This is a genomic window from Pseudarthrobacter raffinosi (assembly GCF_023913735.1).
Classification (GTDB): Bacteria; Actinomycetota; Actinomycetes; order Actinomycetales; family Micrococcaceae; genus Arthrobacter; species Arthrobacter raffinosi.
The window spans coordinates 1-115343 of sequence record NZ_JAMXBH010000007.1 but is presented as its reverse complement, the minus strand read 5'-3'; the positions used below and the strand labels follow the sequence as shown (position 1 = coordinate 115343).

Below are 115343 nucleotides of genomic sequence, written 5' to 3'. Positions count from 1 at the left end.
GCGGATCACGGAAATAAAGGTCATGGCGTCCCCGGCGCCCACCAGAACCCGCCCCGCCACACCGCCGGGGATGGTGTCGGCGAAGGCCAACTGGAGCTGGCCAAGACCCATCAGGACGGCTCCACCGGCGATCATGGCGCGCGAGCCGAATCTGTCCACCAGCAGGCCCACGGGGATCTGCAGGCCGGCGTAGACCAGCAATTGCAGCACCGTAAAGAAGGAGATGGCAGACGCGCCGGCATGGAACCGCTCGGTGGCCTCAAGTCCCACCACACCGAATGACGTGCGCTGGGAGACGGCCACAAGGTAGGCGAAGATGCCGATGGTCCAGATCAGCCAGGCTCGGGGTGCAGTCACCCCCTCATTATGCCCGGGCTGCTGCCCGGACCAGGGCAAGCGTCTGCCAGGCGGACGCCGTGGGGCGGGGCTACGGGTGCGGGTTCTCGCGGGCCAAGTAGGCCTCCACTGCCGCGCCCAGCTCGTCCCCGTTGGGCAGTTCGTCATTTTCATCGGCCAGGAGGGAGCGCCGGACTGTGCCTTCGGCCTTCTCGTCGTACCGCTCCTCCAGCCGGGTGACCACCTGCTGCACATCTTCGGAGGCGGCCACCTGCTCGGCGATCTGGCGCCCCACTTCCCGGCCCGCTTCGCGCAGCCGGTCCGCCGGCAGCATCAGGGACGTCGCGGCACCGAGGAATTCGAGTCCGGCGACGGCGGCCGGCGGGTACTCCGCCTCAGCGAGGTAGTGCGGAACGTGGATCACGTAGCCGGCAACATTGCGCCCGGCTTCCATCAGCCGCAGCTCCAGAATGTGGCCCACGGCCGCCGGAACGTCAACGGTGGGCTTCCAGACCGAGATGCCCTCGATCAGTTCCGGACGGTTGCCGTGGACGGTCACACCCACCGGGCGCGTGTGCGGCACCGGCATGGGAATGGAGTGGATCCAGGTCACGAGGTTCACGTCCAGCTTTTCCACAATGCCGACGACGGCGCGCGCGAACCGCTCCCATTGAAGGTCGGGTTCAAAACCGGCCAGCAGCAGGAAGGGGCTGCCGAGCCCGTCCGTCAGCTTGTACAGCGCCAGCTTCGGCTGCTGATAGTCCTGCAAGTGATCCTCCACAAAGGAGATGTGGGGCCGCCGCGACCGGTAGTCGATGAGCTGGTCGGCGTCGAACACCGCCACCGTCTCGGCGTCGAGGGTATCCAGGAGCTCCGCATTGATCTGCTTCACCACGTGGCCGGCATCGGCGAAGCCAGTGAAACCCATCACCAGGTTCAGCCCGCGGAGCGCCGGGCTGTGGAACAGCTCGATGTTGCTCGCATAGAGCGCATCGGGGTCCAGCAGGGAACCGGAAATCCGTTCAAGCACGGCGTCGTCCTTTCAAGGAGTCGGGTGAATATCTTGTACAACGCGGCCAGGCACCCCTGAATTCCGCCAGCGGGTGTGGCGCAGGTCTCAGGAGATTCCGCTGCCGCGGCCCGCAGCGGCTACGATCGTGAATGGCCCGCCGGACGGGTTTACCGGCACCCCGGCGACGTCCCGATCGGACGGCCGCCGGATTTCCATGGCCGAGCGCCTGACATCCATACCAGCGCGAACAGCCTTTTCGAGAATTGAGGACTTACCCCGTGGTCAAGAATACTGAAATCAACCTTAGTACCCTCGCTAAGGACCTGAAGAGGACCCCCAGTGACGCCGTTGTCATCGGCGTGGGACAGGGATCGGACGGCCCCGTCCTGCTTGAGAATCCGCTGACCGCAAAATCGGCTGAAGCGCTAACTGACTCCCTGAAGGTCCTGGGCGTCACCGGCGCCGCTGACCAGGTCGTCCGGCTGCCCGGCCTGCCGGAAACGGGTTCCGGGGTCCTGGTCCTCGCCGGCGTCGGCAAGGTGGCCGCTGGCCGCCCGCTGACCGAAGAGGCCCTGCGGCGTGCCGCAGGTTCCGCCGTCCGCCAGCTCAGCGGCCTGCCCACCGTTGTCCTCGCGCTCCCAACGGCGGGAGTCGCCGACGTCGCGGCGGTGGCCGAAGGTGCCGCCCTGGGAGCCTATTCGTTCACCGAGTACCGGTCGTCCAACGACGGGCTGAAGGATCCGGTCCGCAACGCGGTGATCTACACGGACGTTACCGCCAATGATGCGCTGCGCTCTGCGCTGACGCGGGCAGGCCTGATCGGCAAAGCCGTCAACGCCACGCGGTCCCTGGTCAACCAGCCGCCCAGCCACCTCTACCCCGAATCCTTTGCGGAAGCCGCCAAGGAACTGTCCAAGGGCCTGCCTGTTAAGGTCACGGTCTGGGACGAAAAGCGCCTGGAAAAGGAAGGCTTCGGCGGCATCATGGGCGTGGGCAAGGGGTCCACGCGCCAGCCCCGCCTGGTGAAGGTCGAATACGCCCCTGCAAAGGCCACCGCAAAAATCGCCTTGGTGGGCAAGGGCATCACGTTCGACACCGGCGGAATTTCGATCAAGCCGGCCCTTGGCATGGGTGACATGAAGAGCGATATGGCAGGCGCCGCCGTCGTCCTTAATACTGTGCTGGCCATCGCGGGACTTGGCCTGCCGGTGAAGGCGACCGCCTGGCTCTGCATCGCAGAAAACATGCCCTCCGGTGCGGCCTCACGGCCGGCGGATGTCCTTACCATGTTCGGCGGCAAGACCGTTGAGGTGCTGAACACCGATGCCGAGGGCCGCCTGGTCATGGCAGACGGCATCGTCGCGGCGAGCCTCGAATACCCTGACGCCATCATCGACGTCGCCACCCTCACCGGTGCGCAGCTCATCGCCCTCGGCAACAGGACCGCCGGCGTGATGGGCTCTGACAGTGTCACCGGGCCACTCAAGGCCGCCGCCGACCGTGCGGGCGAACTGGTGTGGCCCATGCCGCTGCCGGAGGAACTGCGCCCGAGCATCGACTCCCAGGTGGCCGACCTCGCCAATATCGGTGAGCGCCACGGCGGCATGATGACCGCGGCTGTTTTCCTGCGCGAGTTTGTGGGCAAGGGCAAAGACGGGGAGCAGATCCCCTGGGCGCACATCGACATCGCCGGCCCCTCCTTCAACAACGGAAGCCCTTACGGCTACACCCACAAACAGGGCACGGGCTGCACGGTCCGCACACTGGTTGCCTACGTGGAGGACATGCTGGCGGCTGCCGTCTGACCCCCGGGGAACCCTGACCCGTGCTGTTGGGTTGTCACGCGGCCGTTTGACCTGCGACCACAGAACCGGCCGTGATCCCTTGGCCACATGGCCGCGTGACACTCGACACAAGCGCCCCACAAAGGCGGCGCCAAGGTGGAGCATGGATGAGGGGTTCGCTAAGGTGAACCCCGGTAGTCACAAATGCACGAGAACCTGCCTGCTGGCATAATCACGGCAGTACAAGTTCCAAGACCAGATGATGCGCACGATCGCGTCATCGTTCACGCGAGGGAGCGTCTAAGTGGCCGATCAGGCAACTGCGCAAGAATTCGACATCCTGGTACTAGGTGGCGGCAGCGGCGGATACGCCACGGCCCTGCGTGCCGTACAGCTTGGCTTGACCGTTGGTCTGGTTGAGAAGGCCAAACTGGGCGGCACCTGCCTGCACAACGGCTGTATCCCCACCAAGGCCCTGCTGCACTCCGCAGAAGTTGCCGACCACGCCCGCGACGGCGCCAAGTACGGCGTGAACGTGGAGCTCCAGTCCATCGACATGACCGCCGTGAACGCCTACAAAGACGGCATCATTGCCGGTAAGTTCAAGGGCCTGCAGGGTCTGATCAAGGGCAAGGGCATCACCGTCATTGAGGGCGAAGGCAAGCTCACCGCCCCGGACACCATCACCGTGAACGGCACGGCCTACAAGGGCAAGAACATCGTCCTCGCCACCGGCTCCTACTCCCGCTCCCTTCCGGGCCTGGAAATCGGCGGCCGCGTGATCACCTCCGACGAAGCCCTGAAGATGGACTACGTGCCCAAGAGCGTCATCGTCCTGGGCGGCGGCGTCATCGGCGTCGAATTCGCTTCGGTATGGAAGTCCTTCGCCGTGGACGTCACCATCATTGAGGGCCTGCCGTCCCTGGTGCCCAACGAGGACGCATCCATCATCAAGGTCCTGGAGCGCAGCTTCAAGAAGCGCGGCATCAAGTTCAACACCGGCACCTTCTTCCAGGGCGTCGAGCAGGACAACGACGGCGTCAAGGTCACCCTGGTGGACGGCAAGACCTTCGAAGCAGACCTTCTGCTCGTTGCTGTCGGACGCGGACCGTCCACGGCGGGCCTGGGGTTCGAAGAAGCGGGAGTCACGGTTGATCGCGGCTTCGTGATCACCAACGAACGCCTCCACACCGGCGTCGGCAACGTCTACGCCGTCGGCGACATCGTTCCCGGCGTGCAGCTGGCACACCGCGGTTTCCAGCAGGGCATCTTCGTCGCCGAAGAAATCGCCGGCTTGAAGCCCGTGGTTGTCGACGACATCAACGTCCCCAAGGTCACCTACTGCGATCCCGAGATTGCCTCGGTGGGTTACTCCGAGAAGGCCGCCAAGGAGAAGTTCGGCGAAGACAGGGTTGAAAGCACGGAATACAACCTGGCCGGAAACGGCAAGAGCGCCATTCTGGGCACCGGCGGCATCATCAAGTTCGTCCGCGAAAAAGACGGCCCTGTTGTTGGCGTCCACATGATCGGCACCCGCGTCGGCGAGCAGATCGGCGAAGCCCAGCTGATCGTCAACTGGGAAGCCTACCCGGAAGATGTTGCCGGACTCATCCACGCGCACCCGACGCAGAACGAGGCACTCGGCGAGGCCGCAATGGCCCTGGCCGGTCGCCCGCTTCACGGCTAATTACAGCCAGCAGCACAGCAAGACAACAGGGCTTTGTGCACCCGGCGTGACCCGCCGGGTGCACTAAGCTCGAACAAGCCAGCCATCATCCGCACAAAAGATCAATAAGGAGAACGGGGACGACATGTCTGAATCCGTTAACTTGCCCGCCCTCGGTGAGAGCGTCACCGAAGGAACCGTCACCCGCTGGCTCAAGCAGGTAGGTGACCGGGTAGAGGTGGACGAACCGCTGCTCGAGGTTTCCACCGACAAAGTAGACACCGAAATCCCCTCTCCGATTGCCGGCATCATCGAGGAAATCCTCGTAGCCGAAGACGAGACCGCTGAAGTAGGCGCTCCCCTGGTCCGCATCGGCGACGGCTCCGGCGGCGGCGCAGCCCCCGAAGCAGCAGCACCGGCTGCAGAGGCCCCGGCCGAGGAAGCCCCGGCCGCAGAAGCACCGGCTGCAGAAGCTCCCGCAGCGGCAGCACCCGCCGCTTCGGACGGCGAAAGCCACGATGTCACCCTCCCGGCACTGGGCGAAAGCGTCACCGAAGGAACCGTCACACGCTGGCTGAAGGCCGTGGGCGACACCGTTGCAGTGGACGAACCGCTGCTCGAGGTATCCACGGACAAGGTTGACACCGAAATCCCGTCCCCCGTCGCTGGAACGCTGCAGGAAATCCGGGTCAACGAAGACGAAACCGCCGAAGTTGGCGCCGTCCTCGCCGTCATCGGCTCCGGCGCGGCAGCCTCCGCACCGGCCCCAGCTGCAGCGCCGGCACCCGCCGCCGCGCCTGCCGCACCGGCGCCCGCAGCGGCACCGGCACCCGAAGCACCCAAGGCAGAGCCTGCTCCGGCGGCACCTGCCGCGGCAGCAGCACCTGCTCCCGCTACGGCCCCGGCACCCGCGGCCGAGCCTGCTGCCGGCGGCGAATCCGGCTACGTGACTCCCCTGGTCCGGAAGCTGGCCAACCAGCACGGCGTGGACGTCGCATCACTGTCCGGTACCGGCGTCGGCGGGCGCATCCGCAAGCAGGACGTCCTCGCCGCGGCAGAAGCCAAGGCCGCTCCCGCTGCAGCAGCACCGGCCAAGCCGTCCGCCGCTCCAGCCGGCCCGGCTGCCTCCTCCCTGCGTGGCACCACGCAGAAGGCACCCCGCATCCGCCAGGTCATCGCCCGCCGTATGCGCGAATCCCTCGAAATCTCCACGCAGCTCACTCAGGTGCACGAGGTGGACATGACCAAGGTGGCCAAGCTCCGCCTGAAGGCCAAGAACTCCTTCCTGGCCCAGAACGGCGTCAAGCTCACCTTCCTGCCGTTCATCGCCAAGGCCGTGGCCGAGGCCCTCAAGCAGCACCCCAAGCTCAACGCTGCGTACGACGAGGACAAGCAGGAAATCACATACCACAACGCCGAGCACCTGGCGATCGCAGTGGACACGGACAAGGGCCTCCTGGTTCCGGTCATCTCCGATGCCGGCAACCTGAACCTGGCCGGACTGGCCGCCAAGATCGCCGACGTTGCCGGGCGCACCCGCGACGGCAAGATCGGCCCGGACGAACTGTCCGGCGGAACGTTCAGCATCACCAACATCGGTTCGGTCGGCGCCCTGTTCGACACCCCGATCATCAACCAGCCTCAGGTCGGCATCCTGGGCACCGGCGCGATCGTCAAGCGCCCCGTGGTGGTGGCCGATGAGAACGGTGACGACTCGATCGCCATCCGCTCCATGATGTACCTGTCCCTCACGTACGACCACCGCCTGGTGGACGGCGCGGATGCAGGCCGCTTCCTCCAGACCCTGAAGGCCCGCCTTGAAGAAGGCGCCTTCGAGGCCGACCTGGGACTCTAGCCCCAGGCCAGAACCGCACGACGGCGGTGCACGCGCCGGTGGGAAACCACCGGAAGGCGTGCACCGCCGTCGCGTTTTAAGGCGCAGCGCTGTCTCCGCCGACACACAAACTCTGCGGCCGGCCTTACTACATGATGTAGAACCCCTGCGTAGACTGATCGCATGATTATCGTGTACAACCTCGTGGTCTTCCTGCACATCGTCGGCGCCGCCATGATCGTCGGAATCTGGATCGGGAACATGAAAACCCCCACCGTCCACCCCCGGCAGTTCGACGGCGCAGCTCTTCAGCTCATCACCGGCATTGTGCTGATGGGCTTGATCCCGTCCCTGGACCTGGACGCGAATTACTTCAAGCTGGGCATCAAGTTCGCCATCGCCCTGGCCGTCGGCGTGCTGGCTTTCATCGGCCGCCGCAAATACAAAAAGGGCGAAGACATCAGCAAGGGCCTGGCCCACGGAGTTGGCGGACTTGCACTGCTCAACGTGGCCATCGCCACGATGTGGAACTGAACGCCGGCTGAACCACTCACGACGGCGCCGCTCCCCCTCTGTGGGGTGCGGCGCCGTCGAAGTTTAACGGCCAAGCGGTGACCGCCACGCAGCCGCCGGGCGGCTGGGTTGCACAGTCACAATCCACTGAGAGCGGACACCCTGTGCACGGCCGCCGCTCAATCCCTAGGATTGGAACCGGCGGGGCCAGGCAACGGCCGGTCCCGGTTCGAACCGACTTTGAGGAGTGGACATGGCAGCAACACGCACCGCGCACACAGTATGGAACGGCGACCTGATGACAGGGTCGGGTCAGACCACGCTGGACAGCTCCGGCCTGGGCACATTTGAGGTTACCTGGAAGGCCCGCACCGAAGCGGCCGAGGGCAAGACCAGCCCGGAAGAGCTGATCGCCGCAGCGCACGCGAGCTGTTTCTCGATGGCGTTCAGCAATATGCTCGCCCAGGCCGGACATGCTCCGGAAGAAGTCAACACCAAAGCCGACGTGACCTTCGTTCCCGGCACCGGCATCACCGGCAGCCACCTGACGGTGTCCGCAAAGATTCCCGGCATTTCCGAAGAGGAATTCCAGAAGATCGCCGGCGAAGCCAAGGTTGGGTGCCCGGTTTCCGGCGCGCTGGCCAGCATCGACATCACCCTGGCCGCTACCCTTCAGTCCTGATCCAGCCAGGCCGCTGCCGCGTTCGCTATGAACGCTGAAGGCTCCTGAGACAGAGCAGGCCCTGCCCCGCCCGGACTATCCGGGAGGAGCGGGGCCTGCTTTGTTCTGTTGCTACCGGGCCGGCCCTATTCGCCGTGCCGGCGGGACGGCAGCGGTGCAGGCTTCAGGCGCCGGTAGCCTTCGCGGACCGGGGGCCTGTCCGTGGGCAGTTCCTGGATCATTTCCTTGAGCGCACCGATCCCGTATTCCAGCTGGGGGTCCCTGCCGGCGGCATAGGCGTGCGGCGGGTAGAGCACTTCGATGTCGGGATCCACGCCGTAGTTTTCCACGGACCAGCCCACGCCGCCACCGAACCAGGTGGCGTACCGCGGCTGGGTCACGCCGGTACCGTCGGCCAGGGAGAACCTGTTGTCGATCCCCACCACACCGCCCCACGTGCGCGTGCCGATCACCGGGCCGATCCCCCGCAGTTTGGAGACCTGGGTGATGATGTCGCCGTCGGACCCGGCAAATTCATCGGCGAGGATGATCACCGGACCCCGCGGCGCGTGGTGCGGGTAGGTCCGCGGACGTTCGCCGCGGGGCATACTCCAGCCGGTGACCTTCCGGCCAATCAGCTCCGCCACCAGCTGGGACGTGTGTCCGCCACGGTTCCGGCGGACATCCACGATGAGTCCGTCCAGGGCAGTTTCGGTGTCCAGGTCGCGGTGCAGCTGCGCCCAGCCGTTGGCCATCATGTCCGGGATATGCAGGTACCCGTAGCGGCCGCCGGAGGCCTCCCGGACGATCCCGCGGTTCGCGGCCACCCATTCCTGGTAGCGCAGTCGCTCCTCGTCCTTGACCGGGATCACAGCGATCCTCCGCTGCTCCCCTGCCTCGACTCCATGCCCGGCTCCGTTGCGTAATGTCAGCTCCACAGCCCGTCCGGCGGCGCCCACCAGCTGCATCGCGGGGCTCACCGTGGCGGACAGCGGCACACCGTCGATAGCCAGTACTACGTCCCCGGCCATGGCGGCAGCGCCGGGCCGGGTCAGCGGCGAGGTGGCCAGCGGGTCCGAGGACTCGCCGGCCAGGATGCGGGTGATCTCCCAGCCCGCGGGTGTGAACGTGAAGTCTGCGCCAAGCCGTCCCTGGCCGTTGCTGCCGTTTTCCGTGACGGCTGCGGGCCGGACGTAGGCGTGCGAGGTGCCCAGCTCGCCGTGGAGCTCCCAGAGCAGGTCCACCAGGTCGTCGTGGGACCCCAACCGGTCAACGATCGGACGGTACCGCTTGTGGATCGACTCCCAATCCTGTCCTGCCATATCTTCTGCCCAGAAGAAGTCGCGCTGCAGGCGCCAGGCTTCGTCGAACGCCTGGCCCCAGACGCTGAGGGGGTCCATCATCACGCGGATGCGGCCCAGGTCCACCTTGACCAGCTGGCCGGATTCCTCATCGGCTTTGGCAGCAGAAGGAACCACACTGACCTGCTTGTCGTTGACCAGCACTACTTTCTTGCCATCGCCGGAGAGCCGGTAGCTGTCCAGGGCTTCCACCAGCGTGGCGGACTTACGGCGGGCAAGGTCGAACCGGACCAGGCTGGGGCGGGCGTCCTTGTCTTCCTGGCTGGCTTTGCCGTCGCCGGTGACGCCTGCCAGGGCCCAGTCCAGCCATAGCAGTGCACCCTCCGTTGACGTGAGTGACGTGTAGTTGCCCTGGGGCACCGGAACGCCGATGACACGGTGGGCCAGCCCGGCCGGATCCACGCGGACCGCGGGACCTGCCGCGGTGTCTGCGTCCGTGGTATCCGCGCTGTCCGTGTGTGCGGCAGGGGACAGGTCAACGGCGGGGCCAAACGGCGACGGCGTCGTGGCGGCCAGTGCCACCAGGTACGGCTTGATGGGGCTGGGGAAGGACAGGTCGAACGAGTGCCCGTCGTACACCGGATCAAAGCTGCGGTTGGACAGGAAGGCCAGGAACTTACCGTCCGGCGTGAAGCTTGGGGACCCGTCGCAGAAACGGCCGTCAGTGACCTCGACGATGCCGCCCGCCGGGTCCGCGGCATTGGCCAGCCGGAGCCGGCTCCGGGAACCGAACGAGGTGACAGGTTCGGACCAGGCAAGCCACTGGGAGTCAGGCGACCACGCGAGTTCCGCGATGCTGCCCTCGCCGATGCTGGTGACGAGGGAAAGCTCGCCGGTGGCTGTGTCCGCCACATAGACATCCCCGAAGGAGGTACCCACCGCAAGCCACCGGCCATCGGGGCTAACTTCCAGGGCGCTGGCGCGTGACGGCTTCGGGAAGGCGATGCGGGTCGGCAGGCCGGCCCGTCCTGCGTCGACGTCGGCTTCCGACGGGCCGTGGGCGGCGTCGGCCGGGGAGTCATCGGCCCGGGAGTCATCAGGCACCGGAACAACGACGTCGGCAGTCACCGGTGCGGACGATGCTGCCGCGGGAACCGGGCGCGGCAGTGGCGCTTCCTGGTCCCGAGCGGCTGCAGCGGTTACGGCAGCCGGGGCTGCCGTAACGGCAGGGACCACGGTGTCGGGAACCTGCGCGGCAATCTCCTTGATGTAGATCGCCTCCACGCCGTCGTGATCGGCGACGTAAGCGAGGCGGCCGCCGTCGAGCGGCCTGGGGAGCCGTGCCCGGACACCCGGCGTGGCCTCGACGATACGGGAGGGGCCGTCCTGGTGACGGAGCCAGTGAAGGGTGCCATGGGCCTCCACTGCGCTGGCGGAGCCGCTGTCATCCGGCATCACCGTGCCCAAATGTTTGGAGGTTTTCAACAGGCCCGGGCGACGCGATTGCGACGCGGAACCCAGCGAGATGTCCAGCCGTACCGCGGCAGAGGACAGATCGTGCAGGATCCAGAGCTCACCGGCAGATTCGAAGATGACCCGCCCACCGTCGGTGGACGCGTGCCGGACGTAGAAGTCCTCGTGGTCGGTGTGCCGTCGAAGATCGCCGCCGCCGGGCAGCACCGAGTACAGGTTTCCGTAACCCTCGTGGTCTGACAGGAACGCGATGCGCCCGTCCACCCACATCGGATCTGCGAGGTTTCCGTCGAGGTGGGCAACCAGGCGCTCGAACTCCCCGTTTCCGTCGGCGTCAATCCAGAGCTTGCCCGCTGTGCCGCCGCGGTACCGCTTCCACCAGGCCGGTTCACGGGAGAGCACACTGGCCAGGACAACCGGCCGCTCGTCCCCCACTTCCGGACCAAAGGCCACGGATTCGACGGGTCCGAAGGGGAGCTCCTCAGCCGACCCGCCGTCGACCGGGACGCTGTAAGCGTAGGTGTGCCGGCTTTCAGCCTGGCGGAACGCGCTGGTCACTACTGCGTCGCCGGCTGCCGTGAAGCCTTTGACCCTGGTTGTGGCGTGGCCGAAATACGTCAGTTGCCGGTAGCCACCGCCGTCCACCTCCGCCGAGACCACTTCCGGGGCGGTTCCCTGGACGACAGTCCAGACCAGCCGTTTGCCGTCAGGCGTAAAACGCGGATTGCGGGCAGGCAGCTGCAGTGACGAAACCCGCCAGGCGCGGCCGCCGCTGAGCGGCGCGATCCACACGTCGTCCTCTGCCACAAACGTGACCAGATCGCCGTGAACATGCGGAAACCGGAAGTAGCTCGAAGAAGTCATCGTTCGATCATAGTCAACTCCCGGTACGGTCCCGGGGAGGTACCGACGGCGTGCGGGCCGTGGTGAGATGGATCATGCACATCGTCATTGCCGGGGCCTCAGGGCTGATCGGGACCCATTTGTCCGCAACGCTGCGAGAGGCCGGCCATGACGTGACCACCCTCGTCCGACGCGAGCCCACGTCCGCGGCCGAAATCCGCTGGGACCCCGCAGCGCGCCGCCTGGATCCGGCGGCGCTGGCCGGCGCCGACGCAGTGGTCAACCTCTCCGGTGCCGGAATCGGGGACAGACCCTGGACCAGACGCCGGATCGACGAGCTGTTGACCTCGCGGTTGGACCCGACGCGCACACTGGTAGCGGCGATGGCGAAGCTGGAGCAGCCGCCGCAGGTCTTCGTCAGCCAGTCGGGCTCCAACTATTACGGTGACCGGGGTACTGCCGTTCTTCGCGAGAACTCGCCGAACGGCAAGGGCATTATGGCGCGGATCTGCCGTGAGTGGGAAGCAGCCGCGCACGAGGCCCCGTCAGGCGTCCGTGTTATCACTCCCCGGACGGGTGTTGTCCTCAGCCCTGCAGGCGGCGCACTGGGCCGGCTTCTGCCGCTGCTTCGCCTCGGGCTCGGTGGTCCACTCGGCAACGGCAGGCAGTACTGGCCGTGGATCACGCTTCCGGACGTCGCCGCAGCATTTCTGTTCCTCGCCGACTCCGGGCTCCACGGCCCGGTCAATGTCTGCGCCCCCGAAAACGCCGACGTTAACGCCTTGACCGGCGCACTGGCATCCGCGCTGCATCGGCCGGCATTTTTCCGCGTACCTTCGCCTGCCCTGCGCCTGGTCATGTGGAAGTTGGCCGATGAACTCATCCTTTCCAGCCAGCGGATGGAACCGGCGGCCCTGGAAGCAGCCGGCTTCCAGTGGCAGCACCCGTCACTGGCCCAGGCCGCTGCCTGGGTGGCCGGCAAACACTGAGCCTGAGTCAATGGGCTGAGCCAACAGGCTGAGCCAACGTGCTGAGCCAACGTGCTGAGGCAACCAGTCAGGTGCCGGGAAGGACGTCCGTGATCCGCCAGCGGCCGTCAACGGAGACCAGCACCAGCCGGAGGTTCTGGACGGCTGCAGGGGCGCCGGCCGCCACGATCGCTCCGGAAGCGTCCCTTTCCTCATAGGGCGACGTGGCTGACGTGACACTGACAACAACCTGGCCGGAGGGACCGCCGGGCTGGACCTGCAGATCCGCTACGGAACTCGTGAATCCGGCCAGGACGTGGCCTGACTCCTGGAGCTCGGCCTTAAGGCCTGCATCCGCGGCAGAGGCCGCCGATCCCGGGGCATTAACCAGATCCAGCAGCTCCAGCCGGCCGGAACTGAAGGCCAGGGACCTCACGGCGGCCAATCCCCGGACTGCTTCGAGCGGGTCCGCCGAGTCCAGCTGGGCCGCGGCGTCGGCCGGGACTCCTGCGGCGGCGAACACTGGGTCCACCCCTCCGGCATCCGCACTCTCCGCCACCGTCTCTGGCCAAGCTGGCGCCCCCCACGGCCCATCCGGCCCAAAGACGCAGGCGGCCCAGATAGCGCCTGCCAGGATCGCACCCGCTCCCACCGCCAACAGCATGGTGCCTCGATTGTGCCCGGCTATCCCTGAGCGCCCACGGCGCCGGGACGGGCCGGGGTCCACCGATTTCGACGACGCCACCGTCCGACGCCTCGCACCGGCGTTGGGTTCGTGACCCTTCGGGACAGGTTTCACGGCATGCCTGCCGCGCGGCGCCGGCTTTTCCCCGTCGACAGCCTGGACCATTGCGTCGACGCGGCCGGCCGCTGGTGCGCTGGCCTCAGGTGCGCTGGCCTCTGGTGCGCGGGGCTCCGGTGCGCGCACCACGGGCATCTCCGCTTTCTCCCCAGCCGGGAACGGAAGGACCTGCCGCACCCCCACCAGCCCGGACCAACGCGACGTCGAGATCCTGCGCCGCCAGGTCCGGAGACCATTCCAGAGCGCACCGCCGGGATGTTCCGGGACGGGGCGCCGCGTCAGGAGCTGCGGGATAACCGTGGCGTGGACGGAGGAGGCGAGGTCCACCGGCAACGGTGGGGCACTGCGGTAGACCGCCGTCGCCAGCTCAACAGCCGTGGGCCGGAGCCGCCGGTCCTCATTAAGACCAGCCTCCAGGGCCGCGGCCAGCTCGACTGGAACGTCAGGGAGCAGGAGGGAAAGAGGCAGACGGTCGGCGGTACGGCGTGGCGGCTGGCCCGTGAGGCAATACCACCCCAGCGCCGCCACCGAGTAAACGTCGCGTTCCGGCTGCAGCCCCGCCCTCACGGCGTCCACCGGTGCCGGATCCATGAACCCCGGGGTGCCATGGTCCGGCACTGCCGAAACATCACCCACCATCCTGGCGATCCCGACGTCGGACAGCATTGGCTTGCCATGGCCTGTAAAGAGGACGTTCCCGGGCGATACGTCACCGTGGGTGAACCCCTGGCCGTGCAGGTAGCCAAGTACCTGGGCAATAGGGGTGAGCACGGTGACCGTCTCCCCGATGGTGAGCTTGGCCCTGCTTCCGACCAGCTCTCCGAGGGAACCGCCGGGCGCGTAATCCAGCAGCAGCCCTATTGTCCCTACGGCCGTAACTGCTGATCCGGCCGGCTCGCGAAGACGGAGGGCGTCGTGGGCTTTGATGAGGTGCTGGTGGTCAAGGACAGAAAGAATGCGGATTTCACGGCGGATGGCCTCCTCGGCGTCGGCCCCGCTTTCCCTGCCTTCGCCGGGACCGGTCGCACCGCCGTGCCCTGCACCGAGGCATTTCAGCGCACACTCGCGGCCGGACCTTGCTTCGGTAACCAGCCACACCGTTGAACTTCCGCCGCGGCCCAACACGCGGCCCACCAGGAAGCCGGGAACCACCGGGGCAGTGAAATCATCCATGACTTATGTCTAGCGGAATCCGGGAATGCCTGCAGAAGTTATCCACAGGCCATGGGCATCGCTGGATCCGTCAGAGATATGAGAGGTCCGACACTATAACCGGACCCCTCACGGATCGGGGTCTAAGCTTGACGGCATGACTCTTGAGTTTTCACAGGTGGGTCTCGCCCCGGACTTCGTTGACTACACGCGCGGCTGGGATCTGCAGCGCGGGATCCACAGCAAGGTCGTCACAGCCGAAGCGCCCAACACTGTCCTCATCCTTGAACATGCCGCCGTCTATACAGCGGGCAAGCTCACGGAAGAGCACGAACGCCCGTTGGACGGTACGCCCGTCGTTGCGGTGGACCGCGGCGGAAAGCTGACCTGGCATGGCCCCGGCCAGCTGATCGCGTATCCGATCCTCAAGCTGAAGAACCGGTCCGGCATCCGAGACTACGTTGAACGGCTCGAAGCCGTCATGATCGCGGTTATGGCTGACTATGGCATCAACGCAGAGCGCATCAAGGGACGCGCCGGCGTGTGGATCACGGCTGACAGCAAGGGCCCGGACCGGAAGATTGCAGCAATCGGCATCCGCGTCCTGGACGGGGCCACAATGCACGGCGTCGCCATTAACTGCAACAATGATCTGGCGCCTTATGCCCAGATCATCGCCTGTGGCATCACCGACGCCAGCGTCACCACAATGTCCATCGAAACCGGCAGGAACATAGCCCCGAGCGATATCGCGGACCGGTTCGTGGAAGAATTTCGCAAGCACGAAGAAGCACTCGTTTCAAGCCCTGAGGGAGCACTCCTGTGACACTGGCACCAGAAGGCCGGAAGCTGCTGCGCGTTGAGCAGCGCAACTCTGCAGTACCTGTGGAGCGGAAGCCGGAGTGGATCAAGGCGAAGGTCCAGATGGGTCCGGAGTATGTCCAGCTCAAGAACCTGGTCAAGAAGGAAGGCCTGCACACGGTGTGTGAGGAGGCCGGCTGCCCGAACATTTTTGAGTGCTGGGAAGACAAGGAAGCCACGTTCCTGATCGGCGGGTCCGAATGCACCCGGCGCTGTGATTTCTGCCAGATCGACACGGGCAAGCCGTCCCCGGTGGACATGTTCGAGCCCACGAAGGTGGCCCGCTCGGTCCTGGCCATGCAGCTGCGCTACGCCACGGTCACCGGGGTGGCCCGGGATGACCTGGCCGATGAGGGGGTGTGGCTGTACGCCGAGACGGTCCGGAAGATCCACGAGCTGAACCCGGGCACCGGCGTCGAACTGCTGATCCCGGACTTCTCCGGCAAGCCCGAGCACATCGCGGCGATCTGCGATTCGAAGCCGGAGGTCTTCGCGCACAACGTCGAGACCGTGCCCCGGATCTTCAAGCGGATCCGGCCCGCGTTCCGGTACGACCGGTCCCTGGATGTCATCACCCAGGGCCGCAAGCTCGGGATGGTGACCAAGTCCAACCTGATCCTGGGCATGGGCGAGACCCGCGAGGAGATCTCAGAAGCCCTGCGGGACCTGCACGAGGCCGGCTGTGACCTGATCACCATCACCCAATACCTGCGCCCCTCCGAACGGCACCTGCCGGTGGACCGCTGGGTCAAGCCGCAGGAGTTCGTGGACCTCCAGGACGAGGCCAATGAGATCGGCTTCCTCGGGGTCATGTCCGGGCCGCTGGTCCGTTCCTCCTACCGGGCCGGCCGGCTCTGGGCCACCGCGATGCGCAAGAAGGGCTGGGAAATCCCCGCCGAACTCGCGCACATCGAGTCCTCCGGCAGCACCCGTCAGGAAGCAAGCTCACTGCTGGCCGCCCATTCCTAAGCCGTAGTTTGGTATCCCTGAGGGCCGGCGCCGGACATTCTCCGGCGTCCGGCCCTCAGGCATAAATCACGTAGAATTGAGGAACTATGGCGAACTCCCCTGATTCCAGTAACAGCACTCCGGCGGCCTCTGACGCCCCGAAGCGTGGCCTCTTCTCGCGCAAGCCAAAAGAAGCAAAGGTCAAGAAGCCCAGCCGGCTCAAGCAGATCGGCGAAGTCTTTAACATGACCCGCCGCCATGACCCCATGGTCCCGTGGCTGATGCTGCTGGTGTTCCTGGGTGTTGTGGCTGTCAGCTTCCTGGTGGGTTTTTGGCTGGAAAACTGGATCACCGGCCTGCTCATCGGTATTCCGTTGGGCCTCCTCGGCGCCACCCTGATCCTTTCGCGTCGCGCCGAACGTGCCGCATTCGCCCAGATCGAGAACCAGCCCGGAGCCTCAGGCGCGGCACTGGGCACGCTTAAGCGCGGCTGGATCACCGAGGACCAGCCGGTCGCCGTAAACCCGCGCACGCAGGACGCCGTGTTCCGCGCCGTCGGCCGTCCCGGCGTCGTCCTCGTCAGCGAAGGCCCCACCATCCGCGTCAAGCCAATGCTCGACGCCGAGCGTAAGCGCCTTGCGCGCATCCTCCCGAACGTCACGGTCCACATGATCGAAAGCGGCCGCGGCGAGGGCCAGGTTCCCATCAGCCAGGTAGCCAAGAAAATGGGCAAGCTGAAGAATGAACTGACCAAGCTTGAGGTGAATGCGGTATCCAAGCGCATTTCCTCGCTGGGCAACCGCCTCCCGATTCCCAAGGGAATCGACCCCTACAAAGCGCGCCCCAACCGCGGACGCTAAGACCCTTGAACCGCCCTGGTTCCGGCTTGCCGGAACCAGGGCGGTTTTTGTCTGCCGGACGCCGCCGAACAGGCGGGCACATTGATTGGAAGTAGCAACATGACCATTCCCGTTAGAACCCTTGTTATCCGGGCCTTCCGCGTCCTGGCTGTTGCCGAAGCCTTCAGCTGGGCTGCCCTGCTGGCTGGCATGTACTTCAAGTGGGTCGCCAAGACCACCGAACTGGGTGTGGAGATCGCCGGCCCCATCCATGGTGCGCTGTTTGTGGGCTACGGCATCGCCGCCCTCGCCCTGTGGCGTCTCCAGCGGTGGCCCTTCGTTGTGGCCCTGTTCGCGGGACTGTCGGCGGTGTTCCCGTTCGCCACTGTCGCGTTCGAACGCTGGGCCGGAAAGCGCGGCTACCTGACGCCAGGCACGGCCGTTCCTGCCGGGACAAAAGAAACAGCGGGGGTCTGACGGCGCACTGCCCTCTATTCGGGGCTGTCAGGTGTTCGGGGCCGTCAGGTGCCGGCGAACCGGCACGGCCGGGTTCCTGATTACTGCTAGCGCCGCACGAGGATGGTATTCATCGCCTTGTCGTGCAGTCCCCGCTGGTCCGGATCGAAAATTACGGCGGGAATCACCAGGCACAGCAGCACTGACCTCACCACGGCAGCCATTGGACCCGCGGGCCCGCCGCCCAGTCGCAGCACCTGGATCCCGGCCACTCGGTGGCCGATGCTGTAACCGAGCGTGCCCACAAGCAGCATCTGTTCCGCGGCGAAAATCGCCAATGTGGCCCAGGAGTCACCGCCGAAGGCAAAATTGCTGATCAGCAGGGCAATCCCCCAGTCAAGGACGATGGCGAGGATGCGCCTGCCCGCCCTGGCGATGGAGCCGGAACCGGATTCGGGCAATCCCAGGCGCTCCCCCGGGTACCTTGAGATGCCGGACGTGTCCGGTCCGCTGAGCCAGGAGCCAATGTCATTGCGATCTACCACCGTCCAAGCTTACCGACTCACCGCCGACCACAGAGTGGAAACCGTTGGACCACACTACGGACACCGGATAGCGTTACCTGATCAGGACAATTCTGTAACCTGAACCGGGCATTCTGTAACCTGCCCGAAACAATGTGGACACTGACGGGAAATGACGTGTCCATAGGCTGATAGCAGTTTCAAGCAATACCTCCCAAGCAGGGAAACTTGGTTTCCCTGCCCTTCGGATTGCGCTGGATCAGTTGGCTTGCCAGCCAGATATTACATATGCGTAAGGAGCATAGATGTTCAAGACTGCGGACGAAGTCCTCAAGTTCATCAAGGACGAAGATATTAAATTCGTCGATATCCGCTTCACCGATCTCCCGGGTGTGCAGCAGCACTTCAACGTACCGGCAAAGAGCGTCGACGCGGATTTCTTCGTCAACGGCCAGCTCTTCGATGGTTCCTCCATCCGCGGATTCCAGGGCATCGCCGAATCCGACATGCAGCTGATCCCGGACGTCACCACCGCATTCCTGGACACCTTCCGCATGGAGAAGACCCTTGCGCTGAACTTCTCCATCGTGAACCCCCGCACCGGAGACCCCTACCACCGCGACCCCCGCGGCGTGGCCGAAAAGGCTGAGGCCTACCTCGCCTCCACGGGCATCGCCGACACCGCGTTCTTCGCTCCGGAAGCCGAATTCTTCGTCTTCGACAACGTCCAGTACCAGTCCTCCCCCGAGGGCAGCTTCTACAAGATCGACTCCGAAGAAGCACACTGGAACACCGGCCGCGAAGAAGACGGCGGAAACCTCGGCTACAAGACCCCCATCAAGGGCGGCTACTTCCCGGTTTCCCCCACCGACAAGCAGGCTGACCTCCGCGACGCCATGTGCATCGCCCTGGATGAGGCCGGCCTCGAGGTCGAGCGCAGCCACCACGAGGTAGGCTCCGCCGGCCAGGCTGAAATCAATTACAAGTTCACCACCCTGACCCACGCCGCAGACGACCTGCAGAAGTTCAAGTACGTCGTCAAGAACACGGCCGACGCCTGGGGCAAGTCCGTGACCTTCATGCCGAAGCCGGTCTTTGGCGACAACGGTTCGGGCATGCACTGCCACCAGTCGCTGTGGACCAACGGCGAGCCGCTGTTCTACGACGAAAAGGGCTACGCCGGCCTGTCCGACATGGCCCGCTGGTACATCGGCGGCCTGCTGAAGCACTCCTCGTCCGTCCTCGCCTTCACCAACCCGACGGTGAACTCCTACCGCCGCCTGGTCAAGGGCTTCGAAGCTCCGGTCAACATGGTGTACTCGCAGGGCAACCGCTCCGCCGGTATCCGTATCCCCATCACGGGTTCCAACCCCAAGGCCAAGCGCATCGAGTTCCGCGCTCCGGACCCCTCGTCCAACCCGTACCTGGCCTTCGCTGCCCAGCTGATGGCCGGCATTGACGGCATCCGCAACCGCATCGAACCGCCGGCTCCGATCGACAAGGACCTCTACGAGCTGCCCGCCGAGGAAGCCAAGGACATCCCGAAGGCTCCGGGCTCGCTGGAAGAGGCACTGGAGGCCCTGCGCGAGGACAACGAGTTCCTCCAGGCCGGTGGCGTGTTCACCCAGGACCTGATCGACACCTGGATCGAGTACAAGTACGAGTACGAGATCCGCCCGCTGTCCCTGCGCCCGAACCCGTACGAGTTCGAGCTCTACTACGGCGTCTAGCCAGATCCGCGGCTGAACCCGTTCAGTCCGCCAAAAAGTCCGCCCGGGCTGCCAGCGTCAACGCTGGAGGCCGGGCGGACTTTTTTGTCCTTAAGGTGGGGGCTGACTCCAGACGTGCTGAGACCAGAAGCCAGCCCCCTGACATGTGCTCCCCGAGACGAAGACTTTTCAAGCCTTCCCCCCAACAAGGTTTGAAGAACACCGCCAATCCACATGATCGATCAATGTGGAGCCGGAGGCAATGCCCGGCCGCCGTGTCTGGACGAATTATCCCGTGAAGCTCCGGTACATGATCCGTTGCGGTCCGGAACTGCCGGCCAGGTACTGCCCCTGATCCACAAAGCCGGCGGTCCTGTACGCGGACAACCCGGCCGGATTGGCTTCGTTGACGGAAAGCACGACGCCGGCCTCGTGGGTTCCGCGCCTGGCGGTCAGTTTCGCGGCCGCCTCCACCGCGGACGTTGCCGCCAGCGGCCCGAGGCCTTGCCCCTGGTGGCGCCTGTCGATCAGGAAACCGCGCAACAGCCAGGCCGAATCCTCGTCCGGCCAGCCGGCCAGGCACGCGGCGCCGGACTGGAGGGTCAGCACGCCCACAGCGTAGCCCGCGGCCTCCACGACATAAGGGAACCGCGAATCCTCCTCCAGTCCCGCCAGGACCATGCGGAGCGGGTCACCAACGAAGCTGCTTTGTCCTGGACCCAGCTCAATGTTTGCCACCTCTCCCAGCTGGATGGCAAGCGCATCCGCACTGAGGTCATCCAGGGCAATGAGCCAGACGGAATCAACCCGGGTTTTCAGGTCGGCTGTCCGTCGGATCCGGCGGGAGCCCCGCCCTCGGCCGATGGGCCGGCAGGGTCCATCCACATAACTTCCCACAGGTGGCCGTCCGGGTCCTGGAAACTGTGGTTGTACATAAAGCCGTAGTCCTGGACTTCCTGGGACGGGGTGCCGCCGGCGGCCAGCGCCTTGCGTACCGTTTCGTCCACGGCTTCCTTGCTGTCCACCGAAAACGCCGTGATGGCCTCGGTGGAACTGGTGGCATCGGCCACGGCCCGGGAGGTGAACGTTTTGAAGAAACCCTCCACGAGGAGCATCACAAACGCGTTGTCGTTGATGATCATGCACGTCGCGTTTTCATCGGTGTAGTCCGGGTTAAAGGAGAAGCCAAGGGCGGTGAAGAAATCGACGGACCGCTTCAGATCCTTCACGGGCAGGTTCAGGTAGATTTGCGTAGCCATGGCCCCCAACCTAGCACCGCACCGCGGCAGCTGTCTGCTGCCTTCCGGGAGAACCCCAGGCAGCCGCTAATGGCCGTAGAAGGCCTTCTCGAACACCGCCCGGGCCCGCCGGCTCAGGCGGAGGTAGTCCTCTTCCAGGGCGGCCGCGTTGCCAGGTTCGTAGCCGCACCAGCGGGCCACCGCCTCAAGGTCCCCGCGGGCGGACGGCAGCGTGTCCGACGCCCTGCCGCTCCAGATGACGTTGGCGGACCGGATCCGGCTGGCGAGCCGCCACGCGTCGGCCAGCAGCTTCGCGTCAGGCCCGCTGAGCAGGTCCAGTGAAGCCGCCGCTTCCAGGGCCTCCACCGTGGACGTGGTCCGCAGTTCCGGGTGCTTGGCCGCGTGCTGGAGCTGAAGGAGCTGCACCAGCCACTCGACGTCGCTCAGTCCTCCGCGGCCAAGCTTCACGTGGCGTGCCGGATCCGCCCCGCGCGGCAACCGCTCCGCTTCCACCCGCGCTTTGACCCTGCGAACCTCCCGGACGTCCTGCTCCGAAATCGACTCCGGGTACCTGATGGGGTCGATGAGGGCCAGGAAGTCCTCGGCCAGGGCATCGTCGCCCGCCATGGGCCGGGCCCGCAGCAGCGCCTGCGCTTCCCAGATCAACGACCACCGGCGGTAATATTCGGCGAACGAATCGAGGGAGCGGACCATGGCCCCGTTTTTGCCCTCGGGCCGCAGATCCGCGTCCATCTGCAGCACCCGCTCGGCCATGATGGCCGGCTTGAGCGGCTGCGTGAGCAGGCTGGAGACTTTGGCGACAATCCGGGCCGCCTGATCCTGCGCTTCCTCGTCCGTATAGCCCGGCAACGCGCGGTGCATGTACATGACGTCGGCGTCGGAGCCGTAGCCGATCTCGCGGCCGCCCTGGCGGCCCATGGCCACCACCAATATCGCGGTCTTGAGCGGTCCCGCAGCAGAGACGATGCCTTCGGCCACGCGCAGCGCGCCCAGCACCGCTGCCCGGTCGGTGTCAGCCAGCGCCGCGCCCACCTGGTCCTGGTTGAGAAGCCCGGCAGAATCGGCGATCGCGATCCGGAGGATCTCCCGGCGCCTAATGAGCCGGATCAGCCTGATGGCGTTTTCCGGGTCCGAGTGGCGCGACATTTTGGACGTGATCTCCTGCCACTGGGCTTCGAAGCCCAGCGGGACGAGGTCTTTGTTGGTGCCCAGCCAGGCTACCGACTCCGGCGAAACCTCCAAAAGATCCGCAATCAGGCGTGAGTTCGAGAGCACGTTGCATAGCCGTTCAGCCGCCGCTGTGGAATCCCGGAGCATGCCCAGATACCAGTGGGTGGTGCCAAGGGCCTCACTGACGCGCCGGAACGCGAGCAGTCCGGCGTCGGGATCAACACCTTCGGCGAGCCAGTCCAGCAGGACGGGCAGCAGCTGGCGTTGCAGGGCTGCCCGCCGACTGACACCGGCGGTGAGTGCCTCGATATGCCGCATGGCGCCCCGCGGGTCACGATAGCCCAGCGCGGCGAGGCGGCCCTGGGCGGCCTCCGGCGTCAGTCTGGCGTCCTCGCTGCTGAGTTTGGCAGCGGTGTTAAGCAGCGGACGGTAGAAAATACGTTCGTGCAGTTCGCGGACAGAGCGTTTGGTCTTCTGCCAGGTGGCCAGCAGCGAAGCCGGCGGCGGCCTGTCATTGGAGAACGGGCTAAGCACTGCCTTTGCGAGGGCGCGCTGTGCCGCTTCGCTGACGGGCATCAGGTGTGTCCGCCGGAGCTGGAACAGCTGGATGCGGTGTTCCAGGAGGCGAAGGTACCGGTACGCGTGATCGAAGGCGGCGGCGTCGGACCTGCCGATGTAGCCTCCGGCTGAGAGTGCCGCTATTGCCGCGGTGGTATCCCTGCGCCGAATGGTTTCGTCGGATTTTCCGTGCACCAGCTGGAGCAGCTGCACGGTGAACTCCACGTCCCGGAGGCCGCCGCGGCCGAGTTTGATCTGCCGCTGTTCCTCCGCCGCCGGGATATGCTCGGTAACCCTTCGGCGCATCGCCTGCACGGACTCCACGAACCCTTCGCGGCCCGCGGAGCTCCAGATCAACGGGGCCACGGCTTTTTCGTAGCGTTCCCCCAGGTCCTTGTCACCGGCGATGGTCCGCGCCTTCAGGAGCGCCTGGAATTCCCAACTCTCTGCCCAGCGGGCGTAGTAGCTTTCGTGTGAGGCCAAGGTTCGGACCAGTGGGCCGGACTTGCCCTCCGGCCGCAGGTTGGCGTCCACTTCCCAGAGGCCGGGTTCACGCGCCACGGAGGAGATCGCCCGGGAAATACCGGTGGCCAAGGCTGTGCCGATAGTACTGGCGCGGGCGTCGTCCAGGTCGCCGGCGTCGATCACGTAGATGACGTCGACGTCGGAAATATAGTTCAGTTCCCGCGCTCCGCATTTGCCCATCCCGATGACGGCCAGTCCAACGGCGGCCACCTCCCCGGCGCTGAACTGCTCGGCAGCCTCGGCACGGGAAACTGCCAGCGCAGCTTCGATCGCGGCCCCTGCCAGGTCAGCGAGTTCAGCTCCGACGGCGGGCATAAAGTCCAGCGGGTCAGCAGCGCACATGTCCTTGACCGCCAGGTCCACCACCCCGCGGCGGTAGGCCGACCGCAGCGCGGCATAGGCGTCGGCTCCGGTCATTCCCGCCACGGGCCGTGCTGACCCGGGTTCCGCGAGGACGGATTTCAGGAGGACAGAGCGGAGGTGTTCCGGGTCTGCCTGAAGTGGCTCGGGACTGGCCGTGACGTCGAAGGCGTCCAGGTGCTCAGGGTGCCGGATGAGGAATTCCCCCAGCGCTTCGGAAGCCCCGAGCACCCGGTAGAGCGGCTCGCTGACCTCCGGATCGGCCGCGGCCAGCTCCCGGAGACCGGGGTGCTTTTCGATCAGCCGCACCAGTGACTGCAGTGCGGTGTCAGGATTGGCGGCCATTTGCAGGCCGGCGAAAATCCTGTCCGGGTCCAGGCCGTCCAGTTCCGGGGCAGCAAGGAAGCGCTCACCCTTCTCCAGGTCACTGAAGCCGGCTGAGATGAGGCGGCGTGCGAGGCTCACCGCCGCCTAGAGAATGCCGAGGTTGCGCTGCAGCTCGTAGGGCGTCACCTGGAGCCGGTAGTCCTGCCATTCGGCACGCTTGTTGCGCAGGAAGTGCTCGAAGACCTGCTCGCCGAGGATCTGGGGCATCAGTTCGGAGTCCTCCATGGACCGGATGGCATCGTGAAGGCTGGCGGGCAGGGGGTCGTGGCCCATGGCACGGCGCTCGGCGGAGCTCAGCGACCAGACGTCGTCCTCTGCTGCGGCGGGCAGGTCGTAGCCTTCTTCGATCCCCTTAAGCCCGGCCCCCAGCAGGACGGCATAGGCAAGGTAGGGGTTCGCTGCCGAATCGATGCCGCGGTATTCGATGCGGGCCGACTGGCCCTTGCCGGGCTTGTACAGCGGGACGCGGACCAGGGCCGAACGGTTGTTATGGCCCCAACTGAGGTAGCTTGGCGCTTCGCCGCCACCCCAGAGCCTCTTGTAGGAGTTTACGAACTGGTTGGTCACAGCCGTGAACTCGGGAGCGTGCTTCAGGATGCCTGCGATGAACTGGCGGGCCGTCTTGGAAAGCTGGAATTCGGCGCCCGCCTCGTAAAAAGCGTTGGTGTCGCCCTCGAACAGCGAGAAGTGCGTGTGCATCCCGGAGCCGGGGTGGTCGGTGAAAGGCTTGGGCATAAACGTGGCGTAGGTTCCCTGCTGGAGGGCCACTTCCTTGATCACCGTGCGGAACGTCATGATGTTGTCCGCGGTCTGCAGGGCGTCCGCGTAGCGCAGGTCGATCTCGTTCTGGCCGGGACCGGCTTCATGGTGGCTGAACTCAACCGAAATGCCCACGGATTCCAGCATGGTTACGGCCGTGCGGCGGAAATCCTGCGCCACGCCGCCGGGAACGTGATCGAAGTAGCCGCCCTCGTCAACGGGTACCGGAGCACCGTCGGGCCCGGGCTGCTGGGACTTGAGGAGGTAGAACTCGATCTCCGGGTGCGTGTAGCACGTAAACCCCATGTCCGCAGCCTTGGCCAGCGTGCGCTTGAGGACATTGCGCGGATCCGCGGCCGACGGTTCGCCGTCCGGAGTCAGGATGTCGCAGAACATACGCGAGGTCTGTTCGGTCTCGCCACGCCACGGCAGGATCTGGAACGTGGACGGATCCGGCTGCGCCAGCATGTCCGATTCGAACACGCGTGCCAGGCCTTCGATGGCTGAGCCGTCGAAACCGAGCCCTTCCTCAAACGCCCCTTCAACCTCTGCCGGGGCAAGTGCCACCGATTTGAGTGAACCTACGACGTCGGTGAACCACAAACGTACGAACCGTACGTCGCGCTCCTCGATTGTGCGCAGGACAAACTCTTGCTGGCGGTCCATGATGGCCTCTTCTCCGGTCAATCGTTCATGCCCCGGGTCCGCGGAAGCGGCAGCCGGCAGCAGTTCACCTTCACTTTACTAAGCAATCGGCTCCAATGCGGGCGACGGCGCCGCACGTAACACAGCGTTTACACAGCAACCATTGACGGCCGCGCCCACAGGTGGCAAAAATGCCCTTGGCGGGCACGTGAATATGACGCGGATCACGGTCCGCCGGCCCGTCTGCGGTGGCTAGGACTGCTGCTGCCGCATTACGCTCTTGCCATGGCCTCAACCAATAGCTCTGAGTCAAGCGCGTCCGCTGAAGTACACGCACCATACGGAAACGGACCTGCACGGGTGCAGCCGCCGTCGTCGGAAGTGAACGCGAAGCCCGCACCCAGGGTGCGTATCCACCACCTGCAGCAGGCCAAACGGGACGGCAAACGCTTCGCCATGCTGACCGCCTACGAGCAGTACAGCGCAGAGATCTTCGACCAGGCTGGCATCGAGGTCCTCCTGGTAGGCGATTCGGCGTCCAACAACGTATTCGGCAACGAGACCAGCCTGCCGGTCACGGTGGATGAACTCCTGCCCCTCTGCCGCGCCGTGGCGCGGTCCGCCAAGCGAGCCCTGGTGGTGGCAGACCTGCCGTTCGGCAGTTATGAAGTCTCGGCGCAGCAGGGTGTGGAAACAGGTGTCCGGTTCCTCAAGGAGGGGCTGGCCCATGCCGTCAAGATCGAGGGCGGAAAATACTATGCGGAAACCGTCCGGGCCATGGTCCAGGCCGGCGTCCCGGTGATGGCCCATATCGGCTTCACCCCCCAGAGTGAACACGCGCTGGGCGGATACCGGGTCCAGGGCCGCGGGGATGACGCACAGCGATTGATTGACGACGCCGTGGCGCTGGTGGAGGCGGGGGCGTTCGCCGTCCTGATGGAAATGGTTCCGGCGGACACTGCGGCCGCCGTTGACGCGGCGGTCAGCGTGCCGACGGTGGGGATCGGCGCCGGCAACGCGACCACGGGGCAGGTGCTGGTGTGGCAGGACATGGCCGGGTTCCGCAGCGGCAAGATGGCGAAGTTCGTCAAACAGTATGCCGACATGCGCACTACCCTCAGTGACGCGGCGAAGGCGTATGGCGACGAGGTCCGTTCAGGCCAGTTCCCCGGACCGGAGCACTCCTTCTAGGCAGGCCACGGGGCCGGGCCGGGCCAGGCTACGGCTCAGTCCTCCTCGCCCTTTTCCCAGGCCTCGTTGCGGGCCCGGACTTTTTCGAGGGCGTGTTCGGCCTCTTCCCGCGTTTTGTAGGGGCCGATCAGCTGGCTCCAGTCTGAGAGTGCGTCCTCTTCCACCTCGTGGGTGTTCACGTTGTACCAGTACTCAGTCATCGGTCCTCCTCGTTCCAGCCGGCGGGGGCCCTGCCGTGATCCACGTAACTTAAACGTGGATGCGGACAGCTTGGGGCTTCCAGTTACTTGGCCTAATGCGGTGCCTTATATGATCAATCTATGCCTTCCCTAGCCTCGACTGCACCCACCGGCACCCTTACCCGCGGAACCGTCAGCCCGCAGCTCCCCGTTCCCGCGTCCATCCCGCGCCCGGAATACGTAGGCAAGCCCGGCCCGGCCAAGTTCACCGGCTCCGAGATCAAATCCGCCGAGACCGTTGAGAAAATCCGGATCGCCAGCCGGATCGCCGCACAGGCCATCGTTGAGGTGGGCAACCACATCAGGCCCGGCGTTACCACCGACCAGTTGGACAAGGTGGGTCACGAATTCCTGCTGGACCACAAGGCCTACCCGTCCACGCTTGGCTACCGCGGGTTCCCGAAGTCCCTGTGCTCGTCGCTGAATGAAGTGATCTGCCACGGCATCCCGGACAGCACCGTGGTCCAGGACGGCGACATCCTCAACATCGACATCACCGCTTTTATCAACGGAGTCCACGGCGACACGAACCACACCTTCCTGGTGGGCGACGTCGACGACGAGTCCCGCCTGCTGGTGGAGCGCACCCGGGAATCCCTCAACCGGGCCATCAAAGCCGTGGCTCCCGGCCGGGAGATCAACGTGATCGGCCGGGCCATCCAGTCCTACGCCAAGCGTTTCGGCTTCGGCGTGGTGCGGGACTTCACCGGCCACGGCGTGGGCGAAGCGTTCCATACGGGCCTGATCATCCCCCACTACGATGCAGCGCCGGCCTACAACACAGTCATCGAGGCCGGCATGGTGTTCACCATCGAACCCATGCTGACCCTCGGCACCATCGAGTGGGACATGTGGGAGGACGACTGGACAGTTGTCACCCGCGACCACAAGCGGACCGCCCAGTTTGAGCACACACTGCTGGTGACAGAATCCGGCGCCGAAATCCTCACGCTCCCCTGAAATTTTTTCCGGTCAGCCGCCCGGCCGACCTGCCGCCCTGCCACGAACGGAACAACATTGGCCAAGAAGGACGAGAAGTCGCACAAGAACGCCCCGCTGATCGGCATTGACATCGGCGGTACGGGAATCAAGGGCGGCATTGTCGACCTGAAAAAAGGCAAGCTGCTGGGTGAACGGTTCCGCGTGCCTACGCCCCAGCCCGCCACCCCTGCCGCCGTAGCCGACGTCGTGGCGCAGGTGGTTGCCGAGCTTTCAAGCCGCCCGGAGGCTCCGGCCGCGGATTCGCCCGTGGGCGTCACCTTCCCCGGCATCATCCAGCATGGCGTGGTCCATTCGGCGGCCAATGTGGACAAGACCTGGCTCCACACCGACATTGATGCTTTGCTGACCGCACACCTTGGCCGCCCGGTGGAGGTCATTAACGACGCCGACGCCGCCGGGCTGGCGGAGGCCCGTTTTGGTGCGGGTCAGGGGGTGGATGGCACTGTCCTGGTGATCACCCTGGGCACTGGAATTGGCTCAGCATTCATCTTCGATGGCCGCCTCGTCCCCAACGCAGAACTGGGGCACCTGGAGATCGACGGATTTGACGCCGAAAGCAAAGCCTCAGCCGTGGCCCGCGAAAGGGACGGACTGAGCTGGGAGGAATACAGCGTGCTGCTGCAGCGCTACTTCTCGCACGTGGAATTCCTGTTCTCGCCCGAGCTGTTCATCGTGGGAGGTGGCATCTCCAAGCGCGCAGACGAATACCTGCCGCACCTCAAACTGCGCACCCGGATCGTGCCGGCCGAACTCAAGAATGAGGCCGGGATCGTCGGTGCCGCCGTCGAAATTGCCATTAAGCACAAGCTCACAAAATAGCCGGTAGCTGCCCGGCGCCTTGGGGCAGCCGGTGCCGGTGGTGGCGGCGGCTTCCCCTCCGCGGCCACCACCGGAGCTTACAGGGGGCTCTTTTCGGAGCTCTTCGCAGCCGCCGCCGCGGGTTGCGTGCCTTCTTCCACGGACTCGTGGCGGAGCAGGGCAATAGCGGTCTCGAAGTCCTCAAGGGATTCGAAGGCCTGGTACACGCTGGCAAAACGCAGGTAGGCCACCTGGTCAAGCTTCTGCAGCGGACCAAGGATGATCAGGCCGACTTCATGAGCGTCGATCTCGGCAGCGCCCGAGGCACGGATCTGCTCCTCCACCTCCTGGGCAAGGAGCGCCAGGTCGTCTTCGCTGACCGGCCGGCCCTGGCATGCCTTACGCACGCCGTTGATGACCTTGCTGCGGCTGAAGGGTTCGCCCACTCCGGAGCGTTTGATCACCGAAAGGCTCGTGGTTTCCACGGTGGTGAACCTGCGGCCGCATTCCGGGCACTGCCGGCGGCGGCGGATGGCCGAGCCGTCGTCGGCCATCCGGCTGTCCACAACGCGGGAGTCCGGATTGCGGCAAAATGGACAGTACATGGTGTCCCCTCCCTCGATGTCTTCCGGCGCCGATGTTTCCGGCCCCGGCGGACCTCTCCGTCTCTCAGTTTACGACTACATGTAGCGGAATAACAATCCTGTAATTACCACATGTAGTGGTGCCCGCAGCCGGCCCCGCGAGGCCTGCTGCGTCAGCGGGCCTCGCGGAAGCGCGCCGTGACCGCTTCACCGTGCGCCGGCAGGTCCTCGGCACCGGACAGGCTCACAATGTGGCCGCTGACTTCCTGCAGCGCGGCCCGGCTGTAGTTGATGACCTGGATGGCGCGCAGGAAAGTGGTGACGTTCAGTCCGGAGGAAAACGCCGCAGTCCCGCTGGTGGGCAGGACGTGGTTGGAGCCGGCGCAGTAGTCGCCCAGGCTGACAGGACTGTAGTCCCCCACAAAGATCGCCCCGGCGTTCCGGATCCGGGCAGCGACCGCCGGCGCGTCAACGGTCATGATTTCAAGGTGCTCAGCGGCGTAGGCGTCGCAGGCGGCGATGCCCTGCTCCAGGTCCTCCACCAGGACAACTCCCGACTGCGGGCCGGAGAGCGCCTCGCATACACGCGCGGAGTGCTTGGTGCCGGCCGCCTGCCGGTCCAGTTCGGCGCGGACCGCCGCGGCCAGGTCCGCCGAGTCGGTGATGAGCACGGAAGCCGCCTGGGGGTCGTGCTCCGCCTGGCTGATCAGGTCTGCCGCCACCAGGTCAGGTTGCGCCGTTGAATCAGCCAGGATCGCGATTTCGGTGGTCCCCGCCTCGGAATCGATGCCCACCACACCCTTGACCAGGCGCTTCGCCGTAGCCACAAAAATGTTTCCCGGACCCGTGACTACATCAACGGGCTCCAGCGCCGGCCCGGCGTCATGTGCCGGCACTCCGTAAGCGAACGCAGCGATGGCCTGGGCCCCGCCGATGGCGTAGACCTCGTCGATGCCGAGCAGGGCCGCTGCCGCGAGGATGGTGGGGTGCGGGAGGCCGCCGAAGTCCTTCTGCGGCGGCGATGCCAGGGCGATGGACTGCACTCCCGCAGCCAGCGCCGGGACAACATTCATGATGACCGACGACGGATAGACGGCGAGACCGCCGGGGACGTACAAGCCAACCCGCGATACCGGCACCCAGTTCTGGCTCACCAGCGCACCGTCGCCGAGTTCGACGTCGAGATCCCGCGGCCGCTGCCCGTCCGCGAAGCGCCGGGCCCGGCTGATGGACTCTTCCAATGCGCTGCGTACCGCCGGATCCAGGTCCGCCAGCGCCCGGGCCAACGAGGCCGCCGGGACGCGGGGGTGGACCTGCTGGACTCCGTCGAAACGGAGTGCCAGGTCGCTGAGGGCCGCGAAGCCGTCCTCGCGGACGGCTTTGATGATATCCAGCACTTTTTGTTCCGCATCCGCCACGGTGTGCTGCCGGGCACGGGGAACAGCAGCGCGCAAACCGGCAAGCGTCAGGCCCCTGCCCCGAAGGTCGACCGTCCGGAAGCTGACAGCGGCGGCAGGCGGGGTGGCAGGAAGTTCAGGAGAAATGGTCACCGGTCCATTTTACGCGCCGGGCGCGTTGTCTTCGGCTACCGGCGTGCCCGCACTCCCGGGCCCGCTCTTGAGCAGGTTTATCAGGCTCAGGACAAACACGGACGTGGCAGTCGCGGCCGGCCACAGGATCAGCACGGACAGGGACCGGAGCGAGAACGCGACGCTGGCATTGACAGATGTATCTGCGGGGCCGCCCCACAGCTGGCCCGCAAGCACGCCGGTCAGCCACGCGATCAGGGCCCCGCCCAGTCCGCCGGCCAGGCCCAGGAGGAAGGCCGCCTGCGCATCGCGGCCGCCTTTATCGGTCAGGAAGACGGCCACCAGGCACCCTGCGAACACACAAAGCCCAGCAAGGGTGAGGTCCCTGAGCAGCCATACCTCCGGATTGGTCCCGTCGGCCAGGGCGGGGTTGCGCGTGATCAGGTTCATCCCCCCTGGCGCGAGCAGCCACCACAGCAGGCCGACGGGAACGCCACCGGCAGCAGCAGCGGAAAACCATTTCCACGGCAGCCGGGAAGACCGGCGGCTGATGTGTTGTCTCATGAAATAAACCTTAACAAAGGTCGGGTATCGAAGATCAAATGACATGGGCAGTCTTGACAGATGACGTGCCGGGTCCAGCGATTGCTCCCTCTCCGACGGGGACTAATACCCTTAAGGAAAAGTCCATTTCAGCCTGCTTTTCAGGGAGCAACTTTCAAGATGACAGACAAAACGCCGTTCGAGGGCACCTTCAAGGAAATGTTCCGGCGGCATGCGGCCGGGGTCGCGATCATCACCGTGAACTACCAGGGCGAGCCCTACGGCTTTACCGCCACGTCCGTGGCGTCACTTTCAGCGCAGCCGCCGCGGTTCACTTTTAACATGGCCCGCAGTTCAAGTTCGTGGCCGGCCGTGGCCAATGCCACCTACCTCGGCGTCCACATGCTGGGCCTGGAAAACCAGGCGCTGGCGGACCGTTTCGCCCGCACCAAGGACAGGTTCGGCGGGGACCACTGGGAACTTGGCCCGCACGAGGTCCCGATCCTCAAAGACGTCGCGGGCTGGCTGATCGGCAAGATCCAGATGCGGCTCTCCTTCGAGAACAATGCCGTGGTGGTGGTTGAAGTTGTGGACGGCGAAGTGGGCGACGACGGTTCGCCGCTCCTGTACCACGCCGGCGGCTATGGCCAGCCGGTCCCGCTGGACTACGAGATCTAACTTTCGGGACCTAGTTGTCCAGGCAGGTTGGGCCCAGGAGCACCTTCAGGTCGCCGAACAATGACGGACTGGGGTTGACCCTGAGATGGACGGGGAGGCCCATGACTTCCGTCCGGGTGTCCCCCTGCAGGTGCAGCCGGACTTCAGAGTTCCCCCGGTGGTTCCGCAGGACATCGCCCAGTTCGGTGACAACAGCTTCGGTTGCCTTGTGGGTGGGCATCGAAATCAGCACGGGGCCGTTGGTTCCTTCACTGAGGTCCGGAACGGACAGTTCCATGCAGTTCAGCGTTACGGCACCGTCGTCCCGTCGCTGCAGGCGCCCCTTGACCACCACGATCAGGTCCTCGGCCAGGACCGACGCGATAGGGCCGTAGACCTGGCCGAAGAACATCACCTCCATCGAACCTCCGAGGTCTTCGATTTCGGCACGGGCATAGGCGTTGCCACTCGCCTTCGCGATCCTGCGGCTGAGCGAGGTGATCATGCCGGAGATGGTGATGATGGCGCCGTCGTGCGGCCCGTCTTCGCCGATGATCGAGGTGATGGACTGGTCCGCGTGCTGGCTGAGGAGTCCTTCCAGGCCCTGCAGCGGGTGGTCCGACACATACAGGCCGAGCATGTCCCGCTCAAAGGAGAGCTTGTCCTTCTTTTCCCATTCCGGCAGGTCGGGAATCTCGATGCTCAGCGACGCTTCGGATTCGGCCTCCTCGAAACCGGCGAAGAGATCGAACTGGCCGATCGCTTCGTTTCGTTTGAGGGTGATGACGGAGTCGATGGCCTCTTCATGGATCATCGCCAGCGCACGCCGGTGGTGGTTGAGGGAATCGAAGGCTCCGGCCTTGATCAGGGATTCAATGGTCCGCTTGTTGCAGACCACGGCGGGGACCTTCATGAGGTAGTCCTTGAAGGACGTGTAGGCGCCTTCCTTTTCGCGCGCGGCCACCATCGCTTCGACGGCGTTGACCCCTACGTTGCGGATGGCGCCCATGCCGAAGCGGATGTCGGTGCCTACCGGGGTGAAGTTCAGCGCGGATTCGTTCACATCCGGCGGCAGCACGGTGATTCCCATGCGCCGGCATTCGTTGAGGTAAATTGCCGATTTGTCCTTGTCGTCACCGACCGACGTCAGCAGCGCAGCCATGTATTCCGGCGCAAAGTGCGCCTTCAGGTAGGCGGTCCAGTAGGAGATCACGCCATACGCGGCGGAGTGGGCCTTGTTGAAGGCGTAGTCGGAGAACGGCAGCAGGATATCCCACAGGGTCTTGACGGCGGCCATGGAATAGCCGTTGTCCTGCATGCCCTGGGAGAATCCGGCGAACTGCTTGTCCAGCTCGGATTTCTTCTTTTTACCCATGGCGCGCCGCAGGATATCTGCCTGCCCGAGGGAATAGCCCGCGAGCTTCTGGGCTACGGCCATCACCTGCTCCTGATAGACGATCAGGCCGTAGGTTCCGCCGAGGATTTCAGCAAGGGGTTCCTTGAGTTCGGGGTGGATCGGAATGACTTCCTGGATCCCGTTTTTGCGCAGCGCGTAGTCGGTGTGCGCGTTGGCGCCCATGGGACCTGGCCGGTAGAGCGCGAGCACCGCGGAGATGTCTTCGAAGTTGTCAGGCTTCATCAGCTTCAGCAGTGAGCGCATGGGGCCGCCATCAAGCTGGAACACGCCCAGGGTGTCGCCCCGGGCCAGCAGTTCATAGGAGGCCACGTCATCCAGGGCCAGGCTGTCCAGGTCCAGGTCCAGGCCGCGGTTGAGCTTGATGTTCTCCAGGGCGTCGGAAATGATGGTCAGGTTCCGCAGGCCGAGGAAGTCCATCTTGATCAGGCCCAGGCCCTCACAGGTGGGGTAGTCGAACTGCGTGATCACCTGGCCATCCTGGATGCGCCGCATGACCGGGATGACATCGATGATGGGGTCCGAGGACATAATGACGCCGGCGGCGTGCACGCCCCACTGGCGTTTCAGCCCCTCAATGCCGAGAGCCGTCTCGAAGACCTTGGCGGCCTCGGGATCAGTGGCGATCAGCTGGCGGAAGTCACCCGCCTCGCTGTAGCGCTTTGAGTCCTTGTTCTGGATGTCGGCGAGCGGGATGTCCTTGGCCATCACGGCCGGCGGGAGCGCCTTGGTCAGCTGCTCGCCCATGCTGAACGGGTAACCCAGCACACGGGAGGAGTCCTTCAGCGCCTGCTTGGTCTTGATGGTGCCGTACGTGACAATCATGGCCACGCGCTCGTCGCCGTATTTCCGGGTCACATAGTCGATGACCTCGGACCGCCGACGGTCATCGAAGTCAACGTCGAAGTCAGGCATGGACACACGGTCCGGGTTGAGGAACCGTTCAAAGATCAGCCCGTGCAGGAGCGGATCCAGGTCCGTGATGCGCATGGCGTACGCCACCATGGAGCCGGCTCCGGAGCCACGGCCCGGACCGACGCGGATGCCGTTTTTCTTCGCCCAGTTGATGAAGTCGGCCACCACCAGGAAGTAACCCGGGAACCCCATGGAGGTGATGACTTCGAGCTCGTAGTCAGCCTGGGTGCGGACTTCGTCCGGGACACCGCCCGGGTACCGGTATTCCAGTCCCGTGGCAACTTCCTTGACCAGCCAGGATGTCTCGTCCTCGCCCGGCGGGCACGGGAACCGCGGCATGTAGTTAGCACCGGTGTTGAACGAGACATCGCAGCGCTCGGCGATCAGCAGGGTGTTGTCGCACGCATCCGGGTGGTCCCTGAACAGCTCCCGCATCTCCTGCGGGGATTTGAGGTAGTAGCCGCTGCCGGAGAACGCGAAGCGGGAACCGCCGTTGTCATACGATGGCTCCAGCAGCGTGGAACCCGACTGGATGGCAAGCAGGGCCTCGTGCGCCTTGGCGTCGTGTTCGTGCGTGTAATGCAGGTCGTTGGTGGCCACCAGCGGCAGGTTCAGGTCCTTGGCCAGCCGCAGCAGGTCCCCCGTGACCCGGCGTTCAATGTCCAGGCCGTGGTCCATCAGTTCGCAGAAATAGTTCTCCGCACCGAAAATATCCCGGAATTCCGAGGCGGCTTCCATGGCCTCGCGGTACTGGCCCAGCCGCAGCCGGGTCTGGACCTCGCCCGAAGGGCAGCCAGTAGTGGCGATCAGGCCTTCGGAGTATGTGTTCAGGAGCTCACGGTCCAAACGAGGCCACTTGCCGAAGACCGCGTCCAGCGAGCCAATGGACGAGGCCCGGAAGAGGTTGCGCATGCCGACGTTGTTATAGCTCAGCAGCGTCATGTGGGTGTAGGAGCCACCGCCGGAGATGTCGTCCTTGCGCTGGTGTTCCTCGCCCCAGCGGACACGGCTTTTGTCCGTCCGTGCGGTGCCGGGGGTGACGTAGGCTTCGACGCCGATAATCGGCTTGATCCCCTGGTCCGTGGCGCGCTTCCAGAAATCGAAAGCCCCGAAAAGGTAACCGTGGTCGGTGGTGGCCAGGGCCGGCATCCCGAGGCGTTCAGTCTCGTTGAAGAGCTCACCCAGGCGGGCTGCGCCATCCAACATGGAGTATTCGGTGTGGTTGTGGAGATGGACGAACGAGGCATTGCTGGAAGTCACCGCACCATTCTAAGCGCTGGCGGACCGCCAAGGACCCAGCGACCCAGCCGCTAGGCCTCCCCGGACTCCAGGACTTCGAGGGCAAAGGCCAGGTCCTGCGGGTATTCGCTGGTAACGGTCACGCGCTCCCCCGTTACCGGGTGGTCGAAGCCGAGCTGCCGGGCATGGAGCCATTGCCGGGTCAGGCCCAGGTTGGCGGCGAGCCGAGGATCCGCCCCGTAGGTAAGATCCCCGGCGCATGGGTGCCGCAACGCTGAAAAGTGGACCCGGATCTGGTGTGTACGCCCGGTCTCAAGGTGCACCTCCACCAGCGTGCCCTTACCAAAAGCCTCCAGCACCTCATAGTGCGTGATCGACGGCCGGCCGTCTTCGATCACGGCAAAGCGCCAGTCGTGTCCGGGGTGGCGACCGATTGGTGCGTCGATAGTGCCCTCCAGCGGATCCGGGAGCCCCTGGACCACCGCGTGGTACACCTTCTCCACGGTGCGCTCCTTGAAGGCCCGCTTCAGGGCCGTATAGGCGCGCTCCGTTTTGGCCACCACCATCACCCCGGACGTGCCGACGTCGAGCCGGTGCACGATTCCCACCCGCTCGGGGGAACCCGACGTCGAGATCCGGAAGCCGGCTCCGGCGAGACCGCCGACTACCGTGGGCCCTACCCAGCCGGGCGACGGATGCGCGGCAACGCCCACCGGCTTGTCCACAACGACAAATTCGTCGTCGTCCAGCAGGATTTTCAGGCCTTCCACAACTTCCTCCACTACTTCGAGCGGGTCCCGTCGTTCAGGCACCGTCACTTCCAGGACATCTCCGGCAACCAACCGCGCGGACTTTCCGAGTTTCTTGCCGCGGCTCACCACGTTGCCTTCAGCAATGAGGGTCGCGGCCATTGACCGGGAAATCCCCATCAGCTTGGCGAGCCCTGCGTCCGCCCGCGTTCCGCCGAATTCGTCGGCGACCACCACACGCTCAGACACCGTCCGTGTCCTTCGGCTGTGCCGCCTCTTTCCGTGGCACCGCGACATGCCGTGAACCGTCAAGGGCGATCCCCTTCAGCGTGAGGATACAGATGATGGCCACCGCTGAGACCACCGCGGAGTCGGCGATGTTAAAGATCGCAAAATTGGGCAGCTGGATGAAATCCACCACGTGCCCCATGCCGAACGAGGGCTCCCGGAAGAGCCTGTCCGTCAGGTTGCCCAGGGCCCCGCCCAGGAGCAGACCCAGTGCCAGCGACCACCAGGCCGAGCCCAGCTTACGCACCTGGAGCAGGATGGCGATGGAGACGCCGGCCATGATGATGGAGAACACCCACGTGACATTTTCCCCGATCGAAAATGCGGCGCCGGAATTGCGGATGAAGTACCAGTGCAGGAGCGGCGGAAGCACCGGAATGCGTTCACCCTCCACCATCGAGGACGTCACCCAGAGTTTTGTCAGCTGGTCCAGGACGTACGCAAAGACCGCAAAACCGGCGAAGAGCGAGAGCAGGAGTGCCCGCCGGGGGCGGGCCGATGAAGGAGAAGGGTTTGCGGCGTCAGCGGCGAGGTGGTCAGTCATAGTGCTTTCATTTTGTAAAACAAATGTTAAATCCCAAAAACCGGCGGTCGAGGAATCCTCAGCCACCGGTTCTCAGAATACGTGCTTGACGAACTAGTTCGCTTCAACCTCAGGTGCCGCCACGGAACCGCGGGCGTCAAGGTCGCGCAACTGGCCTTCAATGTAGGCCTTCAGGCGTGAGCGGTAGTCGCGTTCGAAGCCGCGGAGTTGCTCCACCTTGCGTTCCAGGACGGATCTCTGCTGCTCGAGGGCACCGAGGATCTTCCGGGACTTCTCCTGGGCATCGTTGACCAGGCTGCTGGCCTCGATCTGGGCCTCTGCGATGATCTTGTCCTTCTGGGACTGACCGTCGGCGACGTGACGGTCGTGCATCTGCTGCGCCATGGCGAGCAGGCCGGCAGCGGACTCGGCTGAAACCGTGCTTCCGTTGGCTGCGGTGGGCGCAGCAGCCGGGACGGCCGCAACAGGTGCTACCGGCTCGGCTTCCTTCTTCTTGGCGGCGTCGAGAGCTTTCGCCTCGACCTCGGCCTTAGCCGGGGACTCAACCTTGTCAGCCTTGACGGGTGCGGGAACCTTCTCCACCACCGGGGCGGACGCAGCGGAGCTGGCCGGCACACCGGAACCTGCTTCTGCAAGCTTCTTGCGGAGCTCATCGTTCTCCTGGTTCAGGCGCCTGAGTTCCACAACGATCTCGTCCAGGAAGTCATCAACTTCATCCTGGTCGTAGCCTTCGCGGAACTTGGTCGGCTGAAAGCGCTTGTTGACAACGTCTTCTGGCGTCAAAGCCATCTGGTCACCTCATTGGTCTAGTTAGTCAGTAGGCCTTCCGGCCGTCAAAACTACGGTACCTAAATATTGTCTGGTTCCTCTAATTCAACACTGGGTGTCAAACCGGAGATTTCTTCGCGGCTCAGAGGGAGTTCCAATTCCAGGAACTTCGCCTGCGCCGCTAGGTCTTGTCGAAGATTACGCGAAACCCCTGGTGACCGCCATCGCGATGCTGACGGCGATGAACAGGACCAGAAACCCGAGGTCCAAAGTCACCCCGCCGAGCCTCAACGGCGGGATCAGCCTCCGGAGCCCCTTGAGGGGCGGATCGGTGATCGAGTACACCGTGTGGGCCACCACGAGGGCAACACCACGCGGACGCCATTCCCTGGCAAACATCTGGACCCAGTCAAAGACCAGCCGGATGATCAGCGCCACGAAGAACAGCAAAAGGGCGATATAGACAAGTCCGAAAACAATTCCCATGACTTAACTCATATCTCCATGTCCATTCCGGATACCGCGGTGCCCTGCCAATGTTTCTTGTCTATTTCAGCACAGATGCCAGACAGGTGTACCTGTCTGGCATCCGGAATAAGCTCAGGGCTAACTTTGATTGAAGAAGCTGGCCTGGGTCTCGCTGACCTTCTTGTCATCGCCAATGACCTCAATGTACGACGGTGACAGCAGGAAAACCTTGTTCGTGACGCGTTCGATGCTGCCCCGGAGACCAAAAACCAGCCCTGCCGAGAAGTCAACGAGACGCTTGGCGTCCGCTTCGCCCATGTCGGTGACGTTCATGATGACGGGGATGCCGTCCCGGAAACTCTCACCGATGAGCTTGGCGTCATTGTAGGACCGCGGGTGGATCGTGGTGATCTGCCGAAGCCCGGACGGTTCTTCGCGGCTTGAGGCCGCACGCTTGATGGGGGTCACTGGTGCGCGGTATTCCTCTTCGGGGGCGTGTGATGACTCGCGGCTGACGTCGCGGACCGGTGCCGGTGCACGGCGTTCCTCGCGGTCAACTTCCATCGAATCGTCCTCGTCCTTACGTGTTGTGGTGTGCTCGGACTCGTAGTGTTCATCGCCATCGGCGAGCCCAAGATAGATCATTGTCTTGCGCAGAGCGCCGGCCATGGTCGACTCCTAATCGTGTCCGTAGGCGGGCCGCCCAATGACTTGACAGCCTTGAATCCCCCGCCATTCACTTCCTATGGGTTCGACGCTACCCCACGTCAGGACGCGATCCGAGAATATCGGAACCGATTCGCAGGTGTGTCGCACCGAAACGGATGGCCGCTTCCAGGTCCTGGCTCATGCCCGCCGAGATGGCGGTTGCGCCGGGATGCTCCGCTACCAAGGCCGCCGAGATGGCCGCCAGCTTTTCAAACGCCGCCTCAGGACTGGTGCCCAACGGGGCGACAGCCATAACGCCGGCCAGTTCCAGTCCTGCCGCAGCCGCCAGCCGCTCGGCCAGGAGTGGTACCTCCGCGGCGGCCACGCCGCCGCGATGCGCGCCGGCGTCGTCGTCGTCGAGGCTGACCTGAATGAAGCAGTCCAGGGCTCCCCGGCCCGTACGCTCCTGTTCCGCGGCGATGGCACGCTCAAGGCCATCAACCAGGGCCAGCCGGTCCACGGAATGGAGCGCATGGGCATACTTCACCACGGATTTCGATTTTTTGCTCTGCAGCTGCCCGACGAAGTGCCAGTTGAGTCCGAGGCCTGCCAGTTCGGCCGCCTTCGAGGAGGCTTCCTGGTCCCTGTTCTCGCCGACGTCGCGGACGCCGAGGGCAGCCAGGCGCCTGATGTCGGCGGCCGGATGGAACTTGGTGACCACAATCAGCGTGGGCAGGTCCCCCGCCCGGCCTGCATCCTGGACGGCCGCATCAATACGACGCTGCACGGCGGCGAGGCGCTCCGCCAGATCAGCCATCCGTTCGGCGTTGTCCTCCACAGTGCCCTCATTCATGCGACCACACCAGTCCCGCGAAGCGCCCGGTGGTGTTGGACCTGCGGTAAGAGAAAAGCTCTTCGTTTTCAAGCGTGCACGGACCCGCATATTCGATGACGACGCCGGCAGCTTCAAGTTGGCTCTTCGCCCCTGCTGGGAGATCCAGTGCGGGCGTGCCCCAGGACGTGGCAGCCCACGTCGCCGGCACCTGGGCAGCTACTTGGGCGCGCAGTTCGGCGGGCACCTCATAGCAACGCCCGCAGATTGACGGGCCCAGCCAGGCACGGATGGCGGTAGCCCCGGCTGAGCGCATCCGCTCCACTGTCGCCGGGAGAATGCCGTTTTCTATCCCCGGGCGGCCTGCGTGCACGGCGGCGAGGACCGGACCGTCAGGTCCTTCCCCTACGAGTACTGCCGCGATGCAGTCGGCCACCATCACCGCAAGCGGCAGCCCCCGCGACACCATGGCATCGGCGGTCGGCGCTGGCGTGGCCGGCTCCATCATTTCCACCGCAGTGCCGTGGACCTGCTCCATGAACCGGAGGGAACCACGGGTTAGGCCGGCAGCGTTCTCCAGCGCCTCCCGGCGCTGGAGAACATCAGCGGCGTTGTCCCCGACGTGCAGGGCAAGATTGCCGGCCTGGGTGTCTGAGAACGCCACACTCACACCAGCAGACACTTCGGCCCGCCAATAGAACAACCCGGGCCCTACTTCAGGAAGTCGGGGACATCCAGGTCATCGGCGCGGTTGCCCGAGAGGTCCGGCTCCACTACCGAGGGCAGGTCGACGTCGAAGCCTGAATCGGCGGGGACCGACGACGGGCGCTGTTGGCCCCAGTTGCTCAGGCCTGACGCGCCGACTCCGGCGTGGACCGGCTGGACGTTGTGCTGGTGGCTGCCACCCGAAGTGGGGGCCTGAGCCGGCGCGGGTGCCGCTGCGGGCCGCTGCGGCGCAACCTGCGGCTGCGACTGGTCCATGGAGGGAGAGGTGGCCTTGACGTCGTCGAAACCGGCGGCAATGACCGTGACACGGGCCTCGTCACCGAGTGCGTCGTCGATCACGGCACCGAAGATGATGTTGGCTTCGGGGTGGGCCACTTCCTGGACCAGGCGGGCAGCTTCATTGATTTCGAACAGGCCAAGATCGGAACCGCCCTGGATGGAGAGCAGGACACCATGGGCGCCGTCGATGGAGGCTTCCAGCAGCGGCGATGCAATGGCGAGCTCGGCAGCCTTCACCGCACGGTCTTCACCGCGGGCGGAGCCGATGCCCATCAGCGCGGAGCCTGCGCCCTGCATCACGGACTTGACGTCCGCGAAGTCGAGGTTGATCAGGCCGGGGGTGGTGATGAGGTCCGTGATGCCCTGGACACCGGACAGCAGGACCTGGTCAGCGGAACGGAAAGCGTCCAGGACGGAGACGTTGCGGTCGCTGATGGACAGAAGCCTGTCGTTCGGGATGACGATCAGCGTGTCCACTTCGTCGCGGAGGGCGTCGATGCCCGCCTCTGCAGAACCCGCACGACGGCGGCCCTCGAACGTGAACGGGCGGGTCACCACACCGATGGTCAGCGCTCCGAGAGACCGGGCGATGCGTGCCACCACAGGGGCGCCGCCGGTGCCCGTGCCGCCACCTTCGCCGGCGGTCACAAACACCATGTCCGCGCCGCGGATGACCTCTTCGATTTCGTCGGCGTGGTCCTCCGCAGCCTGCTTGCCCACCTCGGGGTTGGCGCCTGCACCGAGCCCGCGGGTCAGCTCACGTCCGATGTCGAGCTTGACGTCTGCATCGCTCATCAACAATGCCTGTGCATCGGTGTTGACCGCGATGAATTCGACGCCGCGAAGACCGACCTCGATCATGCGGTTGACTGCGTTCACGCCACCGCCGCCGATGCCGACGACCTTGATGACGGCCAAGTAATTCTGCGGAGCTGCCACGTTACGTGTCCCTTGTTCGTGTCCTATTGCGAAAACTGTGGAGTCGGGCTTGAAGCTTCGAACCTTAACCTTCGAGTTGAAGGTTATAGTTATGTCAAGTAACTCATGTCTGGAACGCTATTTCCTATGGTTCGGACATTCAATAACCGGAGCCGCGTGTCGCGGGAATACCGGGTAAATAAAGCGTTCAGCGCGTCACCGGATGCCGGGGCGCGCTCACATCGTACACACGGACGGGGTTCTTCGGGTCCGCGGGAACTTTGAGCAAGGCTTCAAGCACCTTGGCCTTGAGCTCCTTCTCCCCCGCATTCCCCCAAATGATGGTCTGACCGTCCACCAGTTTGAGCTCAACGGCGTCCACTGACTGGGCGGACGCGTTGGACAGCTTCGACAGCACGTCCAGCGGGAGTGCACCGAGGACCGCTGCGGTGGCCTGGAAGAGGTCCTTGCCGATGGTTCCGGCGCCGCCGTCGATCACGGGCAGGGCAACTGCGGCCGGGTCCGCAGGGCTGGCCAGGACCACGCCGTCCACATCCACCAACTGGTACTGCTCCCCCTGCTTGACCAGGGCCACCGGGACCCGCTCCAAAACCTGGACCATCAACCCGGACGGCGGGCGTGCCTGGGTTGAGACGGACTTGATCTGGACGAGCGGCGCCAGGAGGCGGCTGACCTCCTCATCGCTGATCTGGGGCAGGGGTTTGCCCTTCAGGGGCTCCAGTGCGGCCTGCACCTGTTCCGTGGTGACGAGCCGGGTCCCGGACACCGTGACGGTGCCTACGGCGAGTGCCGGCGAAAAGATTGCGGCGGCCAGCAGCGCGCAGACCAACGCCAGGACAGTGCCCAGGGTCACCAGGATGTTCCGCTTAAGGCGTTTTCCGGGCGGCTCCGGGAAGGCCAGCACATTGTCGGTGCCCGCCGGCGCCTTGCTTGCCGGCGCCTTGCCTGCTGGTGCCTTGTCTGACGGCGGGTTCCGGTCCGCGAACTTCGCATTCTTGCGGTCGGGCAAAGACGGGGTGTCCGCCTCGGGGGCGCGTTTGGAGGCCGAGATGACCTCCGGTTCCGCTGGCGCGGGTGGCTGCCGCCTGCCCGGTGAAGCGTAGGTGGGCCGGCGCGGTCTACCCACTGAGAGCCTGCACGATCTGCGGTCCGAAAGCCGTGACATCCCCTGCCCCGACGGTCAGGATGATGTCGCCGGGCCCGGCGGCGTCCGTAAGGGCAGCAACCGCCCCGCCCGGCTCCACCAGGCGTCCGCCGGGCGACAGGTGCTCGGCGATGAGCTGGCTGCTGACTCCGGGGATGGGATCTTCGCGCGCGGGGTATATGTCCAGGACCAGGGCCGTGTCTGCCAGGTTCAGCGCATCTGCGAACTCCCTGGCAAACTCCCTGGTGCGGGAGAACAGGTGCGGCTGGAACAAAACATGGACGCGGTGCCCGCCGGCCACTGACCGTGCAGCCGTCAGGGCGGCCCGGACTTCGGTGGGGTGGTGGGCGTAGTCGTCATAGACGCGCACGCCGCGCGCCTCCCCTTTCAGTTCAAAGCGCCGCGAAGCGCCCGCGAAGTGCGCCAGGGCACGCGCGGCAGCGTCGGCGTCGACCCCCAGCTCCAGCGCGACGGCGACGGCGGCGGCGGCGTTCAGCGCGTTGTGCCTACCCGGGACCTGCAGGTCCAGGGCGAACCGCCCGGCCGGTGAGGAAACCGCCACGTCCCCCGGGCCGCCGTCGTGCAGCACCAGGTCCGACCCGTCCGAGGTGCCGTACAGCACCACCCTGGTGTTGCCGCGGGCGAGCGTGCGCTCTGCCAGGGCTGCGGCGCCGGCGTCGTCAGCGCAGGTAATCAGGACGCCGTCGGCCGGAAGCAGCGCCGTAAAGCGGTCGAAGGACTCGTAGACGGCCTCTGCGGTGCCGTAGTGGTCCAGGTGATCGGGTTCGACGTTGGTGACCACGGCAATCTTTGGCCGGTAGTTCAGGAAGGAGCCGTCGGACTCGTCCGCTTCGGCCACAAAGACCCCTGACGTGCCGTGGGCGGCATTGACGCCGAGCGCAGGCACGTTGGCGCCGATCGCAAACGACGGATCCATCCCGGCGCCCTGGAGCAGGACGGTGATCATGGAGGTGGTGGTGGACTTGCCGTGAGTGCCTGCCACGGTCACTACGAGGTCGTCCCCCATGGTGGCCGCCAGCGCCTCCGAGCGGTGCAGCACGGGCAGGCCCGCCGCACGCGCGGCCACCAGTTCGGGGTTGTCCGCACGGATCGCCGAGCCGGCCACCACGGTCTGGGCATTGCCCAGGTTGGCTGCGGCGTATCCGGCGGCGATCCTCGCGCCGGCGGCAGCCAGCTCCGCCATCACCGGAAGGTCCTTGGCATCCGATCCGCTGACGGCGACGCCGCGGGCCACCATGATGCGGGCCACGGCGGACATTCCCACCCCGCCGATGCCGATGAAATGTACTCGGCCCAGGGACTCCTGGCTGCGGATGTTTGTGGGGATCATGCGGATACCGCTTCCAGGACAAGGTCAGCCATGCGCTGATCGGCGTTTCTGATGCCAAGGCGGCGCGAGCTGGCGGCCATGGTGGCCAGGCGGCCGGGGTCGGTGACCAGGGGGATAAGCATACCGGCCACCCACTGCGCGGTGAAGTCCTTATCCTGGACCAGGAGTGCGCCACCGGCGTTCACGAGCCCCGCCGCGTTGAGCGCCTGCTCGCCGTTGCCGATGGGCAGCGGGACAAACACTGCCGGCACTCCCACGGCGGCCACTTCGCAGACCGTGGCCGCTCCGGACCGCGCCAGCAGCACGTCCGCGGCTGCGTACACCCGTTCCATGCCGTCCACGTACTCCAGCTGCCGGTAGCCCGGCGCGGCGAGCGGGCCGCCGTCGGGCCCCAAAACCGTCTTGCCGCGGCCGGTGATGTGGAGTGTCTGGATCCCCGCCGCGCCAAGGTCCTGGACGGCGGCAGCGACCGCGCGGTTGATGCTCTGGGCGCCGGAGGAACCGCCGGTCACAATCAGCGTGGGCGAGGTGGGATCCAGGCCCAGTTCTTCGCGGGCGGCGGCGCGGGCAGTGTCCCGGTCCAGGCTGGAGATTTCGGTCCGCATGGGCATGCCCACATGGCGGGCGTGACGCAGGCGCGTGGTGTCGAAGGCGGTGGCGACGTGATGGGTCAGGAACGATCCCACCCGGTTGGCCAGGCCGGGCCTGGTATTGGCCTCATGGATCACGATGGGGATTCCCCGGCGCCGGGCGGCGAGGTACAGGGGTGTGCAGACATAGCCGCCGACGCCCACCAGGACGTCGGCCGAGGCGTCGTCGAGGATGCGTCCGGACTGCCTGACCGCCCCGGCCAGCCGTGCGGGCAGCTTGAGGAGGTCAATGGAAGGTTCCCGCGGAAACGGCACCCGGTCGATGGTGGCCAGTTCAAGGCCGGCGGCGGGCACCAGCCGGGTTTCCATGCCGGCGGGCGTGCCGACGGCGAGCAGCCTGGCGCCGGGCACGGCGGCACGCAGGGCGGCCGCGATGGCCAGAAGTGGGCTGATGTGGCCGGCGGTTCCGCCGCCCGCCAGGACAATGGACAGGTTCTGGGAAGTCATCTGGTGCTACGTACGCTTTCTTGCGGTTGTTGTGGGGCTGGCGGTTTTGCGGGCAGCGGTTGTCGTGCCGGCGGTTTTCCGGCCAGCAGGTTTGCGGCCAGCCGATCCCCCGGCCTTCTTGGCGCCGAATTTGAGCAGTTTCTTCGGCCTGAGGGCAGGCGCCATCTGTTCGCGGGCAAGCGAGAGCACCACCCCCACGGCGCAGAGCGACATCAGCAGTGCCGAACCGCCGTAGGAAATGAACGGCAGCGGTACGCCGATCACCGGCATCAGCCCCGTCACCACGGCCATGTTGACCGTGGCCTGCCCCAGCAGCCACACCATGATGGTGCCGGCCAGCACCCGGTGGAACATATCCTCCTGCGCCACCACTACGCGGTAGATGGCGGCGCCAAGGATGGCAAAAAGGACAAGCACGACGACGGTGCCCACCAGGCCGAGTTCCTCGCCGATGATGGCGAAGATGAAGTCGTTATGGGCTTCCGGGATCCAGCTGTACTTCTGCCGGCTTTGGCCGAGGCCGACGCCGAACCAGCCGCCGGACGCAAGCCCGTAGAGCCCATTCGTGGCCTGGTAGTTGGCGTCAATGCCGTCGGCACAGGACTGGCCCGTCCACCACGAGGTGATGCGGCACATGCGGTTTGAGCTGGTGATGGCCATGACGGCCGTGCCGGCGGCTGCGGCCAGTGCGGCGAACCCGAACAGGTACAGCGGTACTCCCGCGAAGAAGAGGGCGGCAGCAGTGATCATCATGATGATCATGGCGGTGCCCAGGTCATTGCCCAGCAGGACCAGGCCGATGACCCCGCCCGCCAGCGGCACGGCCGGGATCAGCACGTGGGGCCAGCGCCGCAGCAGCTTCCCTTTCCTGGCCAGGACAGTGGCCATCCACAGCGCCAGAGTCAGCTTGGACGCCTCGGACGGCTGGAAGGTGATGCCGCCCAGGTCGATCCAGTTCTTGTTGCCGTTGACTTCGTCTCCGATCAGCTGCACCAGGACCAGGAGGACAAGGGCCCCGCCCAGCCCCGGCCATGCCAGCCGCTTCAGCCAGACCACGTTGATGCGGGAGAGGACAAACATGGTGAAGATGCCGATGGCGGCGAACATCCCCTGCTTGAGGGCGTCGCCGTAGGGCGACTTTCCCGCAGCGATGGATTCGACGCTGGAGGCCGACAGCACCATCATGATGCCGATGGCGGTCAGGGCCAGCGTGGAACCAAGGATCAGGTAATACGTTGAGCCGTTCTTGGAGGTGCCGGTTCCTTCCAGCGTGGACCAGAAGGCCTGGTACCAGTCCCGGATCCGGTCCGGCAGGGTGATGGTGGACTTTACGGGCGAAGCGGGTTTCCCGGCGCGCGGCCGGGACGCCGGCGACCGGGTGGGCGTGCTGACCATTGTTACTCCTCGCCGGTCTGGGCCTGCCCTTCCACCAGCTCGCGGACAGCTTCAATAAAGGCGTCGCCGCGGTGAGCATAGGAAGAGAACTGATCCATGGAAGCAGCTGCCGGGGCCATCAGCACGGTGTCGCCTGATGCCGCCAGCTGCGCCGCTGACGCAACGGCCCGGGACATCACGGCCGCACCGGAATCCGGCGAGCTGCCCGTGGTGGCCCCGCCCGTTGCGGCAGTCTGCATATTTTCAGTGTCGCCCGGCGGCGTCGTGATCACGGGGACATCCGGCGCGTGTCGCTGCAAGGCGTCCGCCAGCGCGGCGGTGTCCGTACCGATGAGCACAACAGCCTTGAGCCGGGCGGCGTGGTCCCGGACCAGGTGGTCGTAGCTGACGCCCTTGGACAGGCCGCCCGCGATCCAGATGACGTTTTCAAAGGTGGCCAGTGACGCGGCTGCTGCGTGCGGGTTGGTGGCCTTGGAATCGTTAACCCAGAGCACGCCGTTCTGCTTGGCGACCGGCTGGATGCGGTGGTTCCCCGGCACGTAGTCCTGGATGCCCTGGCGCACGGCCTTCGCATCCACACCGTATGCCCGGACCAGGGCTGCAGCCGCAAGGGCGTTCGCCACCATGTGCCTGGGCGCAAACTGCCCCAGGTCGGTCATCGAAGCCAGCTCGGCGGCGCTGTCCCTGCGTTCCTCGATAAACGCGCGGTCCACGAGCAGGCCCTCCACCACGCCGAGCATGCTGATGGCCGGCGTTAGTGTGGTGAAGCCGACGGCCCGGCAGCCCTCCACAACGTCCGCGTCCTCAACCATCCGTTCGGTCTCGATCTGTTCCGCGTTGAAGATGCAGGCCTTCTGGGTCCGCGCATAGACCTTGGCCTTGTCCGCGAGGTAGGAATTGTAGGAACCATGCCAGTCAACGTGGTCCTCAGCCACGTTCAGGCAGACGCTGGCCACCGGCGACAGCGTTTCAGCCCAGTGCAGCTGGAAGCTGGATAGTTCAACCGCGAAGACGTCGTATTCCACGGGGTCGCGGAGGGCGTCCAGGATGGGGGTGCCCACGTTGCCGACCGCGATGGCCTTCAGGCCGGCGGCCTGCAGCATCGACGCTGTCAGGCCCACAGTGGTGGTCTTGCCGTTGGTGCCGGTGATGGTCAGCCAGTCAGCGGTCTTGTGCCCGGCCCGGACCCGCAGGCGCCAGGCAAGCTCGACGTCGCCCCAGACCGGAATGTGGGCGCGCGCAGCGGCCGCCAGGAGCGCCTGGTCAGGCCGCCAACCCGGCGAGGTCACGATGAGGTCGGGGAAGCTGCCTTCGATCTTGGGGATCCTGTTGACGGCTTCCTCGCCCAGGAGCACGTCGACGGCGCCGACGATCTTCAGGGTGTCGGCCTGTGCCTTAGCTGTCTCGGACATGGCGGCATCAACCACCACCACCCGGGCACCGAGTTCGATGAGAGTATCTGCCGCGGCGAACCCGGATACTCCGATGCCGGTGACTGCAACGCGCAGCCCTTCCCAGTCAGAATCCCAACTGACCAGGTCTTGCAGGCGGGGAGAAACAGTCACAGGAGCACAACCCATTCAGCGTAGAAGACACCCAGGCCCACGGCCACGAAGAGCCCGCCCAGGATCCAGAACCGGACCACCACCGTGACTTCTGCCCAGCCCTTGAGTTCGAAGTGGTGCTGCAGCGGTGCCATCTTGAAGACGCGTTTACCGCCGGTGGCCTTGAAGTAGCCCACCTGGATGATCACGGACAGGGTAATCAGGACGAACAGGCCGCCGATGATTCCCAGCAGCAGTTCCGTCCGCGACAGGATGGCGAAGCCGGCGACCGCGCCGCCGATGGCCAATGACCCGGTGTCACCCATAAAGATCTTGGCCGGGGAGGTATTCCACCAGAGGAATCCCACGAGGGCGGCGCTCAGGATGGCTGCCAGGAGCGCCAGGTCCAGGGGGTCGCGGACGGAATAGCAGCCGCTGCCGGCTTCCCTCGGTGACCCGCAGGCCTGGTTGTTCTGCCAGATGCCCATCAGCGTGTAGGCACCGAAGACCATGACCGAGGCACCGGCAGCGAGACCGTCCAGGCCGTCCGTCAGGTTCACGCCGTTGGTCGCCGCCGTGACGATCAGGTTGGACCAGAGGACAAAGAGGATTGCGCCGACCACCGTGCCCGCGAAGGCCAGGTCCAGCCAGGGAATGTCGCGGACCAGGGAGATTTTGGTCGAGGCCGGCGTAAGGCCGTCCGGGTCGGGAAAGTTCAGGGCCAGGATGGCGAAGGCTATGCCTACCGCGGCCTGGAGGATGAGCTTGGCCTTCGCGTCCAGGCCAAGGCTCCGCTGGCGGGAGATTTTGATGAAATCGTCCAGGAAGCCCACCAGCCCCATGCCGACCATCAGGAAGAGCAGGATCAGTGCCGAGGCGGAGGGGCCTGACGAGTCCGGGTTCATCATCCACATAATCAGGTGGGTCAGCCCGTAGCTGAGCAGGACCGCACCCACCACCACGGTGCCGCCCATGGTGGGCGTACCGCGTTTGGTGTGGTGGGACGTGGGTCCGTCATCACGGATGAATTGGCCGTAGCTCTTGCGGACAAGCAAGCGGATAAACAGCGGCGTTCCCACCAAGGCAAATAGCAGGGCAAGTCCTGCGCCGATCAGTAGTGCAATCACAGCAGCTCGCTCCCTTCATCGGTGGGTTCCGTGGATTGTGGGGGTAATGCTATCCGATCGCCCAGGTGCCGCAGTCCAACGCTGTTGGACGACTTGAAAAGCACCAGGTCGCCGGGCTCAAGCTCGGCGTTGAGGAGCACATAGGCGTCCTCGGCGGTTTCGGCAAAGACGCATTCGTCGCCCCAGGAACCCTCCTGGACGGCGGAAACGTAAAGTGCGCGGGCTTCGCGGCCGACGACGACCAGCCGGGAAATGTTCAGGCGGACCACCTGGGTGCCCACGACGGTGTGTTCACGGATTGAATCGGGTCCCAGTTCCAGCATCGCGCCCAGGACGGCCCAGGTGCGCCGTCCGCGGCCAAGGTCGGCCAGCGTGCGCAGGGCCGCCCGCATGGACTCCGGGTTGGCGTTGTAGGCGTCGTTGATGATGGTCACGCCGTCAGCACGTTCAGTGCGTTCCATCCGCCAACGGCTGGCTGCTGACTGTGTGCTCAGCGATACGGCGATGTCCTTGCCGGACACTCCGGCCGCGTGCGCGGCCGCTGCTGCGGCGAGGAGGTTGCCGGTGTGGTGGGCGCCGATGAGGCGGCTGCTGACGTGCAGGCCTGTTTCGGCGCCGGGCAGGACGAGCTCGAATTCCGGGTTGCCCTCAGCGTTTGTGTCCGGATTCTCGGCCCGAACGGTCGCGTCAGGGCGTCCTTCGGCCGAGAAGCCCAGCACGGTGGCGGCGGTGCGGCTGCGCATGGCAGCGACGCGGTCGTCGTCGAGGTTGATGACGGCGGTGCCGCCGGCGGCGAGGGCCTCCACCAGTTCGCCCTTGGCCTGGGCAATGTTGTCCACACCGCCGAACTCCCCGGCGTGGGCAGTGCCGATGCCGAGGACGACGCCGATGTCAGGCCTCACCATGTCGGCCAGGTAGCGAATGTGCCCGATGCCTGTGGCGCCCATCTCGATCACCAGGTACCGCGTTTGGGTGTCGGCGAGGAAGACGGTGAGCGGTACGCCCACCTCGCCGTTGTAGGACCCCTGCGGGGCAACGGTCGCGCCCTGCTGGGTGAGGATGCCGGCGAGGAGGTCCTTCGTGGTGGTCTTCCCGGCGGAACCGGTGATCCCGATGACGGTCAGGGGGTCGCCTGCGGCAGAACGGGCCAGGCGGATCCGACGGACCGCTTCGGCGGCCAGCGCGCCCATGGCCAGCACGGCATCCTCTACCAGGACGGCCGGATAGTTGACGCCGTCCGGGCCCGTTACGGGGCGCTCGGCGAGGACCAGCACCGCACCCCGGCTGAAGGCGGCGGCAACGAAGTCGTGGCCATCAGCGTGCTCGCCAGGTTTCGCCACGTATAGCGACCCGGCGGCAGCCTCGCGCGAATCGGTGACCACCGAAAGGGGCGTGATCCCCGGATCGGCGTTCAGGCGTCCGTGTGTGATATCGGCGATTTCCGCCGCAGTAAGTGCAATCATCTCGGTCTAGGACTCTATCCGGTCGTCTCGGAGAACGGTGAATCCCCTGGCTGTCAAGGCGTTCCGCAGTTCCACACGGTCGTCCAGTGCAAGATTGACGCCCTTGACTTCCTGCCAGACCTCATGGCCGCGGCCGGCCACAAGAATGGTGTCGGCCGGACCGGCCAGTTCCACGGCGCGCCGGATGGCGGCGTCGCGGGGATAAACCTCTTCGATGACACACTCCGGAGATTCCTGTTCGCGCGCCGACCGTGCGCCCGCCAGCACATCTGCCCTGATGGCTGCAGGGTCTTCGTCGTGGGGGTCGTCATCCGTGACGATGACGATGTCGGCCATCTTTGCTGCGACGGCGCCCATGGCGGGACGCTTGCCCTGGTCGCGCTGTCCGGTGGCTCCGAAAACCACGATCACCCGGGAGCCGGGCAGCGGTGACCTGACCGCTTCCAGTGCGCGTGCCAGGGCATCAGTGTTGTGGGCGAAGTCCACTACAGCCGCCGGTTCTTCGGATACGAGCTGCATGCGTCCCGGTACCGCCACGGTGAACGGGTCGTGGTGGTCCAGGGCGGCCTGCACGGTGGCGGCGTCCATTCCGCTGGCCAAGACCATTACGGTGGCCAGTGCGGCGTTGGCGACGTTGAAAGCGCCAGGCAGGCCGGTGTGGACATTCAGTGTAACGCCGTCGGGTCCCTGCAGGCTGAAGTCGGTACCCAGCCCACGCGCGGCGGTGGCCGTTACGGTCCAGTCGGTGGGAGCTCCGCCGGTTGTCATCGAGAGGGTGGTGACCGGGGTCCGTGCCGTGGCCGCAAGCCTGCGGCCCCATTCGTCGTCGACCGTCACCACAGCCCTGCGGGCACGGCCCGGCGTGAACAGTTCCGCCTTTGTGGCGAAGTAGTCCTCCATGGTGCCGTGCAGATCCAGATGGTCCTGCGTCAGGTTCGTGAAACCGGCAACGTCGAAGTGCACACCGTCCACCCGCTGAAAGGACACGGCGTGGGAGGAGACTTCCATGGACGCGGCGTCCAGTCCCCGTTCCCGCATGAGGGCGAGCAAGCCGTGGAGATCCGGTGACTCAGGCGTGGTCAGGAGGCTGGGAACCGGTTCTCCGCCGGCCAGGATTTCGATGGTTCCGATCAGGCCGGTCTGCTGCCCGAGCGCACGGAGCAAGGCGTTGATGAAGTACGTGGTGGTGGTCTTGCCGTTGGTTCCCGTTACACCATACAAGCGCGGCGTCCGCCCAACTGCTGGCTGGCTCTGGTAGATCATGGCGGACAGCGGCCCCACCACGTTGCGCGGTCCGTCCACCACCAGGACGGGGACGGCGGTATCCGCTGACAGCGCGAGAAGGCGTGCACCGGCGTCGTCGGTCAGGACTGCCACCGCTCCCCTGCCGACCGCCTGCGACACGAAGTCTGCGCCATGGCGGGAAGCACCCGGCAGCGCCACATACAGGTCGCCCTGTTCCACGGCTCGCGAGTTCAGTGAAATTCCCGTGACGCTGACGGCAGCGGAGGCGCCCGGGACCTGCACACCGATCGCGTCGCCGATCGTGTCCAGGCGGACCGCAGCAACTGCCGTAGGCCTGAACCGAGCGGGGGCCGGTGCCCCTGCCGGCCCCGCGTTGCTGGCTGATGCGTTCTGCTCTGACAAGGGAATCTCCGATGGTGGTACTAGTGGATCATGCCCGCGGGAGACTGCTTCCGCTGCGGGCAATAAGGGAACTGCTGCCTGGCTTGATGCTACTTGGCGTACTGCGGCAGCCTGGCCGGTTCGCCCGCGGACGGCTGGACGTTGTAGGTGCGCAGTGCCTGGCTCATAACCGAGCGGAACACCGGCCCCTGCGTAATGCCGTAGATATTGCCCTTGGGACGCTGCAGTACCACCTCAACAATAAACCGGGGATCATCCATCGGTGCCATCCCCACAATGGAAGCGGTGTAGCCGCAGAACCCTGACTTCCCGTCGTCGCACGGCGATTCAGAGGTTCCGGTTTTTGCCCCCACCCGGTATCCGTCGATTGCGGCGTCCTTGATCTGGCCTTCGGTCACCGCGCTTTCCAGGATGTCCTGGACCTGCTGCGCGGTGCCGTCCGACACCACCTGGCGGGAAGGCTGCGGGGCGACTTTCTCCTCTGTTCCGTCCGGTGAAACGTACGCGTCAATCAGGCGCGGCTGGAGCATCACACCGTTGTTGGCGATCGTCTGGAAGGCTCGGACTGTCTGCAGGGTGGACTGCGATACGCCCTGGCCGAACAGCACCGTGTATTCCTGGCGGCCGTCCCACTGGTCAGCCGGTGTGAGAATGCCGGAGGCCGTAGCCGGCAATCCAATGTCCGGGGCTTCGCCGATGCCGAATTTCTTAAGCCAGTCGTACCGTTGTTCCTTGGTCAGCCGCGACCCGGCCGCCACGGTGCCGGTGTTCATTGACCAACCCAGGATGCCGGCGAGCGTGCGCTCTTCGGTGCCATGGGTAAAGGCGTCTGTGAAGGTCTGGCCGTCCACGGTGTACGACGGTCCGAGAGTGAACGTATCCAGGGGGCTGGATTTTCCTTCTTCAATCAAGGCGGCGGCCGTGATCATCTTCTGTACCGAGCCGGGCTCATACGCTGCGGTAACGGAGCGCACGCCGCGGTCCTTGGCAGCCACCCGTCCGGGATCGTTCGGATCCGGGGCATTAGTGTCCGCCATCGCGACAATGTCACCGGTCTTGGCGTCCATCACCGTGATGACACCCCACTCGGCGCCCTGTTTGTCTGACTGGCTCTGAATGGCCTGCTGGGCGAAATACTGGAGATCGGAATTGAGCGTGAGCTTGACGTCCTTGCCGTCCTCCGGCGGTGTCAGGTCATCCACGCCGACCGGAATCCGGAGACCGTCGGCACCGATCTCGAAGAGCCGCTTGCCGTCCTTCCCGCGCAGCAGCCCATCCTGGGTCTGCTCGATCCCCGCCTGGCCGGTGTTGCCGTCCTGGAGGAAGCCGATAATACCGCCGGCCACGGAACCGTTCGGATACACGCGTTTGCTGACGCCCTCAGTGACGATGCCGGGAATACTGAGATCCGAGACCCTGAGCTCGACATCCGGCTTCAGGTCCTTGGCGACGATGTGGTACTTCGATTCGCCCGTCACGGCGTTCCTGAGTTCGTCAGCGTCCATGCCCAGGACAGCCGCGAGTTCGCTGATGCCCTGCTCCCGGCTGACTTCAACAAGTTTGTCCACGCCCTCCTCCAGGCGCCAGAACTTCTCTGTCTTCGTGTTGGTGGTTTGGTCAACCACAACGTTGTAGCGGATCACACTGTTGGCCAGGACCGTCCCGTTGGCGCCAAGGATGCTGCCGCGTTCGGCGGGGAGGGAAGTCTCGCGCATCCGGTAATCGAGCGCAGCTGCGGCCATCCCGCCGACGTCGAGCCCCTGGACGAAAAAGAGCTTGCCGCCCACCACTAATAGCAGCGTCAGCATAATGCCCAGGCCGAGGCGCAGCCGCTTGGTGGCGTTAGGGGCCTTGCCGCTTTTTGCCCTGCCCGTCCTCTGCGCCACCGTGATTCCCTTGCTGCTCGCCTTGTTGCCTGTTTATTACCTGACTGGTTGTCCTTCAGCGGCTACCGGTTAGACCCGGGCACCTTCTGTTCGGGTGCTGGAACCGAACCGCCGTGGAGCTCCACGGCACGTGCCGGTGGTGCGGGCGCTTCAGCCGGCTGTGCTGCAGCGGCAGGTGCCGCTGCCCGGGCCGATGCAGGGGCCGCAGCAGGGGCCGCAGCAGGGGCCGGTTCCTCGGCAGCCGGTTTACGGTTCGTCAGCGGCTCCCACTTCGTCGCCGGGGGAACCACGGTGAGCACTCCCTCTACAGCTGGAGCAGGGATAACCGATCCAGCCGCGCCACCCTTCACCGCCGGAGTTGCCTTGCCCGTGACGGCAAGGGTGGAGAGGTCGATCTGGCCTTTGACGGTCGAAGCCACCATGCCCAGGTCTGAGGCCTTTGCCGCCAGGTTCTGGGGCGCCTCGAAGTTCTGGACCTGCTGTGTCAGGTCCTGGTTCTGCTTGGTCAGCGTGCTTTGCTTACCCCTCAGTTCCACCAGCTGGTACTGGGAGGTAGAGACTGAGATGTTCAGGACCAGCACGGCTACGAGCGCAACAGCGAGCAAGGCGAAACACATCACCACAAACGGCGCACGGCGCTTCTTGGGGGCGGAACGCACCACAGACAGGGGTGTGCGTTCCCTGCGGCCGGTGCCAGAAGGAAGCGACCTGATCGCCGGGGCGCTGCTGCCGGAAACGACCGGGAAGTTCTTGACGGCGGCAGTGCTCATGCTTCTCTCCTGGCTCTGATACGTTCCACGGCCCGCAGCCTGGCGGAGGCTGCGCGCGGATTTTCTGCAATCTCGACGGCGGTGGGTACCTCGGTGCCCTTGGTCAGGGTTTTGAGGAAGGCCTTGTGTTCCTCAAGCTCCACCGGAAATCCGAGCGGCGCGGAGGATTTGGAGCCAGCCTGGAAAACTGATTTGACGATTTTGTCCTCGAGGGAGTGGTAAGACATCACCACGATGCGTCCGCCCAGGGCCGTTGCTGCCACGGCGGCAGGAACAGCGCGCTCCAGCACGTCGAGTTCCTCGTTCACTTCAATGCGCAGTGCCTGGAACGTCCGTTTGGCCGGGTGGCCGCCCGATTTGGCGGCTGCCGCCGGCACCACGGAGCGGATCTGTTCCACGAGTTCCCCGGTGGTGGCGAAAGACTTAACTGTCCTCGCCGCGACAATCCTGTTGGCGATCCTGCCGGCGAACTTCTCCTCGCCCCACTTCCGGATGATCCTGACGAGATCCTCTTCGCTGTAGTTGTTAACCACATCTGCTGCGGTCTGCCCGCGGCTGGTGTCCATCCGCATGTCCAGCGGAGCGTCAAAGGAATAGGCGAAGCCACGCTCACGCTGGTCCAGCTGCAGGGATGAAACGCCCAGGTCCATCAGGATGCCATGAACCTGTGCCACGCCCAGGTCTTCGAGGACTTCGGCGATTTCGTCGTAGACGGCGTGGACCAGGTCGGTCCGGGAAGCGAAAGGCGCCAGCCGCTCCCCTGCCAGTGCCAGGGCTTCCTCATCACGGTCGATGCCGATCAGGTGCAGATCCGGGAAACGCTCCAGCATGGCTTCAGAGTGGCCGCCCATGCCGAGGGTCGCATCAATCGCGATGGGGGTCTCACCTCGGAGGCGGGCAGCTTCGAAGCCGGGGGCCAACAAATTGATGCACCGGTCCTTGAGGACCGGCACATGGCGTTCGGACGTTGGCTTCGGGTGATCGTTCATGCCTTCGTCCTTTCCTGCCGTGGGTGTTGGTAGTGCTGCTTCTTGGGCCAGATCCCCATCCGCGCCTATCGTCCTGCCGGCCTGGCTCCGGGGAAGTGAGCCAGGTTGACTGTCCGATGGGCGGCTGGAGATCTCGTTCAAGAAGCGTCCGCCGGGCCGTTCAGGTGATCACAGGATCCCCGGAATGGCGTCGTCGGTTTCGGAGAAGGCGGTTTCCTTCTCCGCGAGGTACTCGTTCCAGGCCTGGGCATCCCAGATCTCGGCCCGGGTTCCTGCACCGATGACGGCCAGTTCCCTGCCGAGGCCTGCGTACTCCCGGAGCGCGGCCGGAATGGTGATGCGCCCCTGCTTGTCAGGTACCTCGTCCGAGGCTCCAGAGAGAAAGACGCGGATGTAGTCCCGGGCCTGCTTGGAGGAAATGGGCGCCTCCCGCATTTGCTCGTGGACACGTGCAAATTCCTGCTCACTGAAGACGTAGATGCACCGTTCCTGTCCCCTGGTGAGAACAAGCCCGCTGGCAAGCTCCTCACGGAACTTCGCAGGGAGGATAATTCGGCCCTTTTCGTCCAGACGTGGCGAGTGTGTGCCCAGAAACACTGGCCCACCGCCTGTCTGCCGTCAGGAACTGCACATCCCCTGTGTTGCAACTACCCTCTTATGTCCTCCACATTACTCCACTTTCCACCACAGTCAACGCAAATCAAGCCAATATTCCCCCATTTCAGGCCTTCGTCCCCCAAATGGCGCGGGAGCAGGCGGTGGATGGAAGTGGAGGGCCCGGCGCCGTTTCGGTGCGAACCATATCTGCCCGACGGCGGTGCCAGGCCGACGTCGGGCTTTCATCTGACGCTGACGGCGGATCCGCGGGCGTCCGGCCGCTCATCCGGGCCGCAGTAGGGGTCGTTTCCAGCGCGCAAAAGGGCACCGGCCGCTACCTGTTGCGGGTTAAACGCAGAAGACCCGCCGTGGCGGGTCTTCTGCTGCGGTCATCCTGACCGTGGGGAGCGAAATGGAGGGCAGGCCTGAACCTATGGCCATTGCACCGGACTTGCAGGCGCTGCCTTAGGATTCGTCGCGGCGGCGCTCGTCCCAGCGCTCTTCCAGGCTGGACATAAATGAACTCCTGGGCTTTCCGGACTTACCTGTGCCAGGTGCGGAGCGCTGCTTGCCGCCTGCAGCGTTGCGCATTGTGGCGAAGTACACACCGCCGCCCATAACCACAAAGCCCAGGACACCGACAAAGATGTTCGGGACTGTAACGCCGACCAGGAGCACGGCGATCCCCGCGAGGGTGCAGAGCACACCAATCACGATGTGACGGGTGGACCACGTTCGCCCGGGATCCGAACCCATGGAATTCGCGAATTTCGGATCGTCCTCGTGCAGCTGCTTCTCCAGCTGCTCCAGCAGCTTCTGTTCGTGCTCCGAGAGCGGCATCACGACCTCCTTAAGTAGGCCAACGTCCGGGCTGGTCCCATCCCGTACTACTGCTCCGATAACGACCGGCATGCCCGGGAGGTTCCCGCCCCGCCGACGATGGCGGAAAGCGAACACCGGCATGCGGGCCTTTGGAACTGCAGCATGTCCAAGAAGTCCGGCAATAACTGAGAACTATGTACATATAAGGATAGTTTGTCGGGGGCCGTTCTGAAAGACGGCCATCACCTTCCCGAAACACGCACGCATGGTGCCGGCGCCAGGCTAAGACCCGTTTCCCGAATCCAGCAGGCTGGCGGGGAGAATCGATTTGTTTCCGAACTTCCGGCTGACCTCGTCCAGGGCCTGTTCTGCTGCCCGCCAGTTGTCATCCCGGCGGTCAAGGCTCAGCTGAAGGGACGTGTTGGCGGTGTCTTCGAGCTGCTCGGCCCGGATGCCAACAAGCCGCACGGTCATGGGACGGCTCCCCAATGATTCCAGGAGCTGGATGGCCACGGCGTAAATCAGCTGGGCGCTGTCCAGGGGTGTGTGCACAGTGCGGCTCCTGGTGATGGTGGAAAAGTCGGCGTAGCGGAGTTTCAACGCCACCGTCCGTGCCACCATCCCCGAACTCCGCAGCCGTCCTGCCGTCCGGTGGGAAAGCCGCAGCAATTCCCGGGCGATCAGCCCGTCATCGCCCGTGTCCACGGCGAACGTCTCCTCAGCCCCGATGCTCTTCTCGAGCCTCACGGGGGTCACAGGCCGCGGATCGATCCCCCACGACAACCGGTACACGTGCTCACCGGTGGCACCCAGCATTTTCCTAAGGGAGGACACCGGCGTGGCTGCCACGTCCGCCACCGTCCGGATGCCCATCCGGGCAAGGACGTCCGTCGTCTTCGCGCCGATTCCCCACAAGGCCCCGACGGGCAGGCTGTGGAGGTAGGGCACTGTCTCGTCGGGTCCAATCAACAACAGCCCGTCCGGCTTGCAACGCGTGGAAGCAATCTTGGCCACGAACTTACTGGCTGCAATGCCCACGGAGGCCGTAATGCCCAGTTCGGCAGCCACCCGGCGCCGGATCAATTCACCGATGACGCGCGGGGGTCCCAACCGGCGGATGGCGCCGCCGACGTCCAGGAAGGCTTCGTCCACACTCAGCGGTTCCACGAGATCGGTGATGGACTCGAAGATTTCCATCAGCTGGGCGGAAACCTCGTAGTACAGCTTGTGGCGCGGTTCAATGATGACCGCTTTGGGGCACATCCTGGCGGCGACCACCATGGGCATGGCCGACTTCACCCCGAACGCGCGTGCTTCATACGACGCCGAGAGGACCACTGAGCGGTCCGCGGGAAATCCAACGATCACCGGTTTGCCGCGGAGTTCCGGCCGCGTGCGAAGCTCCACGGAGACGAAGAAGGCGTCCATGTCCACGTGCATGATGCAGTTACGCCGGAGCTCACGAAGACCCGCTTCGGTGTACTGGTTGTTCCGCTCAGGCCCCACACCGGCAATTGTATCGGTTGGTACTGACTAAACTGGAGGCTGAATCCGGCATCAACACCAGGAGGACAGTCCCTGTGACCGTCATGAGAAGTCTTAAGCCAACAGGATTAGCGGCACTGGCCGCGGGCGCAATACTGGCCCTCGCTGCCTGCAGCCCCGCGGAGCCCGGAGTGACATCATCCTCCCCAGTTACCTCCTCACCAGCGTCGGACGGCGCCAGCATCACCGCCTCCGCCAGTCCGACGGCGTCGCCGGGAACTTCCGCCACTGTTGGGACAATCGTCGCAGGGTTCCCGGAAACGCTGCTTCCCCTGATGCCCGGCGCCACGGTGATTTCGAGCAGCTTTGACAAGACCTCAACGCCCGCCACCGCGGCACTCGTGGCAAGCATCAATGCCCCGACTGCCGCCGTCGTGGATTTCTACACAAAGCACCTGGAGGCGCAGGGATTCAAAGCCGTCCCCGGCGACGCAGTGGGCGCCGTTGCTTCCAAGGACTTCGTCCGGAACGACTCCGAGACGGTCAACATCGCCGCCGTCGAAGCGGCCGGTGTTTCCACGTTCACCATCGGCGCCAACGTGGCTGCTGAGTCAGCCAAGTGAGCGTTTCAGAGCAGCTAAGGATTGAGCAGACTGCATTCGTCGCCGCCGTTGCCGGTGAGCTGACAGACTTCCTCACCACGCGGCAATCCCTGATGGCCGCCATATCACCCGATATCGATCCCATCATGGGTTCCATTTCCAACCTGGTGACCGGCGGCAAAAGGCTCCGTGCGCTGATGTGCTACTGGGGATGGCGCGGCGCGGGCGGCGAGCCGGCGGCCCAGGAAATCGTGACGGCGGGATCGGCCCTGGAGCTCTTCCAGGCAGCTGCCCTGATCCATGACGACATCATTGACCGCTCGGACACGCGGCGGGGCGGCCCCAGCGTGCATCGCCGCTTCAGCCAGCTGCACCACGCGCAGGGCTGGGCCCTGGACAGCGAGCGGTTTGGGCAGGCAGCCGCGATCCTCACCGGGGATCTTTGCCTCTCGTTCAGCGAGGAGGCCTTCACGGACATCGGCGCACAGGCGGCTGCCGGCAGCAGGGCACGGCTGATCTTCAACCTCATGCGTGCCGAGGTGATGGCGGGGCAGTATCTTGACATCCTGGAGGAAGTGGCCGGTCCTGTCCGGGACCGGGCCGGAGCAGTGACACGGGCACAGTCCATCATCAGGTTCAAGTCCGCCAAATATTCCACTGAGCACCCGCTGGCGCTTGGCGGCGCCTTGGCGGACGCTCCGGACGAGTTGCTCCGGGGCTACTCGGCCTTCGCGTTGCCGCTGGGCGAGGCGTTCCAACTGCGCGACGACGTCCTGGGCGTCTTTGGGGACCCTGTCACCACGGGCAAGCCGGCAGGTGACGATCTCCGCGAAGGCAAACGGACCGTACTCATTGCCCTCGCGCTGGGCCAGGCATCAACCGCAGAATCGGCGTTTATCGATGCGAAGCTGGGCAGCCCTGACCTGGGTGACGCCGATGTGGCCGAGATCCGCCGGATCATCGAAGAGTCGGGGGCCCTTCAGGCCACTGAAGTGCTGATCAACGAATTTGGCGCCGCGGCGTATGACGCACTGGAACAGCTGCCGCTGGAAGAACTGCCCAAGACTGCCCTGCGGAAGCTGGCGGAAGCGACGGTCAGCCGCGCATCCTGACGCTGGCGCCCGTCTTGGGCACGTCCGCGGGCCCGGCGTCGTCCGGGCCCTTTGTGCTGCTTACCAGGCCAGGGTCTGGGCCCGGCGCCTGATTTCCGTCTTGCGGCCTTCCCGCAATGCATCAATCGGCCGGCCGCGGAGCGACTCGTCGGGGGTAAACAGCCAGACGATGAGATCCTCGTCGGAATAGCCGGCGTCCGCCAGGACCACAATGGTCCCTTTGAGGCTGTCGACAACCTGGCCGTCCAGGATAAACGCGGCCGGAACTGAACGTATCCGGCGCTCCCCGACCCGCAGGGCCGCCAAAGCCCGTTCATCAATAAGGCCATGGACTCTCGTAATCGAAACGTCCAACAACTGCGCGACATCCGGCAGGGGCAGCCACTCGCCCACAAGGCTTTCTACGTTACTCACGGTTCAAGGTTGCCACGGCCGGAGCCCTGCCGCCTAGTCGGGATTGGCCGCCACTGCCGCGAATCACGCGACACTCCATAAAACTCTTTATTCTGCGTGGGGCGGAATTCTTGTGCTAGGCGAACTTTCGTGAGAGATTCACATAGATCACATTTGAAACATCAATAACTTAAGTAACACTAGTATCAATAGTCACATCGCATCTCCCGCCCCCGGCAGTTGAAGAAGAGGATTCTTTCCATGACGACGTCCCGCTCGCCAAAGCAGCCCTCCAGGCAGAGCCTGCCCATGATTGCTGTCACCACAGCAGCGCTTCCTGCGGTTGTCCTGTCGTCGTTGGCCCTCGCCCAGCCTGCTGCCGCAGAGGCCCCTGCCCGTGCTATCCCGGCAACCCTTGCCGCCGCGATGAAGGCCCAGGCAGCCGAACCTAAGGCTGCCCTGATCCCGGCGGCCTCGGTTTCCACGACTATTCCGGCTGCCTTCCAGCCCATGCAGCCGGCGGCTCCCGCGGAATACACCATTGCCCGGGGCGACACCATCAGCGGAATCGCCGGCAAATTCGGGCTGGAAACGTACGAGGTCCTTAAGCTCAACAACCTCCAGCCGAACACAATCATCTACCCCGGCCAGAAGATCAAGCTGTCTGGCACGGGTTCCGCCCCCGCCCCGGCTCCTGCGGCCCCTGCCGCGGCCGCTCCGGCCAATGCCGGAGGCAGCTACACCGTAAAGTCCGGCGATACGCTCGGCGCCATCGCGGCCCGGCACAAGGTCAGCCTGTCGGACGTTTTCAGCTGGAACGGCCTGAACATGCGCTCCATCATCTACCCCGGCCAGAAGATCAAAGTCGGCGCAGGTGCTCCCGCAGCCCCGGCTGCACCGGCTTCGGCCGTGCAGCCTACTTCCGCTCCCGCAGCGCCCGCTCCCGCTCCTGCTGCGCCGGCTCCCGCACCAGCTCCTGCTGCGCCCGCTCCCGGCAGTTCATACACGATCAAGGCCGGGGACACCCTGTCAGCGATCGCCTCCCGGCACGGCGTCAAGCTCTCGGACATTCTCGCGGCCAACCAGCTGAGCATGACCACTGTCATCTACCCCGGCAACAAGCTGGTCATTCCCGGCGCCTCCCTTCAACCCGCTTCCTCCACCCCGGCGGCACCCCCCGCCCCGCTGGTGCCGAGCTCCTTCCTGGGTTTCACCTACCCCGCTGCCGTTGTGAGCTCCGCCAATGAGAACAAGGCCTTGCTGAACGCCTCTCCCGTACCGTCCCGGGCCGAGATGCGCGCAATTGTGGCCGACACAGCACGCCAGATGGGAGTGGACCCCACCCTGGCCCTCGCCTTCGCGCACCAGGAGTCCGGCTTTAACCAGCGTGCGGTGTCACCTGCCAACGCGATCGGCACCATGCAGGTCATCCCGTCCTCCGGGCAGTGGGCCTCAGACCTCGTAGGGCGGAAGCTGAACCTGCTGGACCCCTACGACAACGCGACGGCCGGCGTGGCGATCATCAAGCGGCTTATCGCCACCAGCAAGGACCTCGACACAGCAATTGCGGGGTACTACCAGGGCCAGTACTCTGTCAGCAAATACGGCATGTACGACGACACCAAAGCCTACGTAGCTGCCATCAAGGCGCACCAGAAGAACTTCGGCTAAAGAGCCACCGGGCCATGGTTCCCCGGGCTTGCTGAAGCCGGCCCAACGGGGTAACGATAAGGGTCCGGACCGCACGTCGGTTCGGACCCTTTTCCATGCGGGATTAGGATCGTAGGGTGCAGGAACAAGTGTCAGACCGTCTCGTTGGAACGCTGGTGGACAACCGCTACGCCGTCCGCTCCAAACTCGCGCGCGGCGGCATGTCCACTGTATATCTGGCAACGGACCTTCGGCTGGAACGCGATGTTGCCCTGAAGGTCCTTCATCCCCACCTCGCCACCGACGAGACGTTTCTGGACCGGCTGGGCCGCGAGGCGAAAGCCGCCGCGAAGCTGTCCCACGCCCATGTGGTGGGAGTCCTGGACCAGGGTAACGACGGCCAGACGGCTTATCTGGTCATGGAACACATCAAGGGTCACACCCTCCGCGACGTCATCAGATCCAAAGGTGCGCTGCCTCCCCGCCTGGCCCTTGCCCTGATTGATCCGGTAGTGCAGGGACTCGGCGCGGCCCATGCCGCGGGGCTGATCCACCGGGATGTGAAACCGGAGAACGTCCTGATCGCGGACGACGGCCGGATCAAGATCGGCGACTTTGGACTGGCCCGGGCAGTAACGACGTCAACGAGTACCGGGACGCTGATCGGTACGGTGGGTTATCTCTCCCCCGAGCTTGTGCTGGGAAAGCAGGCTGACACCCGGAGTGATATCTATTCGGTGGGCATCATGCTCTATGAGATGCTGACCGGCCAGCAGCCGTACGACGGCGAGGTCCCCATCCAGGTTGCGTACAAGCACGTGAATGAAACGGTCGGTCCGCCGTCGGCCTTAGTGCCTGGCCTCGCCGCAGAGGTGGATGAACTCGTCCAGTGGTGCACCGCAAACGATCCCGAGAACCGCCCGGTGGACGGCAACGCCCTGCTGCAGGAACTCCGCCACATCCGGACCAACCTCACGGATGCCGAACTGGACCTCAGGCCGCCTGCCGCGACCCAAGAAGGCCAGCAGAACCAGACCGAGATCATCGCCCGCACCAACAACCCCACCGCCGTGATGTCGTCCTTCTCCCGGCCGCAGCCACAGCACCCACCGCACGCTCCGCATGCCCTGTATCCGCCCGACGCCGACTACCGGCCAGGCGAACAGTTCCGGCCGGAAGCGCACTACAGGCCAGATGCTCAAGACGCCGTCCCGGCAGCGATCCCCCTCAGCAAACGCGCCCGCCGCAAGCTCGACAGGGAGGACGAGAAGGCAAGGTCCAGGGCTGCGGCGACCCCGGTCCGGAGTCTGCGGGAGGGGAACCCGCGGCGCCGCGGCGCCCTCTGGGTGGTGGTCCTGGTCATCATCGCGTTGCTTGCCACAGGAGCCGGCTGGTTCTTCGGCATGGGCCCCGGGTCGCCGGGCACCATTCCGGCGGTCGCCAACAAGTCAGTGGCCCAGGCCCAGCAACTGCTGAGCGAGGCGGGGTTCCAGTCGCGTACCAACGATGTCTTTGACGACGACGTTCCGTCCGGCCTCGTTGTGGGCTCCGACCCGACTGCCGGCACAGAGACCAGGAAGTTCCAGCTCGTGTCCCTGTTTGTTTCCAAGGGGCCGCAACTGTTCGAACTCCCGAAACTGACCGGCGGAACACTTGACGATGCGAAAAATGCACTGAACCAGGCCGAAATGGCGCTAGGTACAGTTAGTGAAAAATTTGATGACGCCGTTGCCGCCGGCGTTGTGTTGGCCCAGGATCCCGCCGCAGGAACCCCAGCGCGCCATGGCACTCCGGTAGCCCTGTCCGTCTCCAAGGGTCCGCAGCCGATCCCCGTTCCGTCAGTCGTCGGGCTGGAGGAGGACGCCGCCGTCGAAACCATCGAGTCGGCCGGGCTCAAGGCCGATGTCGCGAAGGACAAAGTCAACGACAGGCACGTGCCCAAGGGGTCGGTTGCCGCGCAGTCGCCTGCGACCGGCACCCTGACCAAGGGCGGCACGGTGACGCTGACCATTTCAGACGGACCCAAGCTCGTTGAAGTCCCCAGTTTCATCGGGAAACAAGCCAAGGAAGCCGAAGACGCGCTGCGTGCGCTGGGCTTCGAGGTACGGGTGAACAATATCCTCGGCGGCTTCTTCGGCACGGTACGGGATCAGGACCCGGTGAAGAAGAGGGTGCCTGAAGGCTCCGTAGTTACCCTGACAGTGGTGTAGCCGGCGGACTGCCGGCCACACCACCGCGGAAGTCCGACTCCGCGTCGAGCGGTCAGTGCTTGGCCAGTGCTCCGGCCACCAGGAACGCCATTTCCAGGGACTGCATGTGGTTCAGGCGCGGATCGCAGACCGACTCGTACTTGTCGAGGAACGCTTCCTGGTCCACCGGATCGGCACCGCCCAGGCATTCGGCGACGTCGTCGCCGGTCATCTCCACGTGGAGGCCACCGGGAACCGTGCCCAAAGCATGGTGGACTTCGAAGAACCCGCGTACTTCGTCAATGACGTCGTCGAAGTTCCGGGTCTTGTAGCCGTTGGGCGAGGTGACGGTGTTGCCGTGCATCGGATCGGTGACCCAGAGAACCTTGGCGCCGGAGGCGGTCACCTTCTCCACAATGGCGGGAAGCTTCTCGCGGATATTGCCCGCGCCCATACGCGTGATGAACGTCAGCCTGCCCGGCTCCCGCTCGGGGTCCAGCTTGTCGATGAGGCGGAGGGCGTCGTCGCCGGTTGTCGACGGGCCCAGCTTCACGCCAATGGGGTTCCGGACGCGTGAGAGGAAGTCAACGTGCGCGTGGTCAAGCTCGCGCGTACGCTCCCCGATCCACAGGAAATGCGCCGACGTGTCATACGGGAAACCGGTCCGCGAATCAATGCGGGTCAGTGCGCGCTCGTAGTCCAGCAGCAGGGCCTCGTGGCTGGCGAAGAATTCCACCCGCTTGAGTGCTTCGAAATCAGCCCCGCAGGACGCCATGAACTTGATGGCGCGGTCGATGTCACGGGCCAGGGATTCGTAACGGGCGTGCGCCGGGTTCTCGGTGAAACCCTTGTTCCACTGGTGCACGGAGCGCAGGTCCGCGAAGCCGCCCTGCGTGAAGGCCCTGATGAGGTTCAGGGTGGAGGCGGACGTGTGGTAGGCCTTGAGCATCCGGGCGGCGTCATGGCCACGGGACTCGGGGGTGAACTCGTAGCCGTTGACGATGTCGCCGCGGTACGCCGGGAGGGTCACGCCGTCGCGGGTCTCGTCGTTGGAAGAGCGGGGCTTGGCGAACTGGCCGGCCATCCGGCCCATCTTGATGACTGGCATCGCTGCGCCATAGGTGAGCACCACTGCCATCTGGAGGATGGTCTTGACCCGGGCGCTGATTTTATCCGCTGTTGCCGCTTCAAAGGTCTCAGCACAGTCGCCACCTTGCAGCAGGAAGGCTTTGCCCTCCGCCGCAGCCGCCAGCCGTTCCCGGAGAACGTCCACTTCGCCGGCGAATACCAGCGGCGGGAGCACGGAAAGCTCCCCGACAGACGCGTCGAAAACGTCCTTGTCCTGCCAGCTGGGCTGCTGGGAAACGGGAAGGTCACGCCAATCATCGAGGCCAGGATAATTGGCTGCTCCGCTCTGGGCGGTGCTGGACAGCGAAAAGGCAGGTTTTGCAGATAGCTCAGTCACTATCTAAGACTAATGTGCGCGGCTGGCTTCAGGACACCTGACCGTCACGCGTACAGAGAGCGGCGTCACAGTCAGCCTGCCGGGTCCTTACCCTCGGCATCAGTGCCCTCAGCCCCGCCGTCAGGGTCGGCGCGTTTCGCGGTGGCGTCCCCAGCCTCGGTGGCTGCTGCGCCCGTAAGGCGGAGCTTCACCACGGCAGCGTACTCGTCCACGTACTCCTGGCCGGAGAGCCGCATCAGCTCGAACATGATTTCGTCGGTGACCTTGCGCTGGACCAGCCGGTCCTCCGCCTGGTCTGCGTACTGGCTGAAATCCAACGGCGCACCGAAAATCATGCCGATGCGCCGGATGTTCGGCATCCGCTTGCCGATGGGCTGAACCTTGTCCGTGCCAATCATGGCCACGGGAATCACGGGCACACCAGCCTGCAGGGCCAGCCTGGCGACGCCCACTTTGCCCCGGTAGAGGCGAGCGTCGGGGCTGCGGGTCCCTTCAGGGTAGATGCCCAGCAGTCCCCCGCTTGTCAGGACATCCATGCCGGCGTTGAGCGAAACAGCCGATGCCGCGCCCCCGGACCTGTCCATGGGCAGCTGGTTGGTGAGCCTGAAGAACATGGCCGTCAGCCTTCCTTTGATGCCGGTGCCGGTGAAGTACTCGGACTTGGCCAGGAAAACAACCGGCCTGCGGACCATCAGGGGCATAAAGATGGAGTCGGAGAAAGACAGGTGGTTTGAGGCGATAATTGCCGCGCCCTGCGCCGGAACATTGTCCAGGCCCTTGACCCAGGGGCGGAAAAGAAGCCGCAGCACCGGCCCCAGGAAGATCCTCTTCATGACCCAATAGAACACGTGACGAACCTCTCCGGAAGCCGGCCGGCCGGCCCTTCGTCGGGCCGGGCGGGCACTCCAGTGCAACCCTACTCTAGTGAGATTTGTCGAGAACAATGACACGATGGTGTTATGACAGAAAGCAGCATCATGCCCCGGCCTGCCGCTTTCAGCTACCCCGGCCACGGACCCAATGCCACTACCGGGATTGCCATCTGCCATGGCTTTACCGGCAGCCCGCTCAGCGTCCTGCCCTGGGCAGAGAACCTCGCCGCCCAAGGATTCGCCGTGTCGGTGCCGCTCCTGCCCGGCCATGGTTCGGATTGGCGGCAGCTCGCCCGCTCGAACTGGCGTGACTGGTACGGGACTTTCGAATCGGCGTACCTGCAGCTGAGCGCTCAGACAGAGCAGTGTTTTGTGGCCGGCCTCTCGATGGGCGGCGCCATTGCGCTGCTGACTGCCGCCAGGCATCCCGTGGCTGGCGTCTCTTTGGTGAATCCCGGCCTCAGCTTCTACGACCGCCGCGTGCGGGTCATCGGAGTTCTCAAGTACTTCCAGCGCACCACACTGCCCATTCAGGAGGAACAGCCGACGGCGGACGTCACCAATGACGGCGACTACTCACGGACTCCGTTGGCAGCCGTGCACGAGCTCAAGAAGCTTTTCGGCACAGCCACCCGCGGGCTGCACCAGGTCACCGCCCCGGTGCAGGTATTCAAGTCCCAGTCGGACGTCGTGGTGCCGGCCACCTCACTACTGATGTTGCGGCAGCGTTTGGGCTCACGGCTGGTGGAGGTAGTGGACCTGCACAACAGCGGTCACGTGGCCACCCTGGATGTTGATGCGCCCGAGATTTTTGCCCGTTCCAGCGCCTTCTTCCTTGCCCATGCACCCAGCACTGCACCGTCAGCCCGAACCGCGGCCACACCTCACACCACCTCGGAGACTACATGACCGGCGTACCGGACCACAGCCCTTTCAGCAGCACCTTCAACGGCGAAGGAGCCCGGATCGGGGTGGTCCTCTCACACGGATTCACGGGCAGTCCGCACGGGCTGCGCGCGTGGGCCCAGTCGCTTGCCGACGCCGGCTTCGCGGTACGCATGCCGCTGCTGCCCGGGCACGGCAGCCGTTGGCAGGACCTTGCCCGCACGCGCTGGCCGCAATGGCACGACGCCCTGGACGACGCCTACCTGGAGCTGGACTCCCACTGCGACCACGTCTTCGTCGCCGGGCTGAGCATGGGCGGTACCCTGGCCCTGAGAATTGCCGCCACCCGGCCCGTGGCGGGGGTGATCGTGGTGAACCCCGGACTGGTGATTGATGATCCACGCGCTCCACTGGCGGGCATCCTGAAACTGGTCCTGAAGAGCACCCCGGCCATTGCCAACGACATCCTCAAGCCCGGGATGGACGAGGGCGCCTACCCGCGAACGCCCGTAGCCGCGGCCCACGAGCTGAACAAGATGTTCAAGGACACCATCCGGCTGCTCCCCCGCATCACCGCACCCGTACGGGTCTTCCGGTCCACCGTGGACCACGTTGTCTCTGACACGAGTGTGGCAGCCCTGCGCCGCGGCCTGACCAACGCTCCACTGACACTGACCACTCTGGAGAACAGCTACCACGTGGCAACACTGGATAACGACGCCGAGGACATCTTCCAGGGCTCCGCCGACTTCATCCGCGCGGTGGTTGCCGGCACGGCAGCAGCCCAGGTCCAGGAGGGCACTGCCCATGAATAGGCCCGACTCCGGATCGCCGGACCAGAGCGCAAACCAGGACGATGCTGTGTGGCTGGACCTGGTGGCCCGGCTCGAAGAGAAACCTGCCAACCCTACCGGCACAGCGGACGCCTCCTCGGGCCCTGACGCCACGGGCATTGTCCCTGAAACTCCTGGTCCGGCTGGCCCGGAGGCCGTGGCCGGGTCCGGCAGGTCCGCGACATTCCGCGACTTTGATCCGCTGGGTCTGGCCGGAACAGCCCCCACCGAACTGTCCGCAGCCGAACGGCAGGCGGCGACGCCGGGCGCCGGTGACGGCGGGCAGGTCGAGGCCGGCGAGCGGACCGGCGGTGACAGCCAGGGCGGCCCTGCCGCCTTCGGCCCGCGTGACTACGCTGCGGAGGACGACGCCGGGGACTTCGTTCCCGAAGAACCGCCAAGCCTTGCAGGCACGGATCCCCTGACCATGCTTGCCTGGCTCGGCGCAATTGGTGCGCCCATTGCCTTGCTCCTGGCCGTGATGTTCTGGCGGTCAGCGCCGCTGCTGGCGATCGTGGGCATGGTGGCAGTGTTCATCCTTGCCGTGGTTTACCTGATCATGAAGCTGCCCCAGGAAAAGGACGAGAACGACGACGGCGCCCGCGTCTAAGGTGCGTCCCTCACCGCATGCGGCTACTGACGCGGGACAGATCGGCCGCCCCGATGAGCCCCGCGTTTGGTCCGAGCGCTGCCAGCGCGATGCCGGCTGCCGGACGGAAGCCACGGCCCGTTAGGTTCCGGGCGAACGCCTTGCGCGCGGGCTCCACCAGCAGGTCCCCTGCCGAGCAGAGTCCCCCGCCGATCACAAACAGTCCCGGATCCAATGCTGCCGCCAGGTTCGCCAATCCCAGGCCCAGCCACTCGCCCACTTCATCCAGGAGTTCGCGGCAGGCCGCGTCACCGGCGAGTGCCAGATCAGTGACAATGGCCCCGGTGATCTGCTCGGCGTCACCGCCGACGGTGGCCAGCAGTTCCTGGGCAACCGGCGAATTGGCCCGCGCCAGAATCCTCGCTTCCCGGCCGAGGGCGTTGCCCGAGGCGTACTGCTCCCAGCAGCCCCGGTTACCGCACTCGCAACGCTGCCCGCCGGGCATGATGATCTGGTGGCCGAATTCGCCGGCTACACCAAACCGGCCGCGCTCCACCCGCCCGTCCATCACCATGGCACCGCCGATGCCGGTACCGAGGGTGATGCATACCAGCCGGTCCTCGCCCTGCCCTGCACCAAAGCGCCATTCCGCCCAGGCCGCGGCGTCGGCGTCGTTCGTCAGCAGCACAGGCCGGCGCAGCAGGCGCTGCAGGTTTGCGCGCAACGGCTCGTTGCGCCAGGCGAGGTGCGGACTGAAAAGCACGGTTCCGCCGTCCAGATCCATCCAGCCGGCCGCACCGATGCCTACTGACCAGACCCTGTGGCCGGCACCGAGTTCGTCCACGAGCTCTACGATGACCTGCTCTACCGCACGCGGGTCGCTGCCGGGTGTGGACCGCCGGGCCTCGCTCAGGATCCTTCCGTCGGCGTCCACCACGCCGGCGGCGACTTTGGTGCCGCCGATATCGATGCCGATTGCCAGCCCCTTGCGCCCGAGCCGCAGGTGCTCGCGGAACGATTCCACCTGCCGCGGCCGGGCCCTCAATGCCAGCGGCCGCCGCCGCCAGGGAGCCGGACGTCGGGGCGGGGCGGCTGGCTCGCCGGGGGGCGTTTCGTACATAGTGCTTCATTCTAGGGCGCGCCGGGCGGGCAGCGCCGGAGGCCGGGCCCATGGCCCCCTCACTCCTCTTTGACTCATATGTTACTGGCCAGTAGGTTTGTTTCTGCACGGCCAAGTTACAGGGCGTATTAGTCTTTAGGCATACCCTGTGCGGGTCTATGGATATCAAAGGAGCTATAGTGCGCGAATTCAGTGTTCCGCCCCTGGTTGTTGTCCCACCGGAAAGCAACATCACCGATCTCTTGCTTCGGCAGGCAGCCAAGCCCAGCAACCCGGCGCTCTTCTCGCGGCTGGACTCCGCAGGCGCCTGGCGGGACGTCACCGCCACAGACTTCCTGGCGGACGTCTCAGCCCTTGCGAAGGGCCTGATGGCCAGCGGCGTGGGAGCCGGCGACCGGGTGGGCATCATGTCCCGGACACGCTACGAATGGGCCCTCATCGACTTCGCCATCTGGTTCGCCGGCGGCGTCTCAGTGCCCATCTACGAGACCTCATCGCCGTCGCAGGTTGCCTGGAACCTCGGTGACTCCGGTGCAGTGGCCGCCTTCGGCGAGGCCGCCCACCACGAGGACATCATCAGGCAGGCTGCCACCTCGGAAGGCCTCACCGCCCTCCAGCACGTCTGGCAGCTCGAAGGCGGCGGACTGGACGCCGTCCGTGAGGCCGGCCGGGACGTCAGCGACGCCGACCTTGAGGCCCGCCGCTCATCGGCGCGGCTCAGTGACGTTGCCACCCTGATCTACACCTCCGGCACCACCGGCCGGCCCAAGGGCTGCGAGCTGACCCACGGCAACTTCGTTGAGCTGTCCGACAACGCCCTGGCACTGCTTGGCGACGTGGTCAACGAACAGGCAAAAACCATCATGTTCCTGCCTTTGGCGCACGTCTTTGCCCGGTTCATTTCGGTGCTGGCTGTGGCCGCCGGGGCCACCGTGGCACACACCCCCGACATCAAGAACCTGCTGGCTGACCTGCAGAGCTATCAGCCCACGTTCATCCTGGCCGTGCCGCGCGTCTTCGAAAAGGTGTACAACTCGGCCCTGACAAAGGCAGAGGACGGCGGCAAGGGTGCCATCTTCCACAAGGCCACGGAGACCGCCATCGCGTTCTCCAAAGCCCGCCAGGCCGGGCACGTTGGCCTGGGGCTGAAACTCAAGCACACAGTGTTCGACAAACTCGTTTACGGCAAGCTGCGCGCTGCGATGGGCGGGAACGTGGCCCATGCTGTGTCCGGCGGCGGTCCGCTCGGCGAACGGCTGGGCCACTTCTTCCAGGGCATCGGCCTGCAGATCCTTGAAGGGTATGGCCTGACCGAGACCACCGCCCCGATTTCCGTCAACACGCCGGCCCTGATCAAGATCGGTTCCGTGGGGAAGCCCCTGCCGGGCAACTCCGTCAGGATCGCCGAAGACGGCGAGATCCTGGCCAAGGGCGTCTGTGTGATGCGCGGCTACTACAAGCGCGATGACCTGATGGCGGATACGTTTGCCGATGACTGGTTCCGCACCGGCGACATCGGACGGCTCGACGAGAGCGGCTTCCTGTGGATCACCGGCCGCAAGAAGGAAATCATTGTCACGGCCGGCGGTAAGAACGTGGTTCCGGCCCTGCTGGAGGACCAGATCCGGGCGGATGCTCTGGTCTCCCAGGTCCTGGTGGTGGGAGACAACCGGCCGTTCATCGGCGCCCTGGTGACCCTGGACCAGGAGGCCCTGCCGGGCTGGCTCCAGCGGCACGGACTGCCGGCCACCACCACGCTCGACGAAGCGGTCGAGAACCCGGTGGTCAAGGCAGCCGTGCAGGACCTGATCACGCATGCCAACGCCTCGGTGTCGCAGGCGGAAGCCATCAAGTCATTCCGGATCGTCGCTTCGGACTTCACGGAAGCTTCCGGCCACCTGACGCCGTCCATGAAGGTGAAGCGGGCCCAGGTGATGAAGGACTTCGAGACAGTCATCGAGGAAATGTACGGCGCGCCGCGCGGCTAGCGGATATCCGTCCCAAGCAAACAACAACGCGGGGTCACTTCCCGCCCCTCCGATGCACTCGGATGGGCGGGAAGTGACCCCGCGTTGTTTGTAGGGTCTACTCGACGACCAGGAGGAGGTCCCCGCCCTGCACCTGCTCTACAGCTGAAATGGCGAGCCGCGAGACTTTGCCTGCCACCGGCGTCGTAATGGAGGCTTCCATCTTCATTGCTTCGATGGTGGCCACCGTGTCACCGGCGTTGACCGTGTCGCCGGCCTTGACGGTCACGGTGACGGCGCCGGCGAACGGCGCGGCGACGTGGCCCGGCTGGGCCGGGTCTGCCTTCTCGGCAGCCTTGACGTTGCTCACCACGGAGCGGTCACGGACCACAACGGGGCGGGACTGGCCGTTCAGGGTGCACATGACCGTCCGCATGCCCTTTTCGTCGGGCTCGGAAACAGCTTCCAGCGAGGCGATCAGCCGGACACCCTTCTCCAGCTGGATCTCGTGCTCGGCGCCGCGCTGCAGGCCGTAAAGGTAATCACGGGTGTCGAGGACGGAAATGTTGCCGTACGTTTCCACGCTCTTGAGGTAATCCTTGGTGGGGCCTTCGAAGAGCAGGCGGTTCAGCGTGCTCTGGCGGGTCTTGGAATCACCCTGGAGCGCGGCGCTGTCCTCGGGACTGAGGTCAACGTCGCGGACCTTGATGCTGCGACCCTGGAGCGCCTTGGTACGGAAAGGTTCCGGCCATCCTCCGGGCGGGTCGCCAAGTTCGCCGGACAGGAAACCGATGACGGAGTCCGGGATGTCGTAGTTCTGCGGGTTTTCGTTGAAGTCCGCCGGATCTGCATTGAGGCCCACGAGGTGCAGGGCGAGGTCGCCCACCACCTTGGACGACGGCGTGACCTTCACCAGGCGGCCCAGAATCCGGTCCGCCGCGGTGTACATGTCCTCGATCGCCTCGAAGCGCTCCCCCAGACCCAGCGCGATGGCCTGCTGGCGCAGGTTGGACAACTGGCCGCCCGGGATTTCGTGCTGGTAAACACGGCCGGTGGGGCCCGGAAGGCCTGATTCGAACGGCGCGTAAACGCGGCGCACGGCTTCCCAGTACGGCTCAAGGGAGCTGACTGCGTCAAGGCTCAAGCCGGTGTCCCGCGGGGTGTGCGCCAGCGCCGCCACAAGGGCGGAGGCGGACGGCTGGCTGGTGGTCCCGGCCAGCGAGGCTGAGGCAACGTCAACAGCGTCCACGCCGGCGTCAACTGCCGCCATCAGGGTGGCCAGCTGGCCGCCTGCCGTGTCATGCGTGTGGAGGTGGACCGGGAGGTCGAAGCGTTCGCGCAGTGCAGCCACCAGCTTGGCGGCCGCTGCCGGGCGGAGCAGCCCGGCCATGTCCTTGATGGCCAGGATGTGGGCGCCGGCGTCCACAATCCGCTGCGCCAGTTCCAGGTAGTAGTCCAGCGTGTAGAGCTTCTCATCCGGGTTCAGCAAGTCGCCGGTGTAGCACAGGGCGACTTCGGCTACTGCTGTGCCCGTGGCCCGGACGGCGCGGATGGCGGGTGCCATCTGGTTGACGTCGTTCAAGGCATCGAAGATGCGGAAAATGTCGATACCGGTGGCGGCGGCCTCGTTGACGAAAGCCACCGTCACCTCTTCCGGGTACGGCGTGTAGCCCACCGTGTTCCGGCCGCGCAGCAGCATCTGCAGGCAGACATTGGGCAGCGCCTTCCGCAGGGCGGCCAGGCGGTCCCAGGGGTCCTCGCCGAGGAAGCGCAGTGCCACATCGTAGGTGGCGCCGCCCCAGGCCTCAACGGACAGGAGTTCCGGGAGCAGCGCGGTGACCGCGGGACCGGCGGCCACGAGGTCGCGGGTACGCACCCGGGTTGCCAGCAGGGACTGGTGGGCATCGCGGAACGTGGTGTCGGTGACGGCCACGGCGGTCTGCGCACGCAGGGCCTTGGCGAAGCCTTCGGGGCCAAGCTCCAGGAGGCGCTGGCGCGATCCCGGCGCCGCCTGCTGATCCCCAACGGCCGGGAGTTTGGCGGCCGGATCCGAGTGCACGGTCAGCTCGCCGTTGGGCTTGTTGACTGTAACCTCGGCCAGCCAGGTCAGGAGCTTGGTGCCGCGGTCGGCGGAAACCCTGGCCTTTAGCAGCTGGGGACGCTCGTCGATGAAGTTCGTGGCGACGTTCCCGGCAATGAAGTCGGCATCGTCGAGCACGGCCTGGAGGAAGGAAATGTTGGTGGATACGCCACGGATGCGGAACTCCGCGAGCGCCCGGCGTGCGCGGGCCACGGCGGCCGGGTAGTCGCGGCCGCGGCAGCTCAGCTTCACCAGCAAGGAGTCGAAGTGCGGGCTGATTTCGGCCCCCGAGTAGACGGTACCGCCGTCGAGCCTTACACCGGCGCCGCCGGCGGAACGGTAACCGGTGATCTTCCCGACGTCCGGCCTGAACCCGTTGGCAGGGTCCTCGGTGGTGATGCGGCACTGCAGCGCTGCGCCCTTGAGCTGGACCGTTTCCTGGGAGAGACCCAGGTCCGCGAGGGTTTCGCCGGAAGCGATCCGCAGTTGTGCCTGCACCAGGTCAACGTCCGTCACTTCCTCAGTGACGGTGTGCTCCACCTGAATGCGGGGGTTCATTTCGATGAAGACGTGCTGCCCGGCGCGTTCGCCGACGGTGTCCACCAGGAACTCTACGGTTCCGGCGTTGACGTAGTTCAGGGCCTTGGCGAACTTCACCGCGTCACGGTAAAGGGCCTGGCGGATGCCTTCGTCCAGGTTGGGCGCGGGAGCGATCTCAATGACCTTTTGGTGACGGCGCTGGATGGAGCAGTCACGTTCGAAGAGGTGGATGACGTTACCCTCGGCGTCGGCCAGGATCTGCACCTCGATGTGGCGCGGGCGGAGCACTGCCTGCTCCAGGAACATGGTGGGGTCACCGAATGCCGCATCGGCTTCGCGCATGGCGGCCTGCAGCGCCTCGGGAAGGGCTTCCCTCGTGTCGACGCGGCGCATCCCACGTCCGCCGCCGCCGGCGACTGCCTTGGCGAAGATGGGGAAACCGATCTCGTCGGCTGCAGCGATCAGCTCATCCATGTCCTTCGAGGGTTCACTCGATTTCAGGACCGGAACACCGGCCTCACGGGCAGCCTTCAGCGCTGCCACCTTGTTGCCGGCCAGCTCAAGCACCTCAGCCGGCGGGCCAACAAAGGTGATGCCCGCTTCCTGTGCTGCGCGGGCCAGGTCCGGGTTTTCCGAAAGGAAGCCGTAGCCGGGGTAGATGGCGTCGGCGCCGGACTCCTTGGCGACGCGGACCACTTCGGCAACATCCAGGTAAGCCCGGACGGGGTGCCCCTCTTCGCCGATCAGATATGCCTCATCGGCCTTCTGGCGGTGGATCGAGTTTCGGTCCTCATTGGGGAAGACAGCAACGGTCTTGGCGCCCAGCTCGTAGCCGGCACGGAAGGCCCTGATCGCGATTTCGCCGCGGTTGGCCACCAGAATCTTGGAAAACATACTTCTCCTGCATCATCGCGGGTGTATCGGTAGGTGGTCACAGTGTCTAAGACCCGTGCTGGCAAACACAAATCATTGTGGCCACAGTCACAGAACCTCCGTCATGTCCCGCGTGCATCAACGGAGGCTGGCAGAACCGGTCACCCATACCATCGCCGTGCCATGCCGCGTCCCCATAAGGCGGGATTCATCGGCGCAGCCACATATGATGAGTAAGGCGGCTCGAGCCGCTGGCTTCGGCAGTGCCGGAGCAAACATTACCCCCAACACGGCAGCCGGCGTTAGGTTTTGGTCTCACAAGTGCAAGTAGTCAGCATCAGCAGCCTCAAGGGCGGAGTCGGCAAGACGTCCGTCACCACAGGATTGGCGTCTGCGGCGCTTGCCGCAGGCATCCCCACACTGGTGGTGGACCTCGATCCCCATGCGGACGCGACCACAGCCCTGGGTGTCCAGGCCGGCGACCACCTGGACATCGGCAGGATGCTCAAGAGCCCCCGCCGGGCCAAGCTCGCGGACAATGTCGCGGGCAGCTCCTGGACGGCACGGGCGCATACCAACGGATCCGGACCGGCCGTCCTGGACGTCGCCGTGGGTTCGGCGTACACCGGCATCTACGACCGCCCCGACCTTGGCCGCAGGGATCTTCGCAGGCTTTCCGCGGTCTTGGCTGGCGCCGACCGCTACGAGCTGGTCCTCATTGACTGCCCGCCGTCGCTGAACGGGCTGACCCGGATGGCCTGGTCCGCAAGTGACAAAGTAGCGCTCGTGGCCGAGCCGGGACTCTTCTCGGTGGCTGGGACGGAACGGACCATGCGCGCCATCCAGCTGTTCAAGCAGGAATTCGCGCCGAACCTATCCCCGGCAGGCATTGTGGCCAACCGCGTTCGCACCGGCTCCTCCGAACACACGTACCGCCTCGCGGAAATGGAATCGATGTTCGGTGACCTGCTGCTGAGCCCACGCATCCCCGAACAGGCGAACTGGCAGCAGATCCAGGGCGCGGCCCACCCGGTGCACCACTGGCCCGGCGAATCCGCGAAGACATCTGCTGCGTTGTTCGACGCCCTCCTTGTCAACCTCCTGGCGGCCGGAAGCGGCCTGCGAAACCGAACCCAGCGTTAACCCTTTGGCTGCAGCCCCGCTGCAGCCAAAGGTTCCGCAGACAACGACAAGAGGCCATCCCCGCCGGGGGTGGCCTCTTCTTGTTGGTGTTGTGCCAGCCTGTTGTCAGCCGATCTTGCGGCCAGCGCGCCGCTTGCTCAGCTCGTCGTCGGGAAAGGACTGTTCGGCGGCGTGTTCGCTCGGCAGGGAAGCCAGGCTGCCCTCGACTTCGCGCCAGACCCGGCCCACGGCGATGCCGAAAACGCCTTGTCCACCCTGTACAAGATCGATGACCTCGTCTGCGGAGGTGCATTCGTAGACGCTCGCGCCGTCGCTCATGAGCGTGATCTGTGCCAGATCCTCCACGCCGCGTTCGCGCAGATGTTCCACTGCCGTGCGGATCTGCTGAAGGGAAACACCGGTGTCCAGAAGCCGCTTGACTACCTTGAGGACGAGAATGTCCCGGAAGCCGTAGAGTCGCTGCGAGCCGGAGCCTGCGGCGCCGCGGACTGCGGGCTCAACCAGCCCGGTGCGAGCCCAGTAGTCCAGCTGGCGGTACGTGATGCCGGCCGCCTTGCAGGCCGTGGGGCCGCGGTAGCCGGCGTCCTCGTCCAGGACGGGAAGGTCTTCGGTAAACAGGAGGCCCTGGGCACCGCTCGCGGGCACAGCCACACCAGCCGTTGTGGGCTGCTTCAGCCCGCCTGCTTCGCCTTTGGGACTCACCTGGATCCTCCTTGTCATAAGCTCCCGGGGACCACTGCATCAGCCGGTTCACACATGAAGTTCATGCATGTAATTTCGCGGGGGTCGTACTTTTACAGTGTGACTTGCGCGGCTGCTGTAAGCAATGGGAGCTTGATACCTTCGACGTTAGGCCCGCTGCGCCCCAAGGTCAAAGATCTAGGCCGCTTGGCGCAGGCGTGTCGGAACTTTCAGGCTCAACTTTAACCTTAACGTGACCTCAGCCGTCGAAGTCTTCGGGCTCCACATCGTCCAGGAACTCACGGAAGCGCCGCAGTTCGCGCTCCTCGTCCACGGTGGGGCCCGGGTCAGTGTCCTCCCCATCGTCATGCTCGGTAATGCGGACTCCGGCTTCATCCATTACCGAGTCGGCACACCAGATGCGGCATTTGGCTCGCAACGCGATCGCGAGGGCGTCGGATGCCCGCGAGCTGACGGTGGTGCCGTTCTCGAACTGGAGCTGGCCATAAAAGATGTTGTCCTCAACGGCCACAATGTTGACGCTGACAACCGAATGGCCCAGGGACTCCACCACGTCCACCAGGAGGTCGTGGGTCATCGGGCGCGGAGGCACTACCCCTTGCTGGGCCAGGGCGATGGCACTTGCCTCTGGAGTCCCGATCCAGATGGGCACGTGCCGTTCGCCGTGGATCTCGCGCAGCAGGACGAGCGGCTGGTTGGACGGCAGTTCGATACGAACGCCTACGATCTCCACTTCGATCATCAGATGTCCATACGTGAGATACGGTCCTGGACCAGTGCCCGGTGCAGGACAAGGCAGAGGTCGCTGATTTCGCGGGCCGCTTCAGCAGCCCGCGCCTGTGACGCGGAATCGCGCCTGGACGCGAGCGGCGCAACTGCGCGCTCCACGAGTCCGAATTCACGTTCCGCGGCGGCCTGGAACGGCCGCAGGTGGCGCGGCTCAAGGCCGTGGCTCTCCAGTTGCACGCAGGCACGGGCCACTTGGAGGGCGTGCTCGTCGAACTTGCCGTTGCTGTGGCTGATCAGCCCGAAGCTCAGCAGCGATTGGAGTAACGGAATACTGGCGCCGGACTCGGTCCGCAGCTGTTCCTCACTGAATTTCCGGCCGCGGTTCTGAAGCTCCACGGCCAATTCATCCGAAACGATCCGCGGCGAAACCACGACGCCGGGTGGCAGGTTCTCGGGCCGCTCTCCCCTGTCGATCGCATCAAGGTAGTCCTTAATGACTTTCAGTGGAAGATACTGGTCCCGCTGCAGCGCCAGCACAAAACGAAGACGTTCGACGTCACTGTCCGAGTACTGCCGGTATCCGGCCGGAGTACGGCGCGGATTAATCAGTCCCTTTTCCTCAAGGAACCTGATTTTCGACGCGGTCATACCCGGAAAGTCGCCGCTGAGTTGCGCGAGGACTTCCCCGATGTTCAAAACTTGGGGCCCCCGGCGTTCCGGTTGTGCCATTGCCACAGGCAAGTGTCCCGGGATCAGGCGCGGCCTGCTGCGCGGGCAGGGCTCAGGTAGAAGGTGAGTCGGAACTTGCCGATCTGGACTTCGTTCCCGGACTTTAGCTCAACACTGTCCACGCGGTCGTGGTTGACGTACGTGCCGTTGAGGCTGCCGGTATCCACCACTTCAAAGCTCCGCGCAGTGCGGCGGAACTCGACGTGGCGCCGCGAGACGGTGACGTCATCCAGGAAGATGTCGGCATCAGGATGACGGCCGGCCGTGGTGGTGTCGGTGTCAAGCAGGAAGCGGGCACCCGCGTTCGGGCCGCTGTGGGCCACCAGGAGCGCGGAACCGGCCGGCAGCGCCTCCACGGATGAACGCTCGTCCGTGGACAGCTTGGGGGCGATGGTGGGTTCGTCGGAGACGGGGGTGAGATGGATCGAGGTGGTCTCCGAAGCCCTGGCCGCACCTGTGCCGTGCTCGCCTTCGGCAGGGTCCTGTTCGTGGCCAACCATGGATTCCTCCTCTTTCGTTGCAGCTCTCACGCCTGCAATCAACTTTTGCCCTGACGGATCCGCCTCGCGGATCCGATGCCGGGCCCCGATCCGGCCACTGACGTGCGAAGACGCCCGTTGGCCGGACTGGATGAACCCGTTAGCTTAAGCCTACCTGCTGTTCGTACTCGGATGCACTGAGCAACGATTCCACAGCGTCCGCTTCTGCCAGCCGGATCTCGATCAGCCAGCCGTCGCCGTACGGATCGGAGTTGATCAACGCCGAATCGGTATCGAGGGATTCGTTGCGTGACACGACTTCGCCGCTGACCGGAGCATAGATGTCACTGACACTCTTGGTGGATTCGACCTCGCCCACGACTTCGTTTGCGGTGACTTTGGTGCCGGCTTCCGGCATCTGGGCATAGACAACATCTCCGAGTGCGTCCTGCGCGAAGTCGGTGATGCCCACCCGGACCACGCCGTCGGCGCTCGGTGCGGATACCCACTCGTGCTCGGCGGTGTAGGACAGGTCTTCGGGAATGTTGCTCATCAGGGGCCTTTCATCGGGTCAATCACCAATGTCAACGGGGCCTGGAAAACAAGCCGCCGCTGAAAGTATAGGCACAACTCCACGGGCGTTCGAGGAGGATTCTGACATGATGAGACTCATGAGATCACATGCACAAGAATCGCCCGCGAAAAAGGCGAACTGGGCTGCACGGATCATCCTCGTTGCGGTGGCGTTGGTGGTCCTCACAATCGCTTACTTTGCCTTAGCGGCCATCCTCCCGGTCTGGTGGGCGAATGTTATCCGCAACCAGGTCCAGGGCAATCTCGGGGCGGGCATCCTGGTGGGGATGTTTTACGGGTTTGTTTTCACGTTCGTCCCCCTCCTGGTGGCCTGGCAGGCCACACGCAAATCCGTAAGCTGGCCCTGGAAGCTGACCATCCTCGTCGCAGCTGCGGCTCTCGCGTCCCCGAATCTGCTGACCGCCGGGATCATGTTCGGCAGCTCGCAGGCCGCCCACAACGGACAGCGGATCCTTGGCACAGAGGCAACCTGGTTCCCGCTGTGGACACAGATCTCAGCCATCGCCGCCGCCGTGATCTTTGTGGTTGGCCTGATCCTGTGGAGGGTCTGGCGGCAGCGCGGCAAAAAGATGAAGGTGCTCAAGAAGGCAGGTGCCGAGCGTTCCCTGGCTGCGAAGGCAGCCAAGGACTCCGCCGCCAGCTCACCCGGTCCCGAGGCGTCAGCTGTTCCTGAGGCGCCGGCCGCACCCGACAGCCAGGCTGACCACAGGTAAACCATGCCGGAGCTTCCCGAGGTTGCAGGCCTGGCCGGTTTCCTGGACGAGCACCTGCGCGGAGCGGTGGTGCGGAAGGTCCAGATCGTTTCCTTTGCCGTGCTGAAGACAGCGGATCCGCCGTTCACAGCGCTGGAGAACTGCACGGTCGCCGGCGTGCGGCGGTTTGGAAAGTTTGTCAGCATTGACACCGACGGGCCGTCGTTTGTCTTCCACCTCGCCCGGGCGGGCTGGGTCCGCTTCACGGACTCGCCCACAGACACCCAGCTCCGGATGGGAAAAGGCCACATCGCCGCCCGGCTGGCGTTCACCGGGCCGGACGGTGCCCATGGCATGGATCTCACCGAGGCGGGGACCAAAAAGAGCCTTGCCGTGTACGTGGTGCGCGACCCCCAGGATGTGCCGGGCGTCGCGGCGCTCGGGCCGGACCCGTTCAGCGCAGCGTTCGACGCCGACATGCTGGCGGAAATTCTCGGCTCCACTTCCCAGCAGATCAAGGGCGTCCTGCGGAGCCAGAGCGTGATCGCGGGGATCGGGAACGCCTACAGCGACGAGATCCTGCATGCTGCGAGGATCTCCCCCTTTGCCACCGCCAAGTCCTTGGACCGTGGCACGGTGCAGGTGCTTTATGACGCCATCCACAGCGTGCTCGGAACAGCCCTGGCCGAAGCCGAGGGCAAGCCGCCCAGCGAGCTCAAGGACGTCAAACGCAGCCACATGCGGGTCCATGCACGCACCGGCGAGGCTTGCCCGGTGTGTGGTGACACAGTCCGGGAGGTGTCTTTCGCGGATACTTCCCTGCAGTACTGTCCCACGTGTCAGAGCAAGGGAAAGATTCTGGCGGACCGCAGGACGTCGAAGTTCCTGAAATAAGCCAGGCCGCGAAACATCCGAAAAGGACGGCACAAAAACAGAAGCGTCCCGGAGACAATTCTCCGGGACGCTTCTGTTTTGGTCGGGCTGACAGGATTTGAACCTGCGACCCCTTGACCCCCAGTCAAGTGCGCTACCAAGCTGCGCTACAGCCCGTTAGTTCCGCCGTTCTCCGCTGCGTTTACTCCCGATGCTAGCCAGGATTTCAACTCAGCAGTCCGGCCGAACCACCTTGAAAAGCTTACACGATTCCGGAGGGTGCAAGTGACACTTTGCCGCCTGCACGCCCCCGGTGTGTCCTAATTAACGCTTCTTGCCGCGCTTTTCGCGGACGCGCATGTTGACCTCGATGGGCGTGCCCTCGAAACCGAACGTTTCGCGGAGCCTGCGTGTGATGAAGCGGCGGTAGCCCGGGTCCAGGAATCCGGTGGTGAACAGCACAAACTTCGGCGGCCGGCTGGACGCCTGCGTGCCGTACAGGATGCGCGGTTGCTTTCCGCCGCGGACCGGGTGCGGGTGCGCCGCCACAAGCTCGCCGAGGAAGGCATTGAGCTTGCCGGTGGGAATGCGCCTGTCCCAGTTCTCCAGGGCCAGGTCCAGGGCGGGAACCAGGCGGTCCTTGTGCCAGCCCGTCAGGGCGGAGATGTTGACCCGGGGCGCCCAGGCCACGTGGGCCAGGTCCTGCTCGATTTCGCGCTCCAGGTAGGTGCGGCGTTCGTCGTCGAGCAGATCCCACTTGTTGAAGGCCAGCACCAGGGCGCGGCCCGACTCGATGGCGAGCTGCAGGATGCGGACGTCCTGCTCGCTGAGGACCTCATCCACCGCGAGAAGCACGACGGCGACCTCCGCCTTTTCGAGCGCCGCCTGCGTACGGAGGGAGGCGTAGTAGTCGGCGCCCTGCGCCATGTGCTGGCGGCGGCGGATGCCTGCCGTGTCCACAAAGCGCCACGTGCGGTCGCCGAGTTCAATGAACTCATCCACCGGATCACGCGTGGTGCCGGCGGTGTTGTCCACGACGACACGTTCGGACCCTGCCAGCTTGTTCAGCAGTGATGACTTGCCCACGTTCGGGCGGCCGATCAGTGCGATGCGGCGGGGTCCGCCCGAGCGTTCCAGGCCCTCAATGGTGGAGAACTCCGGCAGGGTGTCCATCACGTGGTCCAGGAGGTCGGCCACGCCGCGTCCGTGCAGGGCCGAGACGGGGTATGGCTCGCCGAAGCCGAGGCCCCACAGGGTGGCGGAGTCCGCTTCCTGGGCGAAGTCGTCCACCTTGTTGGCCACCATGATGACCGGCTTCTTGCTGCGGCGGAGCATCTTCATAACGCCCTCGTCCGTTGCGGTGGCGCCCACCGCGGAGTCGACGACGAAGAGCACGGCGTCGGCCATTTCCACGGCCATTTCCGCCTGTTCGGCCACCCGGGCGTGGATGCCGCGCGCATCGTGCTCCCAGCCGCCGGTGTCCACCAAAGTGAAGTTGCGCCCGTTCCAGTGTGCCGAGTACATCACGCGGTCCCGCGTCACGCCGGGAGTATCCTCAACCACGGCTTCGCGGCGGCCCAGGATACGGTTCACCAGAGTGGATTTGCCCACGTTGGGACGGCCGATGATGGCAAGCACGGGATCGAGCTTGACCGGACCGTCGAAGTCCTCGTCGTCGTAGTTCCCGCTGAGCAGGGCGGCGTCTTCCTCGTCGAGCTCGTAGTCGTCCAAGCCGGCGCGGAGCGACGCGGCACGCATCTCCGCTTCGTCGTCGTCGATGGCGGCCAGCCGCTCGGCCACCTGGTCCGTGCCGGTGGGCGTGTATTCATCTTCGCCGGCGCCGGAGTGGCTGGAGGTTTGAGTCGTATCGCTCATTGCACTTTCCTTAGTGGTCATCTGCCGGCGTCCCGGCTACTGCTGTGAAGTTCGTGCGGAAATCCGCGTGGGGCAAAGGCTGCCCACTGTGTTGGATGGTCTCCTGGACGTGCCCCGCAAGCGCAGCGCGGATTTCCATTCCCGCCCTGTCCATTGAAGCACGGCCCGTTTCGCCGGGGTTGCGGCTGAGGGTCAGTGCGTTGCCGAAGCTGACGTGGAACCGCCGCCCTGGCCTGGGTACTGTGTCGAGGTGTTCGCTGCCCGTCCGGGTGCCGAGGATCGCCACGGGAACCACGGGGGCCCCCGAGTTCAGCGCCAGCCAGGACACCCCGTTGTTGATGTCTGTTGCCTGGCCGCTCCCCCGAGTTCCTTCCGGAAGAATCCCGATGCAGCGGCCGGCGTCGAGCATGTTCTTGCCCAGCAGCAGCGCAGCCCGGTCCCCGGAGCGGTCAACCGGCAACTGGCCGGAGGCCCGAAGGACCCGACCCAGCAAGCCCTTGAACATCTCCTTCTTGACCAGGATGTGCATGGGACGCGGCGACGCGCCGAACATCACCGGCCCGTCCAGGAAACTGATGTGGTTGCCGGCAAAAATCACCGGCCCGCCTGTAGGCACGTTGTCCCGGCCAGTGACGGACGTCCGGTACACCACGTGGTCCAGGAGCCAGCCGACGGGCCGGCTCCAGGTCATAGTCAGGCCGGAGGGAAGCCGCACGCCGCGGTCAGTCACGGTTAAGCACCTTCGTGACGATCACGAGCGCCGCGTCCACGGTCTCGGCGAAGTCCAGATCGGAAGAATCGAGGGTGACAACACCGTCGGCAGCCTGGGTGAAGTTCACCACCGTGGAATCCTTGGCGTCACGGTGGGTGACCTGGGCGGCGAGCTGCTCCGCATTCTGCGTGCCGCCCAGCTGGATGCCGCGGCGGCGAAGCCGGGCCTCCTCACTGGCGGTCAGTAGCATGCGGACTTCCGCGCCCGGGGCCACGACGGTCGTGATGTCCCGGCCCTCCACCACGATGCGGCGGTGGTGCTTTTCAATGAGCTCACGCTGCCGGCGGATCAGTTCGGTCCGGGCACCCAGGGTGGTGGCCACCGCACTGACCGCCGACGAAATTGCCGGTTCACGGATGGCGTCCGTGACGTCGGCGCCGTTCACGCGGACGTATTCCTCCCGCGGCGTGGTGCTCAGTTCCAGGACCAGGTCCCGGGACGCCTGCTCCACGGCGGCGGCGTCACTGAGGTCAATTCCGCTGGTGACGCAGAACCATGTCAGGGCCCGGTACATGGCGCCGGTGTCCAGGTAGGCAAGGTGCAGCCGGCGGGCCACTTCCTTGCTCACGCTGGACTTGCCGGAGCCTGACGGCCCGTCGATGGCAACCACCAGGGGCCTGCCGACGCGCAAGGCCGGAAGGGTGTCAAGAAGTTCTTGTGTCATTACTGCAATACCCGCCATCCGCGGTCGTTGAGTGCTTCGATCAGATGGTCATGCTTGTTCGGCAGCACGGACAGTTCCACCATGCCCACGTTCTGGCCCGAGGAATGGTCCAGCCGAAGGTCCTCCACGTTCACGCCGATCTCACCGATTTCGGTGAGGAGCTGCGCGATCTGTCCCGGCCGGTCATCCACGAGGACCGTCAGCCAGGAGTAGGCCTGCGGCGGGCCACCGTGCTTGCCCGGAATACGGGCCTGCCCGGCATTGCCTTCGCTGATCAGCTGGGCCAGGTCAAGCCTGGCGCCCGGCGCAAGCGGTTCCTCGAGCGTGCCGATGAGCCGGTTCAGGTCCTCGCGGACTCCGTAAAGGATCTCCACGACCTTCCCCGCGTTGCCGCCCAGGATCTGGACCCACAGCGTGGGATCGCTGGCGGCGATCCGCGTGACGTCCCGCAGGCCGTTGCCGGCGAGGGACAGCGCGTGAAGGGGCGTCCCCTGCAGCCGGCTGGCCAGCAGGGAGGACATGATCTGGGGCAGGTGCGATACCAAGGCCACGGCTTCGTCGTGTTCGTCGGGAGTGAACTGGGAAACCACAGCTCCCAGGTCCGTGGCCAGGGAACGCGCAGTCTGCACGGCAGCCGCGGATGACTCCGGGCCCGGACAAACCACCCACGGCATGGACGTGAAGAGCTCGCCGCGGGCCGCAACCGGCCCGGACTTTTCGCGCCCTGCCATCGGATGCGTCCCCACATAGCGGGCGAGGTCCGCGCCGCGGCCGCCCAACTCCGCCAGGATGGCGGCCTTGACGCTGGCGATGTCAACCACCATGGAATCCGGGTAGTCGGCAAGCGCACGGGCCACGACGTCGGCGGTCACGTCCGGCGGTGCTGCCACCACCACCAACTCGGGTGCCTCGTCCCCGAGCTGGCCCAGGGGCTGGCCGGCACCGATGTCGACGGCCACCGCCTGGTTGGTCGGCGACGGGTCAGACAGGAACACGGGCACGCCGCGCCCACGCAGGCCCAGCCCGATGCTGGCACCGAGCAGGCCGGTGCCAATCACCACGACCGGCCCATTGAGGTGCCCCCGCCCGTGGGAGCGAAATGCGGACATGCCTCAGAGTCCTACGGATGCCAGCAGGTGGCCGACTTCCTGCTTGCCAAGGTTGCGGATGCTGCCCTGGCGCTGGTCGCCCAGCCCAATGGGACCCACCTTGACGCGCACCAGCCGCAGGACCGGGAACCCGACGGCGTCGAACAGGCGACGGACAATCCGGTTCTTGCCCGAGTGCAGGACCACTTCGATCAGCACGTGGCCCGGAGTGGAGTCCACCAGCTTGAAGGAGTCAACGGAGGCAAAGCCATCCTCGAGTTCCACACCTTCCCGGAGCTGCGCGCCAACTCCCTGCGGGAACGGGCCGCGGACCTGGACCAGGTAGGTCTTGGGGACCTCGTAGGACGGGTGGGTCAGCCGGTTGGCCAGTTCGCCGTCGTTCGTCAGCAGCAGCAGACCTTCGGTGGCGACGTCCAGCCGGCCCACGTGGAACAGGCGTTCGCCCTGGTGGGTCTTCCGCACAAAATCGCTGATGCAAGGACGGCCATCGGGGTCCTCCATGGTGGACACCACGCCCTTGGGCTTGTTGAAGACCATGTACACGAGGTTTTCATCCAGCTGGATGCGCAGGCCATCAACGTGGATGACTGCTGTCTTGGGGTCCACGCGGACACCAAGCTCAGTGACAACCTGGCCGTCAACTTCTACCCGGCCTTCGGAGATCATCTCTTCGCAGACGCGGCGCGAAGCCACGCCGGCCTGGGCCATGACTTTCTGCAGGCGCGTGCCGTCGGCGTCGTGCATTTCCGACTGCGGAACGTCACCGCGGGGTCCACGCTTGCGGGCAGGCTTCCGCACGGGGCCAAGGTTCTGGCCAAACCGTTCGCTGCCGAAGGCGCGTGACGCCGCCGCCCCGGGCCTGCCGGTGCGCGGCTTGGGCTTGAGCGCGCCGGGGGTGCCGGGAGCCTTGCTGGCGCCCGGTTTGCGGGCAGCCGGCTTGCGCGCCGATGGGCTGGCGGCTGGCTTCCGGTCGGAGGCACCGCGCCCGGCCGGTGGCGACGCCGGGGCGTCGCCGGGATCCACGAATGGCTCTTCGCGCGGCCTCGGGGCCTTGTACGGCCGGTCGCCGCCGCCGAATCCGGCGTTGCGCTTGCCGGCGCCGGCGCGGAATCCGCCGCCCGCCGCGCTGGGGCGGCCGCTGCCGCCCTGAGCAGGGTTCCGGCTTGCGCCGCCCTGCGCCGGATTACGGCTGGCCGCTGGATTGCGGCTGGCGCCGCCCTGTCCGGCATTGCGTTCTGAACTGTTGCGTCCCGAACTGTTACGTGGTGAACCCTGGCGTCCCGCCTGTGTCATGACCCGTCCTTCGTTATTTGGCCCGCTGGTTGTCCAAGAACAACCCTAGCCAGCCATGCAGAAATTATCTGCCCTTATGAATATTCGTGTGCGCACGCGGGATTTCCCGCCTACATTCTGTCGGCGTCGTAGAACTCCGCGATGCCCTCAAGCCCCGGAAGATGGGGTGAGAGCTGGGGCAGTTCCGCTGCGGAGCCGATTCCCATCCGTTCCAGGAAATACGACGTGGTCCGGTAGAGGATGGCTCCCGACTCAGGATCGTGTCCCGAATCTTCGATCAGCCCGCGCTGGGTCAATGTCCGTACGACAGAATCGACATTGACTCCTCGAATTGCAGACACCCTGGCCCTGGAGACAGGCTGGCGGTACGCGATGACAGCCAGTGTTTCCAAGGCCGCCTGCGTGAGCCTGGCCGTCTGACCCTCAAGCACAAACCGTCCGACGATCTCGGCGAAGTCTGCGCGGGAGTAGATCCGCCAGCCACCGGCGATGTTCCGCAATTCGAAACCCCGGGGGCTGGCGCTGAAACCAGCATCGCTGGCATCGTCCATGTCCGGGGCTTTAACAGTATAGCCGCTATACTCCCGCTGCAGTTCCGCCAGTAACTGCTCGACGACGGCGACGGTCAGGTTAAGCCCGGCTGCCAACTCAGTAGCGCTGGCCGGTTGGTCCAGGACCATCAGGACCGCCTCAAGTGCAGCCTTTGCACCGCCGGGAAGATCCCGGCCGTCCATGCCCGGCTCCGCCCCAGGCTCCGGAAGTTCTTGGCTCACGACAGTTCCTCGTATTCTTCGCTTAGGTTTTCTGTTGACCAGTCCCGGCCGTCCACCGTCCAGTGCACGGTGAGATCCCCCAGGGGCGACACCTGGTCGAAGGAGACTGCCCTGTCCCGGAACATCTCCAGCAATGCCAGGAACCTGGCCACCACCACGAGCGTGGAATCGGCGTCGGCGATCAGCGCACGGAAAGACAGGGGCTTCCCCAGCTGGAGCCGGAGCCCCAGGATCTCGGCCTGTTCCTTCACGCTGACGGCACTGCCGTGCAGGTGGGCAAGGCCCACCTCGGTGGGCCGCGGCGTCTTGGCCTTCAGGGCGGCCTCGGCCAGGCGGGCGAACTGGTCCGGCGTGTGCTTCCACACAAGTTCCGGGAGCATGGCGGCAAAGTGCTCCTCCAAGGCAACCTGACGCGGAAACCGGCTGGCTTCGTGTTCCAGGGTTCCGGCCATCAGGGCTGCCACCTGTTTGAACGCCTTGTATTGGAGGAGCCTCGCAAAAAGGAGGTCCCGCGCTTCCAGCAGGGCGATGTCCTCATCGTCCTCGACTTCACCGGCGGGCAGGAGCCTTGCCGCCTTGAGATCCAGGAGTGTGGCGGCGATGACCAGGAATTCGCTGGCTTCATCCAGCGCCCATTCCTCGCCGAGCTTCTGGAGCTTCCTGATGTACTTGATGAACTCATCAGTGACGGTGGCAATGGCCACCTCGGTAATGTCCAGCTGGTGCTTGGCGATCAGGCCCAGCAGGAGGTCGAACGGGCCGGTGAAGTTGGCAAGCCGCACCTCAAAGCCGGGTTTGGACTCGGCCACGGCGTCTTTAGGGTGCGCCGCCGCGCGAAATCAGCTCTTTGGCCAGGCGGCGGTAGGCATCGGCGCCGATGTGGCTGCCTGCGTAGCTGGTGATCGGTTCGGCCGCGACGGTGGCGTCCGCGAACTTGATGGAGCGTTTGATGACGGTCTCGAAGACTTTGTCGCCGAAGGCTTCCACCAGGCGGGTGATGACTTCGCGGCTGTGGAGCGTACGGGCGTCGTACATGGTGGCCAGGACACCATCAACCTGCAGTCCGGGGTTCAGCCTGTCCTGGACCTTGTCGATGGTTTCCACCAGCAGGGCTACCGCACGGAGTGCGAAAAACTCGCAGATCAGCGGGATGATCACGCCGTGGGCGGCGGTCAGGGCGTTGACCGTCAGCAGGCCCAGGGAGGGCTGGCAGTCAATCAGGACGACGTCGTAATCGTCTTCGACTTTTTTCAGCGCCCTGTCCAGGACCTGCTCACGGGCGACTTCATTGACCAGCTGCACTTCTGCGGCGGAGAGGTCGATGTTGGCTGGCAGCAGGTCCACGTTTTCGACGCCGGTCTGGTGGATGGCGTCGCGGATGTCCACCTTGCGGTCCATGAGGACGTTGTAGATGGTGAGATCAAGCTCGTGCGGGTTGATCCCCAGGCCTGCTGACAGGGCACCCTGGGGATCAAAGTCAACCAGGAGGACACGGCGGCCGTACTCGGCCAGCGCTGCTGCAAGGTTGATGGTGGATGTGGTCTTACCTACGCCGCCTTTTTGGTTGACCATGGCGATGACGCGGGCCGGACCATGGGACTGCAGCGGCGCGGGCTCCGGAAATTCACGGTAGGGGCGCCCTGTGGGACCCATCACGGCGTCTTCCAGATCGAGTTCCGTGCCTTCCAGAGTTGCTGAACCCTGTTCGCTGCTCACGTATCTCTCCACACTTTCGATGACGGTCATTGTTCTGCCGCTGACTGACCAGCGCCCATGCTTGTTTCCACCCAAGGCTACAACGCCCGACACGGCATTCTGTGGAACTTGACTTTTGATGGTGTTTGAGCCTTGACCTTTTACCTGAGGTCGAAGGTTGACCAGTCCCGACGCAAAACCGCCCGCACAGGTTGTCTGTGCGGGCGGTTTTCCGCGCCTGGCGCTTGTCCCTTAAGGACTTGTCCTCTATGGACTAGGCGTTTGCCGGAACTGGCTGCACCGGCTGCGCCGGGGTTTCGTGTACCTCGTGGTGGCCGGCGATCATGGTCTGCTCGTCGAAGGGCTCTTCGCCGGACAGGACGCGCTGGACCTGCTCGCCGTCGATCTCCTTGACCCAGGTCCCGATCAGGAGCGTGGCCACAGCGTTGCCCGTGAAGTTGGTCAATGCGCGGGCTTCGGACATGAAGCGGTCGATCCCGACGATCATGCCTACGCCGCCGAGGAGCTCGGGCTTGTGTGCCTGGAGGCCAGCGGCCAGTGTGGCGAGGCCTGCACCTGTGACACCGGCTGCACCCTTCGAGGCGATGATCATGAAGATGAGCAGGGATACCTGGGCGCCGAGATCCAGAGGGGTTCCCATGGCGTTGGCCACGAACAGCGATGCCATGGTCAGGTAGATGGCCGTGCCGTCGAGGTTGAAGGAGTAACCGGTGGGCACGGTGACGCCGACGACCGGCTTGGACACGCCCAGGTGCTCCATCTTGGCGATCAGACGGGGCAGTGCGGCCTCGGAGGAGGAGGTGGAGAAGATCAGGAGGTATTCGCGGGCCAGGTACTTCATCAGCTTGAAGATGTTCACGCCGGTCACCACCTGGAGCAGACCGCCGAGGATCACGACTATGAAGAGGGCGCAGGTGATGTAGAAGGCCACCATGAGGGTGGCCATGCTCACGATTGCCGCGACACCAGTGGCACCGACGACGGCGGCGATGGCACCGAAGGCGCCCACCGGAGCAAGCCACATGATCATGATCAGGATCCTGAACACCACTACCTGGCCGTGGCCGATGGCCTTCAGGACAGGAGCGCCCTGCGCACCCATCTTCTGGAGGGCGAAGCCTACGAGGATGGCAGCGAAGAGTGTTGGCAGAACGGGAATGTCGCCCGGAATGATGCCCAGGAGGAAGGCAACGGTGCTGTCTACTTCTGCCTTCTTACTGGGGTCGTACGCCGCCAGCTTCAAACCTTCACCCGGGTGGATCAGGTTGCCTACCACAAGGCCGATGCCCAGCGCGAACGTGGACATAACCATAAAGTAGCCCAAGGCCAGGCCGCCCACCTTGCCTACGGTGGCTGCCTTGGCTATGGAGCCAATGCCCAGGACGATGGTGCAGAAGATGATCGGCGCGATCATCATCTTGATGAGCTTGATGAAGCCGTCGCCGAGCGGTTTCAGCGATTTGCCGACCTCGGGAAACAGGAGGCCGACGACGGCGCCCGCGATCACGGCGACAATGACGGCGATGTAAAGGTAATGGGATTTGTCCAGCCCCTTGCGGGCGGCCTTTGCAGGCGCTGCTGACTCTCCTCGTTGAGAAGCCATGATGTGTCTCCTTATGGATAATCTGGTAGACGCTGCGGCGCAGTCTCTGGCCCATAGCGTCGGTCCGGTGTGATATCCATCATTAGGCACACCGTGACATAGCTCACCGTTGCGTTCATATTGGTCATGGAAGGTGCCGATGATCCACAAATGGAGTCTTGCCAAGAGGTTTTTGGTCACACACCTGCTGTTCACGCTGGCTCTGACGATGCTCGTCGGAACGGCATCGTACCTCGACGCCCGGGACCGCACTTACACCGAGGCCGGACTTCGGATGCGCGGCATTGCGGCAGCCGTGGCCACGAACCCCCTTGTACTGGAGGCGATCGAGTCTACCGATCCGTCATCAATCCTCCAGCCTTACGCGAAAGACGTCATGGAAGGTGCCGGCGCGGACTTTGTCACGATCATGGCGCCGGACAGGACCCGCTGGACGCACCCGAACGATCAGGAGCTAGGGAAGCCCTACATCGGCTCCATCGACGCTGCCCTTAAGGGGCGTCCTGAGACTGAAATAGTTTCCGGAACCCTCGGCCCCTCCGTGCGCACCATCGTCCCGTTGCTCGACAGTGGGGGAACAGTGCGAGGGCTTGTGGCTGCGGGCGTCACCGTAGGGTCCGTCGACGGTGACGTTTTGGGAAGGCTGCCCGCTGTAGTGATCATTGTTCTGGCCATGCTCTTCGGGGGGTCACTCGCAGCCTGGTTACTGGGACGCTACCTGCGCGGTGTCACCAGGGGGTGGGGCCCGGAACAGCTGGCACAGCTGTTCGCCTATTACGAATCAGTACTGCACTCCGTCCGCGAGGGGCTCATCCTGATCGACACAAAGGGCCGGGTGGTCATGTACAACGACCATGCAGCCGAGTTGCTGGGACTGGAGCACCGCGGTTCAGGCGACGACCAGTTGCGGCCACCCCTGCTGTCAGACCTGCCTCTTGCCGAGAGCCTGAAGGAACTCTTTGAATCCGGCCGCACGGCCCACGATGAAATCCATCTGACGGGTCCGCGGATTGTGGTGGTGAACCAGGGCCCGGCCGTGGGTCCCGACTCCCCCGGCCTCCGCCGGCCGGCGGTGTTCGGCACCGTGGCCACCATCCGGGACCGGACGGAGATCGAATCGCTGGGCAGTGAACTGGAAACAATGCGGACGCTGTCCGACGCCCTCCGTGCCCAGACCCACGAGCACGCCAACCGGCTGCACACCATGGTTTCCCTGCTGGAGCTGGGGCGAACCCGGGAGGCCTTGGAGTTCGCCACGAAGGACCTCGAACTGAGCCAGCAGTTGACCGACGAGATGGTGAGCTCCGTGGACGAGCCGGTCCTCAGCGCCCTGATCATGGGTAAGGCGGCCGAAGCGAATGAGCGCGGGGTGAAGCTGACGCTCTCCGCCGAGGGGTCTGCGTCCGTTGCGGGCCTGGCCGTCCAGGACCTTGTCACCATTCTGGGAAACCTCCTGGACAACGCGATCGACGCCGCCGCGGATGGCGCGGTTCCGAGGACGGTGGAGCTGACCGTGGAGTCCGACGCCGAGGGCCTGGACATCACGGTGGAGGATTCCGGCTCCGGCGTGGACCCCGCCGCCGTGGAGGATATTTTCCGGCATGGCTTCAGCACCAAGGCGTCCGGTCCGTTCGGACGCGGCATTGGCCTGGCCCTCGTCCGCCAGGCTGTGCAGCGCCTGGGCGGTACCATGACCATCACCGGCAAGGACGGCGCACGCTTCCAGGTCTTCCTGCCGGCCATGGCCGCCGGAACCGACAAAGAGGAGCAGTTCCAGTGAGCGATATCCGCGTCCTCGTTGTGGAAGACGAGCCGGTGGCGTCGGCCGCGCACGCGGCCTACGTGGGCAGGATGGCAGGATTTATGCTGGCCGGGATGGCCCCTGACGGCCAGTCCGCGCTCAGGCTGCTGGGGGAGCTCGCGGCTGCCGGCGAGCCGGTGGAACTGGTCCTGCTCGACATGAACCTTCCGGACCTGCATGGGCTGGACATTGCCCGGCGGATGCGTGCGGCAGGAATCCTGGCGGACATTATTGCCATCACCGCGGTCCGGGAAGTGGCGATTGTCCGGAGCGCCGTGGCCATCGGCGTGGTCCAGTACCTGATCAAGCCCTTCACCTTTGCCACGTTCGAAGACAAGCTCTCCAGCTACCGGTTGTTCCGGCAGCAGTTGGCCTCCCCGGAGTCCGGGGCGGGCAGGACCGGGGCTTCCCAGAGCGATGTGGACCAGGCGTTCGCGAGCCTCCGGGCGCCGTCGGAATTGCCTCTGCCGAAAGGCCTGTCCGTCTCCACGCTCGACTCCGTCAAGGAGTACCTGAAACAGCATTCGGGATCCGTTTCGGCCACAGAGGTCATGGCGGCGCTTGGCATGTCCCGGGTGACCGCCCGCCGCTACCTCGAATACCTGGCCGACGCCGGCACCCTCACCCGCGCCCCGCGCTATGGCACCCCCGGCCGCCCGGAGAACGAATACGGCTGGAAGCGGCCCTGATACTGCAGAGTCTGTGGCTAGGCAGAGGCGATGGCTTCCTTGAGGGCCCCCAGCGCCAGAGTCACTGATGCGGCGTTTGCGTTGGGTCCCATCATTCCGATCCGCCAGATGCTGGAAGCATACTTGCCCGCCCCTGAGCCAATCTCGATGCTGAAGTGCTCCAGAAGATGGCGGCGCACGGCCGCGGAGTCGACACCGTCCGGGACCTTGACAGTGGTGAGGCTGGGCAGCCGGTGGCCCTCGGCCGCGAACAGCTCAAGTCCCATCTCCTGGAGCCCCGCCTGCAACGCGGCCCCTGCCGCGCGGTGGCGCGCCTGGACCGCGTCCAGTCCCTCGGCCAGGATTCTTTGCAAGCCCGCCTCGAGACCGGCGATCATGGTGACCGGCGGCGTGTGATGGTAGGTTCTGCCGCTGCCGCTGGCGGCCCCGACGTAACCGCCGAGCAGTCCGACGTCCAGGTACCAGGAGCGGGGATTCTTGATCCTTCGCTCGAAGGCCCTACCCGACATGGTGAAGGGCGACAGCCCCGGTGGCACGCCGAGGCATTTCTGGGTGCCGGCATAGCCGACGTCGATTCCCCAGTCGTCTGCCAGGAGTTCCAGGCCGCCGATGGATGTCACGGCGTCGACAATTAACAGCGCATCACCCTTGTTCTGCCCGAGCGACGCGACGTCGGACAGCACGCCAGTCGACGTTTCAGCGTGGACGGCCGCAATCACCTTCGGCCGCGGGTGGGTCGCCAGGACGCGTTCGACGTCGATGGGCGTGCCCCATTCGTGGTCTACACGAACCACAGTGGCGCCGCAGCGGCGGGCCACGTCACACATGCGCTCACCGAAGAGGCCGTTGACGGCGATCACTGCCACATCGCCGTCGTCCACGGTGTTCACAAAAGCCGCTTCCATGCCGCCGGAACCGGTGACGCTCAATGGCAGAGTGCGGGCATTCTGAGTCCCCCAGACCGTGCGGAGGCCCTCGCAGGTGCTATCGAGCCGTTCAATGAAGACCGGATCCAGGTGCCCAATCACCGGATGCGCCAATGCGGCGGTCACTTCGGGGTAGCAGTTGCTCGGTCCCGGACCGAACAGGAACCGCGAGGTCAATACCTGAAGCATTGGAACTCCTTCGTTGGGGCTCTTGCCCTTGTGGGGCCGGTCAGTGCTTCGGGGCGACAGCGATCTCCTCGCCGTCGACGGCGTGGAACGGCGCGTGGCGATCCATGATCAGAAGGTAGGTGACGGCGGCCAGGATCGCGCCGACGAACCAGGAGAAGCCGGAAATGTAGGTGAACGCAGGGACGAGAGCCAGCACCAGGGCGACGATCGCGGCCGGTGTACCCGCGATGACAGCCTTCCGGTTGACGCCACGGGTGTAGGCATACTCCCCGTCGGGGGAGTCCGAGTACAAATCCGGAATGTTGACCCGGCCCTTCCGGACCAGCCAGTAGTCGGCCATTATCACGCCGAACAGTGGCCCCAGGAGGGCGCCCAGCCCGCCGAGGAAGTAGACGATGACCACGGGCGAGTTGTACAGGTTCCACGGCAGGATCACTAGGCCGATCAACGCGGAGATAATGGCTGCGCGGCGGAAGGTCAGGGTCCGCGGGAAAAGGTGGGCCAGTGTGTAGATGGGAGCCACGAAGTTGGCCATGAGGTTCACGGCCACCGTCAGGATGATCAGAGCCAGGCAGGCAAGCACCAGCAGGAACGTATTCGGGATGGCGTTGACGATGTCGGTGGGCGACTCGATGACTGTTCCGTCGATCTTGTACTGGGCGCCGGCGAGGACGATCACGATGGCGGCGAAGAAGAGCATGTTGATGGGGATGCCGAAGAAGTTGCCGCGTACCACCGACCGCTCCGAGGGCGCGCCCCGGGTGAAGTCGCAGAAGTTCAGCACGAACGTCCCGTAGACGACGACCCATAGCGCCGCGGACTGGAAAATCCGCACCCACATCACTGGGCCGGTCAGCGAGTCGGCGGTGGACCAGGCGATGGTCCCGCCGGCCTCCACCAACATCCAGACGGCCAGCGCGAGCATGGTGACCAGGATTATGGGGCCGGCGAAGGCCTCGTACTTGCGGATCATCTCCATGCCGAAGCTCACGATCACCGTCTGCATCGCCCACAGCGCAACGAACGAGATCCAGCCCAGAGTCGAGAGTCCGAGGAACGAGTCTGTATCGAGCGGCGCCAGGGACGGCGCGAGGGCCAAGATGAGCACCCGGAGCACCACCGAGGCCAGATAGGTCTGAATGCCGAACCATGCCACGGCCACAGCGCCGCGGATGATGGCTGGGATATTGGAGCCCCGGATGCCGAACGCGATCCTGCTCATGACCGGGAACGGCACGCCCGTCCGCTCGCCCATGAACCCCGAGAGGTTCAGGAGAAGGAACAGCAGGACGGCGCCGAGCAGGAAGGCGAGCATGATCTGCAGGCGCCCAATCCCAGGGCGAACAGTCCGATGGCGAACACGTAGTTGCCCAGCGAGTGCACGTCATTCGCCCAGAGCGTGAAGATGCTGTAGGCGTGCCAGGTGCGGCCCTTGCGCGTGGTGGGCGCCAGGTCCTCGTTGTAGAGTCGGCGGCTCACGCCCGCGGGCACCTGGACCCGCGTGGCTGGCCCTCCCCTCACGATCTCCTCGACCGCGGGGTCACCGGTGCCCCACGGCTCCGGGTCAATCAGATTCGGGTGCCCGTGCTCGTCGGGACCGTGTTGGTGGGACATAATGCAGACCTCCGAGTGGCGGAAAGGGCGTTGCGGGTGTGGACGGGAACTGGTGCTGCGGATGCGGAGCACCACCCTTGTACGGGTGGCGCCATGGAATTAAAATTCCGCATCTCGGAAAAAATCTTTCGTGCCGTGAAACTAATGTAGCTGTGGGGCAGATCACGGTCAAGGCTTCTTCGCGTCCGGGGGTTCGACGTCGCGGTGCTTCGGGGAGCGCTCAGCTTTCCCCGCCGGATGCGCCGGCCTCGGTGTCCACCACGGTGCCCGCAGATAGCTCTCGCGTACGTTCCCGGACAGCGCCTTGCCCTGGCCCGGGGTGATGGGATCTTCTGGTGCAGTGTGCCGGCGTCGTGGACATTCAGTCGTGTCCATTCACTCGACCACCTGCTCAACCCCGACGCCGCTGCCGCTGCCCGATCAGTTCACCGCTTTCTGCCATTACTCACCACCAACGCTCAAGAGGCTCCGGGCGGAAAGTCCGGTTAAACCGCCGATGGAGCCCAAACTAAACGCGACTGCAGTACTAAACGGCGCCTTCTGGCCGGAGCTCGCCCAGCAACTGCCCGATGACGTCCGGATCGTCAATCGTGGAGGGCACCACGTACGCTTCGCCGTCGGCTATTTGCCGCATGGTCTTGCGCAGGATCTTCCCTGACCTGGTCTTGGGGAGCGCTTCGACCACTGTGGCGTGTTTGAAGTCGGCCACCGGCCCGATGTCCTTCCTGACAAGGGCGATCAGCTCCCGGACCAGCTCGTCCTCAGGGGTGGTGACCCCTGCTTTGAGCACCACGTAGCCGCTGGCCCGCTGACCCTTGAGGGGATCCGCCACGCCGATCACGGCACATTCAGCGACGGCCGGATGGCTGGCGATGACCTGCTCAATCGCACCGGTGGACAGCCGGTGGCCGGCCACGTTGATGATGTCGTCGGTCCGGCCCATCACAAAGACGTAGCCGTCAGCATCCCGGTAGCCGCTGTCGCCCGTGGCGTAGCTGCCTTCGAAGGCAGCCAGGTACGAGGACACATAGCGGTCGTCGTTCTGCCACAGGGTTGTAAGGGTTCCGGGAGGCAAGGGAAGCTGCAGGACAATGTTGCCCTCCTCCCCCTGCTGCACCGCCGCCCCGGAGCCGTCGACAATCTTCAGTTCGAAGCCGGGCATGGGCACGGTAGGTGACCCGGGCTTGAAGGGAAGGTCCTCCAGCCCGCGAGGGTTGGCGCAGATGGCCCAGCCGGTTTCGGTCTGCCACCAGTGGTCCACCACCGGAACACCCAGGACCTCACCTGCCCAGCGGTAGGTGTCCGTGTCCAGCCGCTCGCCGGCCGCAAACAGCGTGCGCAGGGTGGAGATGTCGTACCGGGCCAGCTCTGCCGCCTGAGGATCGGCCTTGCGGATCGCGCGCAGGGCCGTGGGTGCGGTGAACAGGACGTTGACCTTGTGGTCCTGCACCACGCGCCAGAACGCTCCCGCATCAGGCGTCCCCACGGGCTTGCCCTCGTAGAGGACCGTGGTGGCACCGGCCAGCAGCGGGCCATAAACAATGTAGGAATGACCCACCACCCAGCCGACGTCGGACGCCGTCCACATCACGTCACCCGGACCGACGTCGTAGATGTTTGCCATGGTCCAGCTGAGCGCCACTGCATGGCCGCCGTTGTCCCGTACAACGCCCTTCGGCGTGCCGGTGGTGCCCGAGGTGTAGAGGATGTAAAGGGGGTCGGTTGCTGCGACATCCACTGCTGCCGCCGGGGCGGCCGCGTCAAAGCACCGGTCCCAGTCCAGCCAGTCCGGATACTCGGATGCCGAGTGCACAAAGCCTTCCCGGTCCTTGACTATGACGGGCGTCTGCCCAGCGCCGGCGAGTTCGAGCGCTTCGGCAACCGCCGGAAGATACTCCACCCGGCGCGAGGGCTCAATCCCGCCGGACGCCGTCACAATCGCGGCCGGACCGGCATCCTTGATGCGGGCGGCGAGTTCCTTGGGCGCGAATCCGCCGAAAACCACCGAATGCACGGCCCCGAGCCGGGCGGTCGCCAGCATCGCGATGGCGGCCTCGGGAATCATGGGCATGTAGATGACCACCCTGTCCCCTTTGCGGACTCCCTGCGAGCGCAGCACACCCGCGAACCGCGCCACGAGGTCCGTCAGTTCGGCGTAGCTGTACGTGCGTTTGATCCCCAGCATCGCGGAGTCGTAGATGAGGGCATCCTGGTCCCCGCGGCCGGCCTCAACGTGGCGGTCCAGGGCGTTGTAGCTCGTGTTGAGCATGCCATCGGGAAACCATTGGAACAGCGGGGCGGCCGATCCATCAAGCGCGGTTTCCGGCGTCCTGGACCAGGTCACGCCGCCTGCTGCCTCAAGCCAGAAGGCGTCCTTCTTTTCGATGCTGCGCGAATATGTTTCCCGGTAATTTCCGCTGACCATCATGGGCTCCCGTTCACGTCGCTGTGTTGCCACCATGCTATGCGGGCAACCCGCACCAGACAAGGCCTATGTATACATACCTGCGGCTATTTCGCTGATCAACTGGCTTTTGCTGGGTCTTTCGGCAATTCGTGTATACACTGGTGCCCATGAGCAGATTGACGGGAGGGACCATGCGGGCCAGCGACAAAGCCTATGCGACGCTTCGCGAAGACATTATCGAATGGCGCCTGACGCCCGGAACGGTCCTCGCCGAAGTGGAGCAGTCGGAGCGCCTGGGCGTCTCACGCACTCCGGTCCGGGAGGCGCTGAGCCGGCTTAGCGCAGAAGGGCTGACGACGGCGGCAGGCGGCCGCGGCGTCGTCGTCACCGACATCTCACTGGAGGACATCGATGAGATGTTCGAGCTCCGCGAAACCCTCGAGGGCAGGGCTGCAGCCCTGGCTGCCGAACGCGGCGAGCGCGCTGTCTTTGAGAAGCTCCACACCGATCTCCTGCGGGCGCAGGAGCTGATCAGCGACACCGATCCGGCCCGGCATGAGTATTACGCCCTGGTGGGCCGGCTGGATGAGGCGATCGACGCCGCCATCTCCAACTCCTACCTCGCGCAGGCGATGCGCAGCCTGCGTGTCCATCTGGTCCGGGTCCGCCGCCTCGCGGCCGATGACGCCCCGCGACTGTACGCTGCCGCCGTCGAACACGCGGCCATCGCGGAGGCCATCGCCGCAGGCAACGCCAGGCTTGCCGAAGCAGCCACCACCCTGCACCTGCACCGCAGCCTTTCCCACGTCAAAGCTACCCACCCACAGCACTAAGAAGGAGCACCATGGTTAAGCTCAACCACGTCCGCGTCTACAAGAGCGAAGAGAACCTGGCCCGTGAAGACCAGCTGGCGCACAAGATCGCCGTCGTCGCCGCCGACGCCGTCGAGGTCACGCCCGAGGTCACCGAGATGGTCATCAACCGTGTCATCGACAATGCCTCCGTGGCCATCGCTTCCCTGAACCGCGGCCCGATCGTGGCTGCCCGCGCCCAGGCGTTGACCCACGCACCGACCACCAACGGCAAGGGCGCCGGCGTCTTCGGCATCACGGACCGCGTCTCCCCCGAGTGGGCAGCCTGGGCGAACGGCGTGGCCGTCCGCGAGCTCGATTACCATGACACGTTCCTGGCGGCTGACTACTCCCACCCTGGCGACAACATCCCGCCGATTCTCGCCGTTGGACAGCACGTCGGCGCGAGCGGCAAGGACCTGATCCGCGGCATCGCCACCGGCTACGAGATCCAGGTCAACTTGGTCAAGGCGATCTGCCTTCACAAGCACAAGATCGACCACGTGGCCCACCTCGGCCCGTCCGCCGCTGCCGGCATCGGCACACTCTTGGGCCTGGACGTCGAGACCATCTTCCAGTCCGTCGGCCAGGCGCTGCACACCACCACGGCCACCCGCCAGTCCCGCAAGGGCGAAATCTCCACCTGGAAGGCGCACGCGCCGGCGTTCGCAGGCAAGATGGCGGTGGAAGCCGTGGACCGCTCCATGCGCGGCCAGACCTCCCCCGTGCCGATCTACGAAGGCGAAGACGGCGTGATCGCCTGGATGCTGGATGGCCCGGACGCCTCCTACGAGGTCCCGCTGCCCGAGGCCGGCGAAGCCAAGCGCGCCATCATGGACACGTACACCAAGGAACACTCCGCCGAATACCAAGCCCAGGCCTGGATCGATCTGGCCCGCAAGCTGCATACTGAGCACCCCGAGGCAACGGACCCGTCCAACGTGACGTCGGTCCTGATCAAGACCAGCCACCACACGCACTACGTGATCGGTTCGGGCGCCAACGACCCGCAGAAGTACAGCCCCACGGCCAGCCGGGAAACCCTGGACCACTCCATCCCGTACATCTTCACGGTGGCACTCCAGGACGGCTCCTGGCACCACGTTGACTCCTACAGTCCTGAGCGTGCCGGCCGCGCCGACACTGTGGAGCTGTGGAACAAGGTCAGCACCGTCGAAGACGCCGAATGGACCCGCCGCTACCATTCGCTGGACATCGCCGAGAAGGCCTTCGGCGGTTCCGTGGAGATCACCCTGAACGACGGCACGGTCATCACCGACCAGATCGCCGTAGCGGACGCGCACCCGCTCGGCGCCCGGCCGTTCGCCCGCCAGCAGTACATCAACAAGTTCCGCACCCTGGCAGCCGGTCTGGTCGCAGAGGAGGAAATCGAGCGATTCCTCGCCGCCGCCGAAAGCCTTCCGGACCTGGGCCCGGGCGAACTGGACCAGCTGAACATCACCGCCGCCCCCGGCGTCATCGACCTCAGCAACGCACCCGCCGGCCTCTTCTAAGCTCTGCCTACCCACCCCGCACAGGAGAATCAGATGCTGTATTCCAAGACAACCCCGGAACAGAAGCGGATCGCGCTTCGCGCCATGCTCGCGTCCGGCACCATCCAGCAGTTCCCGGGCGCGTTCAGCCCGCTCTCGGCGCGGCTGATCGAGGAAAAGGGCTTCGCCGGTGTTTACGTCTCCGGAGCGGTGCTGGCCAATGACCTGGGCCTGCCGGACATCGGGCTGACCACCCTCACCGAGGTGGCCACGCGTGCCGGGCAGATCGCCCGAATGACTGACCTGCCCACGCTGGTGGACGCGGACACGGGCTTCGGCGAGCCCATGAACGTGGCCCGCAGCATCCAGGAACTGGAGAACGCCGGCCTGGCCGGCTGCCACATCGAAGACCAGTTCAATCCCAAGCGCTGCGGGCACCTGGACGGCAAGAACGTGGTGGACCAGGACACGGCCACCAAGCGCATCCGCGCCGCGGCCGACGCCCGCCGCGATCCGAACTTCCTCATCATGGCCCGGACCGATATCCGCGCCGTGGAGGGAATCGAAGCCGCCAAGGACCGGGCACGGGCCCTCGTGGAAGCCGGTGCTGACGCCATCTTCCCGGAAGCGATGAAGGACCTGTCCGAGTTCCAGGCCATCCGCGACGCCGTGGACGTGCCGATCCTTGCCAACATGACCGAGTTCGGCAAGAGCGATCTGTTCACCGTGGACCAGCTGCAGGGTGTGGGCGTCAACATGGTCATTTATCCGGTCACGCTGCTGCGCATTGCCATGGGCGCAGCAGAGCGTACTCTGGAATCGATCAAGGCAACAGGGTCGCAGGAAGCACAGGTGGAGAACATGCTCACCCGTGCGCGGCTTTATGACCTTGTGGACTATGAGGCCTACAACCACTTCGATACCGGCGTTTTCAACTTCCAAATTCCCGGCGTCCGCTAGGACCCGAGAGCTCACCAAGGAGACTGCAAGCATTCCGGCACATCCGGGCTTGCCCAATGAACGAAGGAGGACAGCATGGAAGCTGTTGATATCAAGAAGGGCCTGGCCGGCGTCGTGGTGGACTACACCGCGGTTTCGAAGGTCAACCCGGACACCAATTCGCTGCTGTACCGCGGCTATCCCGTCCAGGAGCTCGCCGCCAAATGCAGCTTCGAGGAAGTGGCCTTCCTCTTGTGGAACGGCGAACTGCCCACCCCTGAAGAGCTGTCCGCGTTCTCTGCCCGCGAGCGCGCCGGCCGCGCCCTTGATCCTGTGGTGAAGAAGATCGTCGACACAATTCCCGCTACCGCCCACCCGATGGATGTCTGCCGGACCGCAGCATCCGTCATGGGCGCCCGCCACCCTCTGGCCGAGGACTCCTCGCCCGAGGCCAACATGGCCAAGGCCGTGGACCTCTTCGCAGCCATGCCCGCGGTGGTCGCCTACGACCAGCGACGCCGGCGCGGCCAGGAAGTCGTGGAGCCCCGTGATGACCTGGGCTACTCGGAAAACTTCCTGTGGATGGCGTTCGGCGAAGACCAGGTCCCGGAGGTCGTGGAGGCCTTCAACGTCTCGATGATCCTGTACGCCGAGCACTCCTTCAACGCCTCCACCTTCACCGCCCGCGTGATCACCTCCAGCCTGTCCGACCTGCACTCGGCAGTAACGGGCGCAATCGGCGCACTCAAGGGCCCGCTGCATGGCGGCGCCAACGAAGCCGTGATGCACACCTTCGACGAGATCGGCATCCGGCCTGAGGAATCACTGGACGAAGCGGCCGCCCGGGCAAAGGCTTGGATGGAGGATGCACTGGCCCACAAGAAAAAGGTCATGGGCTTCGGCCACCGCGTCTACAAGCACGGGGACTCCCGCGTCCCCACCATGAAGGCCGCGCTGGACAAAATGATCGCCCACTACGGCCGCCCTGAACTGCTGGGGCTGTACAACGGCCTCGAGCAGGCCATGGACGAGGCCAAGGCCATCAAACCGAACCTCGACTACCCGGCCGGCCCCACCTACCACCTGATGGGCTTCGACACTGCCACGTTCACTCCCCTGTTCGTGGCCAGCCGCATCACCGGGTGGACCGCCCACATCATGGAACAGGCAGCCAGCAACTCCCTGATCCGCCCGCTGAGCGAGTACAACGGACCGGACGAACGGCACGTTCCGTAATCCTCCCCACCGGCTCCCAACCTCGCAAGCTCGGTTCGGGTCCCTCGCCGGCGTGGGCCCAACCGGCCCGCCGTCGGCCGTTACGCCAACGCCAGAGGTGGGGCGTGATCAGTCCAGCACTTCGCGGACGGTCTCGTTGTCATCGTTCAGGACCACTGTCAGGCGCAAGAAAGACCCGGCAAGGGCGAGCGGCAGCCAGTGCGCTGCGTCCTGCCACATCCGGTCCACCGGCAAGGCGCCGACGTCGAACCATTCCGGCCGGATCTCGGCACTTTCGGCCGGCTGCCCGGTCCAACTGGCTGCGACAAAGAGCCGCGAACTCATGTTCCACTCCGGGCGGGCAGGAAAATCGAAGGTCACCACGCCGGCGTCGCGCAGATCCTCCTGCCGGACCACAATCCCGGCTTCCTCGTGGACTTCGCGGCAGGCAGCCTCTTCATCCGTCTCCCCCGGCTCAACATGGCCGCCAAGTCCCACCACTTTGCCGCGGCCGAAGCCGGTCTTCTTCAGGCCAAGCAGGACCTGTGGCACACCGGCGGACTCACGGGTGAGAAAGCACAGCGTGACAGGGGTAAACGTCATGCCCCAACCCTATAGCCTGGCCGCCGGCGTCAGCCCAGCGCCCGAGGGTGGGCTGCTGCGTAAATTTCCCTCAGTGTGTCAGCCGTAACCAGGGTGTAGACCTGCGTTGTGGTAACTGAGGCGTGCCCCAGGAGTTCCTGCACCACGCGGACATCGGCGCCGCCTTCGAGCAGATGCGTCGCGAACGAGTGTCGCAGTGTGTGCGGGGAAACATCCTTGGTGACGTTGGCTTTGTCCGCGGCCGCCTTCAGGATGGTCCAGGCGCTTTGCCGGCTGATCCTGCCGCCGCGGGCGTTCAGGAACAGGGCGGGCGTTCCCTTGCCCTTCGCCGCCAGCAGTGGACGGCCGCGCACCAGGTACGCGTCCACAGCCCGCGCCCCATAGGATCCCAGCGGCACCAGCCGTTCCTTGGATCCCTTGCCGAACAGGCGGACCACGGCGGGCCCGGCTTCGGCCTCGTGCAGGGCGATGTCGTCAACGTCCAGGCCCACGGCCTCGCTGATCCTCGCCCCGGTGGAATAGAGAAATTCGAGCAGGGCCCGGTCCCTGAGCCCTGTGGCGGTGTCCGTGCTCGCGGCTTCAAGGATCCGGGTGACTTCGTCCACGCTGATGGCCTTGGGCAGCCTTTTGCCCGGCATGGGCGGGTGGACGTCGCTGGCGGGGTCCGTCGTTGTGATCCCCTCCAGAGCCCAGAACTTGTGCAGCCCCCGGACGGCCACCACAGTCCTGGCGGCAGACCGGACGCCCAGCGCTGTGCCGCCGTCGGATCCGTCGTTGAGGGCCATCAGGAACCCCGTCACGTGGTGGCGGGTGATCTGGCCCGGGCCGTGGCAGCCTTCCGACGTCACGTAGCGGGAATACCGGGTCAGGTCACGGCGGTAGGCGGAGAGTGTATTTACGGCCAGGCCGCGTTCCACGCCCATATGTTGCAGATACTCGGTGATGGCGCGGTCGATGGCCGTCTGTGGCCGGACGGGCGGCGTCGGGGCTGCCGCCTCAGTACTCGCCGTCATCAACGCTGGCTGGGGTGCGCAGGCCAGGGTGCATCCGCCGGACGCAATCCCGCAAAGCCGTCAGCTTTCGCCGCGGCGGCGGCCAGGATTCCGACGACGGCGGACGGGTTGTGCAGCCTGCCTTCCAGGACTGCGGCCACAGCGTCGTCCAGGGCGATCCAGTGGAATTCAATCTCGGCCTCCTCATCGGTCCGCTCATGGCGTTCGTGGTGAGGCACGTCGGTGAGGTCCCGGGCGAGGTAGATGCGGATGGCCTCGCTGGAGGAGCCCGGCGAGTTGAAGAAGTCCACCAGGACGTTCCATTCGCCGGCTGCAAGGTCCGCCTCCTCGGCGAGCTCGCGGGCAGCGCCCGCCACAAAATCTTCGCCTTCCACATCCAGCAGGCCGGCAGGGATTTCCCAAAGGTCCATGCCCACGGGGTGCCGGTACTGCCTGATCAGCAGAACTTCGCCGGCGTCGTTCATCGGCAGGACAGCCACGGCGCCGGGGTGGTCGATGTAGTCGCGGGTCAGGGACTCCCCTGTCTCGCTCAGCTGGAAGCTGTCACTGACCACATCCCAGATCCGACCTTCATAGACCTTCTCCGTAGACAGAAGACGGCGCGGGCTCGGCGCATCCGAAACCTGCCGTGCAGCTTGTGGGGTTTCAGGTGTGCCGGGCATCGCGCCGTCCTCTACTTATTCGGTTTTATTTTGCGGCAACCGTACGCAACGGCTTGGCTGCCGGCGCGTCCTGTGCTTTCTGGTGGTCCAGTGCGGCCTTGACGAGCCCGGCGAAGAGCGGGTGCGGCCGCGTGGGCCGTGAGCTCAGTTCAGGGTGCGCCTGGGTTGCCACGTAGAACGGGTGGACCTCGCGGGGCAGCTCTACGAATTCCACAAGCTTGCCGTCCGGCGACGTTCCGGAGAACACGAGGCCCTCGGCGGCGATCTGGTCGCGGTATTTGTTGTTGACCTCGTAGCGGTGCCGGTGGCGTTCGCTGACGGTGGTTTTCCCGTAGGTCTCTGCGATGACCGAGCCGTCGTCGAGCTTTGCCTCGTACAGGCCCAGACGCATGGTGCCGCCAAGATCGCCCTTGCCGTCCACGATGTCCAGCTGCTCTTCCATGGTGGCAATCACCGGGTATTTCGAATCCGGCTCGAATTCGCTGGAGGAAGCGCCCTCAAGGCCCACCACGTTGCGCGCATATTCGATCACCATGCACTGCAGGCCCAGGCACAGGCCCAGGACAGGCAGCTTGGCTTCACGGGCGTACTTCAGGGCGCCCAGCTTGCCTTCAAGGCCGCGGATGCCGAAGCCGCCGGGAACGCAGATGGCGTCCACGCCGTCCAGGGACGCCACGGCGCCTTCATGGGTTTCGCATTCATCCGACGGTACCCAGCGGATCTTGACCTTGGTGTCGTTGGCGAAGCCGCCGGCACGCAGGGCCTCGGTCACGGACAGGTAGGCGTCCGGCAGGTCGATGTACTTGCCCACCAGCGCGATTTCCACGTGGTGCTTGGGGTTGTGCACTGCTTCGAGCAGCTTGTCCCAGCTGGTCCAGTCAACGTCCTTGAACGGCAGGTCCAGTGCACGGACGATGTAGGAATCCAGTCCCTGGGTGTGCAGGGTCTTGGGGATGTCGTAGATGCTGGGGGCATCCGGGCATCCGATGACGGCTTCGATATCGACGTCGCACATGCGGCCGATCTTGGCGCGCATCGGCTCGGGGACTTCGCGGTCCGAGCGGACCACGATGGCCTCGGGCTGGATGCCGATGGAGCGCAGGGCTGCCACGGAGTGCTGCGTCGGTTTGGTCTTCAGTTCCTGCGAGGGTCCGATGTAGGGCACCAGGGAGACGTGGACGAAGAAGACGTTGCCGCGGCCAATGTCCTGGCGGACCTGGCGGGCCGACTCGAGGAAGGGCTGCGACTCGATGTCGCCCACGGTGCCGCCGATTTCAGTGATGATGACGTCCGGCGCGTTTTTGCCCTCGGCCGGAAGCCGCATGCGCCGCTTGATCTCATCGGTGATGTGCGGGATGACCTGGACCGTGTCACCGAGGTATTCGCCGCGGCGTTCCTTGGCGATCACGGTGGAGTAGACCTGGCCGGTGGTCACGTTGGCTGAGCCCTCGAGGTTTTCGTCGAGGAACCGCTCGTAGTGTCCGATGTCCAGGTCCGTCTCGGCGCCGTCGTCGGTGACGAAGACTTCGCCGTGCTGGAAGGGGTTCATCGTGCCCGGATCCACGTTCAGATAGGGATCGAGCTTCTGCATAGTTACAGACAGACCGCGTGCCCGCAGGAGGTGACCGAGGCTCGAAGCCGTCAGTCCCTTACCGAGCGAGGACGCCACACCACCGGTTACGAAGATGTGTTTGGTCGTCTTGGACGAGCCCGGGAACCGGGAATTTACACGGGAATTTGATCGCTGCACCACGGAATTCGAGCCTATCATCAATTGAGCCTTTCCCCGATCAGGAACTGTCTCCCCAAATGATCCAGTGTGCATGGCAAGGCGCCCTGCGATCAAGGGGTGCAGGCCGTCAGGCCCGCTGCGGCAGCAGTTTTGCGTCGTCCAGCAGCTCCTGGGCGTGCGCCTGGGCTGATTCTGAATCCTCCTGGCCGGCCAGCATCCGGGCGAGCTCCCGCACCCGCTCCTGGCCGTCGAGGAGGCGAACATCACTGGACGTGAACCCGGTGGCGGTGCCGCCGTCGGCCCCTCTGACGGATGTCTTGGTGACAGTGATGTGCTGGTCCGCGAAGGCTGCCACCTGCGGCAGGTGTGTGACCACCAGGACCTGCACGTGCTGTGCCAGCATGGCCAGCCGGCGGCCAATTTCGACGGCGGCCCGGCCACCGACCCCGGCGTCCACCTCGTCAAACACAAACGTGGGCACCGGGTCCACAGCGGCCAGCACCACCTCGATGGCCAGCATGACCCTGGAGAGTTCGCCACCGGAGGCGCCCTTGCCCAGCGGACGGGCCGGGGCTCCGGAGTGCGGCTGGAGCAGGAACGCGATCTCGTCGGCTCCATGCGGTGTCAGCTGACCGGCCGCCTCACGGGTGATGACCAGCGTGGCGTCGGCCATGGCGAGTGCCTTCAGCTCCGAGCTCACCCGGCCGGAGAGGTCCTTGGCAGCCTTGGCCCGGATTTTGCTGACGGCGGCAGCCTGCTTCTGCAGTTCCGCTTCGGTACGGACAACGTCTGCGTCCAGGGCTTCGATCCTGGTGGAGTCGTCCTGCAGCTCGTCGAAACGGACCCGGGCGTTTTCCGCCCACACCAGGACTTCGTCAATGCTGGGGGCGTACTTGCGGACCAACGTGGCCAGGGCGGCCCGCCGGTCCTCGATCTCGGCGAGGCGTTCCGGACCCTCTGAGTCCAGGCCGGCCTGGTAGCTGGCCAGCTCCGTGGCGATGTCGTTGAGCAGGAAGCCCACTTCGGCCAACCGTGCTGCGGCGGACCCGAGCTCGGCGTCGTGCTCGGCCACGTGCTCCAGGGTCCTTTTCGCAACGTCCACGAGGGTGGTGGCGTCGCCCGCGTCACCGTAGTCCTCCGCGATGAGCGCCTGGTGCGCCGTGTTCGCCGCAATCCTGAGCTCTTCTACGTTGGCCAGTTTCACAGCCTCCGCCTTGAGGGATTCGTCCTCCCCCGGCTGCGGATCCACGGTGCTGATTTCGGCCAGGGCGACTTCCAGCGACTCGGCCTCGCGGAGCCTGTCCCGGGCGGCGCTGCGAAGGGTTTCCAGCTCCGCCTGGCTGGCCTTCCAATGGCTGTAGAGCGCCTGGTAGGAGGCCATCGGGCCCGCCAGCGCATCGCCGGCAAATTTGTCGAGGGCGCCGCGTTGGGCGGACGCCCCCTTCAGCCTGATCTGGTCCGACTGCCCGTGGACCACCACGAGGGTTTCACCGATCTCCGCCAGAACGCCCACCGGGGCGGCCCGCCCGCCCAGGAAGGCCCGGCTGCGCCCGTCCGCACCGAGGCGACGCGCAAGAATAAGCTCAGCGCCGCCGTCGAACTCCTCCACGTCGGCACCCGCTTCAACTGCCCGGGCAATCGCCGGATGCCCGGCGTCGAGCTTGAGGACGGCCTCCGCCGTGGCGCTCTTCGCCCCGCTCCGGACCGCCCCGGCGTCGGACCTCGCCCCCAGCAGTAGGCCGACGGCGGTGACCACCATCGTTTTGCCGGCACCGGTTTCGCCGGTAACGACGCTCAGCCCGGGGCCCAGCGGCAGCGTGGCGTCGGTGATGACGCCCAGATCGCGGATTCTCAGTTCTTCAAGCATGGTTCACTTTGCGGTCGCGGGATCGGTATCGTCCTCCGGCTGGTCGCCGGAGGCAAGCTGGAGCGGCGGCCTGGGCCGCGGCGTCCGGACGATCGGGATGGGTCCGGTGTGAATCGTCTCCGACTGCGGCACGGGCCCGCGCCAGCCGTGAATGGGGAGTTCGAATTTGCGGACCAGACGCGCTGAAAAGGGCGTCTGGTGCGTCCTGGCCAGCCTGACCGGAGTGGCGGACTTGGTCACTTCAACCCGGGCGCCGGGCGGCAGGTCCACGGAGCGCCGGCCATCGCACCAGAGCACACCCTGGGCACCGGTGCGGGTGAGGACTTCCACGGCCAGCCGGGACCGGGGCGATACCACCAGCGGTTTGGCAAAGAGCGCGTGGGCGCTGATGGGAACTATCACCAGGGCCTCGACCTCCGGCCACACGACGGGCCCGCCGGCGGAAAACGCGTACGCGGTGGAGCCTGTGGGGGTGGCCACCACCACGCCGTCGCAGCCGAAGGACGTCAGCGGGCGCTCATCCACTTCGGTCACCACCTCGATCATGCGTTCGCGGTTGCCCTTTTCGATCGCGGCCTCATTCAGGGCCCAGGTATGCCAGATCTTCTGGCCGCGGACCCAGACCTGGACGTCGATGGTCATGCGCTCTTCAACCGTGTAGTCGCGGCGGGCAATCCATTCCACCGTTTGGGCCAGGTCCGCCCGCTCGCTCTCGGCCAGGAAGCCGACGTGGCCAAGGTTGACGCCCAGCAAGGGTACGTCCACCTCGCGCACCAGCTCTGCGGCGCGCAGGATGGTGCCGTCACCGCCCAGGACCATCACCAGCTCGACGTCCGGCAGCTGTACATGGTCGTGCAGGATCTCCACCGGCTGCGTGAGCTGCCCGAAGAATCTTTCCATGTCACGCAGCTCAGACTCCTGCATGACGGGAACAATGCCGGAGTCATGCAGTTGGGCGCAGGCTTCCCAGGCGGCCTTCAGTGACTCCTCGCGGCCAGTGTGGGCAAGGACAAGTACTCGCCTGCTCATCGGGTTCCGCTTTCTAGTGGTTCGGCCAGATTCGGCCAAGCAATCCGTCAATGGCTGCGAGGCGCTCTTCGATCTTAGGCAGTTCTTGGGTCATCCTGCGCTTTATCCACAGGAAGTATTCGACGTTTCCGTCCTGGCCCGGCAGCGGACTGGCCGCTAAGCCGCATAAGTCCAGTCCGGCGTCGAGCGCCGCATTGGCAACTTTTTCCACTGCCATCCGGCGTTCGCGCTCGGAGGTGACCACACCGGTGCGGCCCAGCCGGTCCTTGCCGATCTCGAACTGGGGCTTCACCATCAGCACCAGATCGCCGCCCGGCTGCGTGCACAGCGCCAGGGGCAGGACCACCAGGGTCAGCGAGATGAAGGAGAGGTCGGCTACCGTGAGTTCGGCCTGGCCGCCGATGTCCTCCGGCGCCATGTACCGCACGTTCATGCCTTCATGCACGGCTACGCGGTCATCGGCGCGGAGTTGCGGGACGAGCTGGTCATGGCCGACGTCGACGGCCACCACGTGTGCCGCACCGCGCCGCAGGAGCACCTCGGTGAAGCCGCCGGTGGAGGCGCCGGCGTCCAGGCACCTTTTGCCCGCAACCGTGACCTCCGGGAATACGTCCAGAGCGCCGGCGAGCTTGTGGCCGGCCCGGCTGACGTAGCTGTCCTCTTCCGTGTGCTCGACCGACAGGTCCTTGCCGTCGTCGACCTGGAGGGACGCCTTGGACAGGACCTGCCCGGCCGAGCTCACCTTGCCCTCGGCGATCAACGAAGCAGCGTGGGTCCGGGACCTGGCCAGGCCGCGGGCGACGAGCGCCTGGTCAAGTCGTGCCATGCTCAAGCGTCTCCTTCGCCGTTTGGGGCCTCTTCGTTCAACGCGTGCAGCAGGGCATCGTGGAGGTCGCTGTAAACAGCCTCATGCTCAGACACGGGCAACCGTTCGACGCCGTCCAGCGCGGCCGTTATCGCCGCAATGGATGGATCGCTGGTTGCCGACGCCGCCGTGTCCGGCCATTCCTGTGTTGGCTGGGCTGCTTCCGGATGGTGCGGTTCGTTCAGCTCAGTCATTGGACCAGTCTAATGATTGCGCCACTCGAGTTTGGGTTCGGTGGGCAGTGCGGCGTCGGGGACCGCAGTCCACCAGGCGGCGCAGGCGGCCCGCCAGGAATCCAGGTCGCTCTCGCTGCCGCTGACGTGGATAGTGTCACCGCTGACCCGCGCAGTGGAGGCCCCGCAGCGGTGCGTTCCGTCAGTGTGGTCCAGCGCCGGGTAGGGGCGGTGGAGGTCGCTGAGGGAATTGATGATGTAGTCCGGGCGTTCCGCAGTGCGTGCGGCCAGGATGCTAGCTGTGGTGTCGACGCCGGTCAGCACTGCCACCGTGGCAAACCCGGCGTTGTTGCCGCCGAGGATGTCGGTGTCCAGACGGTCGCCCACCACCAGCGGGCGGTCAGCCGTGAGCCGTTTGGCGGCGGCGTGGAAGAGCGGGGCCTCCGGCTTGCCGGCAACCTGCGGCGTCTGTCCGGTGGCGGCGGCTACAGCTGCCACCAGGGTGCCGTTGCCCGGGGCTATGCCGCGTGCCTGCGGAATGGACATATCGGTGTTGGTTGCGATCCACAGTGCTCCGGCCGACACGACGTACGCCGCCTCGGCAAGATCTTTCCAGCTGATCCCGGGATTGAATCCCTGGACCACGGCTACCGGATCCTCGTCCTGGCTGTAAACAGGCGTCAATCCCACCAGCTCGATTTCCTGCGCCAGAGCGGGGCTGCCGGTGATGAGCACCCGCGCTCCGGGGGCGACGAGTGACGCCAGGAGTTCGGCCGCGGCTTGCGAGGAGCTGACCACCTGGTCGTCGTCCGCCGGTGCACCTAGTTCACGGAGATGCGCCGCTACCTGCGCCGGGGTGCGGGAGGCATTGTTGGTGACATACCCCAGGCCAATGCCCAAACCCTCCAGTTGCTGCAGCGAGTCCACGGCGCCTGGGATGGCGTGCTGCCCGGCGTAGACCACGCCGTCCAGGTCCGCCAAAAGGGCGTCGAACAGGGAAATCAGTGGAACTTCAGTCATAGCGCGCTAGCTGTCCCGTCCGTCAGAGTGGCCATCGACGCCGTTGCTGCTGTCGTCTGCTTCGCTGTGCTCTTCTTCATCGCGCACTTCTTCACCGTGCTCGGCGTCGCCGGCTTCCAGCTCATCTGCTTCGAGGGAATCCTCGTCAGACTCGGCGTCATCGGACTCGAAGAAATCCGATTCCACGTCGTCGATCTCTGCATCCACGGCGGCGGCCTCAACGGCAGTCTTCTCCGCGGCTACCTCGGAACGGGCAGCGGGCGTGGAAGCAGTGGCTTCGGGGCCTGCGGCAGCTCGCTCCAGCAGACGCCGGCGCTGGGCTTCCTCGCGGGCTTCCTCTTCCTCGTCCCAGCCGAGGTCCACGATGTCGGGTTCCTCATCGACGCCGAGGCCCAGGGCATTTTCAGCCACAACTGCCTGCTTCTGCCATTTTGCCGCCTCATCTTCCCGACCAACACCGGACAGGGCGTTGGCGTAGGCCCGGAACAGCCGCGGGCTGTAGGAGAACGCCCGGTTCATGTCCAGCTGGGGAATTTCCAGTTCTGCTACGGCGGCGTCCAGCTGTCCGAGGTCGGTCCGGGCCCCGGCTGCAACCATGGCCAGTTCGACTTTGCCGGGCGCGTCCAGGTCTTTGGCTTCCTCGGAACGTACAACGTCGAGGGCGCGGTCAGGCCGACCAAGTCCGCGTTCGCAGTCTGCCATCACGGGCAGGTGGATGTTTGAACCGCTGATGCGGCGGTAGGTCCGGAATTCGCGCAGTGCTTCGCCGTAGTGTCCTGCCGCGTAAGCAGTGAGTCCGACGGCTTCACGGACGGCAGCCAGCCGGCCACCACGCCGGCTCGCGGCGAGGGCGTGCTGGAAAGCCAGCTCGGGCTCTTCGTCGATCAGGCGTCCGGCCATTACCAGGTGGCGGGCAACCCACTCGGCGCTCTTGTCTTCCAGGGTCTTGATCTGGTGCTGCGTAGCGCGGTCAAGCTCCTTGCCCGTGACATCCTCATCGATTTCCGGGGAACGTTCGCGGTCCGGGCGGTTCGCGCTGCGAAGGTCACGCGCGTTGGGTACACGGACCGGGCGGTCTTCTGCACGGTCCTTGCCGAACTGGCGGGGGCCGGAATCGCCACGGTCAAAGCTGCGGGGGGCGCGGTCCTGGCGGTCTCCGAACGGCTTGCGGTTGTCACCGCCGGAGAAACCTCGACGTTCGCCGTCACCTTCGCGGCGCGGACGGTCACCATAAGGCTTGTTGTCACGGTCACCATAGGGTTTGCGTTCGCCGCCGCCGCTAAAGGGCTTCCGGTCTCCGCCGCCACTAAAGGGCTTGCGCTCTCCGCCGCCAAAGCTGCGACGTTCGCCGTCACCTTCGCGGCGCGGACGGTCACCATAAGGCTTGTTGTCACGGTCACCATAGGGTTTGCGTTCGCCGCCGCCGCTAAAGGGCTTCCGGTCTCCGCCGCCACTAAAGGGCTTGCGCTCTCCGCCGCCAAAGCTGCGACGTTCGCCGTCACCTTCGCGGCGCGGACGGTCACCATAAGGCTTGTTGTCACGGTCACCATAGGGTTTGCGTTCGCCGCCGCCGCTAAAGGGCTTCCGGTCTCCGCCGCCACTAAAGGGCTTGCGCTCTCCGCCGCCAAAGCTGCGACGTTCGCCGTCACCTTCGCGGCGCGGACGGTCACCATAAGGCTTCCGCTCACCGTCACCCTCGCGGCGCGGACGGTCACCAAAAGGCTTGTTGTCACGGTCACCATAGGGCTTCCGCTCACCACCGCCGCCGCCTGTGAACGGTTTCCGGTCTCCGCCACCACTGAAAGGCTTTCGCTCTCCGCCACCGAAGGTCCGACGCTCGCCATCACCTTCACGACGCGGACGATCACCAAAAGGCTTACGTTCGCCGGAACCAGGCGCGCGCTTCGGAGCCTCTGGGTTACGGTCTTCGCGGGAACGGAATCCGCGCGGGTCGCCGCCAGAATTGTTGTTGCCGCGGAAAGGACCGCGGTCGTTGCCGCCGCGGTTGCCGCCGTTGTGCTCAGCCATGGGGATTCCTCCTGTTATGAGCCGACCACTGGCGCAATCGCAGCCGCTCGTTCCGTGTTTCGTTATCCTACGCAACCCGAAATCAAGCGCTTCGAAGTCCGTACATCTCACTCAATTCTAGGCGAGACCCCACCGACAGATGACATGGATCCGCCTCCAGGCCGCCGTCGTGGGAATGTTCACACTCCCCAGGTGACGCTCTCGCAGTTCCTGGAGTGTTCCGCCGGATGCTCTCTCAGTTCGTGCGACGTTCAGCCGGACGCTCTGTCACTTCGTGTGCCGGGTTGTGTGGTGCAC

99 protein-coding genes, 1 tRNA gene and 2 pseudogenes (1 of these 102 running past the window's edge) are annotated in these 115343 nt (G+C 65.2%); 33 read left to right on the top strand and 69 right to left on the bottom strand.

From position 1 onward, the window contains the following. Both NG698_RS08115 and NG698_RS08110 read right to left on the bottom strand, forming a co-directional pair. Nucleotides 1-357, bottom strand: partial view of an MFS transporter gene (locus NG698_RS08115; protein ID WP_252609151.1) — the 5' end (the start) only. 1005 nt of this gene lie to the left of the window's left edge; only the first 357 of its 1362 coding nucleotides appear in the window; the start codon lies at nt 355-357; its stop codon lies beyond the left edge, outside the window. 70 nt (nt 358-427) lie between these two features. Next, nucleotides 428-1366, bottom strand: a complete 939-nt coding sequence (locus tag NG698_RS08110; protein ID WP_252600163.1) for a proteasome assembly chaperone family protein — start codon at nt 1364-1366, stop codon at nt 428-430. Between the two features lie 260 nt (nt 1367-1626). On the opposite strand from NG698_RS08110, the gene NG698_RS08105 reads away from it, so the two are divergent. The 5 genes from NG698_RS08105 to NG698_RS08085 all read left to right on the top strand — a co-directional run bounded on the left by NG698_RS08105 (nt 1627) and on the right by NG698_RS08085 (nt 7827). Then, entirely contained in the window at nt 1627-3153 is a 1527-nt protein-coding gene (locus NG698_RS08105) for a leucyl aminopeptidase (RefSeq protein ID WP_252600162.1), read from the top strand. A gap of 283 nt (nt 3154-3436) precedes the next feature. Next, nucleotides 3437-4819, top strand: coding sequence for a dihydrolipoyl dehydrogenase (gene lpdA / locus NG698_RS08100; protein ID WP_252600161.1), 1383 nt, complete (start codon nt 3437-3439; stop codon nt 4817-4819). Between the two features lie 124 nt (nt 4820-4943). Then, nucleotides 4944-6653, top strand: a complete 1710-nt coding sequence (sucB, locus tag NG698_RS08095; protein WP_252609150.1) for a 2-oxoglutarate dehydrogenase, E2 component, dihydrolipoamide succinyltransferase — start codon at nt 4944-4946, stop codon at nt 6651-6653. 162 nt (nt 6654-6815) lie between these two features. Next, complete coding sequence (locus NG698_RS08090) at nt 6816-7166, top strand: hypothetical protein (RefSeq protein WP_252609149.1); 351 nt, start codon at nt 6816-6818, stop codon at nt 7164-7166. A 232-nt stretch (nt 7167-7398) separates the two neighbouring features. Further along, nucleotides 7399-7827 carry an OsmC family protein gene (locus tag NG698_RS08085; protein WP_252600158.1) on the top strand — a complete coding sequence of 143 codons (429 nt, stop codon included), beginning with the start codon at nt 7399-7401 and terminating at the stop codon, nt 7825-7827. Nucleotides 7828-7952: 125 nt separating this feature from the next. Here NG698_RS08085 and NG698_RS08080 read toward each other — a convergent pair whose 3' ends face one another. Then, nucleotides 7953-11444, bottom strand: coding sequence for a S41 family peptidase (locus tag NG698_RS08080; RefSeq protein WP_252609148.1), 3492 nt, complete (start codon nt 11442-11444; stop codon nt 7953-7955). A 74-nt stretch (nt 11445-11518) separates the two neighbouring features. On the opposite strand from NG698_RS08080, the gene NG698_RS08075 reads away from it, so the two are divergent. After that, a complete protein-coding gene (locus NG698_RS08075; RefSeq protein WP_252600156.1) occupies nt 11519-12412 on the top strand; it encodes a TIGR01777 family oxidoreductase in 894 nt (297 codons plus the stop codon). 67 nt (nt 12413-12479) lie between these two features. Here the strand turns inward: NG698_RS08075 and NG698_RS08070 are convergent, their stop codons facing one another. Further along, entirely contained in the window at nt 12480-14366 is a 1887-nt protein-coding gene (locus NG698_RS08070) for a serine/threonine protein kinase (RefSeq protein WP_252609147.1), read from the bottom strand. A gap of 136 nt (nt 14367-14502) precedes the next feature. Between NG698_RS08070 and lipB the strand changes: the two genes are divergently transcribed. The 4 genes from lipB (at nt 14503) to NG698_RS08050 (ending at nt 17470) form a co-directional block, all read left to right on the top strand. Further along, complete coding sequence (lipB, locus tag NG698_RS08065) at nt 14503-15171, top strand: lipoyl(octanoyl) transferase LipB (protein WP_252609146.1); 669 nt, start codon at nt 14503-14505, stop codon at nt 15169-15171. Continuing rightward, the gene (lipA, locus tag NG698_RS08060; protein ID WP_252609145.1) at nt 15168-16175 is read left to right on the top strand and encodes a lipoyl synthase; all 1008 of its coding nucleotides are present in this window, start codon (nt 15168-15170) and stop codon (nt 16173-16175) included. Before lipB ends, lipA begins: the two co-directional genes overlap by 4 nt. Before the next feature lie 86 nt (nt 16176-16261). Next, a complete protein-coding gene (locus NG698_RS08055) occupies nt 16262-17014 on the top strand; it encodes a DUF4191 domain-containing protein (RefSeq protein WP_141140114.1) in 753 nt (250 codons plus the stop codon). Between the two features lie 99 nt (nt 17015-17113). Continuing rightward, entirely contained in the window at nt 17114-17470 is a 357-nt protein-coding gene (locus tag NG698_RS08050) for a DUF3817 domain-containing protein (RefSeq protein ID WP_252600798.1), read from the top strand. 86 nt (nt 17471-17556) lie between these two features. On the opposite strand, the gene NG698_RS08045 is transcribed toward NG698_RS08050, so the two are convergent. Continuing rightward, nucleotides 17557-17994, bottom strand: a complete 438-nt coding sequence (locus NG698_RS08045; RefSeq protein ID WP_252600795.1) for an RDD family protein — start codon at nt 17992-17994, stop codon at nt 17557-17559. Nucleotides 17995-18278: 284 nt separating this feature from the next. On the opposite strand from NG698_RS08045, the gene glnA (NG698_RS08040) reads away from it, so the two are divergent. Continuing rightward, nucleotides 18279-19703, top strand: a complete 1425-nt coding sequence (glnA, locus tag NG698_RS08040) for a type I glutamate--ammonia ligase (RefSeq protein WP_056342177.1) — start codon at nt 18279-18281, stop codon at nt 19701-19703. 267 nt (nt 19704-19970) lie between these two features. On the opposite strand, the gene NG698_RS08035 is transcribed toward glnA (NG698_RS08040), so the two are convergent. The 4 genes from NG698_RS08035 to glnA (NG698_RS08020) form a co-directional block, all read right to left on the bottom strand. After that, complete coding sequence (locus NG698_RS08035) at nt 19971-20519, bottom strand: GNAT family N-acetyltransferase (protein ID WP_252600808.1); 549 nt, start codon at nt 20517-20519, stop codon at nt 19971-19973. Beyond that, entirely contained in the window at nt 20498-20941 is a 444-nt protein-coding gene (locus tag NG698_RS08030) for a VOC family protein (RefSeq protein WP_252600793.1), read from the bottom strand. Before NG698_RS08030 ends, NG698_RS08035 begins: the two co-directional genes overlap by 22 nt. A gap of 66 nt (nt 20942-21007) precedes the next feature. After that, entirely contained in the window at nt 21008-24019 is a 3012-nt protein-coding gene (locus tag NG698_RS08025; protein WP_252609144.1) for a bifunctional [glutamine synthetase] adenylyltransferase/[glutamine synthetase]-adenylyl-L-tyrosine phosphorylase, read from the bottom strand. Nucleotides 24020-24025: 6 nt separating this feature from the next. After that, complete coding sequence (glnA, locus tag NG698_RS08020) at nt 24026-25366, bottom strand: type I glutamate--ammonia ligase (RefSeq protein ID WP_056342417.1); 1341 nt, start codon at nt 25364-25366, stop codon at nt 24026-24028. A 264-nt stretch (nt 25367-25630) separates the two neighbouring features. Here glnA (NG698_RS08020) and panB point away from each other — a divergent pair, with 264 nt between their 5' ends. Beyond that, nucleotides 25631-26536, top strand: coding sequence for a 3-methyl-2-oxobutanoate hydroxymethyltransferase (gene panB, locus NG698_RS08015; protein ID WP_252609142.1), 906 nt, complete (start codon nt 25631-25633; stop codon nt 26534-26536). A gap of 35 nt (nt 26537-26571) precedes the next feature. Here panB and NG698_RS08010 read toward each other — a convergent pair whose 3' ends face one another. Beyond that, entirely contained in the window at nt 26572-26736 is a 165-nt protein-coding gene (locus tag NG698_RS08010) for an SPOR domain-containing protein (RefSeq protein WP_252569270.1), read from the bottom strand. 120 nt (nt 26737-26856) lie between these two features. On the opposite strand from NG698_RS08010, the gene map reads away from it, so the two are divergent. Beyond that, entirely contained in the window at nt 26857-27735 is an 879-nt protein-coding gene (gene map / locus NG698_RS08005; RefSeq protein ID WP_252609140.1) for a type I methionyl aminopeptidase, read from the top strand. Nucleotides 27736-27792: 57 nt separating this feature from the next. Next, nucleotides 27793-28596, top strand: coding sequence for a polyphosphate--glucose phosphotransferase (gene ppgK, locus NG698_RS08000; protein WP_252600787.1), 804 nt, complete (start codon nt 27793-27795; stop codon nt 28594-28596). A 77-nt stretch (nt 28597-28673) separates the two neighbouring features. Here ppgK and nrdR read toward each other — a convergent pair whose 3' ends face one another. The 3 genes from nrdR to NG698_RS07985 all read right to left on the bottom strand — a co-directional run bounded on the left by nrdR (nt 28674) and on the right by NG698_RS07985 (nt 31252). Continuing rightward, nucleotides 28674-29180, bottom strand: a complete 507-nt coding sequence (gene nrdR / locus NG698_RS07995; RefSeq protein WP_252600785.1) for a transcriptional regulator NrdR — start codon at nt 29178-29180, stop codon at nt 28674-28676. A 152-nt stretch (nt 29181-29332) separates the two neighbouring features. Further along, nucleotides 29333-30709 carry a histidinol dehydrogenase gene (gene hisD, locus NG698_RS07990; RefSeq protein WP_252609138.1) on the bottom strand — a complete coding sequence of 459 codons (1377 nt, stop codon included), beginning with the start codon at nt 30707-30709 and terminating at the stop codon, nt 29333-29335. 9 nt (nt 30710-30718) lie between these two features. After that, nucleotides 30719-31252, bottom strand: a complete 534-nt coding sequence (locus NG698_RS07985; protein ID WP_252600780.1) for a FecR family protein — start codon at nt 31250-31252, stop codon at nt 30719-30721. 159 nt (nt 31253-31411) lie between these two features. Between NG698_RS07985 and NG698_RS07980 the strand changes: the two genes are divergently transcribed. Continuing rightward, nucleotides 31412-31909 (top strand): flavin reductase family protein, encoded by a 498-nt coding sequence (locus tag NG698_RS07980; protein WP_104063547.1) that lies wholly within the window; start codon nt 31412-31414, stop codon nt 31907-31909. Nucleotides 31910-31919: 10 nt separating this feature from the next. On the opposite strand, the gene dnaE is transcribed toward NG698_RS07980, so the two are convergent. From dnaE to dinB, 23 genes are all read right to left on the bottom strand, one after another. After that, the gene (dnaE, locus tag NG698_RS07975; protein ID WP_252609137.1) at nt 31920-35477 is read right to left on the bottom strand and encodes a DNA polymerase III subunit alpha; all 3558 of its coding nucleotides are present in this window, start codon (nt 35475-35477) and stop codon (nt 31920-31922) included. Between the two features lie 50 nt (nt 35478-35527). Then, a complete protein-coding gene (locus NG698_RS07970) occupies nt 35528-36454 on the bottom strand; it encodes an RluA family pseudouridine synthase (RefSeq protein WP_252609135.1) in 927 nt (308 codons plus the stop codon). After that, complete coding sequence (lspA, locus tag NG698_RS07965) at nt 36447-37037, bottom strand: signal peptidase II (RefSeq protein ID WP_252609134.1); 591 nt, start codon at nt 37035-37037, stop codon at nt 36447-36449. The genes NG698_RS07970 and lspA overlap by 8 nt, the downstream gene beginning before the upstream one ends. Before the next feature lie 93 nt (nt 37038-37130). Further along, nucleotides 37131-37826 (bottom strand): DivIVA domain-containing protein, encoded by a 696-nt coding sequence (locus tag NG698_RS07960; RefSeq protein WP_252600771.1) that lies wholly within the window; start codon nt 37824-37826, stop codon nt 37131-37133. Nucleotides 37827-38003: 177 nt separating this feature from the next. Beyond that, nucleotides 38004-38291 carry a YggT family protein gene (locus NG698_RS07955; protein WP_056342216.1) on the bottom strand — a complete coding sequence of 96 codons (288 nt, stop codon included), beginning with the start codon at nt 38289-38291 and terminating at the stop codon, nt 38004-38006. A gap of 120 nt (nt 38292-38411) precedes the next feature. Continuing rightward, entirely contained in the window at nt 38412-38942 is a 531-nt protein-coding gene (locus tag NG698_RS07950; protein WP_056342219.1) for a cell division protein SepF, read from the bottom strand. An 88-nt stretch (nt 38943-39030) separates the two neighbouring features. After that, entirely contained in the window at nt 39031-39774 is a 744-nt protein-coding gene (locus NG698_RS07945) for a YggS family pyridoxal phosphate-dependent enzyme (RefSeq protein ID WP_252609133.1), read from the bottom strand. Next, nucleotides 39767-40456 (bottom strand): purine nucleoside phosphorylase YfiH/LACC1 family protein, encoded by a 690-nt coding sequence (locus tag NG698_RS07940; RefSeq protein ID WP_252600763.1) that lies wholly within the window; start codon nt 40454-40456, stop codon nt 39767-39769. The genes NG698_RS07945 and NG698_RS07940 overlap by 8 nt, the downstream gene beginning before the upstream one ends. Before the next feature lie 8 nt (nt 40457-40464). Beyond that, on the bottom strand, nt 40465-41697 hold the full coding sequence (gene ftsZ / locus NG698_RS07935) for a cell division protein FtsZ (protein ID WP_252600760.1): 1233 nt from the start codon (nt 41695-41697) through the stop codon (nt 40465-40467). A 187-nt stretch (nt 41698-41884) separates the two neighbouring features. Beyond that, nucleotides 41885-42823 carry a cell division protein FtsQ/DivIB gene (locus NG698_RS07930; protein ID WP_252600758.1) on the bottom strand — a complete coding sequence of 313 codons (939 nt, stop codon included), beginning with the start codon at nt 42821-42823 and terminating at the stop codon, nt 41885-41887. Beyond that, entirely contained in the window at nt 42816-44192 is a 1377-nt protein-coding gene (gene murC / locus NG698_RS07925; protein ID WP_252600755.1) for a UDP-N-acetylmuramate--L-alanine ligase, read from the bottom strand. Before murC ends, NG698_RS07930 begins: the two co-directional genes overlap by 8 nt. Next, nucleotides 44189-45289 (bottom strand): undecaprenyldiphospho-muramoylpentapeptide beta-N-acetylglucosaminyltransferase, encoded by a 1101-nt coding sequence (murG, locus tag NG698_RS07920; RefSeq protein WP_252600752.1) that lies wholly within the window; start codon nt 45287-45289, stop codon nt 44189-44191. Before murG ends, murC begins: the two co-directional genes overlap by 4 nt. A gap of 6 nt (nt 45290-45295) precedes the next feature. After that, nucleotides 45296-46684, bottom strand: coding sequence for a putative lipid II flippase FtsW (gene ftsW, locus NG698_RS07915; protein WP_252600750.1), 1389 nt, complete (start codon nt 46682-46684; stop codon nt 45296-45298). 2 nt (nt 46685-46686) lie between these two features. Continuing rightward, nucleotides 46687-48264 (bottom strand): UDP-N-acetylmuramoyl-L-alanine--D-glutamate ligase, encoded by a 1578-nt coding sequence (gene murD / locus NG698_RS07910; protein ID WP_252600746.1) that lies wholly within the window; start codon nt 48262-48264, stop codon nt 46687-46689. Further along, complete coding sequence (gene mraY, locus NG698_RS07905) at nt 48246-49355, bottom strand: phospho-N-acetylmuramoyl-pentapeptide-transferase (protein ID WP_252600745.1); 1110 nt, start codon at nt 49353-49355, stop codon at nt 48246-48248. Before mraY ends, murD begins: the two co-directional genes overlap by 19 nt. Continuing rightward, nucleotides 49352-50818 (bottom strand): UDP-N-acetylmuramoyl-tripeptide--D-alanyl-D-alanine ligase, encoded by a 1467-nt coding sequence (locus NG698_RS07900; protein WP_252600744.1) that lies wholly within the window; start codon nt 50816-50818, stop codon nt 49352-49354. The genes mraY and NG698_RS07900 overlap by 4 nt, the downstream gene beginning before the upstream one ends. A 6-nt stretch (nt 50819-50824) precedes the next feature. Continuing rightward, entirely contained in the window at nt 50825-52465 is a 1641-nt protein-coding gene (locus tag NG698_RS07895; protein ID WP_252609132.1) for a UDP-N-acetylmuramoyl-L-alanyl-D-glutamate--2,6-diaminopimelate ligase, read from the bottom strand. Between the two features lie 89 nt (nt 52466-52554). After that, nucleotides 52555-54351, bottom strand: coding sequence for a peptidoglycan D,D-transpeptidase FtsI family protein (locus NG698_RS07890; RefSeq protein WP_252609131.1), 1797 nt, complete (start codon nt 54349-54351; stop codon nt 52555-52557). Nucleotides 54352-54413: 62 nt separating this feature from the next. Next, complete coding sequence (ftsL, locus tag NG698_RS07885) at nt 54414-55121, bottom strand: cell division protein FtsL (protein WP_252609130.1); 708 nt, start codon at nt 55119-55121, stop codon at nt 54414-54416. Further along, nucleotides 55118-56110, bottom strand: coding sequence for a 16S rRNA (cytosine(1402)-N(4))-methyltransferase RsmH (rsmH, locus tag NG698_RS07880; RefSeq protein ID WP_252600736.1), 993 nt, complete (start codon nt 56108-56110; stop codon nt 55118-55120). Before rsmH ends, ftsL begins: the two co-directional genes overlap by 4 nt. A 168-nt stretch (nt 56111-56278) precedes the next feature. Continuing rightward, nucleotides 56279-56707 (bottom strand): division/cell wall cluster transcriptional repressor MraZ, encoded by a 429-nt coding sequence (mraZ, locus tag NG698_RS07875; protein ID WP_058929387.1) that lies wholly within the window; start codon nt 56705-56707, stop codon nt 56279-56281. Nucleotides 56708-57172: 465 nt separating this feature from the next. Next, on the bottom strand, nt 57173-57547 hold the full coding sequence (locus NG698_RS07870) for an SCO2097 family morphological protein (RefSeq protein ID WP_252600732.1): 375 nt from the start codon (nt 57545-57547) through the stop codon (nt 57173-57175). Between the two features lie 264 nt (nt 57548-57811). Then, entirely contained in the window at nt 57812-58969 is a 1158-nt protein-coding gene (gene dinB, locus NG698_RS07865) for a DNA polymerase IV (protein ID WP_256470901.1), read from the bottom strand. Nucleotides 58970-59109: 140 nt separating this feature from the next. Here dinB and NG698_RS07860 point away from each other — a divergent pair, with 140 nt between their 5' ends. Next, entirely contained in the window at nt 59110-59637 is a 528-nt protein-coding gene (locus NG698_RS07860; RefSeq protein ID WP_252600730.1) for a hypothetical protein, read from the top strand. Next, nucleotides 59634-60728 (top strand): polyprenyl synthetase family protein, encoded by a 1095-nt coding sequence (locus tag NG698_RS07855; protein ID WP_252600729.1) that lies wholly within the window; start codon nt 59634-59636, stop codon nt 60726-60728. The genes NG698_RS07860 and NG698_RS07855 overlap by 4 nt, the downstream gene beginning before the upstream one ends. 60 nt (nt 60729-60788) lie before the next feature. Here NG698_RS07855 and NG698_RS07850 read toward each other — a convergent pair whose 3' ends face one another. Further along, a complete protein-coding gene (locus NG698_RS07850) occupies nt 60789-61142 on the bottom strand; it encodes an Rv2175c family DNA-binding protein (RefSeq protein WP_058929391.1) in 354 nt (117 codons plus the stop codon). 240 nt (nt 61143-61382) lie between these two features. On the opposite strand from NG698_RS07850, the gene NG698_RS07845 reads away from it, so the two are divergent. Further along, the gene (locus NG698_RS07845) at nt 61383-62792 is read left to right on the top strand and encodes a lytic transglycosylase domain-containing protein (RefSeq protein WP_252609127.1); all 1410 of its coding nucleotides are present in this window, start codon (nt 61383-61385) and stop codon (nt 62790-62792) included. Nucleotides 62793-62908: 116 nt separating this feature from the next. After that, nucleotides 62909-64981, top strand: a complete 2073-nt coding sequence (gene pknB, locus NG698_RS07840; protein WP_252609126.1) for a Stk1 family PASTA domain-containing Ser/Thr kinase — start codon at nt 62909-62911, stop codon at nt 64979-64981. Nucleotides 64982-65033: 52 nt separating this feature from the next. Here pknB and NG698_RS07835 read toward each other — a convergent pair whose 3' ends face one another. Together NG698_RS07835 and NG698_RS07830 are read right to left on the bottom strand one after the other, a co-directional pair. Beyond that, nucleotides 65034-66425, bottom strand: a complete 1392-nt coding sequence (locus NG698_RS07835; protein ID WP_181037301.1) for a class II 3-deoxy-7-phosphoheptulonate synthase — start codon at nt 66423-66425, stop codon at nt 65034-65036. A gap of 71 nt (nt 66426-66496) precedes the next feature. Beyond that, entirely contained in the window at nt 66497-67273 is a 777-nt protein-coding gene (locus NG698_RS07830) for a lysophospholipid acyltransferase family protein (RefSeq protein WP_252600726.1), read from the bottom strand. 111 nt (nt 67274-67384) lie between these two features. Between NG698_RS07830 and NG698_RS07825 the strand changes: the two genes are divergently transcribed. Genes NG698_RS07825 through NG698_RS07815 form a run of 3 tightly spaced genes read left to right on the top strand, consistent with a single transcriptional unit; the run spans nt 67385 to nt 69625 of the window. Beyond that, entirely contained in the window at nt 67385-68206 is an 822-nt protein-coding gene (locus NG698_RS07825) for an alpha/beta hydrolase (RefSeq protein WP_252609125.1), read from the top strand. Then, on the top strand, nt 68203-68997 hold the full coding sequence (locus tag NG698_RS07820; RefSeq protein ID WP_252600724.1) for an alpha/beta hydrolase: 795 nt from the start codon (nt 68203-68205) through the stop codon (nt 68995-68997). Before NG698_RS07825 ends, NG698_RS07820 begins: the two co-directional genes overlap by 4 nt. Then, on the top strand, nt 68990-69625 hold the full coding sequence (locus NG698_RS07815; RefSeq protein WP_252600723.1) for a hypothetical protein: 636 nt from the start codon (nt 68990-68992) through the stop codon (nt 69623-69625). The genes NG698_RS07820 and NG698_RS07815 overlap by 8 nt, the downstream gene beginning before the upstream one ends. 10 nt (nt 69626-69635) lie before the next feature. Here NG698_RS07815 and NG698_RS07810 read toward each other — a convergent pair whose 3' ends face one another. Further along, the gene (locus NG698_RS07810) at nt 69636-70724 is read right to left on the bottom strand and encodes an ROK family glucokinase (protein ID WP_252600722.1); all 1089 of its coding nucleotides are present in this window, start codon (nt 70722-70724) and stop codon (nt 69636-69638) included. 179 nt (nt 70725-70903) lie between these two features. On the opposite strand from NG698_RS07810, the gene NG698_RS07805 reads away from it, so the two are divergent. After that, the gene (locus NG698_RS07805) at nt 70904-72712 is read left to right on the top strand and encodes an AMP-dependent synthetase/ligase (RefSeq protein WP_252600721.1); all 1809 of its coding nucleotides are present in this window, start codon (nt 70904-70906) and stop codon (nt 72710-72712) included. Between the two features lie 97 nt (nt 72713-72809). On the opposite strand, the gene NG698_RS07800 is transcribed toward NG698_RS07805, so the two are convergent. Beyond that, on the bottom strand, nt 72810-76205 hold the full coding sequence (locus NG698_RS07800) for a pyruvate carboxylase (RefSeq protein WP_252609124.1): 3396 nt from the start codon (nt 76203-76205) through the stop codon (nt 72810-72812). A gap of 300 nt (nt 76206-76505) precedes the next feature. Here NG698_RS07800 and NG698_RS07795 point away from each other — a divergent pair, with 300 nt between their 5' ends. Continuing rightward, nucleotides 76506-77327 (top strand): ParA family protein, encoded by an 822-nt coding sequence (locus NG698_RS07795; RefSeq protein ID WP_252600719.1) that lies wholly within the window; start codon nt 76506-76508, stop codon nt 77325-77327. Nucleotides 77328-77432: 105 nt separating this feature from the next. On the opposite strand, the gene NG698_RS07790 is transcribed toward NG698_RS07795, so the two are convergent. From NG698_RS07790 to gcvH, 5 genes are all read right to left on the bottom strand, one after another. Continuing rightward, complete coding sequence (locus NG698_RS07790; protein ID WP_252600718.1) at nt 77433-78029, bottom strand: MerR family transcriptional regulator; 597 nt, start codon at nt 78027-78029, stop codon at nt 77433-77435. A 238-nt stretch (nt 78030-78267) separates the two neighbouring features. After that, entirely contained in the window at nt 78268-78771 is a 504-nt protein-coding gene (locus NG698_RS07785; RefSeq protein ID WP_252600717.1) for a bifunctional nuclease family protein, read from the bottom strand. After that, a complete protein-coding gene (gene ftsR / locus NG698_RS07780) occupies nt 78771-79487 on the bottom strand; it encodes a transcriptional regulator FtsR (RefSeq protein WP_056342316.1) in 717 nt (238 codons plus the stop codon). The genes NG698_RS07785 and ftsR overlap by 1 nt, the downstream gene beginning before the upstream one ends. Nucleotides 79488-79510: 23 nt before the next feature. Further along, a complete protein-coding gene (locus tag NG698_RS07775) occupies nt 79511-79987 on the bottom strand; it encodes an FHA domain-containing protein (protein WP_141140080.1) in 477 nt (158 codons plus the stop codon). 139 nt (nt 79988-80126) lie between these two features. Beyond that, nucleotides 80127-80519 carry a glycine cleavage system protein GcvH gene (gene gcvH, locus NG698_RS07770; RefSeq protein ID WP_252609122.1) on the bottom strand — a complete coding sequence of 131 codons (393 nt, stop codon included), beginning with the start codon at nt 80517-80519 and terminating at the stop codon, nt 80127-80129. 118 nt (nt 80520-80637) lie between these two features. On the opposite strand from gcvH, the gene NG698_RS07765 reads away from it, so the two are divergent. Continuing rightward, the gene (locus NG698_RS07765) at nt 80638-81273 is read left to right on the top strand and encodes a hypothetical protein (RefSeq protein WP_252600715.1); all 636 of its coding nucleotides are present in this window, start codon (nt 80638-80640) and stop codon (nt 81271-81273) included. Between the two features lie 3 nt (nt 81274-81276). Then, nucleotides 81277-82146, top strand: coding sequence for an Fpg/Nei family DNA glycosylase (locus tag NG698_RS07760; protein ID WP_252600714.1), 870 nt, complete (start codon nt 81277-81279; stop codon nt 82144-82146). 79 nt (nt 82147-82225) lie between these two features. Here NG698_RS07760 and NG698_RS07755 read toward each other — a convergent pair. The 10 genes from NG698_RS07755 to NG698_RS07710 form a co-directional block, all read right to left on the bottom strand. Further along, nucleotides 82226-82302 (bottom strand) — tRNA-Pro (locus NG698_RS07755). A 147-nt stretch (nt 82303-82449) separates the two neighbouring features. Next, on the bottom strand, nt 82450-84000 hold the full coding sequence (gene der, locus NG698_RS07750; protein ID WP_141140079.1) for a ribosome biogenesis GTPase Der: 1551 nt from the start codon (nt 83998-84000) through the stop codon (nt 82450-82452). A gap of 10 nt (nt 84001-84010) precedes the next feature. Then, nucleotides 84011-84691, bottom strand: a complete 681-nt coding sequence (locus NG698_RS07745) for a lysophospholipid acyltransferase family protein (RefSeq protein WP_252609202.1) — start codon at nt 84689-84691, stop codon at nt 84011-84013. Between the two features lie 31 nt (nt 84692-84722). Further along, complete coding sequence (cmk, locus tag NG698_RS07740; protein ID WP_252600713.1) at nt 84723-85436, bottom strand: (d)CMP kinase; 714 nt, start codon at nt 85434-85436, stop codon at nt 84723-84725. Beyond that, on the bottom strand, nt 85436-86545 hold the full coding sequence (locus NG698_RS07735; protein WP_252600711.1) for a prephenate dehydrogenase: 1110 nt from the start codon (nt 86543-86545) through the stop codon (nt 85436-85438). The genes cmk and NG698_RS07735 overlap by 1 nt, the downstream gene beginning before the upstream one ends. Before the next feature lie 3 nt (nt 86546-86548). Next, on the bottom strand, nt 86549-87838 hold the full coding sequence (locus NG698_RS07730) for a pseudouridine synthase (RefSeq protein ID WP_252609120.1): 1290 nt from the start codon (nt 87836-87838) through the stop codon (nt 86549-86551). A gap of 110 nt (nt 87839-87948) precedes the next feature. Next, nucleotides 87949-88572, bottom strand: coding sequence for an SMC-Scp complex subunit ScpB (gene scpB / locus NG698_RS07725; RefSeq protein WP_252609200.1), 624 nt, complete (start codon nt 88570-88572; stop codon nt 87949-87951). 35 nt (nt 88573-88607) lie between these two features. Continuing rightward, nucleotides 88608-89420: a segregation and condensation protein A gene (locus NG698_RS07720; protein ID WP_252609118.1), complete on the bottom strand. Its 813-nt coding sequence runs from the start codon at nt 89418-89420 to the stop codon at nt 88608-88610. Nucleotides 89421-89427: 7 nt separating this feature from the next. Then, nucleotides 89428-90327 carry a ParA family protein gene (locus NG698_RS07715; RefSeq protein ID WP_252569374.1) on the bottom strand — a complete coding sequence of 300 codons (900 nt, stop codon included), beginning with the start codon at nt 90325-90327 and terminating at the stop codon, nt 89428-89430. Nucleotides 90328-90580: 253 nt separating this feature from the next. Next, entirely contained in the window at nt 90581-91930 is a 1350-nt protein-coding gene (locus tag NG698_RS07710; RefSeq protein WP_252609117.1) for a cation:dicarboxylate symporter family transporter, read from the bottom strand. A gap of 139 nt (nt 91931-92069) precedes the next feature. On the opposite strand from NG698_RS07710, the gene NG698_RS07705 reads away from it, so the two are divergent. After that, a complete protein-coding gene (locus tag NG698_RS07705) occupies nt 92070-93710 on the top strand; it encodes a sensor histidine kinase (RefSeq protein WP_252609115.1) in 1641 nt (546 codons plus the stop codon). After that, nucleotides 93707-94420: a response regulator gene (locus NG698_RS07700; RefSeq protein ID WP_252609114.1), complete on the top strand. Its 714-nt coding sequence runs from the start codon at nt 93707-93709 to the stop codon at nt 94418-94420. Before NG698_RS07705 ends, NG698_RS07700 begins: the two co-directional genes overlap by 4 nt. Before the next feature lie 17 nt (nt 94421-94437). On the opposite strand, the gene NG698_RS07695 is transcribed toward NG698_RS07700, so the two are convergent. From NG698_RS07695 to NG698_RS07685, 3 genes and pseudogenes are all read right to left on the bottom strand, one after another. Beyond that, nucleotides 94438-95535, bottom strand: coding sequence for a pyridoxal-phosphate-dependent aminotransferase family protein (locus tag NG698_RS07695; RefSeq protein WP_252609112.1), 1098 nt, complete (start codon nt 95533-95535; stop codon nt 94438-94440). A 40-nt stretch (nt 95536-95575) separates the two neighbouring features. After that, a pseudogene (locus tag NG698_RS07690) lies at nt 95576-97059 on the bottom strand (NCS1 family nucleobase:cation symporter-1). 616 nt (nt 97060-97675) lie between these two features. Further along, the gene (locus tag NG698_RS07685; RefSeq protein WP_252609192.1) at nt 97676-99574 is read right to left on the bottom strand and encodes an acetate--CoA ligase; all 1899 of its coding nucleotides are present in this window, start codon (nt 99572-99574) and stop codon (nt 97676-97678) included. Nucleotides 99575-99747: 173 nt separating this feature from the next. Here NG698_RS07685 and NG698_RS07680 point away from each other — a divergent pair. The 4 genes and pseudogenes from NG698_RS07680 to NG698_RS07665 all read left to right on the top strand — a co-directional run bounded on the left by NG698_RS07680 (nt 99748) and on the right by NG698_RS07665 (nt 104075). Continuing rightward, nucleotides 99748-100408 (top strand): annotated as a pseudogene (locus tag NG698_RS07680) (GntR family transcriptional regulator). Next, nucleotides 100401-101921, top strand: a complete 1521-nt coding sequence (locus tag NG698_RS07675) for an MmgE/PrpD family protein (RefSeq protein WP_252600693.1) — start codon at nt 100401-100403, stop codon at nt 101919-101921. The pseudogene NG698_RS07680 and the gene NG698_RS07675 overlap by 8 nt, the downstream one beginning before the upstream one ends. Nucleotides 101922-101954: 33 nt before the next feature. Next, nucleotides 101955-102860, top strand: a complete 906-nt coding sequence (prpB, locus tag NG698_RS07670; RefSeq protein ID WP_252600691.1) for a methylisocitrate lyase — start codon at nt 101955-101957, stop codon at nt 102858-102860. Nucleotides 102861-102935: 75 nt separating this feature from the next. Beyond that, on the top strand, nt 102936-104075 hold the full coding sequence (locus NG698_RS07665) for a bifunctional 2-methylcitrate synthase/citrate synthase (protein ID WP_252609111.1): 1140 nt from the start codon (nt 102936-102938) through the stop codon (nt 104073-104075). 108 nt (nt 104076-104183) lie between these two features. On the opposite strand, the gene NG698_RS07660 is transcribed toward NG698_RS07665, so the two are convergent. The 10 genes from NG698_RS07660 to NG698_RS07615 form a co-directional block, all read right to left on the bottom strand. Further along, on the bottom strand, nt 104184-104657 hold the full coding sequence (locus tag NG698_RS07660; protein WP_252600689.1) for an 8-oxo-dGTP diphosphatase: 474 nt from the start codon (nt 104655-104657) through the stop codon (nt 104184-104186). A 29-nt stretch (nt 104658-104686) separates the two neighbouring features. Continuing rightward, nucleotides 104687-105670, bottom strand: coding sequence for a site-specific tyrosine recombinase XerD (gene xerD / locus NG698_RS07655; RefSeq protein ID WP_252609110.1), 984 nt, complete (start codon nt 105668-105670; stop codon nt 104687-104689). Beyond that, complete coding sequence (locus tag NG698_RS07650; RefSeq protein ID WP_056342385.1) at nt 105670-106332, bottom strand: NUDIX domain-containing protein; 663 nt, start codon at nt 106330-106332, stop codon at nt 105670-105672. The genes xerD and NG698_RS07650 overlap by 1 nt, the downstream gene beginning before the upstream one ends. 25 nt (nt 106333-106357) lie before the next feature. Beyond that, complete coding sequence (gene pyrG / locus NG698_RS07645) at nt 106358-108103, bottom strand: CTP synthase (RefSeq protein WP_252600686.1); 1746 nt, start codon at nt 108101-108103, stop codon at nt 106358-106360. 88 nt (nt 108104-108191) lie between these two features. Continuing rightward, a complete protein-coding gene (gene recN, locus NG698_RS07640) occupies nt 108192-109931 on the bottom strand; it encodes a DNA repair protein RecN (protein WP_252609109.1) in 1740 nt (579 codons plus the stop codon). 3 nt (nt 109932-109934) lie between these two features. Continuing rightward, entirely contained in the window at nt 109935-110960 is a 1026-nt protein-coding gene (locus tag NG698_RS07635; RefSeq protein ID WP_252569416.1) for an NAD kinase, read from the bottom strand. A gap of 13 nt (nt 110961-110973) precedes the next feature. Beyond that, nucleotides 110974-111786: a TlyA family RNA methyltransferase gene (locus NG698_RS07630; RefSeq protein ID WP_252609107.1), complete on the bottom strand. Its 813-nt coding sequence runs from the start codon at nt 111784-111786 to the stop codon at nt 110974-110976. A gap of 2 nt (nt 111787-111788) precedes the next feature. After that, a complete protein-coding gene (locus tag NG698_RS07625; RefSeq protein WP_252609106.1) occupies nt 111789-112019 on the bottom strand; it encodes a hypothetical protein in 231 nt (76 codons plus the stop codon). A gap of 9 nt (nt 112020-112028) precedes the next feature. Further along, nucleotides 112029-113018, bottom strand: coding sequence for an HAD-IIA family hydrolase (locus NG698_RS07620; RefSeq protein ID WP_252609105.1), 990 nt, complete (start codon nt 113016-113018; stop codon nt 112029-112031). 6 nt (nt 113019-113024) lie between these two features. Further along, on the bottom strand, nt 113025-113918 hold the full coding sequence (locus tag NG698_RS07615) for a hypothetical protein (RefSeq protein WP_252609104.1): 894 nt from the start codon (nt 113916-113918) through the stop codon (nt 113025-113027). On the opposite strand from NG698_RS07615, the gene NG698_RS07610 reads away from it, so the two are divergent. Beyond that, the coding region (locus NG698_RS07610) for a hypothetical protein (protein WP_252609103.1) at nt 113871-115343 on the top strand (1473 nt) is incomplete at its 3' end. The genes NG698_RS07615 and NG698_RS07610 overlap by 48 nt on opposite strands.

What these genes read in the sequence shown, in the direction of transcription:
- lspA (WP_252609134.1), bottom strand. Translation starts at nt 37,037, where the DNA reads ATGACTGACCACCTCGCCGCTGACGCCGCAAACCCTTCTCCTTCATCG.
- NG698_RS08070 (WP_252609147.1), bottom strand. Translation starts at nt 14,366, where the DNA reads ATGGATGATTTCACTGCCCCGGTGGTTCCCGGCTTCCTGGTGGGCCGC.
- cmk (WP_252600713.1), bottom strand. Translation starts at nt 85,436, where the DNA reads ATGACACAAGAACTTCTTGACACCCTTCCGGCCTTGCGCGTCGGCAGG.
- ftsL (WP_252609130.1), bottom strand. Translation starts at nt 55,121, where the DNA reads ATGAGCACTGCCGCCGTCAAGAACTTCCCGGTCGTTTCCGGCAGCAGC.
- NG698_RS07625 (WP_252609106.1), bottom strand. Translation starts at nt 112,019, where the DNA reads ATGACTGAGCTGAACGAACCGCACCATCCGGAAGCAGCCCAGCCAACA.
- NG698_RS07980 (WP_104063547.1), top strand. Translation starts at nt 31,412, where the DNA reads ATGACAGACAAAACGCCGTTCGAGGGCACCTTCAAGGAAATGTTCCGG.
- NG698_RS07660 (WP_252600689.1), bottom strand. Translation starts at nt 104,657, where the DNA reads ATGACGTTTACCCCTGTCACGCTGTGCTTTCTCACCCGTGAGTCCGCC.
- NG698_RS08055 (WP_141140114.1), top strand. Translation starts at nt 16,262, where the DNA reads ATGGCGAACTCCCCTGATTCCAGTAACAGCACTCCGGCGGCCTCTGAC.
- NG698_RS07735 (WP_252600711.1), bottom strand. Translation starts at nt 86,545, where the DNA reads ATGTCCGCATTTCGCTCCCACGGGCGGGGGCACCTCAATGGGCCGGTC.
- NG698_RS08075 (WP_252600156.1), top strand. Translation starts at nt 11,519, where the DNA reads ATGCACATCGTCATTGCCGGGGCCTCAGGGCTGATCGGGACCCATTTG.
- NG698_RS07730 (WP_252609120.1), bottom strand. Translation starts at nt 87,838, where the DNA reads ATGACACAGGCGGGACGCCAGGGTTCACCACGTAACAGTTCGGGACGC.
- der (WP_141140079.1), bottom strand. Translation starts at nt 84,000, where the DNA reads ATGAGCGATACGACTCAAACCTCCAGCCACTCCGGCGCCGGCGAAGAT.
- xerD (WP_252609110.1), bottom strand. Translation starts at nt 105,670, where the DNA reads ATGACGGCGAGTACTGAGGCGGCAGCCCCGACGCCGCCCGTCCGGCCA.
- NG698_RS07825 (WP_252609125.1), top strand. Translation starts at nt 67,385, where the DNA reads ATGACAGAAAGCAGCATCATGCCCCGGCCTGCCGCTTTCAGCTACCCC.
- murC (WP_252600755.1), bottom strand. Translation starts at nt 44,192, where the DNA reads ATGATCCCCACAAACATCCGCAGCCAGGAGTCCCTGGGCCGAGTACAT.
- NG698_RS07685 (WP_252609192.1), bottom strand. Translation starts at nt 99,574, where the DNA reads ATGGTCAGCGGAAATTACCGGGAAACATATTCGCGCAGCATCGAAAAG.
- ftsW (WP_252600750.1), bottom strand. Translation starts at nt 46,684, where the DNA reads ATGGTCAGCACGCCCACCCGGTCGCCGGCGTCCCGGCCGCGCGCCGGG.
- NG698_RS07945 (WP_252609133.1), bottom strand. Translation starts at nt 39,774, where the DNA reads ATGAATGAGGGCACTGTGGAGGACAACGCCGAACGGATGGCTGATCTG.
- NG698_RS08030 (WP_252600793.1), bottom strand. Translation starts at nt 20,941, where the DNA reads ATGGCTACGCAAATCTACCTGAACCTGCCCGTGAAGGATCTGAAGCGG.
- NG698_RS07635 (WP_252569416.1), bottom strand. Translation starts at nt 110,960, where the DNA reads ATGAGCAGGCGAGTACTTGTCCTTGCCCACACTGGCCGCGAGGAGTCA.
- NG698_RS07675 (WP_252600693.1), top strand. Translation starts at nt 100,401, where the DNA reads ATGGTTAAGCTCAACCACGTCCGCGTCTACAAGAGCGAAGAGAACCTG.
- pyrG (WP_252600686.1), bottom strand. Translation starts at nt 108,103, where the DNA reads ATGATAGGCTCGAATTCCGTGGTGCAGCGATCAAATTCCCGTGTAAAT.
- gcvH (WP_252609122.1), bottom strand. Translation starts at nt 80,519, where the DNA reads ATGAGCAACATTCCCGAAGACCTGTCCTACACCGCCGAGCACGAGTGG.
- NG698_RS07745 (WP_252609202.1), bottom strand. Translation starts at nt 84,691, where the DNA reads ATGACCTGGAGCCGGCCCGTCGGCTGGCTCCTGGACCACGTGGTGTAC.
- panB (WP_252609142.1), top strand. Translation starts at nt 25,631, where the DNA reads ATGGCCTCAACCAATAGCTCTGAGTCAAGCGCGTCCGCTGAAGTACAC.
- NG698_RS08085 (WP_252600158.1), top strand. Translation starts at nt 7,399, where the DNA reads ATGGCAGCAACACGCACCGCGCACACAGTATGGAACGGCGACCTGATG.
- NG698_RS08080 (WP_252609148.1), bottom strand. Translation starts at nt 11,444, where the DNA reads ATGACTTCTTCGAGCTACTTCCGGTTTCCGCATGTTCACGGCGATCTG.
- recN (WP_252609109.1), bottom strand. Translation starts at nt 109,931, where the DNA reads ATGCTTGAAGAACTGAGAATCCGCGATCTGGGCGTCATCACCGACGCC.
- sucB (WP_252609150.1), top strand. Translation starts at nt 4,944, where the DNA reads ATGTCTGAATCCGTTAACTTGCCCGCCCTCGGTGAGAGCGTCACCGAA.
- NG698_RS07955 (WP_056342216.1), bottom strand. Translation starts at nt 38,291, where the DNA reads ATGGGAATTGTTTTCGGACTTGTCTATATCGCCCTTTTGCTGTTCTTC.
- lipB (WP_252609146.1), top strand. Translation starts at nt 14,503, where the DNA reads ATGACTCTTGAGTTTTCACAGGTGGGTCTCGCCCCGGACTTCGTTGAC.
- ftsR (WP_056342316.1), bottom strand. Translation starts at nt 79,487, where the DNA reads ATGGCACAACCGGAACGCCGGGGGCCCCAAGTTTTGAACATCGGGGAA.
- NG698_RS07775 (WP_141140080.1), bottom strand. Translation starts at nt 79,987, where the DNA reads ATGGTTGGCCACGAACAGGACCCTGCCGAAGGCGAGCACGGCACAGGT.
- NG698_RS07960 (WP_252600771.1), bottom strand. Translation starts at nt 37,826, where the DNA reads ATGGCTTTGACGCCAGAAGACGTTGTCAACAAGCGCTTTCAGCCGACC.
- NG698_RS08010 (WP_252569270.1), bottom strand. Translation starts at nt 26,736, where the DNA reads ATGACTGAGTACTGGTACAACGTGAACACCCACGAGGTGGAAGAGGAC.
- glnA (WP_056342177.1), top strand. Translation starts at nt 18,279, where the DNA reads ATGTTCAAGACTGCGGACGAAGTCCTCAAGTTCATCAAGGACGAAGAT.
- murG (WP_252600752.1), bottom strand. Translation starts at nt 45,289, where the DNA reads ATGACTTCCCAGAACCTGTCCATTGTCCTGGCGGGCGGCGGAACCGCC.
- NG698_RS07820 (WP_252600724.1), top strand. Translation starts at nt 68,203, where the DNA reads ATGACCGGCGTACCGGACCACAGCCCTTTCAGCAGCACCTTCAACGGC.
- NG698_RS08090 (WP_252609149.1), top strand. Translation starts at nt 6,816, where the DNA reads ATGATTATCGTGTACAACCTCGTGGTCTTCCTGCACATCGTCGGCGCC.
- NG698_RS07815 (WP_252600723.1), top strand. Translation starts at nt 68,990, where the DNA reads ATGAATAGGCCCGACTCCGGATCGCCGGACCAGAGCGCAAACCAGGAC.
- NG698_RS07695 (WP_252609112.1), bottom strand. Translation starts at nt 95,535, where the DNA reads ATGCTTCAGGTATTGACCTCGCGGTTCCTGTTCGGTCCGGGACCGAGC.
- NG698_RS07870 (WP_252600732.1), bottom strand. Translation starts at nt 57,547, where the DNA reads ATGCCGCTCTCGGAGCACGAACAGAAGCTGCTGGAGCAGCTGGAGAAG.
- NG698_RS07785 (WP_252600717.1), bottom strand. Translation starts at nt 78,771, where the DNA reads ATGATCGAAGTGGAGATCGTAGGCGTTCGTATCGAACTGCCGTCCAAC.
- dinB (WP_256470901.1), bottom strand. Translation starts at nt 58,969, where the DNA reads ATGCACGTGGACATGGACGCCTTCTTCGTCTCCGTGGAGCTTCGCACG.
- NG698_RS07620 (WP_252609105.1), bottom strand. Translation starts at nt 113,018, where the DNA reads ATGACTGAAGTTCCACTGATTTCCCTGTTCGACGCCCTTTTGGCGGAC.
- map (WP_252609140.1), top strand. Translation starts at nt 26,857, where the DNA reads ATGCCTTCCCTAGCCTCGACTGCACCCACCGGCACCCTTACCCGCGGA.
- NG698_RS07760 (WP_252600714.1), top strand. Translation starts at nt 81,277, where the DNA reads ATGCCGGAGCTTCCCGAGGTTGCAGGCCTGGCCGGTTTCCTGGACGAG.
- NG698_RS07665 (WP_252609111.1), top strand. Translation starts at nt 102,936, where the DNA reads ATGGAAGCTGTTGATATCAAGAAGGGCCTGGCCGGCGTCGTGGTGGAC.
- NG698_RS07615 (WP_252609104.1), bottom strand. Translation starts at nt 113,918, where the DNA reads ATGGCCGGACGCCTGATCGACGAAGAGCCCGAGCTGGCTTTCCAGCAC.
- NG698_RS08050 (WP_252600798.1), top strand. Translation starts at nt 17,114, where the DNA reads ATGACCATTCCCGTTAGAACCCTTGTTATCCGGGCCTTCCGCGTCCTG.
- murD (WP_252600746.1), bottom strand. Translation starts at nt 48,264, where the DNA reads ATGGGTTGTGCTCCTGTGACTGTTTCTCCCCGCCTGCAAGACCTGGTC.
- NG698_RS07630 (WP_252609107.1), bottom strand. Translation starts at nt 111,786, where the DNA reads ATGGCACGACTTGACCAGGCGCTCGTCGCCCGCGGCCTGGCCAGGTCC.
- rsmH (WP_252600736.1), bottom strand. Translation starts at nt 56,110, where the DNA reads ATGAACGATCACCCGAAGCCAACGTCCGAACGCCATGTGCCGGTCCTC.
- NG698_RS07705 (WP_252609115.1), top strand. Translation starts at nt 92,070, where the DNA reads ATGATCCACAAATGGAGTCTTGCCAAGAGGTTTTTGGTCACACACCTG.
- NG698_RS07710 (WP_252609117.1), bottom strand. Translation starts at nt 91,930, where the DNA reads ATGGCTTCTCAACGAGGAGAGTCAGCAGCGCCTGCAAAGGCCGCCCGC.
- NG698_RS07810 (WP_252600722.1), bottom strand. Translation starts at nt 70,724, where the DNA reads ATGTACGAAACGCCCCCCGGCGAGCCAGCCGCCCCGCCCCGACGTCCG.
- NG698_RS07950 (WP_056342219.1), bottom strand. Translation starts at nt 38,942, where the DNA reads ATGGCCGGCGCTCTGCGCAAGACAATGATCTATCTTGGGCTCGCCGAT.
- NG698_RS07985 (WP_252600780.1), bottom strand. Translation starts at nt 31,252, where the DNA reads ATGAGACAACACATCAGCCGCCGGTCTTCCCGGCTGCCGTGGAAATGG.
- NG698_RS07900 (WP_252600744.1), bottom strand. Translation starts at nt 50,818, where the DNA reads ATGATTGCACTTACTGCGGCGGAAATCGCCGATATCACACACGGACGC.
- NG698_RS07800 (WP_252609124.1), bottom strand. Translation starts at nt 76,205, where the DNA reads ATGTTTTCCAAGATTCTGGTGGCCAACCGCGGCGAAATCGCGATCAGG.
- NG698_RS07765 (WP_252600715.1), top strand. Translation starts at nt 80,638, where the DNA reads ATGAGATCACATGCACAAGAATCGCCCGCGAAAAAGGCGAACTGGGCT.
- NG698_RS07845 (WP_252609127.1), top strand. Translation starts at nt 61,383, where the DNA reads ATGACGACGTCCCGCTCGCCAAAGCAGCCCTCCAGGCAGAGCCTGCCC.
- scpB (WP_252609200.1), bottom strand. Translation starts at nt 88,572, where the DNA reads ATGGACGGCCGGGATCTTCCCGGCGGTGCAAAGGCTGCACTTGAGGCG.
- glnA (WP_056342417.1), bottom strand. Translation starts at nt 25,366, where the DNA reads ATGGACCGCCAGCAAGAGTTTGTCCTGCGCACAATCGAGGAGCGCGAC.
- nrdR (WP_252600785.1), bottom strand. Translation starts at nt 29,180, where the DNA reads ATGTACTGTCCATTTTGCCGCAATCCGGACTCCCGCGTTGTGGACAGC.
- prpB (WP_252600691.1), top strand. Translation starts at nt 101,955, where the DNA reads ATGCTGTATTCCAAGACAACCCCGGAACAGAAGCGGATCGCGCTTCGC.
- NG698_RS07650 (WP_056342385.1), bottom strand. Translation starts at nt 106,332, where the DNA reads ATGCCCGGCACACCTGAAACCCCACAAGCTGCACGGCAGGTTTCGGAT.